The following is a 113,195-nucleotide window of genomic DNA, read 5'->3' as shown; positions in this document are numbered from 1 at the left end:
GGCGACCCGGGCGAGTCGCTGGCGGCACGCATGCGTGCGGCGTACGTACGCGCGCTCACCGGCCGTCTTCAGGAGGCGCTCGCGGAGGTCACCGAGCCCTACGACCGGATCCTGGCCCTGTACGCCGAGGACGGAACAGGTCTGCGGCAGACGGCGTCCGTGCTGATGGGCCGCGCGCGGGTGTTCATGCGCCGGGTGCACGAGGCCGACGAGCCGGTGGACCCCGCGATCGTCGGCGCCGCCGAGGCGGCCACCCGGGAGATCCTCGCGCTCGTGGACGGGCGCGCCGGGGACGACGTACGGCTCGCCGCACGGGCCGCCGAGGCGCAGGCGATGCTCGCCGAGCTGGCGGCGCTGTCCGGGGACGTGGAAGCGGCCGCCGGGCTGTTCGCGCGGGCCGCGGCGGCGTTCGTCGGGGCCGGGCTCCCCTGGTTCGCGGTGGAGTACGAGGCCCGGCTCGCCGGACTCGCCCACCATCTCGGCGACACGGCGGAGGCCGAGCGGGCGCTGCGGGCGGCCCTGGAACACGGCGGACCGCACCTGGAGGCGCCGGGCCGGGCACAGCTGCATCTCCAGCTCGCCGAGGTCCTCGGCGGCCGGGGTCTGTCGGAGGAGGCCGCCGAACACGCCCTGGAGGCGGCGCACTGGGCCGACGAGGCGGGCGAGGGCCCCACGCTCGGCGCCTGGGCGCGGCATCAGCTCGGCGGGTTCCTGCTGAGGCAGGGGCGCTGGGCGGAGGCCGCCGAGGTGCTGGAGTCGGCGCTGCCCGACCTGACCCCCGAGACGCACGGCGACGGCGCGGTCGTCCAGACGCAGTGGTGGCTCGGCGACTGTCTGAGCGAGCTCGGCGAGCACCGGGAGGCCGCCGAGCGGCGCCTGCAGGCGGCCGACATCGCCCGGCACTGGCCCGAACAGCACGACCACGCCACGCTCGCCCACCTCGCCGCCGAGTCGCTCGGTCAGGCGGGGCTGCACGAGGAGGCGGACCGGGCCTACACGCGCGCGGGCGACCTGTGGCGCGAACTCGGCAACACCCATGGTCTCGTCCGTTCCCTGCGCGCCCGCGCGTGGCTCGCGCTGCGCTCCGAGGAGGGCGCGGACCGGGCGCGGGAGTTGATGGCGGCCGCGGTACGGGAGTGCGCGGAGGCGCTGGACGCGGCGCCCGACGAGGAGGCGTGCGCCCGGCTCACCGCCGAGCTCGGCCACACGCACCGCCAGTTCGGCGATCTGCTCGCCCGGTCCGCGGCCGAGGACGACGAGGACGACTCCATCCAGGCCGCTCTGGAGGCCGCGCTGTCCCGGATGACGGAGGCGGTGAACGTGTTCGCGGGGCTCGGGGACCACGGCCGCCACGCCCGCACCGGCGCCGAGCTCGCGGCGGGCTGGCTCGCCGCGGACCTGGGCCGGCCGACGGATGCGGCGGCACGCGCGCGTGCGGTGCTGGCGGCGTACGAGGGCGTCGGCGAGGACGACGGGGTGGCGCGGGAACGGCGGGCGGAGGCGGAACAGCTGCTCGATGTCGTGGAGGAGGGCTGAGCCCTACTCGACGCCGATGAGCAGCAGCGCTCCCTGCCGCCCGCCCCGGTACACGACCGTGTCGACGGCCAGGTAGGACTCCCGTACGCGCGCTTCGAGGTGCCCGGCGATCCCGTCGGGTGCCTCGTCGCCGAGGACGAGGGTGACCAGCTCGCCGCCGGCCGCGAGCATACGGTCCAGGACGGTCTCGGCGGTGGCCGTGACGTCCGCGCCGATGACGGCGACGTCGCCGTCGATGAGGCCGAGCACATCGCCGGCCTGGCAGATGCCGGCCATGGTCCAGGACTGGCGTTCGGCGAGGGCGACCTCGGCGTAGCGGGTGGCGCCGGCCGCCGAGGTCATCGACACGACGTCCTCGTCGAAGCGCCGCTCCGGCTCGTGCACGGCGAGCGCGGCGATCCCCTGGACCGCGGACCGGGTGGGGATCAGCGCCACCCGGATGCCCTCGGCGCGGGCCTGCTCGGCGGCGGCCGCCGCGGTGTGCCGCAACTCCGCGTCGTTGGGCAGCAGCACGATCTCTCGCGCGTGGGCCCGTCGTACGGCCTCCACCAGCTCCCCGCTCGCGGGCGGCTCCCCGGGGCGCGCGAGCACGGTGGTCGCGCCGGCCTCGGTGTACAGACCGGCCAGGCCCGGACCGGGCACGACGGCCACGACGGCGCGCTGGGCCCGCTCCCGGGGCGGCCGCTCACCTCCGGTGGTGTGCACGTCACCGACGCCGAAGTGGGTGATCCGGATCCGGTACGGCCGTCCGGCCTCGACGCCCGCCTCCACGGCGGCGCCGGCGTCGTCGACGTGCACATGGACGTTCCACAGCCCTTCGCCGCCGACCACGACCAGCGAGTCCCCGAGGGTGTCGAGCCGCTCCCTCAGTCGGGTGACGGCCGCGTCCTCGGCCTCCAGGAGGTAGATCACCTCGAAGGCGGGCCCGCCCTCCTCCAGGGACACGCACTCACCGGGACTGTCGACGGGCACGCGCGCGTGGCTCGCCGTGACCACCGGCTTCTCCCCCGTGAACGTCTCCACCAGTGCCGCGAGGACGGTGACGAGACCCTGCCCGCCGGCGTCCACCACCCCCGCGCGTTCCAGCACGGCGAGCTGGTGCGGGGTCGCGGCGAGGGCGGCGCGCGCCCCTTCGTAGGCGGCCCGCGCGACGGCCTTGCAGTCGCCCTCGGCCCCTATGGCGGCGTCGGCGGCGGCCGAGGCGACGGTGAGGACGGTGCCCTCGACCGGGTGGGCCACGGCCTGGCGGGCGGAGTCGGCGGCGTGCCGCAGGGCGAGCCGGAGCCCGCCCGCGTCGGCATGCGCCGTGTCACCGTCGGCGGCCAGCACCTGGGCCATGCCGCGCAGCAGCTGCGCCAGGATCGTGCCGGAGTTGCCGCGCGCCCCTATGAGCGCGCCGTGGGCCATCGCGCGCACGGCGTCGGCCAGGGACGGCGCGGAGCCCTCGGAGCCCGCCTCGTGCCCGATGAACACCGCGTCGACGGCCGCGGCCGCCGACTCCACCGTCAGATACAGGTTCGTGCCGGTGTCCCCGTCGGCCACGGGGTAGACGTTGATCGCGTCGATCTCCTCGCGCGCGCGCCCGAGCGCCTCCAGCGCGAGGCCGCACCAGGTGCGTACCGCGAGAGCATCGAAGAATGTCTGCGGCACCTGCGCCACCTGCGCCTCCCTGAGCTGCTGGACGTGGACGCAGCGTAGACCCAGGGGCCGTGCCCGCCGGAAGAGGGCCGGGAGCAGGCCCCTGAGCAGCCATGGTAGTTTCGTTCTACTGGCGCAGTCGTTGTATGCTGCTCCGGTTGCCCGATCCAGATCGGGCCATTCCCCTGGCAACGCCACTCAGATCTCTGATCCTGCGATCTTGATCCCGGCCTGCCGGGATCAACCGTAAGTGCATCTGAAGTCTTTGGAGTGACCCGTGGCTGCCAACTGCGACGTCTGCGGCAAGGGGCCGGGCTTCGGCAACAACATCTCGCACTCGCACCGCCGTACGCCCCGTCGCTGGAACCCGAACATCCAGCGCGTCCGTACCGTGGTGGGCGGGACGCCGAAGCGCGTGAACGCTTGCACCTCGTGCATCAAGGCCGGCAAGGTCTCGCGCTGACGCACAGCTAAGCGCGCGGCCACAGCTGGTTCGCTGCACTGAGCCGGTTCACCTTCGAGTGAACCGGCTTTTTGCATGCCTCAACGCCTTCTGAGCGCCCACCCGTGATCCACGGGTCCGATCCCCCCGCCGAGCGCGAACCCGGCCGCGATGGCACCGGTGACGTACTCCTTCGCCGTGGTCACCGCCTCCGGCACCGGTCGCCCCTTCGCCAGCTCCGAGGCGATGGCGGACGCCAGCGTGCAGCCCGTGCCGTGGGTGTGCCGGTTGTCGTGCCGCGGCGCGCGCAGCCAGTGCTCCTCGGAGCCGTCGGTGAGCAGATCCACGGCGTCGCCCGCGAGATGGCCGCCCTTGATCACGACCCAGCGCGGCCCGTACGCCAGCACGGCCGCCGCGGCCCGGCGCAGATCGTCCTCGGACTCGACGTGGACGCCTGTGAGTTGGGCCACTTCGTCCAGGTTCGGGGTGGCGACGGTGGCCACCGGCAGCAGCTTGGTGCGTACGGAGTCCAGTGCGGACGCGGTCAGCAGCGAGTCCCCGTGCTTGGACACGCCCACCGGGTCGACGACCGCCGGCGCGTCCGTGCCGCCGAGCAACTCGGCCACCGCCTCGACGAGTTCGGCGGAGGCCAGCATGCCGGTCTTCACGGCCTGGACGCCGATGTCGTCGACGACGCTGCGGTACTGCGCCCGCACCGCCTCCACGGGCAGCGGCCAAGCGCCCTGCACACCCAGCGAGTTCTGCGCGGTGACCGCGGTGATCACGCTCATGCCGTGCACGCCGAGCGCCAGCATCGTCTTCAGATCGGCCTGGATCCCCGCCCCGCCACCGGAGTCGGAGCCCGCGACCGTGAGAACCCGAGAAGGCGCGCTCACGACTCGATGTCCCCGAAGTGGTCCCAGCCGCCCTTGCTGGTCCACGGCGCCCCGTCGACCGTCACCTGGGGCAGCGCCGAGGGGTTGAGGACCTCGCCGATGACCTTCCAGCGGGCGGGCAGCTTCACATCCGGCGGGAAGGTCGCCACGATCGCGTGGTCCTCTCCGCCGGTCAGCACCCACTGCATCGGATCGACTCCGACGGCCTGCCCGATGTCGTTCATCTGGGACGGGATGTCGATCGCGCCGGAGCGAATGTCGATCCGGACCTTGCTGGCCTCGGCGATGTGCCCGAGGTCGGCGATCAGCCCGTCGCTCACGTCGCACATGGCCGTGGCCCCGAGCCCGGCCGCCGCGGGGCCCGCGTGATACGGCGGCTCCGGTCGCCGGTGCGCCTCCACGAAGGCCCGCGGCGAGCGGAAACCACGGGACAGCACCGCGTACCCGGCCGCGGACCAGCCGAGCCAGCCGGTCACGGCGACGAGGTCCCCGGGCTGTGCGCCGGCCCGGGTGACGGGCTCCTGGTTGCGCAGATCGCCGAGCGCGGTGATCGACACCATGATCGTGTCGCCGCGTACGACATCGCCGCCGACCACGGAGGCGCCGGCCACCTGGCACTCGTCGCGCAGGCCGTCCATCAGCTCGGTCGGCCAGGTCACCGGGAGCTCGGCCGGGACGACCAGACCGAGCAGCAGGGCGGTCGGTACGGCGCCCATGGCCGCGATGTCCGCCAGGTTCTGAGCGGCGGCCTTGCGGCCCACGTCGTAGGCGGTGGACCAGTCGCGGCGGAAGTGCCGTCCCTCGAGGAGGATGTCGGTGCTCGCCACGACCCTGCGGTCGGGCGCGGCGACCACCGCGGCGTCGTCGCCGGGTCCGACCCGGACCGCCGGGGTGGTGGTGAGACGGGAGGTGAGCTCCCTGATGAGCCCGAACTCCCCGAGCTCACCAACAGTGCCCTTCATTGCCCTTACGCCCCTTCTGTACCTGTGCGTTCCCAGTCGCGTGTCTCTACTGTCCTCGATACGGTCAAGGTGACCGCCAACCACTGTCGTGCCTGCACCCCGGCGCGGGACCCCGGCCCCCGCGGGTCTCCCCGCGACGAGCTACGACGCGATACCGTGGCGTTCCTTTTCCCCACATGATCCTCGTGGCCGCCCTGGAGGTTCCGTGGTACAGGCGTACATCCTGATCCAGACGGAGGTCGGCAAGGCGTCGACCGTCGCCGAGACGATCAGCAAGATCCCTGGAGTCATCCAGGCCGAGGACGTGACAGGACCGTATGACGTGATCGTGCGCGCGCAGGCCGACACCGTGGACGACCTCGGCCGCATGGTGGTCGCCAAGGTCCAGCAAGTGGACGGCATCACCCGCACCTTGACCTGCCCGGTCGTCCATCTGTAGCCCCCGTCTACCCTTGGCCGGTGAACTCATTGCGTCACCGGCTCATCGGTCTGCCCGCATTCGTCCTGTCGATCACCGTCGCGGGCTGCTCATCAGCAGACGACAGCGGGTCGGCGGCGGTTCCCTCGCCGGGCGCGAAGGCCTCCGGCCTGTGCCGGAACCTGGACAAGACACTGCCGGCGAAGGTGGCCGGACAGAGCCGCCGTGATCCCTCACCCGCCTCCACGCTGACCGCGGGCTGGGGAAACCCGGAGATCATACTGCGCTGCGGTGTGCCCCAGCCGCCGAAGATGATCGATCCGAAGGTCGCGGAGGGGCACGACGCCGACGCGGTGCCCGGCGGGGTGAACGGCGTCGACTGGCTGATGGAGAAGGGTGACGGCGGGGCGTACCGCTTCACCTGCGCCAATCGCGAGGCGTACGTCGAGGTGACCGTGCCGGAGGGCGTGGACAGTTCGGCCGTACTGATCGATCTGGCGTCGGCCGTGAAGAAGGCGATCCCCGAAGGGATCGCCGACTAGGAGGTCACCGAAGTCCGGTCGACCTGCGCAGTGCCGCCTGGATCAGCCGGTCCACCAGTTCCGGATAGCTGATCCCGCTCGCCTGCCACATCTGCGGGTACATCGAGATCGGCGTGAATCCGGGCATCGTGTTGATCTCGTTGATCACGAACTCGCCGTCCTCCGTGAGGAAGAAGTCCGCCCGCACCAGGCCCTCGCAGGAGGCCGCCTCGAAGGCGTCCACGGCCAGGCGCTGGACCTCCGCGGTCTCCTCGGGCGTCAGCGGCGCCGGCACGATCCCCGGGGTCGAGTCGATGTACTTGGCCTCGAAGTCGTAGTACGCGTGCGCGTCCGGCGGCGGGATCTCCGCGGGCACCGACGCGCGCGGACCGTCCTCGAACTCCAGGACGCCGCACTCGATCTCACGGCCGCGCAGAGCGGCCTCGACGAGGATCTTCGGGTCGTGCCGCTGGGCCTCGGCGACGGCCTCGTCCAGTCCCGCCAGATCCTCGACCTTGGTGATGCCGATCGACGAACCCGCGCGCGCGGGCTTCACGAAGAGCGGCCAGCCGTGCTCGCCGGCGAAGTCGACGATCTTCCTGCGCGCGGCCGACTCGTCCTGCTCCCACTCACGGGGCCGGATCACCACGTACGGGCCGACCTTGAGCCCGAAGGAGGTGAACACCCGCTTCATGTACTCCTTGTCCTGGCCGACGGCCGAGGCGAGCACACCCGAGCCCACGTAGGGGACGCCGGAGAGCTCCAGGAGTCCCTGGAGGGTGCCGTCCTCGCCGTAGGGGCCGTGCAGGACGGGGAAGACGACATCGACCTCACCGAGCGCCTTGGGCACCGATCCCGGCTCGCTGTAGACGACTTCGCGGTTCGCGGGGTCGACGGGGAGCACCACGCCGCCCTCGGTCGACTCGGCGAGCTCCGCGACGCTCGGCGTGCGGCGGTCGGTGATCGCCATGCGCTCCGGTTCGTCGGCGGTGAGCGCCCAGCGGCCGTCCTGCGTGATGCCGATCGGCAGGACGTCGTACATGGTCCGGTCGATGGCCTTCAGTACCGCGCCCGCGGTGACCACGGAGATCCCGTGCTCGGAGCTGCGGCCGCCGAACACGACGGCCACGCGCGGCTTGCGAGGCGGCTGCTGAGGGCTCTGGGGGAGGTTCTCGGTGCTCATATCGCGTTGAGAGTACCCGTTGGTAGTGCCCTGATACAGCGCCGCCGACCCTGCGTCGCTCAGCGTCGTTCGGGCTTCGCGCTGCGCGACATCAGCTCCTTGAGGGCGACCACCGGAGGCTTGCCCTCGTGCACGATGCCGACGACGGTCTCGGTGATCGGCATGTCGACGCCGTGCCGGCGGGCCAGATCCAGCACGGACTCACAGGACTTGACGCCCTCGGCGGTCTGCTTGGTGACCGCGATGGTCTCCTGAAGGGTCATGCCCTTGCCGAGGTTGGTGCCGAAGGTGTGGTTGCGGGACAGCGGCGAGGAGCAGGTGGCCACCAGGTCGCCGAGGCCCGCGAGTCCGGCGAAGGTCATCGGATCGGCGCCGAGGGCGACTCCGAGCCGCGCGGTCTCCGCGAGGCCGCGGGTGATGAGCGAGCCCTTGGCGTTGTCGCCGAGCCCCATGCCGTCCGCGATGCCGACGGCGAGCCCGATGACGTTCTTCACGGCCCCGCCGAGCTCGCAACCGACCACGTCGGTCTCGGTGTACGGCCTGAAGTACGGCGTGTGGCAGGCGGCCTGGAGACGCTGGGCGACGGACTCGTCGGTGCAGGCGACCACGGCGGCGGCCGGCATCCGCGCGGCGATCTCCCGGGCGAGGTTGGGTCCGGTGACCACGGCGACCCGGTTCGGGCCGACCTTGGCGACGTCCTCGATGACCTCGCTCATCCGCATCGCGGAGCCGAGTTCGACGCCCTTCATCAGCGAGACGAGGACGGTGTCGGGGGCGAGCAGCGGGGTCCACTCGGCGAGGTTGCCGCGCAGCGTCTGCGAGGGGATCGCGAGGACGGTGAAGTCGGCGCCGTGCGCCGCCTCGGCGGCGTCGGTGGTGGCCCGCAGGTTCTCCGGGAGTTCGACACCGGGGAGGTAGTCGGGGTTCGTACGTGTGGAGTTGACCGCTTCGGCGAGTTCCGGGCGCCGCCCCCACAGGGTGACCTCGCACCCCGCGTCGGCGAGCACCATGCCGAAGGCGGTGCCCCACGATCCGGTCCCGAAGACGGCCGCCTTGACGGGCTTGCTCACTTGGCGCTCTCCTCCTCGTGCCCGGTCTGCGCCTGACTCCGACGTCGCTGTTCGATCCGCTCCTGGCGCGGATCGTAGGGCGTCACGGGCGCCTTCTCGCCGCGGAGCTCCTCCAGCTGGCGGGTGATGGCAGCCATGATGACCTCGGTCGCCTCCTTCAGGAGGTCCGGGGTCATCTCCTTGTCGTAGAAGCGCGACAGGTCCACGGCGGGGCCCGCGAGGACGCGCGAGGTCTTGCGGGGAAGGACATTGAGCTTCTTCGCGTACGGCGGCAGCAGTCCGTTGGCGCCCCACTGCGCGACCGGGATCACCGGGCACTTGGTCTGCAGGGCCACGCGCGCGGCACCGGTCTTGCCGGTCATCGGCCACTGGGCGGGATCCCGGGTGATGGTGCCCTCGGGGTAGAAGGCGACGCATTCACCACGGTCCACGGCGTCGATCGCGGCCCGGAAGGCGCTGAGCGCGTCCGTGGTCTCGCGGTAGACGGGGATCTGCCCGGTGCCGCGCATGAAGGCACCGACGAATCCCTTCTTGAAAAGTCCGCTCTTCGCGAGGAATCGCGGAACGCGCCCGGTGTTGTACTGAAAATGCGCGTAGGCGAAGGGATCGATGTGCGAATTGTGGTTCACCACGGTGATAAATCCGCCGTGGGCCGGAATGTGCTCCATTCCGCGCCAGTCCCGCTTGATCAGTACCACCAGCGGTGGTTTGGCGATCACCGCTGCCAAGCGATACCAGAAGCCGATTCTGCGGCGGGGCACGCGGACACCTTCCTCTAGGGCCTGGGGGGCCGCACAAGTGTCGCCCCAGGCCGACCGTCTGTCGAGAACACCGTACGCCCCACGGACCGGACCGCCAGATGGCCCATGTGAAAGCCGGGTGACAATGGCCGTGACAAGAGAGGTACGAACGCCCGTGCAGTGGACCTTGGTCATACCCCTGAAGCCTCTGGCGCGGGCCAAGAGCAGGCTCTCGGACACCGCGGCCGACGGGCTGCGCCCGGCCCTCGCCCTGGCCTTCGCGCAGGACACCGTGGCGGCGGCGCTGGCCAGCGCGGCGGTGCGGGATGTGGTAGTCGTCACGGACGACGCCCTGGCCGGCCGGGAGCTGGCGGCACTGGGCGCCCGGATCGCCCCGGACGAGCCGGGGGCCGGCCTGAACGCGGCCGTGGCGCACGGAGAGGCGGTTGTACGCGCATCGCGTCCCGATTCCGCCGTAGCGGCCTTGAACGCGGATCTTCCGGCACTGCGGTCTGCTGAATTGGCCCGTGTCCTGGACTTGGCGGCCGAATTCCCCCGCGCTTTCCTGCCGGACGCGGCCACAATCGGCACGACCCTGCTGACAGCGGCTCCGGGACAGCAATTGCACCCGGCATTCGGCATGGATTCCCGAGCCCGACACCGAGCCGCGGGTGCCGCGGAACTCTGCCTCACCGAGGTCGATTCAGTACGCCAGGACGTGGACACCGGCGACGACCTGCGGGCGGCGCTGGCACTGGGTGTGGGCCCACGCACAGCGGCGGCAGCGGCACGCTTGCTGAGTGCGGGACTGTAGCAACCCAAGGAGCGCGGGGCTGTATCGACTTGCGGCTCCTCCGCGTACGCTGACCCTATGCAGGCAACCGCATACACGTACGACCCGGACACCCGGAGCGGCCAGGTGCTCCTGGACGACGGCACCCCCGTGCCCTTCGACGCGGCGGCGTTCGACGCGGGCGGTCTGCGCCTGTTGCGGCCCGGACAGCGCGTACGCATCGAGGTGGAGGGGCCGAAGGACGGGCCCCGCATCACCCTCGTCACGCTCCAGACCCTGTAGGCCCCCTGAAACGCGCCGCGGGCCGGACTCCCTGGGGAGTCCGGCCCGGCGCGTGAGTAGCCCTGCGCCTCTACCTCTTGCGGGCGGTGGTCTTCTTGGCGGTGGTCTTGCGGGCCGTCGACTTCTTGGCCGGGGCCTTCTTGGCGGTCGCCTTCTTCGCCGGGGCCTTCTTGGCCGTCGTCTTCTTGGCGGTGGCGGCCTTCTTCGCGGTGGTCTTCTTGGCGGCGGCCGTGGTCTTCTTGGTGGGCGCCTTCTTCGCCGTGGTCTTCTTCGCGGCGGCCGTGGTCTTCTTGGCCGTGACCTTCTTGGCCGTGACCTTCTTGGCGGTCGTCTTCTTCGCGGCCGCCTTCTTGACCGTGGCCGCGGCACCGCCGGTCAGGCTGCCCTTGGGCGCCTTCTTGACGGCGACCTCGCCGCCCCGCGGGAGCTTCTTCGAACCGCTCACCAGGTCCTTGAAGCCCTGGCCCGCGCGGAACCGCGGCACGGAGGTCTTCTTGACCCGAACCCGCTCGCCCGTCTGGGGGTTGCGGGCGTAACGCGCCGGTCGGTCGACCTTCTCGAACGAACCGAAGCCGGTGACCGAGACCCGGTCACCCGCGACGGTCGCGCGGACGATGGCGTCCAGGACCGCGTCGACAGCGTCGGCGGCCTGCTGGCGACCGCCCAGCTTGTCGGCAATCGCTTCTACGAGCTGCGCCTTGTTCACGTCTTCCCCTTCGGAGACATTGCCAGAACGAAAGTGTTCAAGCTTTTTCGCACGTTAGGCAGATATATACCGCAAATCAAACACGAAACGGGCTTATCACCCTTGTGCCGCAACGGACTCGACTGTCTCTGGAGCGATCAGCGTTCCTCGTCGGGGAGTCGACCCGCGTCGAGGTCCGCCGAGAACGCCTCCAGACGCCTTGCCGCATCGGCGAGATCGTGCTTGGCCACGGCCGTAATGACCAGCAGCTTCCGGGTCAGCGCCATCCGTACGCCCTCCGGGACTTGCAGTGCGCGCACTCTTGTGTGCGCTTCCTTGAGTTGGTCCGCGACCGCCGCATAGAGCTCGAGTTGGCCGTCGTGTTCCATGCACAGATTGTGCCATCTGGGGCGAGTTGTCGCCTGCTCAGGGTGCAACTGCCGCCTCAAACGGCCGTCCGGGCACCGGCGGAAGCCGCGGCTACATCACTCGCCTACCCCGACAACAACCGTCCTAACGTGGGAAGTTGACGGCCCCCTGCTGACGTGCGCGGGACCGTTCGGGTGCAGAAACGGCTGTACCCCCGATCGGGCTGATCGGGGGTACGGCGGGGTGTTTTGGTGGCCGAAACTCGACCTGTTCAGTTGCTCCGGAGGCCGGCCGGGGTCACGACTGGAGCGTCTGCGGCTTGTACGACGGCCGCTTGGCCTCGTAGGCGGCGATGTCCGCCTCGTTCTGGAGGGTGATGGAGATGTCGTCCAGGCCGTTCAGCAGCCGCCAGCGGGAGTTCTCGTCCAGCTCGAAGGAGGCGGTGACACCCTCTGCGCGCACCTCGCGGTTCTCCAGGTCGACGGTGATCTCGGCCTCGGGGTTCTCCTCGGTGAGCTCCCACAGCGCATCCACGATCTTCTGCTCCAGAACCACCGTGAGCAGGCCGTTCTTGAGCGAGTTACCGCGGAAGATGTCGGCGAAGCGGGAGGAGATGACGGCCTTGAAGCCGTAGTTCTGCAGGGCCCAGACCGCGTGCTCACGGGAGGATCCGGTGCCGAAGTCGGGACCGGCGACCAGAACGGTCGCGCCCTTGCGCTCGGGCTGGTTGAGGATGAATTTCTCGTCCTTGCGCCAGGCCTCGAACAGCCCGTCCTCGAAACCGTCCCGGGTCACCTTCTTGAGCCAGTGAGCAGGGATGATCTGGTCGGTGTCGACGTTGGAGCGGCGCAGCGGAACGGCCCGGCCGGTGTGCGTGGTGAATGCTTCCATGACTTCTCAGACTCCAGCGGGCGTACGGGTCTCGGCGTCGGACAGGTCGGCCGGGGAGGCCAGGTGGCCCAGCACGGCGGTCGCGGCGGCGACCTGCGGCGATACCAGATGCGTACGGCCGCCCTTGCCCTGCCTGCCCTCGAAGTTGCGGTTGGAGGTGGATGCGGAGCGCTCACCGGGGGCCAGCTGGTCGGGGTTCATGCCCAGACACATCGAGCAGCCCGCGTGCCGCCATTCGGCGCCGGCCTCCTTGAAGACGACGTCCAGACCCTCGGAGACGGCCTGCAGACCGACCCGCGCGGAGCCGGGGACGACCAGCATCCGTACGCCGTCGGCGACTTTGCGGCCCTTCACGAGCTCGGCGGCGGCGCGCAGGTCCTCGATGCGGCCGTTGGTGCAGGAGCCTACGAAGACGGTGTCCACCTTGATGGAGCGCAGCGGCTGGCCTGCCTCCAACCCCATGTATTCCAGGGCCTTTTCGGCGGCGAGGCGCTCCGAAGCGTCTTCGTACGAAGCAGGGTCGGGGACGGACGCCGAAAGCGGCGCACCCTGACCGGGGTTGGTGCCCCAGGTGACGAACGGCGACAGTTCGGCGGCCTCGATGACGACCTCGGCGTCGAACTCGGCGTCCTCGTCGGTCTTCAGCGTCTTCCAGTACGCGACGGCCGCGTCCCAGTCCTCGCCCTTGGGTGCGTGCGGACGGCCCTTGAGGTACTCGAAGGTGGTCTCGTCGGGGGCGATCATGCCCGCGCGGGCGCCGGCCTCGATCGACATGTTGCAGATGGTCATCCGGGCCTCCATCGAGAGCTTCTCGATGGCGGAGCCGCGGTACTCCAGGACATAGCCCTGGCCGCCGCCGGTACCGATCTTGGCGATGATCGCCAGGATCAGGTCCTTGGCGGTGACGCCCTCGGGCAGTTCGCCGTTGACCGTGATGGCCATGGTCTTGGGGCGGACCAGCGGCAGCGTCTGGGTGGCCAGCACATGCTCCACCTGGGAGGTGCCGATGCCGAACGCCAGGCCGCCGAAGGCGCCGTGCGTGGAGGTGTGGGAGTCACCGCAGACGACGGTCATACCGGGCTGGGTCAGACCCAGCTGCGGGCCGACGACATGCACGACACCCTGCTCGACGTCGCCCAGCGGGTGCAGGCGCACACCGAACTCGGCGGCGTTCTTGCGCAGCGTCTCCAGCTGGATCCGGGAGACCGGGTCGGCGATGGGCTTGTCGATGTCGAGGGTCGGGGTGTTGTGATCCTCGGTGGCGATGGTCAGGTCGAGCCGGCGCACCTGGCGACCGCTCTTGCGGAGGCCGTCGAAGGCCTGCGGGCTGGTCACCTCGTGCAGCAGGTGCAGATCGATGAAGAGGAGGTCGGGCTCGCCCTCGGCGCGCCGGACGACATGGTCGTCCCAGACCTTCTCCGCGAGTGTCCTACCCATCGCTTTCCCTCCGGCCGGCAAGCGTCCACCGGCCCAACTAGAGATCTTGTGGAGGCAGCGCCCGCGCCCCTGTGTCCGGGCGTCCGCCGCCGGGCCCGTTGGTCTGCGGGCCGCTGTGCCTTCGTGACATCCAGAGTGGCGTGTTCCACCGAAAATTGAACTTGCGTTTCACAGAGTGAGACGCGAGTATCGTTTCATGGACAACAGTAGCGGCGTCGGCGTTCTGGACAAGGCAGCCCTTGTCCTGAGCGCCCTGGAGTCCGGTCCGGCCACCCTCGCGGGTCTGGTGGCGGCGACCGGGTTGGCACGACCCACGGCCCACCGGCTGGCCGTGGCGCTGGAACACCACCGCATGGTGGCGCGCGACATGCAGGGCCGTTTCATTCTCGGCCCTCGTATGGCAGAACTGGCCGCGGCCGCGGGTGAGGACCGTCTCCTCGCCACCGCGGGCCCGGTGCTCACGCACCTCCGTGACGTCACGGGCGAGAGCGCGCAGCTCTACCGCCGCCAGGGCGACATGCGCATCTGCGTCGCCGCGGCGGAGCGCCTGTCCGGACTTCGGGACACGGTCCCGGTCGGCTCGACGCTCACGATGAAGGCGGGTTCCTCCGCCCAGATCCTCATGGCCTGGGAGGAGCCGGAACGCCTGCACCGGGGCCTGCAGGGCGCGCGCTTCACGGCGACGGCCCTGTCGGGCGTACGGCGCCGCGGCTGGGCCCAGTCGATCGGTGAGCGTGAGCCGGGCGTCGCGTCCGTCTCCGCGCCCGTGCGCGGCCCCTCCAACCGCGTGGTGGCCGCCGTCTCGGTCTCCGGCCCCATCGAGCGCCTGAGCCGCCACCCGGGCCGTATGCACGCCCAGGCGGTCATCGACGCCGCCGCCCGCCTCTCCGAGGCCCTGCGCCGCTCCGGCTGACGTTCTCGGGGACGTCGGCGGGGAGGGCCCGCCTCAACGCCGCGGCAGGCCCTCCCCACTCCCCCGATCCCCCGTCACCTGGCTTCTTCGGCGGCCTCCGCCTTCGCCTTCGCCGACCGGTACGTGAACCGTTCCTTCGCACAGCGCCCGCGCTTCTCCACGGGCACCTGCCCGTGCGCCGCCGCGAGCCCGAAGGCCGGCATGTCGGCGTAGATCGACTCGTACGAACCTTCGGGCACGACGTAGGCCTCGTGCCAGATCCCCACATGTCCGCGCGCCTTCCCGGCCCGCTCCTCGCGGTTGATGACCGACCACACCTTGTGATGGAACATCTCCGGCGAGCTCGCGTATGCGTAGAGCTTCTCCTTGGACTCCCAGTACTGCACGACGTAGTACGTCCGCGGTGAGGCCGTCAGCAGTACGCGCCCCAGCAGCCCCCGGTCACGGTCCCGCGCAAGCTCCCCCAGCATGCGGAACATCGACAGCATGACCGGCAGCCACTGGTGCGCCGCCCAGAAGTGATTGACCCGCATCCCGATGAGCAGGACCACCACATCGCCCTCGGCATCCGCGGTCGTACGACCCAGTACCGGCTCGGCGAACATGGCGGCCCCCTGGCTTCCCTCGTCGGATAGCGGCACTATCCATCTGGCGGTGCTTGGATAGTCGCACTTCCCAAGGAGAGGCGTCAACAGTGCGACTGGGCGAACTGAGCGAGCGCAGCGGGGTGTCCACCGCGACGATCAAGTACTACCTGCGCGAAGGCCTGTTGGCGCCGGGCCGGCAGATCAACGCGACGACGGCCGAGTACGGCGAGGACCATCTGCGCCGGCTGCGGCTGGTGCGGGCGCTGATCCAGGTGGGCAGGGTGCCGGTGGCGAACGCCAGGCAGGCCCTCAAGCACGTCGACGACGACTCCCTGGGCCTCACCATGCGGCTGGGCGCGGCCCTGTGGGAGCTGCCGCAGGGCCCCGAGCCGGACGAGGCGGACCCGGCGACGGCCGCCGCGCGGGCCCAGGTGGACCGGCTGTTGGCCGAGCTGGGCTGGGAGTCCGCCCGGGAAATCGGCGCGCTGTCCCCCGTACACCGTTCCCTGGTGGGGCTGGTGGCACTGCTGATCCGGCTCGGCTATCCCTGTGACGCCGAACTCATGGCGCCGTACGCGCAGTTGATGCACGCGGCGGCCCGGCTGGACCTCGACCGGATGGAGACGTACGCGTCCGACACGGAGAAGGTCGAGCTCGCGGTCTCCTCGGCGGTGCTCTTCGAGCCGGTGCTGCGGGCGCTGCACCGGATGGCGCAGGAGGAGGAGTCGGCGCGGCGCTACGGCATCGTATGAACGCCGAAGGGGCCTCCGCCGAAGCGGAGACCCCTTGCGATATGTACCCCCGACCGGATTCGAACCGGCGCTACCGCCTTGAGAGGGCGGCGTGCTAGGCCGCTACACAACGGGGGCGAGGACACTGCGTTTCCGCAGGCCCGAGCTGGTCTACCTGGACTCGAACCAAGACTAACTGAACCAGAATCAGTCGTGCTGCCAATTACACCATAGACCAATGTGGTTTAGACCAGTCAGTACCCCCGACCGGATTCGAACCGGCGCTACCGCCTTGAGAGGGCGGCGTGCTAGGCCGCTACACAACGGGGGCCCTAGCGATCGTCTCGAAGGAGATCACCGTACCCCCGACCGGATTCGAACCGGCGCTACTGCCTTGAGAGGGCAGCGTGCTAGGCCGCTACACAACGGGGGCTTTGCAGATAAGCTCTGCTGGCTGGCCTACCTGGACTCGAACCAAGACTAACTGAACCAGAATCAGTCGTGCTGCCAATTACACCATAGGCCACTGGAACGCAAGCCCCGAAGGGATCTTGTTCTAGTTTGCGCCTCCGGTTCCCGGCCTTTCGGCCCGCTCCCCGGCGGCGCAGAAAGAACATTACCCGAAGGTGGACGGGGCTCCAAAACGGGTATCCGAGCCGAGGATCGCGGGGAGTTCGGCGAGGGTGGCGATCCGGTGCGGCCGGCAACCCGTTCCGGAAGACCTCGACCGGGCCGCTCGGCCCGGACGAGCGCCTGCGCAGGGCCTACGTGGCCTACCTGGTCGACGAAGCCGACCCCCAGTGACCGAAACGCCGAGGGGCGGCGCCCGGAGTTCCGGGTACCGCCCCTCGGCTGTGGGTCACCTCACGCGGCGAGCCTCGCCAGAGCCGCGTCGATGCGGGACAGCGTCTTCTCCTTGCCGAGGATCTCCAGGGACTCGAAAAGGGGCAGACCGACCGTGCGGCCGGTGACGGCGACACGGACCGGGGCCTGGGCCTTGCCGAGCTTGAGGCCGTGGGCCTCGCCGGCGGTCAGGACGGCCTCCTTCAGGGACTCCGGCGAGGTCCAGTCCGCCGGCTCCAACTTCTCGCGGGCGGTGACCAGCAGGGCGTCCGAGCCCTCCTTCATCGCCTTCGTCCAGCTCGCCTCGTCGAAGACCGGCTCGGGCAGGAAGAGGAAGTCGACGTTGTCGGTGATCTCCGACAGGACCTTCAGACGGGTCTGCGCATGCGGGGCGACGGCGTGCCACTTGGCCTCGTCGAAGTCCTCCGGGGCCCAGGGGGCGAACGGGGCCTTCAGCCACGGGGCGCAGCGCTCGGTGAAGTCCTTCACATCGAGCATGCGGATGTGGTCGCCGTTGATCGACTCGCACTTCTTCAGGTCGAAGCGGGCCGGGTTGGGGTTCACGTCCGCGATCTCGAAGGCCGCGACCATCTCGTCCATCGTGAAGATGTCCTGGTCCGCGCTGAGCGACCAGCCCAGCAGGGAGAGGTAGTTGAGCAGGCCCTCCGGGAGGAAGCCGCGCTCGCGGTAGAGGTTCAGCGAGGACTGCGGGTCGCGCTTGGACAGCTTCTTGTTGCCCTCGCCCATCACGTACGGCAGGTGGCCGAAGGACGGGATCTGCTTTGCGATGCCGAGCTCCATCAGCGCCTTGTACAGGGCGATCTGACGGGGCGTCGAGGACAGCAGGTCCTCGCCGCGCAGCACATGGGTGATCTCCATCAGGGCGTCGTCGACCGGGTTCACCAGGGTGTACAGCGGGGCGCCGTTGGCGCGGACGATGCCGTAGTCCGGGACGTTCTCCGGGGTGAAGGTCAGCTCGCCGCGGACCAGGTCGGTGAAGGTGATCGTCTCGTCGGGCATACGGAAGCGGACGATCGGGGTGCGGCCCTGGGCCTGGTACTCGGCGACCTGGCCCGCGCTCAGCTCGCGGCAGTGGCCGTCGTAGCCGGAGGGCTTGCCGGCGGCGCGGGCGGCCTCGCGGCGGCTGTCCAGCTCCTCCTGGGAGCAGTAGCAGTGGTAGGCGTGACCGCCCTCCAGCAGCTTGGCCGCGACGTCCTTGTAGAGGTCCATGCGCTGCGACTGGCGGTACGGCGCGTGCGGGCCGCCGACCTCGGGGCCCTCGTCCCAGTCGAAGCCCAGCCAGCGCATCGAGTCCAGCAGCTGGTTGTACGACTCCTCTGAGTCGCGGGCCGCGTCGGTGTCCTCGATGCGGAAGACCAGGGTGCCGCCGTGGTGCTTGGCGAACGCCCAGTTGAACAGGGCGGTGCGAACCAGGCCCACATGGGGGTTGCCGGTCGGCGAGGGGCAGAAACGGACGCGGACGGGGGAGGCGGGTGCGCTAGCCACGCTTGACAACCTTGTTGGTGAGAGTGCCGATGCCTTCGATGCTGACGGAGACCTCGTCGCCGACAGCGAGGGGGCCGACCCCCGCGGGGGTGCCCGTGAGGATCACGTCGCCGGGGAGCAGCGTCATGGCCTCGGTGATGTTGACGATCAGATCCTCGATCGGGTGGATCATCTCGCTGGTGCGGCCGAGCTGCCGCTGCCCGCCGTTGACCGTGAGCTGGATGGTGAGATCGCTCGGGTCGAGGTCCGTCTCCACCCAGGGGCCCAGCGGGCAGGAGGTGTCGAAGCCCTTGGCCCGGGCCCACTGCTTCTCGCGCCTTTGCACATCACGGGCGGTGATGTCGTTGGCGCAGGTGTAGCCGAGGATCACGTCCTTGACGCGCTCGCGCGGGACCTCGCGGCACATACGGCCGATGACCACGGCGAGCTCGGCCTCGTGGTGCAGTTCCGCGGAGAAGGAGGGGTACTGGATCTCGTCGCCGGGGCCGATCACCGAGGTGGAGGGCTTGAAGAAGGCGAACGGGGCGTCGGGCACCTCGTTGCCCAGTTCGCGGGCGTGCTCGGCGTAGTTGCGGCCGAAGGCCACGACCTTGTTGGGGAGCACCGGGGGCAGCAGCCGTACCTTGCTCAGTGGCACCTTGGTGCCGGAGAGCTCGAATTCCGCGAACGGGATGCCCTTGATGATGTCGAGGACGAGCTCGTCAGGCTTGTCGCCCTCGACCGCGCCGAAGGCGACGTTCCCGTCGATGGAGAATCTGGCGATGCGCACGGGATGCTTGGCCCCTTGACTTAAGCGGCTGGAGTCTGACGCTCCAGGCTAACGTGGCCGGGGGCCGGCACCTCGCGGTATTACTCCGCGGCGGTGGCGAGGGGCATCTCGTCCAGGATCGTGCGGCGCGGGTTGGCCGTCTGGGCCGGGAGGTCGACGGAGTGCTCCGGCTGCTCCGGGGTCTGCAGGTCGTCGGCGCCCTCAAGGTGGGCCAGCGTCGTGCGCCGCGGGTTGGCTATCGTGCGGAACATCGTCGTCGTCTTCACGGTTGTTCGTAACCCTGTCGTGTGCGGTGGGCAGAGAGTTGGCAGTTTGCGCCCTCTTGTAAAGCGCCAGGCTAAACATGCGATTCCCCGGGGAAGACGTGAAGACCCCATGATCTGCATGTGAGTTTGCTCACGGGTCCATTGCCAAACCGGTCAAATCAGGCCCACAACCCACCGCAACGAAACGGACATTGACCCACTGAAGCCATCATTCCGCTCCTGATCATGGCGACTGGGACACCCGCGAGCCCTTGCCGAATCGCTCTCGTAAGTCCGCTTTGTGGCGAATCACTCTCTACGACCGGTGACCCGGCGCTCACAAGATGTCACCTAGGTCACGGCTCGGTCCACGGCCCTTGTTGGAGATCCTGCACTGTGCTGGAATTCCACGGACCGCCGCAGGATCGAGCCGGCGCGCAGGGCGCAACGCAGCGCCGAGCGGCGGCGGAAGGGGGAGCCAGCGCCGGTCACTCACGACCATCAGGGGACGTAATTCAGGGCGTCCCCTACGACGCCGACACCGTGTCCCTCCGTTCGCGCGGAGGGGTGCCTGGTCCAGAGGTTGCGACGCTAGTGCAGGGACGTTTCAAGAGGGATGGCAGTGCTTCGGCGGAGCCGGAGCTGCACGGCGGGACTGGCCCCAATGCCGGCAGTCCCTCGCCCCAGCACGCCCAGAACCCGGGTCCGGCCGGTGACGGCGCGGGGCGCCCCGGCGCGCCCGGCGGACCGGCTTCCGCGGGCCCCGCGGACCCCACGACCCCGGCGGTCAAGCCGCCGAACGGTCCCACCAACCCCGGCCCGCGAATAGCCCTGCGCAACTGGCGTATCTCCACGCGCCTGGTGTCGCTGCTCGCTCTCCCGGTCGTCGCGGCCACCTCGCTGGGCGCCCTGCGTATCAGCGACTCCATGGACGACATGCAGCAGCTCGACAACATGAAGCTGCTCACCGACATGACCAAGCAGGCCACCGAGCTGGCCGCCGCGCTCCAGGAGGAGCGCGACCAGTCCGCCGGTCCGCTGGCGCACGGTGAGAAGGCCACCGGCTACACGGTCAAGGGCTACACCGACAAGACCGACCGGCTGCGCGAGAACTTCATCGAGTCCGCCGAGGAGGTCGACACCTCCAGCGAGGACGGCACCCTCCAGGGCGTCCACGACACCCTCGTCGGCGTGGTCCGCGACCTGCGCACCCTGAGCAGCATCCGCCGGGACGCCTACCAGGCGGAGGACAACTCCACGCAGACGGTCGAGGCGTACCACCGGCTGATCGAGCACCTGCTGGACCTCTCCCAGGACATGGCCGAGGCGACCAGCAACCCGGACATGATCCAGCGCACCCGCGCACTCGCGGCCTTCTCCTCGGCCAAGGAGTACGCCTCCATCCAGCGCGCGGTGCTCGCCGCGGCCCTGCCGGTGAACACCAAGTCCGCCGGCCGTCTCTCGGACAATGACCGGCTCTACGCCCAGTCGGCGCTGGCCAGCCAGACCTCCGAACTCGCCAGTTTCAAGGCCATCTACGGCGGTGAGGGCGCCGCCGAGCTGCTCAAGCCGGTCGAGGAGGGCAACTCCACGATCCAGGCCACCGACACCTACGGCGACCGCGCCATCACCAGTGGTCTGGCCACGGTGGACCGGCGCTCGTACAAGGACTGGGTGGACGACAGCTCGATCAAGATCGAGCAGATGGGCAACATCGAGCGCACGCTGCTCGAGCAGATGGAGCAGAAGGCCCGTGAGCTGCGCAACGAGTCGGAGCGCGACGCGTACATCTCCGGTGCGCTGATCCTGCTGGTGCTCGGTGTGTCGCTGGTCGGCGCCTTCGTGGTGGCCCGGTCCATGATCCGCTCGCTGCGCCGTCTTGAGGAGACCGCCACCAAGGTCGCCTCGGACCGACTGCCCGAGCTGGTCAAGCAGCTGTCCGAGTCCGACCCGCAGGACGTCGACACGTCCGTGGAGTCGGTCGGTGTGCACTCCCGGGACGAGATCGGCCGAGTGGCCGCGGCCTTCGACGACGTGCACCGCGAGGCGGTCCGCCTCGCCGCCGAGCAGGCCCTGCTGCGGGGCAACGTCAACGCGATGTTCACCAACCTCTCGCGCCGTTCCCAGGGTCTTATCCAGCGTCAGCTGTCGCTGATCTCCGAGCTGGAGTCCCGCGAGGCCGACCCGGACCAGCTGTCCTCGCTGTTCAAGCTCGACCACCTCGCGACCCGCATGCGCCGTAACGGCGAGAACCTCCTCGTTCTCGCCGGTGAAGAGCCCGGCCGCCGCTGGACCCGCCCGGTCCCGCTGGTCGACGTGCTCCGCGCCGCCGCCTCCGAGGTGGAGCAGTACGAGCGCATCGAGCTGGCCGCCGTGCCGACCACCGAAGTGGCCGGCCGTGTGGTCAACGACCTCGTGCACCTGCTCGCCGAGCTGCTGGAGAACGCCACCTCGTTCTCCTCCCCGCAGACCAAGGTCAAGGTCACCGGTCACGCGCTGCCCGACGGCCGCGTGCTGATCGAGATCCACGACACCGGTATCGGCCTCTCCCCCGAGGACCTCGCCGCGATCAACGAGCGGCTCGCCTCGCCGCCCACCGTGGACGTGTCGGTCTCCCGCCGCATGGGTCTGTTCGTGGTCGGTCGTCTGTCGCAGCGGCACGGCATCCGCATCCAGCTGCGCCCGTCCGACTCCGGCGGTACGACCGCGCTGGTCATGCTCCCCGTCGACGTCGCCCAGGGCGGCAAGAAGCCCGCTCCGGGCAAGCCCGGCCAGGGCGTCCCCTCCGGCGGTCCCGCCGCCGCGCAGGCCGCCGCCGGTGCGGCCGCCGCCCGCCGCTCGGCCGGTCAGGGCGGTGCCCTCGGCGCCGGTGCGCCGGGCGCCGGTGCTCTCGGTGCCGGTGCGCCGACCGGTGGCCGGCTCGGTGCCGGTCAGGGACCGCGGGCCGCGCTGCCCGGCCGTGACTCGGGCGACCGTCCCGGTGCCCCGCGTGGACCGCAGGCTCCGGCCGGACCCCCGCCGAGCCACCAGGCTCCGCCGGCCCCCGCGAACTTCGGCCAGGCGCCCGGCGCCCCGCAGGGCCTCCAGGCCGCCGGCACCGGTGCCCCGCAGGCCCAGGACGCCTTCGGTGGCGGCCGCCCCGCCTCCGCCTCCCCGCAGCAGGCCCCGGACTCGGGCGCCGAGAAGGGCCGTGGCCGTCGTGGCCGTCGGCCCCAGCTGCCGGGCGGTCGTGGTGGCGCGCGGGCCGAGCTGCCCGGCGCCGGCGCCTCGCAGCCGCGCACCCCGAGCTGGAGCGACGAGAACGCCCAGCCGCCGGTGCCGCGCGCCTCGCTGGACACCCCGCGCGGCCATGACGAGCAGGACCCGGCGCAGACCTCCCGGATGCCGCGGATCGACGACCGGCAGGGCCCGGGTGCGACCGCGGAGATCCCGGTGATCCCGCGCGACGGCCGTCAGGCCCCGGCGGGACCTGCCGACTTCGGCTCCTACGACTCCCCGCAGAACACGGGCCAGTACCCGTACCCGAATGTTCCGCAGGGCCAGAACACCGGCGAGTTCGTCCGCCCGGACGTCTACGGCTCGGGCGTCAATCAGTCCACGGGGCAGTTCCCGGCCCCGCAGGGCTACGACAACGGCTCGACCGGACAGCACCCGATGCCCGGTCGGCAGAACCCGTCCACCACGGGTCAGTTCGAACGGCCCCAGCACGGCGGCCCGGCCGACTTCGGCGCCCCGCGCCCGCCGGCCCCGCCGCGTCCGCAGCAGCGGCCGAACCGTCCCGAGCCCGAGGCGCTGCCGCCAGCAGCCGGTCCGGGCGACGGACGTACGCCGCTGTACGACACGCTGGAGACCAACTGGTTCCACGGCCAGCAGGGACAGCAGGGCCAGGGCCGGCAGCCCAACGGCTCCGCTCCGGCCCAGGCACCGCAGGCTCCGGCTCCACAGCGATCCGCCAACACCGGCTCCTGGCGCAGCTCGCCGAACGACGATCTCGTACGGCAGGCAGAGCGCGTCCGGCAGCCGGCCGCGGGCGGTGTCACCACCTCCGGCCTTCCGCGCCGGGTGCCCAGGGCGAACCTCGTCCCGGGCACGGCTCAGCAGCAACAGCACCAAACCGGTCCGCAGGTCTCGCGTGCGCCTGATGACGTGCGCGGGCGGCTGACCAATCTCCGTCGGGGTATCGCGCAGGGTCGTCAGGCCGGTTCCGGCCAGACCGGCAGCTTCCCGAGCCCCACTCACCAGCAGGAGCGTTAGTTGAGCCCGATGAGCCAGGCGGCACAGAACCTCAACTGGTTGATCACCAACTTCGTGGACAACACCCCAGGGGTGTCCCACACCGTCGTCGTGTCCGCCGACGGTCTCCTGCTGGCGATGTCGGAGGGATTCCCCCGCGACCGGGCCGACCAGCTGGCGGCCGTCGCGTCCGGACTGACCTCGCTGACGGCCGGCGCCTCCCGGATCTTCGAGGGCGGCACCGTGGCGCAGACGGTCGTCGAGATGGAAAGAGGATTCCTCTTCCTGATGTCCGTCTCCGACGGCTCGTCGCTCGCCGTACTCGCACACCCCGAGTGCGACATCGGCCTCGTCGGCTACGAGATGGCGCTGCTGGTCGACCGGGCCGGCGCGGTACTCACGCCCGACCTGCGTGCCGAGCTGCAAGGCAGTCTGCTCCACTGACCGACCTCGGATCCACCCGCCTCACCAAATCACCGTCAGGCCGCCACAGTCCCCCCACCGGCCCCGTCAGACGGCACGACTGACCAACTTGCTGTCCCGCCCGGAGGATTCATGACCCCGCCCAACGCCTCTCATGATCCGTACGCGGAGCCGTACGAGGATGAGGGCGACCAGCCGCTGGTACGTCCTTACGCGATGACCGGCGGCCGGACCCGGCCGCGCTACCAGCTGGCCATCGAGGCCCTGATCAGCACTACGGCCGACCCGGCAGCGCTCATGGGGCTGCTCCCGGAGCACCAGCGCATCTGCCATCTGTGCCGTGAGGTCAAGTCGGTCGCCGAGGTCTCGGCGCTGCTGTCGATGCCTCTCGGTGTGGCCCGGATCCTCGTCGCGGACCTCGCGGAGGCCGGGCTGGTCGCCATCCACCAGCCGGGTGGCGACGAGAACAACGGCGGTGCACCGGACGTGACACTGCTCGAAAGGGTGCTCAGTGGACTTCGCAAGCTCTGACGGAGGTCGGGCGACCACCTCCGCGAAGATCGTGGTGGCGGGTGGCTTCGGCGTCGGCAAGACGACGTTCGTCGGCGCCGTCTCCGAGATCAACCCGCTGCGCACGGAGGCCGTGATGACGTCCGCGAGCGCGGGCATCGACGACCTCACTCACACCGGAGGCAAGACGACCACCACGGTCGCCATGGACTTCGGCCGCATCACGCTCGACCAGGACCTGATCCTGTACCTCTTCGGTACGCCCGGCCAGGACCGCTTCTGGTTCATGTGGGACGACCTCGTGCGCGGCGCCATCGGCGCGATCGTCCTGGTGGACACCCGGCGCCTGGCCGACTGCTTCCCGGCGGTCGACTACTTCGAGAACAGCGGGCTGCCGTTCGTCGTGGCGCTCAACGGCTTCGAGGGGCATCAGCCGTACGCGCCCGAAGAGGTGCGCGAGGCCCTCCAGATCGGCCCCGACACCCCGATCATCACGACCGACGCCCGGCACCGCTCGGACGCCAAGAGTGCGCTGATCACACTGGTCGAGCACGCGCTGATGGCACGGCTGAGGTAGCCGATCAAATCAGTGGTCGCGTACGGCAGTTGTCGTAGTTGTCCCGGAGCCGGCTGTGGCTTTTGACACGGTCGGCTTCGGTGTTCATAACGTTTCGGCAGAGGAATCGGGTGGTACGGCCACGCGTCGCGGTCAACCGGTCTCGCTGCGCGCACGAAGGCCCCGCCTTTTGGCGGGGCTCGCTCTTTATGACCGTTTTATCTGGGGCTTGCACGACCTGGGAACCGCGCTTTCCACTGTTTGGAAGTGCGCAGGTCCACGTGCTGGAATGCCTGAACTGCCCAATAGTCAATGACGTACTCACCAGTCGAGGACGTACTGGGCTCTGAGACACTGCGGCACAACGTAGGTGCCGACCGCCGGAAGGTTGTTGGTCGAGTGAGGCGAAGCAAGAACGGTCCCGAGCCGTCGGCCCGGGGCAACTTCACCCCGCCGCCGCGCGGAGCGGCGCCCGCCCCTGTGCCAGGTCCCGAGCCGACGGCCACGCCCGCTCCGAGCGGCGGCCGTCTCTCCCCGCGCAACTGGCGGGTGCCGACCCGGCTGAACGCGATCCTGCTCATACCCGTGCTGGTCGGCCTCGTCATGGGCGGCTTCCAGGTGAAGAGCTCGATCGACACCTGGCAGGAGGCCGAGGACGCGGAGAACACCGCACGTCTGGTGCGGGCCTCCCTCAACTACGCGGACGCGCTGTACAACGAGCGTGACATCACCGCGGCGCCCCTCCTGCTGAACAAGGACAAGGACGTCGTCACCGCGGCCCGCAAGAAGACGGACGACGCCGCCGACGCCTTCGACGAAGCGACTCGGAGCATGCCGGCGAAGCCCGGCCTCGAGCGCCGTCTGTCGCTGTTCCGCAAGGTCGAGCCCCAACTCGCGACGCTGCGCGAGGAGGCGTACACCACCAAGCGCCCCGGCGTGGAGACCGAAGAGGGCTACGTCGATGTCGCCCACCCGCTGACCGAGTTCGCCAACGAGCTCGGCCTCGGCACCGGCAACATCACCTCCTACGGCCGTACGGTCTACGCGATGGAGCTGACCAAGGCGGCCCTGTCGCTCCAGCGCTCCATCGGTATGCACCTGCTGGTCCAGCCCGGTCCGGGCACCGGCAGCTTCTCCAGCCAGCGGGTCGCCCTCACCTCGTACGCCTACCTGGAGGGCATCGCCGTCCAGGAGTACCTCGGCGGTGGTACCGAGGCGGACGCGCAGAAGCTCGAAGACGCCGAGACGGACATCAGGACCAAGGGCGCGGCCATGGCCAAGGAGGCCAAGGCCAAGAACCCTGACTATGTGTCGCCGCCGGAGAAGACCACCGACATGGTGCGGCTCGTCGCGGGCATGGAGTCCACCGACCCCATCGTGCGACAGGGGCTCGCCCAGAAGGGCGTCACCGCCGAGAACTGGTGGGCGGTCAACACCCTCAAGTACGACGCCTACCGGCAGATCGAGTCGGACATGGCCGACACCGCGGTGAACGAGGCCGCGACGATCGCCGACGACGCCAAGCGTGACGCCTTCACCGTGGGCGCCTCCGTCGTGGTCGCCCTGCTCGCCGCGTTCATCCTGGCCGGCATGGTGGCCCGCCAGATGTCCCGCTCGATGCGCCAGCTGCGCAACGCCGCCTTCGGCATCGCCGAGCAGCGGCTGCCGATGCTGGTCGACCAGCTCTCGCGCACCGACCCCGGCCGGGTCGACACCCGGGTCGCGCCGATCCCGATCACCACCACCGACGAGATCGGCGAGGTCGCCCGCGCCTTCGACCAGGTCCACCGCGAGGCCGTCCGGCTCGCCGCCGAGCAGGCCCTGCTGCGGGGCAACATCAACGCGATCTTCACCAACCTGTCGCGCCGCAACCAGTCGCTGATCGAGGGCCAGCTGACCCTGATCACCGACCTGGAGAACAACGAGGCCGACCCGGACCAGCTGGAGAACCTCTTCCGCCTGGACCACCTCGCGACCCGTATGCGCCGCAACGGCGAGAACCTCCTGGTCCTCGCCGGCGAGGAGCCCGGCCGCCGCTGGGACCAGCCGGTCCCGCTGGTCGACGTGCTGCGCGCCGCCTCCTCCGAGGTGGAGCAGTACGAGCGCATCGAGCTGTCCGGCGTCCCGGAGGCCGAGATCCACGGCCGTGCCGTGACCGACCTCGTGCACCTGCTCGCCGAGCTGCTGGAGAACGCGACGACGTTCTCCTCCCCGCAGACCAAGGTCCGCGTCACCGCGACCCGTCTCCCGGACGGCCGCGTGATGGTCGAGATCCACGACAAGGGCATCGGCCTGACCGCCGAGGACTTCGCGGACATCAACCACAAGCTGGCCAACCCGCCGACCGTGGACGCCGCGATCTCCCAGCGCATGGGCCTGTTCGTGGTCGGCCGGCTGTCCGACCGGCACGGCATCCGCGTCCAGCTGCGCCCCTCCGGCGAGCAGGCCGGTACGACCTCGCTGGTCATGCTGCCCGACGCGATCACCCACGGTGGTGGCGGCGAGGCGGCCCCGATGCAGGACGAGTTCACGGTCTCGCAGATCATCCCGGAGCAGAACTTCCAGGGTGAGGACTTCAACCGTCAGCCGATGCGCACGGCGGCCGAACTCGGCTTCGACGACAGCCGCTACACCGAGGTCCCGGACGACATCCGCGAGCTGGACCCGGTCGGCCGCTCCCTGATGCGCGAGGAGCGCCGTGCGGCCCTGGAGGCCCAGACGCACGGCCAGTCGCAGGACGGCTCCGAGAGCCCCGCGTACGACGAGTTCACCGGGCAGCAGGGCTACGACAACGCCGGTACGAACGGCCACGGCGGCTACCCCGAGCAGCAGGGGGCGTACGACCCGCAGACGGCTTACGAGGAGCAGCAGCGGCCGTCGTACGAGGAGCAGTACTACGCGCCGAACGGCGGCCTGCCGCAGAACGACGCCTTCTCGTCGAACGGCGGCTACCCCGAGCCCGGTTATCCGGAGCCCGCGCAGGAGGAGCCCGCGGCTGCCCAGCAGTCCGCCCCGGAGTCCTTCCCGGCCTTCGAGGAGCGCCGCTACCAGGACGACTGGCCGCAGCAGAACGACTACCGCAGTGACTACTCGGACCATTACGCTCCGGAAACGGAACCTGTGCGGAGTGCTGACACAAATGAGCGCGACCGCGTAGGCTTCGACCGTCCGGCACCGGCCCCCTCCGCCACCCACGCGCTGACGGACGCCGGGCTCCCCCGCCGCGGATCCACCGCGAGCGGCACGAACGGCGCGCGGCCCGTGAGCCAGGAAGTGCCGGCCCCCGCGGAGGCCCCCGCCGACAACGACTGGCGTTCGGCGAACGACGATCGCTGGCAGCAGGCGGCGCAGCTCCGCAAGCCCAAGGCGGGCGGAGTCACCTCCTCCGGTCTGCCCCGGCGGGTGCCCAAGGCCAACCTGGTCGAGGGAGCCGCCGAAGCCACCCCCCAGGGCGGCCCACAGGTCTCCCGTGCTCCCGAGGACGTCCGGGGCAGGCTGAGCAACCTGCGCCGGGGTGTCCAGCGGGGTCGCAGTGCGGGAAGTGAAACGAACGGCCAGGCCACTAGGAGTCAACACAGTGGTCCTGACAGCACCTACAACCAGGAGCGTTAGTGTGAGCCCGATGAGCCAGGCGGCACAGAACCTGAACTGGTTGATCACCAACTTCGTGGACAACACCCCCGGGGTGTCCCACACGGTGGTGGTCTCCGCCGACGGACTCCTTCTGGCGATGTCCGAAGGCTTTCCGCGCGACCGCGCCGACCAGCTCGCGGCGGTCGCCTCCGGTCTGACCTCGCTGACCGCCGGTGCCTCGCGCATCTTCGAGGGCGGCAGTGTGAACCAGACGGTTGTGGAGATGGAGCGAGGATTCCTCTTCATCATGTCCATCTCCGACGGTTCTTCGCTCGCGGTTCTCGCCCACCCGGAGGCGGACATCGGCCTCATTGGGTACGAGATGGCCCTTCTGGTGGACCGTGCCGGTACGGTCCTGACGCCGGATCTGCGTGCGGAGCTCCAAGGGAGCCTTCTCAACTAACAGACAGACGGTGCGTTTTGGCGTCCCGGGGCCGTAAGGTTTCGGGACGCGGCTTCCACGTGATGGGTGCCAGGCACAGTCGGAGGAGGAGAGAAAGTGGCAACACCCCCAGACGGTTCGTCATCGGGCAACTGGTCGTACGGCCCTGCCCAGGGCCAGCACGACGGTTCCCAGAACCGGTACAACTTCCCCTCCACGCCGAGCCAGCGGCGTCAGCCGTACGGACAGCCGCAGGCGCCCCAGGGCCCCGGGCCGTCGCCGTACGACCAGCCGCAGGCACCGCGCATCCAGCCCGTGCAGCCGCAGCGACGCGCCCCTGAGCCGACGCCCGCCGGGTCGTCGAACAACCCCTTGGTGCGCCCGTACGCCATGACCGGCGGCCGGACGCGCCCGCGCTACCAGCTCGCCATCGAGGCGCTGGTGCACACCACCGCGCAGCCGCACCAGATGCAGGGCCAGTTGCCCGAGCATCAGCGGATCTGCAACCTCTGCCGCGAGATCAAGTCGGTGGCGGAAGTCTCCGCCCTTCTGACGATCCCTCTCGGCGTGGCCAGGATCCTCGTCGCCGACTTGGCGGAGGCGGGCCTGGTCGCCATCCATCAGCCCGGCGGCGACGAGAACGCCGGCGGCCAGCCAGACGTGACACTGCTCGAAAGGGTGCTCAGTGGACTTCGCAAGCTCTAGCGGCGGTCCTTCCCGCTCCACCACCTCGGCGAAGATCGTGGTGGCGGGTGGCTTCGGCGTGGGCAAGACCACGTTCGTCGGGGCCGTTTCGGAGATCAACCCGCTGCGCACAGAGGCCGTCATGACGTCTGCTTCGGCGGGCATCGACGACCTCACCCACACCGGAGACAAGACGACCACCACGGTCGCCATGGACTTCGGCCGTATCACCCTGGACCAGGACCTGATCCTGTACCTGTTCGGTACGCCCGGCCAGGACCGCTTCTGGTTCATGTGGGACGACCTGGTGCGCGGCGCGATCGGCGCGGTGGTCCTGGTGGACACCCGCCGTCTGGCCGACTGCTTCCCGGCGGTCGACTACTTCGAGAACTCCGGTCTCCCCTTCGTGATCGCCCTGAACGGCTTCGACGGCAACCAGCCGTACAACCCGGACGAGGTGCGCGAGGCCCTCCAGATCGGCCCCGACACCCCGATCATCACGACGGACGCCCGCCACCGCGCGGACGCCAAGTCGACGCTGATCACGCTGGTGGAGCACGCACTGATGGCGCGACTCCGGTAGGCGACACCGCCGCGGACACCGAGAAGGGCCCCTCCTGGCGGAGGGGCCCTTCTCTTACGTAGAAACCGGCTGAGTGGAAACCGGCTGAGTGGCGCGGACTATCCGTGCCAGCTGTGCGGTGCCCGGAAGCCGGGTTCGCGCTCCAGGCGGCGCCAGCCGGCCTTCGCTCGGCCTCGGTGGGCCGGAGGCGCCGGCTGGGCGGCCGCGCGGGCCAGCAGGATGGCCGTTATGGCGGCGACTTCCTCGGGCTCGGCATGGCCCTTCTCGACGCGAATGTCAGGGAGGTTCATGGGTGTCAGTCTCCGTGAGAGAGGTTTCCGCAGCGGTACCTGTGGGTTACTGCGGGGGGTTGCCGTGCTTGCGGGAGGGCAGGTCCGCGTGCTTCGACTGGAGCATCGCGAGGGTGCGGATCAGGACCTCGCGGGTCTCCGCCGGGTCGATGACGTCGTCAACCAGACCGCGCTCGGCCGCGTAGTACGGGTGCATCAGCTCGGACTTGTACTCCTTGACCATGCGGGCCCGCATGGCCTCGGGGTCCTCGGCATCCGCGATCTGACGCCGGAAGATGACGTTGGCGGCACCTTCGGCGCCCATCACGGCGATCTCGTTCGTCGGCCACGCGTACGTGACGTCAGCACCGATGGACTGGCTGTCCATGACGATGTACGCACCTCCGTAGGCCTTGCGCAGGATCAGCGAGATCCGCGGCACGGTCGCGTTGCAGTAGGCGTACAGCAGCTTCGCGCCGTGGCGGATGATTCCACCGTGCTCCTGGTCTACACCAGGGAGAAAGCCGGGTACGTCCAAAAGGGTGAGGATCGGGATATTGAAGGCGTCGCACATCTGGACGAAGCGGGCCGCCTTCTCCGAGGCCTCGATGTCCAGGACGCCCGCCAGGGTCTGCGGCTGGTTGGCGACGATGCCGACGACCTGACCGTCGAACCGGGCCAGCGCGCAGATGATGTTGCGCGCCCAGCGCTCGTGGACCTCCAGGTACTCGCCGTCGTCGACGATCTCCTCGATGACCTTGGCCATGTCGTACGGACGGTTGCCGTCGGCCGGGACCAGGTCCAGGAGCACATCACCGCGGCGGTCCGCCGTGTCCGTGGACTCCACGCGCGGCGGGTTCTCGCGGTTGTTCTGCGGCAGCAGCGACAGCAGGTAGCGCACCTCGGCGATGCACGTCTCCTCGTCGTCGTACGCGAAGTGGCAGACGCCGGAGGTCTCGGCGTGCACGTCCGCGCCGCCGAGGCCGTTCTGGGTGATCTCCTCGCCGGTGACCGCCTTGACCACGTCGGGGCCCGTGATGAACATCTGCGAGGTGTCCCGGACCATGAAGACGAAGTCCGTCAGGGCGGGGCTGTAGGCCGCGCCGCCCGCACACGGGCCGAGCATCACCGAGATCTGCGGGATGACACCGGAGGCCTTGGTGTTGCGCTGGAAGATGCCGCCGTAGCCGGCGAGCGCGGAGACGCCCTCCTGGATACGGGCGCCCGCACCGTCGTTCAACGACACCAGCGGCGCGCCCGCCGCGATGGCCTTGTCCATGATCTTGTGGATCTTGGTGGCGTGGGCCTCGCCCAGCGCACCACCGAAGATGCGGAAGTCATGGGCGTAGACGAAGACCGTGCGGCCCTCCACCGTGCCCCAGCCGGTGATGACACCGTCGGTGAACGGCTTCTTGGCCTCCAGACCGAAGCCCTGGGCCCGGTGCCGGCGCAGCTGCTCGACCTCCTGGAAGGAGCCCGGGTCCAGCAGCAGCTCGATCCGCTCCCGGGCGGTCAGCTTGCCCTTGGCGTGCTGCGCCTCGGTCGCCTTCTCGCTGGGACCGGCCAGTGCCTGGGCACGGATCTCGTGCAGCTCGGCGACCCGGCCGCGCGCGTCCGTGGGCTCACCCGTCGTCTCTTCCAAAACGGTCATGTAGTGACCTTACGAAGCCCACCAAGGAAAGCGGGCCGTCGACTCCGTACAGTCTCCGACCCGTTTTCCTGGTACCCCTGAACAGAACCACGACGGCATCCAGGCGTTCCGACTGCTCAGAGGGCGTTCGCCTTGTAGAGGTCACACAAAGTGGCCGACTGAGAGCCACCTCACATTCAAGGCTCGCACATGCCACCGCCGGAGTGACAGGAACACGCAGTCGGCGGTCTGGTGACGACTCCTACCCCGTACGGAAAGTGATCACCCGAACACCCTGGGGATGTTGTTGAAATCCGAACGGAATAGGTCTACCGTCACCCCTGTTAGTTAGTTCAAAGTTCAACATCATCCCCCAAGGAGAACGCCATGAGCATCTTCGGCCGCAAGAACACCGTCGAGGCCCCCGCCGCCGTCAACCCCGACCTCGCCGCGCTGACCGGCGACTACGCCATCGACACCGCCCACTCCACGCTCGGCTTCGTCGCCCGGCACGCCATGGTCACGAACGTCAAGGGCAAATTCCTGGAGTTCACCGGCTCGCTGCACCTGGACGGCTCCGATCCTTCTCGGTCCACCGCTTCCCTGGACGTGAAGATGGAGAGCGTCGACACCGGTTCCGCGGACCGTGACGGGCACCTCAAGAGCGCCGACTTCTTCAAGACGGAGGAGTTCCCGACCATGACGTTCCGTTCCACCAAGGCGGAGGCCCTGGGCGACGACTACCGCATCACCGGCGACCTGGAGATCCTCGGCACCACCAAGCCGATCACCATCGACCTGGAGTTCAACGGCGCCGCGAAGGACCCGTTCGGCAACGAGCGCGTCGGCTTCGAAGGCAAGGCGGAGCTCCTGCGCTCCGACTTCGGTCTGACCTGGAACGCGGCCCTGGAGACAGGCGGCGTCCTGGTCTCCGACAAGATCAAGCTGAACTTCGACATCTCGGCGATCCGCAACGCCTGACGCCCTCACGTCCGCTCTTCCGCCGCAACCCCCGAGCGCGCCCGCCCTCCAACTCCCCCGAAGGGGAGGGCGGGCGCTCGGCTGTCCGGCGGGCCCTCAGGACTCCAACTTCGCGACGACCGCGGCCAGTCGTGCCGCACGGCTCTGAGGCGTACGGGCCTGAATCAGCCCGAGGAGCAGCTGATAGCGGTCTGTCCTGCCCAGCTTCTCGAAGGCCTCCCTCGCCCGCGGATTCCGCTCCAGCGCCGCCGTCAGTTCCTTCGGCACGGTGGCGTTCCTCTGCGACTCGTACGCCGCCTCCCACCGCCCGTCCGCCTTCGCCGCCTCGACCTCGGCGAGCCCGGCGGGCCGCATCCGTGCTTCGGCGGTCAGCTCCGCGATCCGCCGCACGTTGACCATCGACCACAGGCTCCCCGGGCGGCGCGGGGTGATCTTCTGCAGGAAGTACGACTCGCCCAGCGCCTTGCGCTGCCCGGTGATCCAACCGTGGCACAGGGCAACGTCGTTGACCTCGACCCAGTCCACGGACGCGATGCCCGAGCCCTTCTTGGCGACCTTCACCCAGAGCCCGGGATGCGGGGCGGGGTGCGCGGTGAGCCAGGCATCGAGGGCGTCGACGGAAGCGAAGGGGACGGGTTCCGGGGTGGTCATGAGGAGACAGTAGGCCCGCAGTAGGCCAGTTTCTGTCCCATATCGGGGTCCTGCATCCGGGATCCGCGAGCCTGGCCGGATTGGCCCCCTTGCCCACCGCTCACAGGCTTCTCATAATCCGAGCACAGGATTGACGTGTTCGCGACAACAGTCGCGTACGCCCTCGCACGCCTCCACCAACCCCCCACGGAAGGCATCCCGTTGAAGTCTCTCCTCAAGGCGCTCAAGAGATGCGCCGTCGCCACCACGGCCGCGCTCGCCGTCCTCAGCCTTCAGCCCGTGTCCGCCGCGCAGGCGGCCCCCGCCCCCGTCGTCGGCGGAACCCGCGCCGCGCAGGGTGAGTTCCCGTTCATGGTGCGGCTCTCGATGGGCTGCGGCGGCGCGCTGTACACGCAGCAGATCGTGCTCACCGCCGCGCACTGTGTGGGCCGTACCGGCGCCAACACCAGCATCACCGCCACCGCCGGCGTCGTGGACCTCCAGTCCAGCAGCCGGATCCAGGTCCGCTCCACGTACGTCTACCGCGCCCCCGGCTACAACGGCGACGGCAAGGACTGGGCGCTCATCAAGCTCGCCCAGCCGATCAATCTGCCCACGCTGAAGATCGCCACGACCACGCAGTACAACACCGGCACCTTCACCGTGGCCGGCTGGGGCGCGGCCACCGAGGGCGGTGCCCAGCAGCGGTATCTGCTCAAGGCGACGGTGCCGTTCGTGAGTGACGCGACCTGCCGGTCGTACAGCGGCTACAGCGGGCTCATCCCGAGCGAGGAGATCTGCGCCGGGTACACCGCGGGCGGCGTCGACACCTGTCAGGGCGACTCCGGTGGCCCGATGTTCCGCCGGGACGCGGCGAACCAGTGGATCCAGGTCGGCATCGTAAGCTGGGGCATCGGCTGCGCCCGCCCCAACGCCCCCGGTGTCTACACCGAGGTCTCCACCTTCGCCGCCGCCATCGCCTCGGCGGCGGCCGGTCTCTGAGTTCCGCCACACCCATGACGACGGGCCCGGCATCGCGCCGGGCCCGTTGTGCCTCGTACCGCTCAGAACCCTCCGCCGAAGTCACCGCCCCCGCCGAAGTCACCGCCGCCGAAGCCGCCCGTGAAGTCGTCCGAGGCGAAGTCGGCGCCGGAGACGTCGCCGCCCTCGTATCCGCCGCCGAAGTCGCCGTAACCGGCGCCGTAGTCGGCCGCGTAGGCGGGGCTCGCCATCATGCTGCCGAGCATCGTGCCGATGAGCAGGCCCGGGAGAATGCCGCCGCCGAAGTAGCCGCCGGCCCAGGGGCCGTAGGCGGGTCCCGCCTCCCAGTAGGGGCGTCGGGCGCCGGAGTCGGTGGTGACCTCGCGGATCATCGGGTCCTGGCCGTCGGCGAGACGGGCCCGGTCGGCCGCGCAGACCGGGACCTCGCGGGTGGCGGCACCCGGCGGCGTCCAGTCCACGTCGGCCACCGACGGTCCGTGCCGGGGGTCGAAGAAGCAGGGCGGCCGGCGCTCGGGCAGCGGGCGGCCCTCGCGGCGGGCGGCGAGTACGGCCAGCGAGTGGCGGCCGTCGTCCAGGGCCTGGGTGACGGCCTTGACGTCCTCCGGTTTCGTCGCCCCGTCCATCAGGCGCTTGGCCTGTTCGTAGGAGTCCAGGGCGTGTTCGTAGTCCGTGCGCATCGCGTCGTCGGCGCCGCGTTCACCGGGATGGAAGTCCAGGCGCTCCAGTTCCTCGCCGAACGCGGTGATGTCCTCGTCCACCACCACCCGCAGCTTCTCCAGCGCGGCCCGCTGTTCCTGCTCGTGCGCCAGCCGCCGACGCCGTACCAGCGCGTAGGCGCCCGCGCCGCCCGCCGCCAGCACCACGCCGGTGGTGATCAGGCCGGCGACCGGAACGCCGTCGTCCGTCGAGGTACCCCAGGACGACGGTGCCGAACCGCCCACGTTCTGCAGTGCTGCGTCGACGAAGTCGTTCAGCTGGGCCTTGACGTCGTCGGTGTCCTCCACGGCCGTCACCAGGTTGTCGACCGCCTGGTTGCCGAGCACGGAGGAGTCGGCCTGGGCGCCGAAGCGGTCACCGCTGCGCACCGCGTACAGGCCGGTGATCCCGGTCTCGGTACGGAGGTTCAGGAAGAGGTCCTGCTCGGGCTGGTCGGCCGGGAGGACGGCGACGAAGACGGGCTTGTCGGCGTCTCTGATCTTGTCGGCGAGCGCCTCGGCGTCCGACGACGACAGCTGGTCGGAGGCGGCGGGGTCCACATAGACGGGGTCCTCGCGCAGCGCCACGGCGACCGTCGACAGATCCGCGGCGGCGGACGCGCCGGGCACACCGGCGGTCAGCACCGCCAGCGTGGCGGCGACCGGGACGAGGGCCCAGCGTATAAGGCCCCGGAGCAACGGAGTCCTCATACTTCGACGCTACCTGACGAAACGGGCAAACGTACCGGGACCGACGGGGACAATCCCACCGGGCCCGGTACCGGAGTGGCTGAGCGGCCCGGTGGGCAGCCGCCAGCTTCTCCACCGCCGCTCCGTACCGCCCCTGCGTCAGCAGCCGGTCCGCCTCGGCGAAGGGCTTGGCGGACGCCGGCGTGATCGCCATCTGCTGGACGATCAGCCTCGCCTTCGTCACCAGCGCGCGGCCGGCCTCGTCGGCCCCGGCCCGCTCGCCGCCGCGGCGCGATGCCGAGCGCCCTCAGGGTCGTGGCGCCGCCCTCGGGCACCTTGGTCAGCGTGGTCAGGCCCCAGCCGTAGGGGAACTGCGGATCGTACGAGGCGTCATCGACGTTGATCGGCAGCTGTGCCTCGGACTTCGGCCAGGTGACGGGGAGCTGCCCGGTGAAGGGCCGCTTCCCGTACAGCACGTCGGCCACGCCGTCGCCCTCGGTGCCCGGCAGCCAGGAGGAGACCAGGGCGTCGATGGCCCCGAGCCGGTCGCCGATGAGCTGCGGGCGCCCGGAGACGGTCACAGCACCACGCACTTCAACGGCGCCCGTGCGCAGATCTGGAGCTGCACGGGCGCCGCCGACCAGAAGTGGAGGCTGACCTGATCTACTCCGCCGGCGATACTCCCGCGCGCAGCAGGCCGTACGTGTACGCGTCCTCCAGGGCCTGCCACGACGCCGCGATGACGTTGTCCGCCACGCCCACCGTCGACCACTCGCCCGTCCCGTCGGAGGTGGCGATCAGGACGCGGGTGGTGGACTGGGTGCCGTGGACGCCCTCCAGGATGCGGACCTTGTAGTCGACCAGGTCCAGCTTGGCGAGCTGGGGGTAGATCGTCTCCAGGGCGACGCGGAGGGCCCGGTCCAGGGCGTTGACCGGGCCGTTGCCCTCCGCCGTGGCCACGATGCGCTCGCCCTTGGCGAAGAGCTTCACCGTGGCCTCGTTCGCGTGGCTGCCGTCCGGGCGGTCCTCGACGATCGCTCGCCAGGACTCGACGTCGAAGTACTTCAGCGGCCTGCCCTCGACCTCGGCGCGGAGGAGGAGTTCGAAGCTCGCGTCCGCCGCCTCGTAGGTGTAGCCCTTGAGCTCGTGCTCCTTCACCCGATCGACCACCCGGCCGACCAGCTCCCGGTCGCCGCCCAGGTCGATGCCGAGCTCCTTGCCCTTGAGCTCGACCGAGGCGCGGCCCGCCATGTCGGAGACCAGCATCCGCATGGTGTTGCCGACCTGCTCGGGGTCGATGTGCTGGTACAGATCCGGGTCGACCTTGATCGCGGAGGCGTGCAGGCCCGCCTTGTGCGCGAAGGCGGAGACGCCGACGTAGGGCTGGTGCGTGGAGGGGGTGAGGTTGACGACCTCGGCGATGGCGTGGGAGATCCGCGTCATCTCGCGCAGCCGGCCCTCCGGCAGGACCTTCTTGCCGTACTTCAGCTCCAGCGCGGCCACGACCGGGAACAGGTTCGCGTTGCCCACCCGCTCGCCGTAGCCGTTCGCCGTGCACTGCACATGCGTCGCGCCCGCGTCCACCGCGGCGAGGGTGTTGGCGACCGCGCAGCCCGTGTCGTCCTGGGCGTGGATGCCGAGCCGGGCGCCCGTGTCGGCCAGTACCGTCGAGACGACCGCCTGGACCTGCGCCGGGAGCATGCCGCCGTTGGTGTCGCAGAGGATCACTACATCGGCGCCCGCCTCCGAGGCCGTACGGACGACGGATTTCGCGTACTCGGGGTTCGCGCGGTAGCCGTCGAAGAAGTGCTCGCAGTCGACGAAGACCCGGCGGCCCTGATCCTTCAGGAACGACACCGTGTCCCGGACCATCTCCAGGTTCTCGTCCAGGGTTGTGCGCAGCGCGAGTTCCACATGCCGGTCGTGGGACTTGGCGACCAGCGTGATCACCGGGGCGCCGGAATCCAGCAGCGCCCTGACCTGCGGGTCGTCCGCCGCCTTGGCGCCCGCCCGACGGGTGGAGCCGAAGGCGACCAGCTGGGCGTGCTTGAAGTCGATCTCCTGCTGAGCGCGGGCGAAGAACTCGGTGTCACGCGGGTTGGCGCCGGGCCAGCCGCCCTCGATGAAGCCCACGCCGAAGTCGTCCAGGTGCCGTGCGATGGCCAGCTTGTCCGCGACGGTGAGGTTGATGCCCTCACGCTGGGCGCCGTCGCGCAGGGTGGTGTCGAAGACGTGGAACGAGTCGTCGAGTTCGCTGGTTTCCGTCATGGTCTCAAGGCTCCTGATGTATGGATCTCGGTCTGTACCGGAATGACCGGCTCCACCGTCCTCCAATGATCCCTCGCGCTGCGGTCCCGGCTGCAGGTGGGCCAGAAATGCGAAAAACCTCTCGCGGGTGCGAGAGGTCTGCGCGCGGGTCGAGGACGACGGTGTCCGCCCGTACCTGGTCGTACGTGGCGGTCACTGCGGACCGGCGCGCCTGCTGCCAATAATCATGGCGAACGAGAGCACGGGGGCAGTCTGGCACAACCCCCGTGCCTCACTCACGGTTGTCTCAGAATGCGGTCGGTCACCGCAGACGGTGCAGGAAGCCGTCGCCCGCGCCGTTGGTGTCGCCGGGGACGAGTTCGGACGAGTCGGAGTACAGGGAGAGCAGTCGGCCGTCGCGGCTGAAGTCGATGGGCGCCGAGTAGCCCTTGGCCTGGGGTCCGCCCGCGAGGGTGCGGGTGACGAGTTCGGTCCGGCCGGTCCTCAGGTCCCGGACATGGACGTTCTCCGCGACGACCTCGTCGCCCGATTTGGTCTCGGTCATGTACGCCAGCAGCCGGCCGTCGGCACTGAGCAGCCCGCCACCGAGCCCGCCCTCGCCCTCATGGGTGATCCACCGGGTCTTCCCGGTGCGCATGTCCTTCAGGTAGAGCTCCCAGGTGTACGTCGGCGCCTCGGGGACCAGGCTCTCGTCGAAGGACGAGAACGCGACGAGCGAGCCGTCCTCGGAGAGCCTCGCGCCTGACGGAGAGCCGTTGGTCGGGCTGCCGTCCGATGCCGCGTTGACCAGCTTCTGCTCACCGGTGCGCAGGTCGGCAAGCCACAGTTCGTGGCGCCCGCCGCGCGGGTGCCGCTGCACATAGGCGAGGTGGCTGCCGTCCCCGCTCAGGGTGACGCTCGGGACGTACCAGTCGGACGGGATGCGGTCGCTGATCCGCTTGACGGCGCCGGTGCGGCGGTCAGCGACGTACGCCATGGTCTGGTCGGTCGGCGCGTCCGGCTCGATCCGTCCCGAGGAGGCGGTGAAGGCGATGTACCGGCCGTCGCGGGACATGTCGAAGCTGTCGGACGCCCAGCCGGATCCGCCGTCGGCGGCGACGCTGATCCGTTCCGTGCGTCCGGTCTTCCGGTCGTGGACGTAGACGTCCTGCGCGTACGGCTGGGGCGGTTCGGGCCACTCGACGAGGTTCGTCGCCGAGGACCTGAAGGCGATGTAGCGGCCGTCGCCGCTGATCTCCGCCCGGTAGGTGCCGTAGGCCCCGCCTTCGGCCTGCGTCCCGTCCGACGCCACGTTGACCCGCTCGACGGTCCCCCGGCGCAGATCCCGGACGAACACATCGGTCACGCCGTTGGTGTCGCCCGGCACCACGTCCGGGTCGTCCGAGACGAAGGCGAGATAACGCCCGTCGGCGCTGAGCGCGTTACCGCTCGCCCCCTGCTGGATCTGCTCCCCGGCCGCCGACAGCGTGACCCGCTCGGTCCGCGGCTCCGGCGCCGGAGCCGCCGAGACGGCCGACAGCGCGACCATCGCCCCTGCGAGCACGACAACGGACACCCCACGCATGGTTCTGAGCACGTTTCCCCCGTGATGCTTCTCCCCCGGCCCCGCGCCGAGGGCTCGCATCGAGGCAAACGCACCACGCGCGACGGCGTCAATCCCCCGAATTGAGTACAACCCGGGCGCTCCCTCAGGCGTCCGCGAGGAGGCCCTCCCGGAGGAACTCCTGTACGTGGCCGAGAACTTGCGCTCGGTCCGTGCCGCGCAGGCCGATCGCCACATGGATGGAGAAGCCATCGAGGAGGGCCCTGAGGCGGGCCGCGAAACGGTCCGGGTCGACCGGCCGGAACTCCCCGCGCGAGACGCCCTCCGCCAGCAGGGCGACCAGGTCGCGGTGCCAGGCGCCCTCGATCGCGGCCTGCCGGTCGCGGGCGGCGTCGTCGGCGTTCTGCGAGCGGTTCCAGACCTCGAGCCACAGCGTCCAGTGCGGGTCGCGGTGACCGTCCGGGACGTACAGATCGACGTAGGCATCGAGCCGTTCACGGGCCGGGGCGGTCCGGGTCAGCAGCCGGCCGCGTGCGGCGCCGAGCCGGCCCTCGCTCCACTCCAGGGTCTGGAGCAGCAGCTCGTCCTTGGAGCCGAAGTAGTAGAGCAGATGCCCGCTGCTCATCCCGACCGCACGGCCGAGTGCCGCCATGGTGAGCTTCTCCAGACCGCGCTCGGCGATCATCTCCATGGCGGCGACGAGGACGTCCTCCCGCGGCGGCGCGTGCTTGCGCGCACCGGCCATCCGACGGCTCCTAGATCTTCGGCTGCTGTTGCGTGATGCAGTGGATGCCTCCACCGCCCGCGAAGATGGTACGGGCGTCCACCAGTGTCACCGTCCGCTCGGGGAACAGCCGTCGGAAGATCCCGGCCGCGATCTCGTCGCGCGGGTCGTCGAAGGCGCACAGGACGACGCCGCCGTTGCAGAGATAGTGGTTGATGTAGGAGTAGTCGACCCAGTCGCCGTGCTCGTCCTTGAGGACCGTGGGCGCGGGGACCTCCACGACCTCCAGCCGTCGGCCCTTGGCGTCGGTCTGGCCGCGCAGGATCTCGACGTACGTCCGGGAACGGACGTGGTCCGGGTGGGCCGGGTCGCGCTGGCTGTGCACCAGCACGGTGCCGGGACGTGCGAAGGCCGCGACGATGTCGACGTGGCCCTGGGTGCCGTACATGCCGTAGTCGCCGGCCAGGCCGTGCGGGAGCCAGATCGCCTTGGTGGTGCCGAGCTCGGCGTGGATCTCCGCCTCGACCTGCTCGCGGGTCCAGTCGGGATTGCGCCCCGCGCCGAGCTGGACGGTGTCGGTCAGCAGGACCGTGCCCTCGCCGTCGACGTGGATCGCGCCGCCCTCGTTGACCAGCGGTGACGAGAGCACCGGTACTCCGGCCAGGTCCGCGACATGGCGGGCGATCTTGGAGTCGTGCTCCCAGCGGGCCCAGTCCTGGGCGCCCCAGCCGTTGAACACCCAGTCCACGGCGGCCAGTCGGCCCTCCTGGTCCTTGACGAACGTCGGGCCGATGTCCCGCATCCACGCGTCGTCGAGTTCGCGCTCGACCAACTCGATGTCCGGGCCGAGCAGTTCGCGCGCCGACTCGCCCTGACCCGGACCGTGCACCACCGTCACCGGTTCGAAGCGGCGCACCGCGCGGGCGACGGACGCCCAGGCGGCGCGGGCCGCGGCCAGCTCCTCGTCGGTGGTGAAGGTGGGGTTGGGTCCGGGCCAGGCCATCCAGGTGCGCTCGTGCGGGGCCCACTCGGGGGGCATGCGGAAGGTCATCAAGGGTCCTAGAGGAAGTAGAGGCGGTTCAGGGAGACCGAGTCGGCCGGTTCCGAGCGCAGCGGCTCTCCGTCCAGCGTCACAAGGCCCGTGCGCTGGTCGACGTCGACGGCTCCGGTACGGGAGTTCAGGCGCAGGTCGGCCGGTCCGATGCCACGGGTGCCGCGCACGGCGACTCGGCGGCGCCGGGTCGGCATGGTGTCGCCTCCCTGGTCGAGGGCGGCCTGGGCGACGAAGGCGACCGAGATGTCGGCGGGGGTGGCGCCGTGCGCGCCGAACTGCGGGCCGAGGACGAGCGGTTCGCAGGTGTCGGTCGCGGCGCCCGGGTCGCCGACCACGCCGTAGGCCGGGAAGCCCGCCTTGAGGACGAGCTGCGGTTTGGCGCCGAAGTACTCCGGCTGCCACAGCACGATGTCGGCGAGCTTGCCGACCTCCAGCGACCCCACCTCGTGCGAAAGCCCGTGGGCAATGGCCGGGTTGATGGTCAGCTTGGCCATGTAGCGCAGGACGCGCTCGTTGTCGTGCTCGTCCGGGGCGCCGAACTCGGCCTTCATCTTCCCGGCCATGGCGAAGGTACGGCGGACGGTCTCGCCCGCGCGTCCCATGCCCTGTGCGTCGGAGGAGGTGATGCCGATCGCGCCCAGGTCGTGCAGCACGTCCTCGGCGCCCATCGTCCCGGCGCGGATGCGGTCCCGGGCCATGGCGGCGTCGCCGGGCAGGTCCGTCTTCAGATCGTGGACGGAGACGATCATGCCGTAGTGCTCGGCGACCGCGTCCCGCCCGAAGGGCAGCGTGGGGTTGGTGGAGGAGCCGATGACATTCGCAACTCCCGCCATTTTCAGCACGTTCGGCACATGTCCGCCGCCGCAGCCCTCGATGTGGAAGGCGTGGACGGTACGGCCCTCCAGTACCCGGAGGGTGTCCTCGACGGAGAGGCACTCGTTCAACCCGTCGCTGTGCAGGGCGACTTGGACGTCGTACTCCTCGGCGACCCGGAGTGCCGTGTCCAGCGCCCGGGTGTGGGCGCCCATGTCCTCGTGCACCTTGAAACCGGAGGCGCCCCCCTCGGCGAGGGCCTCGATCAGGGGCGCCTCCCTCGATGACGAACCCCGCCCCAGGAACCCGATGTTGACCGGCCAGGCGTCGAAGGCGTTGAAGGCGTGCTTCAGCGCCCACGGCGAGTTCACGCCCACGCCCCACACGGGCCCGAACTCCTGCCCGATGACGGTGGTCACGCCGGAGGCCAGCGAGGCCTCCATGATGCGCGGCGACAACAGATGGACATGCGTGTCGACGGCGCCGGCGGTGGCGATGAGCCCCTCGCCGGACACGATGGACGTACCGGTGCCGACCACGACGTCGACCCCGTCGAGGGTGTCCGGGTTCCCGGCCCGCCCGATCGAGCAGATCCGGCCTTCCCGGATGCCGATGGAGACCTTCCGGATGCCCTGGACGGCATCGATGACCACGACATTGCTGATGACGACGTCACAGGTCTCGCGGACGGCGGCGGCCTTGAGATGGAGCCCGTCGCGGGCGGTCTTGCCGAACCCGGCGAGGAACTCGTCGCCGTACCGCTGCGAGTCGGACTCGACCTCGACGGTCAGCCCGGAGTCGCCGAGCCGGATGCGGTCCCCGGCCCGGGGCCCGTGGGTGGCGGCGTACTCGTACGGGGTGAGGCGGCGGGCCTCGGCGGGGTGGCCTCCGGGGCGGCTCATCGTTCGACCTCCTCGTCGTGGATTCCCAGGTAGCCGCAGGCAGTGGCCCTGCGCAGGGCTTCCTCGCGGGCGCCCGGCGCGTCCAGCGGGCCGTCGACGAGTCCCGCGAAACCGATCGCGATCCGATCGCCGCCGATCGGCACCAGACCGACCTCGGCGCTCTCGCCGGGACCGAACCGCACCGACGACCCGGCCGGTACGGCGAGGCGCATGCCGTAGGCCCGCCCGCGGTCGAAGTCGAGGCGCGGGTTGGCCTCGAAGAAGTGGAAGTGTGAGGTGACGGAGATCGGGACGGTGGCCGTGTTGGTGACCGGAAGGCGCACGGCGGCCTCGGGTTCGGCGTGCTCGGGGCCGGGCAGCAGCGCGCCCGGCGCCTCGGCGCCGAGACCCCCGCCGATCGGGTCGGAGACGACCGCGAGCCGGGAGCCGTCGTCGAAGACGGCCTCGACATGCACCTCGGTGACGACGTCCGCGACGCCGGGCAGCACATCGTCCGGGCCGAGCACCGAGCGGGCGGCCTCGATGGCCTCCGCGAGACGCCTGCCGTCCCGGGCGGCCTCGCAGACGGTGTCCGCGATCAGGGCGGTGGCCTCCGGCACGTTCAGCCGGAGGCCGCGGGCCCGGCGGGCACGGGCCAGCTCAGCGGCTCCGAAGAGCAGCAGCCGGTCGCGTTCGGTGGGCGTGAGCCGCATATCATTCCCTCCTTTTAGAGCGACACTCTAAAGCAGCAGATCCATTAAACAAACCCTTGACGTCCGACTCCATGTGACTCACATTGAGTGGCATTCAAATTACTGGGCAAGGCGAAGGAGAGCAGGTATGCGGATGGAGCAGCGGGGCGTCGACACCATCCCCGAAGGGGAACGCACCAGCGGACCCCGTGACCTCGTCTCGATCCTGCTGGGGTCGAACCTCTGTCTCGGCGTGATCATCTTCGGGTGGCTGCCGCCGTCCTTCGGCCTCGGCTGGTGGGCGTCGGTCAGCTCGATCCTGGTGGGCACGGCGGTCGGCACGGCACTGACCGCCCCGCTCGCCCTGATCTCCCTGCGCACGGCGACGAACCTGTCCACGTCCTCCGGCGCCCAGTTCGGGGTGCGCGGCCGACTGGTCGGCTCGGTGGTCGGCCTACTGCTGGCCCTCGGCTACACCGCGCTGACCGTGTGGATCGGCGGCGACGTGATGCTCGGCGTCCTGACCCGTCTGTTCGGCATCCCCGCGAACGACCTCTCGTACAGCGTCGTCTACGGCCTGCTCGCCGCGGCGACGGTCGCGGGCGCGGTCTACGGCTACCGCGCGCTGCTCGCCATGTCCCGCGTCCTCGCGGTCGGCATGACGGCCCTGCTGCTGCTCGGCGTCCTCGCCTACGCCCCGGACTTCACCACCGCCGCGCTGCCCGAGGCCGGCGGCTATCTGCTGGGCGGGTTCTGGCCGACGTGGCTGCTCGCGACGGTGGCCGCGGGCCTGTCGGGTCCCATCGCCTTCATCACGCTGCTCGGCGACTACACCCGCTACATCTCCCCGGCCCGCCACTCCTCCCGCAAGGTCCTGCACGCGACCTGGCTCGGCCTCGCCCTCGGCCTGCTCGTCCCGCAGCTCTTCGGCACCTTCACGGCGTACGCGGCCCGCGCGGCCCTCGACTACGCCGGTCCCCTGGTCGACGCGGCGCCCACCTGGTACCTGGTCCCGCTGCTGCTCGCCGCCTCCGCGGGCTCGGTCGGCAACGCGGGTCTGATGCTCTACTCCATGGGCCTCGACCTGGACGCCATCCTGCCGCGCGCCTCCCGGGCGACCGCCACCTACACGGTCGCGGTCGTGGCCACGGTCTGCGTCTTCGTCGGCCATTACGCCTCCACGGCCCAGAACGCGATGACGTCCTTCGTGCTGCTGCTGACGGCGATCGGCACCCCGTGGGCCGTGATCACCCTGATCGGCTTCGCCCGCTGCCGGGGCGAGTACGACGCCGGGGCCCTCCAGGTCTTCAACCGCCGCTCGCGGGGCGGGATCTACTGGTACCGGGGCGGCTGGAACATCCCGGCGACGGTGTCCTGGGCGCTGGGCGCGACGGTCGGCGTCCTCGCGGTGGCCCTGCCGTCGTACGAGGGTCCGCTGCTGTCGCTGACGGGCGGGGTGGATTGCAGCTTCTTGCTGTCGGGGGTGGTGGGAGGCGTGCTGTACCTGGTGCTCACGGCTCGGGAAAACGCCAGGGCCGCCACGGACGCGGAGTCCACGGCGGCCCTGGTGAACAGCGAGGTCTAGCCGAGCGGGTGCATCCAGCCGTGCTTGTCCTCGGCCGTGCCGCGCTGGATGTCCAGGAGGGCCTGGCGGAGTCGCAGCGTGACCTCGCCGGGCTCCCCGCCCGACTGCGTCCACTCCGCCCCGGTCCGCTTCACCGTGCCGACCGGCGTGATGACGGCCGCCGTACCGCAGGCGAACACCTCGGTCAGCGTGCCGTTCTCGGAGTCCCGCTGCCACTGGTCGACGGAGATCCGGCCCTCCTCGGCCTCGTACCCGAGGTCACGGGCGACGGCGAGCAGGGAGTCACGCGTGACGCCCTCCAGGATGGACCCGGTGAGGGTCGGGGTGATGATCTTGTTGCCGTACACGAAGTACAGGTTCATCCCGCCGAGTTCCTCGACCCACTTGCGCTCGACCGCGTCCAGGTAGCACACCTGGGCGCACCCCTTCGCCGCGGCCTCCGCCTGCGCGAGCAGGGACGCGGCGTAGTTGCCGCCGGTCTTCGCGTCGCCCATGCCCCCGGGCACCGCGCGGACATGGTCCTCGGAGACCCAGATGGAGACCGGCTGCACACCGCCCGGGAAGTAGGCGCCGGCCGGGGAGGCGATGACGAGGAAGAGGTAGTCGTTGGCCGGCTTCACACCGAGCCCGACCTCCGTCGCGATCATGAACGGACGCAGATAGAGGGACTCCTCGCCGCCGTGCGCCGGGACCCAGGCAGCATCCTGCTTGACGAGCGCGTCGCAGGCCTCGATGAAGGTCTCGACGGGCAGCTCGGGCATGCCGAGGCGGCGGGCGGAGGCCTGGAAGCGCTTGGCGTTCTTGTCCGGGCGGAAGGTGGCGACGCTGCCGTCGGGCTGACGGTAGGCCTTGAGGCCCTCGAAGATCTCCTGCGCGTAGTGCAGAACCATGCTGGCCGGGTCGAGGGAGATCGCCGCGTACGGGACGAGCTGGCCGTCGTGCCAGCCACGGCCCTCGGTCCACTTGATGGTCACCATGTGGTCGGTGAAGTGGCGGCCGAACCCGGGACTGGTCAGGATCGCCGCGCGCTCGGCGTCGGCGAGCGGGCTGGCGGAGGGCTTGAGCTCGATCGTGGGCGTCGTCATGAGTTGTCCTTCACCGGTTGTGTGTGACGAGCCGCGCTCACGCCAGTACTGCCAGTGGCCAGTGCTAGGACGTCCGAGCATTCCCTCATGTCGCGGCTCCGCGTCCGATTATCGCAAGCGGCAGCCGAGGAAGAAATCAGCGTGAATACGGCTCAGGGGAAGATGGTGGCACCCGGCGGCGGACATGGGGAAGCCGCCGGGCTCTTGCGACCCGGCGGCTTGGAGTGCGGCAGGGTCAGCCGGCTACTCGTACGGCGAGCGCGTCGCCGATCTCCGACGTGCTGCGGGCGGGCTTGCCGGTGCGCTCGGCGAGGTCGACGGAGACCGCCTCGTCGATACGGGCGGCCTCGGCGTCGTAGCCGAGGTGGCGCAGGAGCAGGGCGACGGACAGGACCGTGGCCGTGGGGTCGGCCTTGCCCTGGCCTGCGATGTCCGGGGCCGAGCCGTGCACCGGCTCGAACATGGACGGGAATTCACCGCTCGGGTTGATGTTCCCGCTCGCGGCGACGCCGATGCCGCCGGAGACGGCCGCGGCGAGGTCGGTGATGATGTCGCCGAAGAGGTTGTCGGTGACGATCACGTCGAACCGCTCGGGCTGGGTGACCAGGTAGATGGTCGCCGCGTCGACGTGCATGTACTCGGTGGTGACGTCCGGGAACTCCTCGGCCACCTTGTTGAAGATGTTCGTCCACAGGTGACCGGCGAAGGCCAGCACGTTGTTCTTGTGGATCAGCGCCAGCTTCTTGCGCGGCCGGGCCTGGGCGCGGGCGAAGGCGTCCCGGACGACCCGCTCGACACCGAAGGCCGTGTTCACGGAGACCTCGGTGGCGACCTCGTGCGGGGTGCCCTTGCGGATGGTGCCGCCGTTGCCGGTGTAGGGGCCCTCGGTGCCCTCACGGACCACCACGAAGTCGATGGCCGGCTGGCCCTTCAGGGGAGTCTCGACACCCGGGAGGAGCTTCGACGGACGCAGGTTGACGTGGTGGTCGAAGAGGAAGCGGAGCTTGAGCAGGAAGCCGCGCTCCAGGACGCCGGACGGGACCGAGGGGTCGCCGATCGCGCCGAGCAGGATGGCGTCGTGCTTCTTGAGCGCCTCGGCGTCGGCGTCGGTGAGGGTCTCACCGGTGGCGTGGTAGCGCCTGGCGCCGAAGTCGTACTCCTTCGTCTCCAGCTTCACATCCTGCGGAAGGACGGCGGAGAGGACCTTCAGGCCTTCGGCCACGACCTCCTGGCCGATGCCGTCACCCGGAATCACTGCGAGATTGATGCTGCGAGACATGTCGGCACCCTACCCCTCGTCCCATGGAATGACATGCGGCGTCCGCGATACGGACAGCCGGACAGCGGTAACCCCATCGTGTCGGTTTCCGTTCACCCGTATGTCCGACGGGTGTTGGGGTTCGCTGGGAAGTTCTCCTCCATGGACCTCCCCGACGTCGGTATTCCGCCGCAGCTCGCGCGCCGGATGAGCATGGCCGAGCAGTACGAGTACGCGCGCACGAAGCTGACCCGGCGCCGCGCGCTGGTGACGGCGGGCGCGGTGGCGGGCGGCCTGCTGACCGGCTGCTCGGGCTCGGGCACGACGACCTCCTCGTCCCCCTCCCCGTCCGCCACCACGAAGGTGCCCGGCTCGGCGGTCACGCCCTTCGGCCGCCATCTCGCCTTCGGCGCCGATCCGCGCACCCGGATGCGGATCTCCTGGCAGGTCCCGGCGGCGGTGAAGAAGCCGTACGTACGCATCGGTTCACGTCCGGACGAGCTGGGCCGCAAGGTGGAGGCGGAGATCCGCGATCTGCACACGCCGGGCGTGCAAGGCGTGCGCCTGGCGACGGAGCAGTACTACGTGCACGCGGCCCTGGACGACCTGCTGCCGGGCACGACGTACTACTACGGCGTCGGCCACGACGGCTTCGACCCCGCCTCGGCCCCGCACCGCTCGACCGTGTCGTCCTTCCGTACGGCGCCCGCGAACCCGGAGTCCTTCGTCTTCACGGCGTTCGGCGACCAGGGCGTCAGTGACGCGGCAGAGGCCAGTGACCATCTGTTGCTGCGTCAGGATCCGGCCTTCCATCTGCACGCCGGTGACATCTGCTACGCCAACGTCAACGGCCGGGGCAAGGAGACGGACGGCTACGACCCCGGGTTCTGGGATCTGTTCCTCAAGCAGAACGAGCCGGTCGCGAAGACCGTGCCCTGGATGGTGACGACCGGCAACCACGACATGGAGGCCTGGTACTCACCGGACGGCTACGGCGGCCAGTCGGCCCGCTTCTCCCTCCCGGACAGCGGCTTCGACCCGCGTACGGCGCCGGGGGTGTACTCCTTCGTCTACGGCAACGTCGGCTTCGTGGCGCTGGACGCGAACGACGTGTCGTACGAGATCCCGGCGAACCTCGGCTACACCGGGGGCAGGCAGACGAAGTGGCTGGACGGGCGGCTGCGTGAGCTACGGGCCTCGGCGGCGGTGGACTTCATCGTCGTCTTCTTCCACCACTGCACCTACTCGACGTCCACACACGCCTCCGACGGCGGGGTGCGCGCGGAGTGGCTGCCGCTGTTCGCCGAGCACCAGGTGGATCTGGTGATCAACGGCCACAACCATGTCTACGAGCGGACCGACGCCATCAAGAACGGCGAGGTGGGCCGCCCGGTGCCGATCGGCGCGTCCACGGACCCGTCGCGGGACGGCATCGTGTACGTCACGGCCGGCGGGGGCGGCAAGGATCTGTACGGCTTCCCGGCGGGCGTGGAGGAGAGCTACGAGGGCCGAGTCAAGGACCGTGAGTCGGTGGACACCTTCCAGTGGACCAAGTCACGGTCCGCGAAGGAGGAGACCGTGGAGTGGTCCCGGGTTCGCTACCGGGGCTTCTCGGTCCTCAAGGTGGAGGCGGAGAGCGGCGCGAGGCCACGTCTGAAGGTGTCGGCCCTCGCTCACGACGGCAAGCGCATCGACCATTTCGAGGTGCGGCGCGGCGCATGAGCCCGCGCCGCACCTCGCGCGGGTGCGGCTCCCGGCGTATGGGGTCGGCTCAGTGGCCGGTGGCGCCGCCGTTGTCACGGCGGTCGAGCGCGCGCTGCAGGGCAGCGGCGGCGTTCTTGCGGTCGGACTCGCTCGAACGCGAGAGGTGACGGACTCGGCGGGCGGTCGTCTCGGCCATGGGAAATCGACTCCTTCGACAATCCTGGAGACGGATGGGGGGTTACGAGACGCCGGGTGGGGCGGGGAGCGGTGCCACAGGGGTTGCCTGCAGGGGGCCCGACTCACGACCGCCATTCGCTTGATCGAGCGAGACGTTCGGCTCCTACAAAGTTAAGGGAGCCGGGCGCTTCTGTCTCCACAATTACTCGGACTTCCTACTATCTGAGACGGCGAACGAGTCACACGGCGTTGACCTGCGGTTTCGCAAACGTCCATGGCGGGAAACCGTGAGAGTCATGAACGACACGGAGAAAGTGGTTCTCGAAGGCGGCCCGGACGACCTGCCCGAACGGATCGTGCGAGCACCGGCCCCCGGGCCGGATGTGAAGATCGAGCTCCGCAACGGCTACGAGCACTTCCGGCCGACCTCACGTCAGGCGGACACGCCGGAGGGGCGGCTGGCGGTGTACGAGTGGTGGGAGCGGACGGAGATGCCCGGCTAGGGCGACAGTCGGGGAAACGTGACAGGGGCCGGGCAGTTCGCCCGGCCCTGTCATGTGTGACGGGACGTCAGCCCATGTGCGGGTACGTGTAGTCGGTCGGCGGGACCAGCGTCTCCTTGATGGAGCGGGTCAGCGTCCAGCGCATCAGGTTCTGCGGGGCACCGGCCTTGTCGTTGGTGCCGGAGGCACGGCCACCGCCGAAGGGCTGCTGGCCGACGACGGCGCCGGTCGACTTGTCGTTGATGTAGAAGTTGCCGGCCGCGTAGCGCAGCTTCTCCATCGTGTACGCCGCCGCCGCGCGGTCGCCCGCGATGACCGAGCCCGTCAGGGCGTAGTCGGACACCGACTCCATCTGGGTCAGCATCTCGTCGTACTTGTCGTCCTCGTAGACGTGCACGGCGAGGATCGGACCGAAGTACTCGGTGGTGAACACCTCGTTCTCCGGGTCACCGCACTCGATGACGGTCGGGCGGACGAAGTAGCCCACCGAGTCGTCGTAGGAGCCGCCCGCGACGATCGTGCAGGACGGGTCGGACTTGGCGCGGTCGATCGCGGCCTTGCTCTTGGCGAAGGCTCGGTCGTCGATGACGGCGCCGACGAAGTTCGACAGGTCCGTCACATCGCCCATGGTGATGTAGTCGACCTCCGCCGCGAACTCCTCCTTGAAGCCGGAGTTCCAGATCGACGCCGGGATGTACGCCCGGGAGGTCGCCGAGCACTTCTGGCCCTGGTACTCGAAGGCGCCGCGGGTCAGCGCGGTCTTCAGAACCGCCTTGTCGGCGCTCGGGTGGGCGACGATGAAGTCCTTGCCGCCGGTCTCGCCGACCATGCGCGGGTACGTGCGGTACTTCTCGATGTTGTTGCCGACCGTCTTCCACAGGTACTGGAAGGTCCTGGTCGAGCCGGTGAAGTGGATGCCGGCGAGATCGCGGTGCTCCAGGGCGACCTTGGAGACCTCGATGCCGTCACCGGTGACGAGGTTGATGACGCCCTTGGGCAGACCCGCCTCCTCCAGCAGCCGCATCAGCAGCACGGCGGCGTGGGTCTGCGTCGGGGACGGCTTCCACACGACGACGTTGCCCATGAGCGCGGGAGCGGTGGGCAGGTTGCCCGCGATGGCCGTGAAGTTGAACGGCGTGATCGCGTAGACGAAGCCCTCGAGCGGGCGGTGGTCGAGGCGGTTCCAGACGCCCGGGGAGTTGGCGACCGGCTGCTCGGCGAGCAGGTCACGGGCGTACTTGACGTTGAAACGCCAGAAGTCGATCAGCTCGCAGGGCGTGTCGATCTCGGCCTGCTGGGCGGTCTTGGACTGGCCGAGCATGGTGGACGCGGCCAGCGTCTCGCGCCAGGGGCCGGCGAGCAGGTCGGCGGCGCGCAGGATGATCGCCGCGCGGTCGTCGAAGGACATCGCGCGCCAGGCCGGGGCCGCGGCGAGGGCGGCGTCGATGGCGTCCTGGGCGTCCTGCTGGGTGGCGTTGCCGTAGGTGCCGAGGCGGGCCTTGTGGTTGTGCGGCTGCACGACGTCGACACGCTCGCCGCCGCCCATCCGCTTCTCGCCGCCGATGGTCATCGGCAGGTCGATCGGGTTGTCCGCCAGCTCCTTGAGCTTGGCCTCAAGACGGGCACGCTCGGGCGAGCCGGGGGCATAGCCGTGCACCGGCTCGTTGACGGGGGTGGGGACCTGGGTCACAGCGTCCATGGGGGTTACCTCTTCCGAGTGATTCCCGGGCTTCGGCCGAGGGGGCTGAAGCATGTGCGTATGGTGAGCAGCGGTCAGGGCTTGACCGTCAGGGCTTGACCGTCACGGCTCGCTGTGGCGAGTTCGCGAGAAGCCCCTTCGGGGGCGGAGTCACGAGATCCGTAACTCCTTTCCACGGATCTGGGTCCGGCTCAGCCGGCCGCGGGGCGGCGGCTGTTGGCTTCCGAGCACTCCTCGGCGACCGACAGCCGTGGCTCATCCGGTGCGCATCACCCCTTGCTGACCATCGAGCGGAGGAAGAAGCGCAGGTTCGCCGGCTTCTCCGCCAGCCTTCGCATGAAGTAGCCGTACCAGTCGGTGCCGTACGCCGTGTAGACGCGCATGCGGTGGCCCTCGGCGGCCAGGCGCAGGTGCTCGTCGCTGCGGATGCCGTAAAGCATCTGGAACTCGTACTCGTCGAGCTTTCGCCCGGCGCGATGGGCGAGTTCCTGGGCGATGGAGATCAGGCGCGGGTCGTGGGACCCGATCATCGGGTACCCGGAGCCCTCCATGAGGATGCGCATGACGCGGACGTACGCCTTGTCGATCTCGGCCTTGTCCTGGTACGCGACCTCGGCGGGCTCCTTGTAGGCGCCCTTGACGATGCGGACGCGACTGCCGTTCGCGGCGAGGCGGTGGGCGTCGGCCTCGGTGCGGAACAGGTAGGCCTGGATCACACAGCCGGTCCCCGGGAATTCCCTCCGCAGCTCCTCGTGGATGGCGAACATCGAGTCCAGGGTGGTGTGGTCCTCCGCGTCCAGGGTGACCGTGGTGCCGATGGCGGCGGCGGCCTCGACGACCGGGCGGACGTTGGCGAGCGCGAGCTCATGACCACCGGGCAGCGCCTGGCCGAACATCGACAGCTTCACGGACATCTCCGCGCGCGTGCCGAGCTCCAGGCCCTTGAGCCGGTCGATCAGCTCCAGATAGGCGTCGCGGGCGGCCTCGGCCTGTGCGGGGGTGGTGATGTCCTCGCCGACCACGTCCATGGTCAGTTCCAAGCCCTTGGCCGTGAGGTCCTCGATGATCGGGACGATCTCGTCCACGGTCTCGCCGGGGATGAAGCGGTCGACGACCTGCTTGGTGACGGGAGCCGCCGAGACCAGACGTCGCATCCGGTCGCTGCGTGACGCGGCGAGAATCACGGGACCCAGCACGGGGCACCTCCACAAACCATCAGAAACAGGCCGTCACCCAACGGTTCGGGTACGGCACGGAGAACCACCGTGAAACCTAAGGATCCCTCCGATCGTCGGCCATCGACAGCTGTCACGCATCCGTGCCGCAGATCTCATACAGATGTATGAGGGGCCTGGGGAAATGAGGGAGAATGCCCGAGTGACGTCGGAATTCAAGGGTGACTACCAGGAGCTGGTCGATGAGATCTCGGAGCTGCTGGGCGCCCCGGCGACCCTGGAGAACCGCGACTTCGAGCTGATCGCCTTCGGTGCCTACGACAGCGAGGACGAGCTGGACGCCTCCGCGCTGGACCCCGTGCGCACCCGCTCGATCCTGACCCGTCGCTCCACGGCCGCCGTCCGCGCCTGGTTCGAGGGCTTCGGCATCACCCGCGCGAGCGCCCCCGTCCGGATCCCGCCCACCCCGGAGGCCGGGGTCTACCGCGGCCGGATCGGTCTGCCGGTACGCCACCGGGGTGTCGTCCTCGGTTACGTCTGGCTCCTGGACGACGACCCTGGCCCCACCGACCGCCGACTGGCCGCCGCGATGGACGTCACCGTCCGCATCGGCGATCTGCTCGCCGACGAGGCCCAGCACGGCGCCGATCTCACCCGTGAGCTGCGGGCCGTCCTGACCGCCGAGCGCGACTGGCAGCGCGACATGGCGGTCGCCGAGCTGCGCACCGCCCTCGGCCCTCGCGCCGACTCCCTTCATACGGTCGTCTGCGTGGCCCCCTGGCCGTCGGCCGACCCGGACGACGCCCCGTCGGTGCGCACGGTGCCGGGTGCGATGGCGCTCTGCACGGTGCCGTGGGGGACGACGGACCACTCGCTGGCGCTCCTGATCCGGCTGCGGTCCCCGCAGCTGCTGACCCCGGCGACATCCGCGGCCGGACGGCTGTTGGAGCGGGCGGGCGGACACGGGGGTGCGGGCCTCGCGGCCGCGCGGGCCGGGCTGGTGGAGCTGGGGGCGGCCTGGCGGGAGGCGTCGGCCGCGGCGCGCGCGGTCCTGGCCGAGCCACGGCTCGGGCCCGTCGCACAATGGGCCCGCATCGGCCCGTACCGCCTGCTGACCGCGCTGCCGCCCGAGACGGCGCACGACCCGGCGGTGGCCCCGCTGCTCTCCCCCGCCCACCGGGAACTCGCGCGCACCGCCGAGGTCTACCTCGACTGTGCGGGACAGGCGGCGCGGACGGCCGCCGAGCTCGGGATCCACCGGCAGACCCTCTACTACCGCCTGTCCCGCGTCGAGCAGTTGACGGGCCTGGACCTGGACGACGGCGAGGACCGGCTGCTGCTGCACATGGCGTTGAAGGGAGCGCGGTTGTAGCACCGAGGGGTTTATGAAAATGATTGTCATCATGCTACGGTCGTCGCACGCTCAACCTTTGACCATGCCTTTACCCGGAGTGTGCCGTGCGCGTCCCCGCCCGTCTGCTGTCCCTCACCGCGGTCTCGGCCGCCTCCGCGCTGCTCACCGGCTGCTTCGCCGAGAGTGAGTCGACCGGCGCCTCCGGCGAGGGCAAGCGCGTACGCCTCGCGATGATGCAGCCGCCGCGCTCGGGCCTCTCCCCGCTCTCGGACGACGCGTTCAAGCTGTCCCGCTGGTCGACGGCGGAGACCCTTGTGAAGCTGGACGCCGAGGGCGACGCCGAACCCGCGCTGGCCACCGAGTGGCGGCAGTCCGGCCGGACCTGGACCTTCGAGATTCGCGAGGGCGTCACCTTCCACGACGGCACCGAGCTCGACGCCGAGTCCGTCGTACGGTCGCTCACCGCCGCCGCCGACGCCTCCCCCAAGCCCCGCATCCTGGACGGCGTGGAGCTGACCGCGAAGGCCGACGGCGACCGGGTCACTGTCACCACCGCCACCGAGGACCCCCTGGTCCCGCAGCGCCTCAGCTCCCCGCAGCTGTCGATCCTGGCCGCGAAGGCGTACCGGGGGAAGACGGTGAACCCCCTCGGCGCCGGCACCGGTCCCTTCGAGCTGACCAAGGTCAACGGCACCTCCTCCGCCTCCCTCGACCGCTACGACGACTACTGGGGCGAGCGGGCCAAGGCCCCCGGAATCGACGTGAAGTTCGTCCCCGACGGCGCCGCCCGCGCCGCCGCCCTGCGCAGCGGCGAGGCCGACATCGTCGAGGCCGTACCGGTGTCGCAGGCGGCCCTGCTGGACGAGGAGTCGATCACCGAGGTCCCGATGCCGCGGACCAACACCCTGTACCTCAACACCTCCGACGGCCCCTTCGAGGACGCCTCCCTGCGCGCCGCCGCCCGTAAGGCCATCGACGCCGGGTCGATCGTGAAGGGCGTGTACGAGGGACGCGCCGACGTCGCCGAGGGGCTGCTGGGGCCCGCGCTGCCGTGGGCGGCCGAGCTGCGCACCGACGTGAGGCGCGCGGCGGCGAAGAAGGCGGACGGCGAGACCGTCACCATCGGCACCTTCACCGACCGTGCCGAGCTGCCGGAGGTCGCCGCCACCCTGCAACAGCAGCTCCAGCAGGCCGGGTTCAAGGTGAAGCTGGAGATCCGCGAGTACGCGAACATCGAATCCGACGCACTGGCGGGCGAGTTCGACGCGTTCATCCTGTCCCGGGCCACCGTCCTCGACTCCGGCGATCCGGCCGCGTATCTCTACAGCGACTTCGCCTCCGACGGTTCCTTCAACATCTCCCGACTCGCCGACTCCTCGGTCGACAAGGTGCTGAAGAAGGCGGGCGCGACCGCGACCGGCGAGGCCCGCCGCAAGGCCGTCATCGAGGCCGAGGCCGCCGTTCTCGCCACCGACGCCGCGATCCCGATGCTGCACGAGCGGGTCATCCAGGGCGACGCCGAGGGTGTCGTCGGCGCCGCGCACGACCCGCGCGAGCGCGAACTGGTCACGGCCGACACCTACGTCAAGTGAGGCCGACCGCCGCCGGGGTGACCCGAGCGCTGTGTCTGGTCGCGGTCCTGGCCGCCGTGGGCCTGCTGCCCTGGCTCTCCGGGAACGACCCCGCGCTGACGGTCCTGCGGGCCCGGTCCCCCGAGCAGGAACCGACGAAGGAGGCGCTGGACGCCGTACGCCAGGATCTCGGGCTTGACGCCGGGCCCCTTTCGCTGCTGGGGAGTTGGGCCTCCGGGCTGGTGCGCGGGGATCTCGGGACGTCGTGGGTGTCGGGGACCGAGGTGCTGCCGTCGGTCGTCACCGGGCTCCAGGTGTCGCTGGGGCTGATGGGCGCGGCCTTCGGGGTCGCGGTGGTGCTGGCCTGTGCGCTGGTCGCGCCTGTGCTGGTACGGGGGCGGGGGTCGGCCGGGGCGGGGGCCGCGATGCTGGCCGCGGTGCCCGAATTCCTGCTGGCCACGGTCGCGTTGCTGGTGTGCGGGGTGTGGCTGGGGTGGCTGCCGACCTCGGGCTGGGCCGGACCCGAGTACATGGTGCTGCCCGCGCTTGCGCTCGGTGTCCCGGCGGGCGGTCTGCTCGGCCGGCTGGTCGCGGACGCGCTGCCGGGCGTGCTGGACGAGCGGTGGGTGGAGCTGTGGCGGGGGGCCGGGGTGAGCCGGAGGATCGTCGCGGGGGCCGCGCTGAAGCGCGTACTGCCGCCGCTGGTCCCGCAGTTCGGAATGGTTGCCGTCGGTCTGACCGGGGGCGCGGTGGCGGTGGAGACCGTCTTCGCGGTGCCCGGCATCGGGCGTACGGCGCTGGGCGCGGCCAAGTCCCAGGATCTGCCGCTGCTCCAGGGGGCGGTGCTGGCGCTGCTGGCGCTGGGGCTGGTCACGGGTGCGGCGGCCGCTCTGCTGCGGCGCCGGCTGCTGGGGCCCGCGCTGCGTGAGGCGGGGCTTCAACTGCCCCCGGCTCGACCGGTGCGTACACAACCGGCGATCCCGTTGACTCTGTTCACAGTCCTTGCAGTGGCCATCGGCTGGGGCCTGTCGCGCGATCCGTACGCGGTGAACACGGCCGCGCGCCTCACGGCTCCGTCCTGGGCGCACCCGCTCGGCACGGACGGACTCGGCCGCGATGTCCTCGCCCGGCTCGGGCACGGCGCCGCGCCGACGGTCGGCACGGCGGCGGCCGTATGCCTGCTGAGTCTCCTGGTGGGACTCGCGCTCGGGTTCCTGCCCGGCGTCGCGGCGGGCGCGTCCGACATCGCCAACGCCCTCCCCCCGGTGATCGTCGGCATCCTCGTCGCCGCCGCGGCGGGCCCCGGCACCGGCGGCGCGGCCCTCGCCGTGGCACTGATCTCCTGGCCCCCGCCGGCCGCCCACGCGGCGGCGCTGGTGCAGGAGGTCCGCGCGTCGGCGTTCCTCACCGCGCAGCGGGCCATCGGCGCGACCCCGTGGTGGATCCTCACCCGGCATGTACTCCCGTCCGTGGCGGCCCCGGTCGCCCGGCACGCCCTCCTCCGCCTCCCCGGCATGGCCCTCGCCCTCGCCTCCCTCGGCTTCCTGGGCCTGGGCGCCCGGCCGCCGGCCCCCGAGTGGGGACTGCTGCTCGACGAGTCGCGCGCCTACGTCGAGCGGGCGCCGTGGGCCGCCCTCGCCCCGGCCGCCGCACTGGCGCTGCTCGCCGGGCTCGCGGTGTCGGGAGCGGCGTACGCACAAGGAAGGCGAGTGAGCCGTACCAGGAAGGAGGTCTCCGATGCAGTCGGACGTGTTGCTGTCGGTGCGTGATCTGCGGATCGCCTTCGACGGAGTCGAGGCCGTGCGGGGTGTGTCCTTCGACGTCCGGTCGCGTGAAGTGCTGGCCGTCGTCGGCGAGTCGGGGGCGGGCAAGTCCCTGACGGTCCGGGCGCTGCTCGGCATGCTGCCCCGGGGCGCGACCACGAGCGGGACCATCCGGCCGGACCTCTCGGACCGGCGCGGCCGCCGTATCGCCCTCGTCCCGCAGGACGCCCTGTCCGCGCTCTCCCCCGTACACCGGGTCGGCGACCAACTCGCCGCCGCCGTACGCTCGGTGGCCCGTGTCTCCCGCAGGGAGGCCCAGTCCCGGGCGGTCGCCGCGCTCGACCGGGTCGGCATCCCGGACGCGGCGCGCAGGGCGCGGGCCTATCCGCACGAGTACTCCGGCGGCATGCGGCAGCGCGCGGTCATCGCCATGGCGACGATCAACGAACCCGACCTCGTCGTCGCCGACGAACCCACCAGCGCGCTGGACGAGGAGCGCCGGGACCAGGTCCTGCGGGTGCTCGCCGAGCAGCGGGAGGCCGTAGGGGCCGCGCTCGTCCTGGTCACCCACGACATGGACGTCGTACGGGAGCACGCCGACCGCGTGCTGGTGATGCGCGCCGGACGCGTCGCCGAACTCGGCCCGGCAGACCAGGAGAAGCAGCGTGCCCCTTCTTGACGTCCGCGAACTCGTCGTCCGCTACGGCACGGTGACGGCGGTGGACCAGGTCTCCTTCTCCCTGCGCGCGGGCGAGACCCTCGCCCTCGACGGCCCCTCCGGCTGCGGCAAGTCGTCCACCGCCATGGCCGTACTCCAGTTGCGCCGCCCGGATGCCGGTGAAGTCCGTTTCGAGGGACGGGAGTTGACGGTCCTCACCGAACGCGACCTGCGCCCGATCCGACCCCGCATGCAACCCGTCTTCCAGGACCCTTACGGCTCCCTCAGCCCCCGCCACCGGATCCGCGACGCGGTGGCGGAACCGCTCAAGGTCCAGGGCCGCTGGACGGCCGACGGCCCCGCGAAGGTCGCCGAACTGCTCGACCGGGTCGGCCTGGACCCCTCGCACGGCGCCCGCTACCCGCACGAGCTCTCCGGCGGCCAGTGCCAACGCGTCGGAATCGCTCGCGCGTTGGCCTCCGAGCCGCGGCTGCTGGTCCTCGACGAACCGGTGTCGGCACTGGACCCGTCGGTGCGGGCCGGGGTGCTGAACCTGCTGGCCGAGCTCCAGGACGAGCTGGGCCTCGGTTATCTGTTCATCTGCCACGACCGGGCCGTCGTACGGAATTTCGCGCACCGGGTGATCGAGATGCGGGACGGGCGCGTCATTTCCGGTTGACGCCCTCGACGACCCGGCGCAGACCCTCGGTGAGCTGCTCCGCGCCGGGCGCGGTCTTCGGGTCGAAGGTCCACTGGGCGATGAGGCCCGTCATCAGGGTGTTGTAGAGCTGCCCGATGGAGTCGACGTCCTCCTCCGCGATGTCCTCCTCCCGGCCTCCGAGGAACAGCGGGAGGATCCCTCGGGCGGCTTCCCGCTGCGCCCGCGCCAAGTGGTCGCGCACGTCGGGCAGTTGATCGCCCATAGCGATGATCTCGACGCTGAGGTGCCAGATGGAGTCGGGCTCCCGCATGGTGCGGATGATGCTCGACCAGACCTCGCGGAAACGTTCGAGCGAGCCCGGAGCGGTGCCGAAGGCGTCGGACTGTTCCCAGTCCTCGGACACCTCGCCCACGAGGGCGATGTAGGCCTCGGCGAGGAGCTTGTCCTTCGAGCCGTAGTGGTAGCCGATCGAGGCCAGGTTGGTCCCCGACTCCTTGACGATGTCGCGCGCGGTCGTGCGCACGAACCCCTTCTGCAACAGGCAGCGCTTGGCGCCTTCGAGCAGATCCTCACGATGTCCCATGTCCACCACCCTACCGCCGACCTATACGAGCGTCCTATACGGTCGACTTATACAATCGTTCTAGACAAGCGTTTAAGACGTGCGTACATTCCTCGGCATGACGAACTCGACGAGCACTACCACCCGTGCCGGGCGCCGGTGGGAGTCCCCCCTCTGGGGGAGGACCGCACTGTGCGTCCTGATGCTTCCGCTGCTACTGGTCTCCATGGACGTCTCGGTGCTCTACTTCGCGATCCCGGCGATCAGCGCGGACCTGGAGCCGAGCGGCACGCAGCAGCTGTGGATCTTCGACATCTACGCCTTCGTCCTTGCCGGTCTGCTGATGACGATGGGCTCGCTCGGCGACCGCATCGGCCACCGCCGCCTCCTGTTGATCGGCGCCGCCGCCTTCGGCACCGCCTCGCTGGTGGCGGCGTACGCGAACAGCGCCGAGACCCTGATCGCGGCCCGAGCGGTCCTCGGCATCGGCGGCGCGACCCTGATGCCCTCGACGATGGCCATGCTCCGCACGATGTTCACCGACCCCGGCCAGCGCGCGAAGGCGATCGGAATGTGGTCCGGCGTGATGACGGCCGGGATCGCGCTCGGTTCGGTGATGAGCGGGGTGCTGGTCGAGTACTTCTGGTGGGGCTCGGTCTTCCTGGTCAACCTGCCCGCGATGGCGCTGCTGCTGATCCTCGGCCCAGTGCTGCTCCCCGAGTCGAAGAACCCCGAGCCCGGCCGTTTCGACCTGCTGAGCGTCCCGCTGTCGATGGCGGCCGTACTCCCCGTGATCTACGGCCTGAAGGAGATCCCCTCCGAGGGCTGGAACGTCCGGTACGTCGTCTCGATCACCGTCGGCCTGCTCTTCGCGGCCCTCTTCGTCCACCGCCAGCGCACGGCCGCGGCGCCGATGATCTCCCCGGACCTGTTCCGGGGCCGGGGCTTCGCCCCCTCGGTCGCCCTGAACCTCGTCTCGGCGTTCGGCATCATGGGCTCGGCGTATTTCACCACGCAGTACATCCAGTCCGTGCTCGACAAGAGCGCGCTGGAGGCGGCCCTGTGGGCGCTGCTGCCGTCGGTGCCGATAGGAGTGGCGGCGCCGATCGCGACCCAGCTGGTGCAGAAGGGCGTCGACCGCGGCCATGTCGTCACCGGGGGCTTTGTGATCGCCGCGTCGGGCTTCGGGCTGCTGTCCCTCGCCGGTACGGACTCGCTGTGGCTCGTACTGACCGCGTGCGCGGTGCTCGCCGTCGGCGGTGTCGTGGTGATGTCCCAGATCATGGACCTGGCGATGGGCACGGCCCCGGTGGAGCGGGCGGGCGCCGCGTCCTCCCTGATGGAGACCGGCGCCGAGTTCGGCGGCGCGCTGGGCATGGCGGTGCTCGGCTCGATCGGTACGGCGGTCTACCGCCACGAGATCCCGGGCTCGGCCCCGGATGCGGCCCACGAGACGCTGGGCGGAGCACTGGCGGTCGCCGACCGGGTGCCGGGCCTCGCCACGGCCGCGCGGGAGGCGTTCACCAGCGGGATGCAGGGGGCGGCGATCGCGGGGGCGGCGGTGCTGGTGGGGGCCGCGGTGCTGGCGGCGGTGAGCCTGCCACGGGTACGGAAGAACGCCGGACAGGCTGATCAACTCAGCCCGTCCGGCGTTTGAGGACGAGGCCCGTTCAGGGCCGAAGCGGAGGTCTGGGGGCGGCAGCCCCCAGGCACCTCAGGCCAGGTTCACGGCACGAGCAGACGTCGCGCCGATCTCCTCAGCAACCTCGGTCAGAACCCCGGCGGGCACCGCGTCATCGACGGTGAGGACGGCGAGCGCCTCACCGCCGGCGACGGCACGCGAGACCTGCATACCGGCGATGTTGATGCCCGCCTCGCCGAAGATCCGGCCGACCGTGCCGACGACACCCGGGCGGTCCTCGTACTTCAGGACGACCATGTGGTCGGCGAGCGCGAGGTCCACGTCGTAGTCACCGACCGCGACGATCTTCTGGAGGTGCTTGGGGCCGGCCAGCGTGCCGGAGACCGACACCTCCTCGCCGTTGCCCAGCGTGCCGCGCACGGTGACGACATTGCGGTGGTCGGCCGACTCCGAGCTGGTGGTCAGCCGTACCTCGACACCGCGCTCCTGGGCGAACAGCGGGGCGTTGACGTAGGACACCGTCTCGTCGACGACGTCCTCGAAGACACCCTTGAGGGCGCTGAGCTCCAGCACCTTCACATCGTGCTGGGTGATCTCGCCGTACACCTCGACGTCGAGGCGGACCGCGACCTCACCGGCGAGCGCCGTGAAGATACGGCCGAGGCGCTCGGCGAGCGGCAGGCCCGGCTTGACGTCCTCGGCGATGACACCGCCCTGGACGTTCACCGCGTCCGGGACCAGCTCACCGGCGAGCGCGAGGCGCACCGACCGGGCGACGGCGATACCGGCCTTCTCCTGCGCCTCGTCGGTGGAGGCACCGAGGTGCGGGGTGGCGACGACCTGGTCGAACTCGAAGAGCGGGGAGTCCGTGCAGGGCTCCTTCGCGTACACGTCGAGACCGGCACCGGCGACCCGGCCCTCCTTGAGGGCGGAGTACAGCGCCTCCTCGTCGACGATCCCGCCGCGCGCGGCGTTGACGATGCGGACGCTCGGCTTGACCTTGCGCAGCGCCTCGTCGCCGATCAGGCCGACGGTCTCGGGGGTCTTGGGGAGGTGGACGGTGATGAAGTCGGAGACTTCGAGCAGCTCGTCGAGGGACAGCACCTTGACGCCCATCTGCGCGGCCCGCGCGGGCTGGATGTAGGGGTCGTAGGCGACGACCTTCATACCGAAGCCCGACATCCGCTGGGCGACGAGCGCACCGATGCGGCCGAGGCCGACGACACCGAGGGTCTTCTCGGCGAGCTCCACGCCCGTGTACTTGCTGCGCTTCCACTCGCCGTTCTTCAGCGCGGCGTTGGCCTGCGGGATGTGGCGGGCGGTGGCGACGAGGAGACCGCAGGCCAGCTCGGCGGCGGTCACGATGTTCGAGGTCGGGGCGTTGACGACCATCACGCCGGCCTTGGTGGCGGCGGAGACGTCGACGTTGTCCAGGCCGACGCCGGCTCGTGCGACGACCTTCAGCTTGTTCGCGGCGGCGATCGCCTCGGCGTCGACCTTGGTGGCCGAGCGGATCAGGATCGCGTCCACACCGGCGATGGCCGGGAGCAGCTCCGCCCGGTCGGCGCCGTTGCAGTGGCGGATCTCGAAGTCCGGGCCAAGCGCGTCCACGGTCGCGGGCGACAGCTCTTCGGCGATGAGTACGACGGGTTTCGAGCTCACGTGAGTCCTCACAAGTCCAATGCGGACGGCCGTCCCGACGGCCGCAAGCGAGGGAGGGTGGTGGCCGCGTGGAAGACGCACGACGCTGTGGGCCTGACGCGTATGTAGTACGGCAGTGTAGTGCCGTGACGGAGGCGGTCTCACGCCTCAGCGGAAGGATCACCCGTCCGTGGTTGGACGAGGTGGACAACAGGGCCGGAGCGACTGCTCCGGCCCTGTCGGCTGAGGCTTACGCCTCCTCGTTCACCCAGCTCATGAGCTTGCGCAGCTCCTTGCCGGTGGTCTCCAGCAGGTGCTCGGAGTCCGCGGTCTTGTACTCGTTGTACTTCTTCAGACCGCCGTGGTACTCGTCCATCCAGGCCTGCGCGAAGGTGCCGTCCTGGATCTCGGCGAGGACCTTCTTCATCTCGGCCTTGGTGGCGTCGGTGATGATCCGCGGGCCGGTGACGTAGTCGCCCCACTCGGCGGTCTCGGAGATCGACCAGCGCATCTTCTCCAGGCCGCCCTCGTACATGAGGTCCACGATCAGCTTCAGCTCGTGCAGGCACTCGAAGTACGCGATCTCGGGCTGGTAGCCGGCCTCGGTCAGCGTCTCGAAACCGGCCTTCACCAGGGCGGCCGTACCACCGCAGAGGACGGCCTGCTCACCGAACAGGTCGGTCTCGGTCTCCTCGGTGAAGGTGGTCTTGATGACGCCGGCGCGGGTGCCGCCGATGCCCTTGGCGTACGACAGGGCGAGCGCGAAGGCGCCTCCGGAGGCGTCCTGCTCGACGGCGGCGATGCAGGGAACGCCGCGGCCCTCCTCGTACTGACGGCGCACGAGGTGGCCCGGGCCCTTCGGGGCGACCATGCAGACGTCGACGCCGGCCGGGGGCTTGATGAAGCCGAAGCGGATGTTGAAGCCGTGGCCGAAGAACAGCGCGTCGCCGTCCTTCAGGTTCGGGGCGATGTGCTCCTCGTAGACCTGGGCCTGGATCGGGTCCGGGACCAGGATCATGATGACGTCGGCCTCGGCGGCGGCCTCGGACGGCGTCACCACGCGCAGGCCCTGCTCCTCGGCCTTGACCTTGGACTTGGAGCCCTCGTGCAGACCGACGCGCACGTCGACACCCGAGTCACGGAGCGACAGCGCGTGGGCGTGGCCCTGGCTGCCGTAACCGATGACCGCGACCTTGCGGCCCTGGATGATGGACAGGTCGGCGTCGGCGTCGTAGAACAGCTCGGCCACTTTGGGTTCTCTCCTTGGTGTGCAGGTGTTGCGTCCCACCGTATGACGGCGGGCGGAAGGGAAGTTCGGGGGTCTCGGTATACGGGCGGCCGGTGTGTCCCGGCCGCCCGGTTCCGTCGTTATGCCGACCGGTCGAGGGCGCGCAGCGACCGGTCCGTGATCGAACGCGCACCGCGTCCGATCGCGATCGTGCCGGACTGGACGAGCTCCTTGATGCCGAAGGGCTCCAGCATCTTCAGCATCGCCTCCAGCTTGTCGCTGGAGCCGGTGGCCTCGATCGTCACGGCCTCCGGGGAGACGTCGACGGTCTTGGCGCGGAACAGCTGAACGATCTCCACGATCTGGGAGCGCGTCTCGTTGTCGGCGCGCACCTTCACCAGAACGAGTTCGCGCTGAACGGCCGAACCGGGCTCAAGCTCGACGATCTTCAGCACGTTGACGAGCTTGTTGAGCTGCTTGGTCACCTGCTCCAGCGGCAGATCGGCCACGCTCACCACGATGGTGATACGGGAGATGTCGGGGTGCTCGGTGACGCCGACCGCGAGCGAGTCGATGTTGAAGCCGCGGCGGGAGAACAGGGCGGCGATCCGGGCCAGGATGCCGGGCGTGTTCTCCACCAGGACGGAGAGCGTGTGCTTGGACATGATCTGTTTACGTCTCTCTCGCTCAGTCGTCTTCGTTGTCGCCGAAGTCGGGGCGGACGTCCCGGGCGGCCATGATCTCGTCGTTGGAGGTGCCGGCGGCGACCATCGGCCACACCATCGCGTCCTCGTGGACGATGAAGTCGACGACGACGGGGCGGTCGTTGATGGAGTTCGCCTCCTCGATCACCTTGTCGAGGTCGGCCGGGTCCTCGCAGCGGATCGCGTAACAGCCCATGGCCTCCGACAGCTTGACGAAGTCGGGGACGCGGGTGCCCCTCGCCTCCGGGTTGATGTCGTTCGGGCCGGAGTGCAGCACGGTGTTGGAGTAACGCTGGTTGTAGAACAGCGTCTGCCACTGGCGGACCATCCCGAGGGCGCCGTTGTTGATGATGGCGACCTTGATCGGGATGTTGTTCAGGGCGCAGGTGGTCAGCTCCTGATTGGTCATCTGGAAGCAGCCGTCGCCGTCGATCGCCCAGACGGTCCGGTCCGGGGCTCCGGCCTTGGCGCCCATCGCGGCCGGGACCGCGTAGCCCATCGTCCCGGCGCCGCCGGAGTTGAGCCAGGTGGCGGGCTTGTCGTACTCGATGAAGTGCGCGGCCCACATCTGGTGCTGGCCGACGCCCGCCGCGAAGATCGTGCCCTCGGGGGCGAGTCGGCCGATGCGCTCGATGACCTGCTGCGGGGACAGGGACCCGTCCTCGGGCTGGTCGTAGCCGAGCGGGTAGGTCTCGCGCCAGCGGCTGAGGTCCTTCCACCAGGCCTCGTAGTCACCGCGGTGACCCTCGCTGTGCTCCTTCTGCACTGCCTGGATCAGATCGGCGATGACCTCACGGGCGTCGCCCACGATCGGCACGTCCGCGGCGCGGTTCTTGCCGATCTCTGCCGGGTCGATGTCCGCGTGCACGATCTTGGCGTACGGCGCGAAGCTGTCCAGCTTGCCGGTGACGCGGTCGTCGAAGCGGGCACCGAGGGCGACGATCAGATCGGCCTTCTGCAGTCCGGTGACCGCGGCCACCGAGCCGTGCATGCCGGGCATGCCCAGGTGCTGGGGGTGGCTGTCGGGGAACGCACCGAGCGCCATCAGGGTGGTGGTGACGGGCGCGCCGGTCAGCTCGGCGAGCACCTTCAGCTCGGCGGTGGCGCCGGCCTTGAGGACACCGCCGCCGACGTAGAGGATCGGCCGCTTGGCGGAGGTGATCAGCTTGGCGGCCTCGCGGATCTGCTTGGCGTGCGGCTTGGTCACCGGGCGGTAGCCGGGCAGGTCCATGGTGGGCGGCCAGGAGAAGGTGGTCTGCGCCTGGAGCGCGTCTTTGGCGATGTCGACCAGGACCGGGCCGGGGCGTCCTGTGGCGGCGATGTGGAACGCCTGCGCGATCACCCGCGGGATGTCCTCGGCCTTGGTGACCAGGAAGTTGTGCTTGGTGATCGGCATGGTGATGCCGACGATGTCCGCCTCCTGGAAGGCGTCGGTGCCGATCGCCCTGGAGGCGACCTGCCCGGTGATCGCGACCAGCGGCACGGAGTCCATGTGCGCGTCGGCGATCGGGGTCACCAGGTTGGTGGCGCCGGGGCCCGAGGTCGCCATGCAGACACCGACCTTGCCGGTGGCCTGCGCGTAGCCGGTGGCGGCGTGGCCCGCGCCCTGCTCGTGCCGGACCAGGACGTGACGCACCTTCGTGGAGTCCATCAGCGGGTCGTACGCCGGGAGGATCGCACCGCCGGGAATGCCGAATACCGTGTCGGCGCCGACCTCCTCAAGAGAGCGGATGAGGGACTGCGCTCCCGTGACGTGCTCGGGCGCGGACTGCTGTCCTCCGGAACGGGGCCGCGGCTGCGGATGATGGGCCCCGGTGGCCTGCTCGGTCATCGGCATTCTCTTCTCGATGCTGAGGGTTTTTGCGAAGTTCGTGCGGTGTACGACTGCTGCTCGGCAGGTGCCTGTGCAACAAAAAACCCCTCGTGCCGTAAGGCAAGCGAGGGGAGCGCGCCGGGAGTGGATCGCTGAGCGGTCAAGGGCTCAGCGTCAGCCGACGCGCTTTCCAAGTACGAGAATTCGGGTGCGCATGGCACTGACCCTCCCCCCGGCGCACACCGCGTGTCAAGGTGGTGGGACGGGAGTCTCATTATGTGAGAGAAGGGCACTGCCGCCTCCGAGAACAGCGGTCACACCACCGGTGTACACCCCCGAGCCGCCCCCCGCGAACGCGGGCTCGACCGGTACCTGCGGGACCGGATAGTGGCCGGATCGGAGCGCTCTGCGCAGCCGGAACTCGTCCAGCGGGCCCGAGAACGCCATGCCCTGTCCATGAGTGCAGCCCATCGCGCGCAGCGCCTCCACCTGCTCGGGCAGGTCCACGCCGCCGGCCACGGACTGGAGCCCGAGGTCGGTGGCGATCCGCAGCAGCCCGCTGGTGATCTTGTGCAGCCGCGCGGACTCCACGACCCCCTCGACCAGACCGCGGTCCAGCTTGAGGACGTCCACGGGCAGCCTGCGCAGCGCCGTGATCGCCACGGAGCCGCTGCCGAAGCCGTCCAGCGCGATCCGCACGCCGAGCCTGCGCAGCGCACCGAGCCGCCGCTCCAGCTCATCCAGCGAGACCCGTACGTCGGTGTCGGACAGCTCGATCACCAGCGCGCCCGACGGCAGACCGTGCTGGGTCAGCAGGGCCTCGATCGAGTCGAGCGGCATCGAGCGGTCCAGCAGCCGGCGCGCGCTCATCCGGACGGCCACCGGCACCGAGAGCCCCGTGGCGGTGCGTTCGGCGGCCTGCTCGACGGCCTCCTCCAGCATCCAGCGGCCCAGCGCGGCGGTCTTGTCGCTGTCCTCCGAGACCCGCAGGAACTCGGCGGGCGTGAACAGCACCCCTTGCGAGGACCGCCAGCGCGCCTGGGCGGCGACCGAGGTGATCCGACCGTCCTCCAGACACACCACCGGCTGGTGCAGCAGCGCGAACTCGCCGTCGTGCAGCGCGGCCCGCAGTCGCGTGGCCAGCTCCGCCTTGCGTACGACGTCCTGCTGCATCTGCGGCTTGTACAGCTCGACCCGGCCCTTGCCGGACGCCTTGGCCCGGTACATCGCGAGGTCGGCGTTGCGCAGCAGCTCGCCCGCGCCGAGTCCCGGCTCGGCGAACGCGACGCCGATGGAGGCGGCGACCCGGACATCGTTGCCGTCGATGACGTACGGCTGCGACAGCGTGACCCTGAGGCGGTCGGCGAGCTCCAGGATGTGCCGTTCGCGGGCGGACCGGTCGCGGGTGCCGTCCCCGACGATGAGCGCGGCGAACTCGTCGCCGCCGAGCCGGGAGGCGGTGTCCCCGTGCCGGACCGCCTCCTGGAGTCTGCGGGCGGCCTGGACGAGCAGTTCGTCCCCGGCCTGGTGCCCGATGGTGTCGTTGACGGCCTTGAAGCCGTCCAGGTCGATGAAGAGGACGGCCGTACCGCGCAGGGCGGCGCCGCGGTCGGAGGCGCGGCGGCCGGACAGGGCCTGCTGCACGCGCTGGGTGAACAGCGCGCGGTTGGGCAGGTCGGTGAGCGGGTCGTGCTCGGCGTTGTGCTGGAGCTGCGCCTGCAGGCGCACTCTTTCGGTCACGTCCCGGCTGTTGAAGATGAGGCCGCCGTGGTGGCGGTTGACGGTGGACTCGACGTTCAGCCAGCCGCCGTCACCGGACCGGAAGCGGCACTCGATGCGCGTAGTGGGTTCCTCAAGTGGGCTGATGGCGAGGAAGCGGCGCACCTCGTGCACCACGCAGCCCAGGTCCTCCGGGTGGATGAGATTGGCCAGTTCGGTACCCACCAGTTCCTCGGCGGGGCGGCCGTAGACGCCGGCCGCGGCCGGCGAGACGTAGCGGAGGATGCCGTTCGGCGCGGCGATCATGATGACGTCGCTTGAGCCCTGCACCAGGGAGCGGAAGTGGTTCTCCTTCTGCGCCAGTTCCTGGGCGAGGGTGATGTTGTCGAGCAGCATGATGCCCTGGCGCGTCACGAGGGCGAGCACGACGGTGCTGCCGGTGATGAGCACGACGCGGTCGACGCTGCGGCCGTTGAGGACGTTGTAGAGGATCCCCAACGTGCAGACGGCGGCGGCGAGATAGGGCGTCAGGGCGGCCAGCGAGCCGGCTATCGGCCGGGCCGCCGGGAGCCGGCTGTGATCACCTCCCTGCGCGGGCATGGGGTGGTGGCCGGCGCCACGCTGTCCCGGCAGGTGCTCGTGCACCACGCGCGTGTGCCCCTCGCTCTCCTCCCGCTCGGCGTCGCCGCCCCGGGGGCCGGCCCAGGGGGCGTAGGCGAGCAGTAGCGAGCCGGCGAACCAGCCCGCGTCGAGGAGTTGGCCGGAGCGGTAGGTGTTGTGCATCAGCGGCGAGGTGAACAGCGCGTCGCACATCACGGTCAGGGCGAGTGCCCCGATCGCGGTGTTGACCGCGGTGCGGTTCACCGACGAGCGCCGGAAGTGCAGGGCGAGCACCATGCTCACCAGCGCGATGTCCAGCAGCGGGTAGGCCAGCGACAGCGCGGTGTGCGCCACGCTCGTCGCCTCGGACTCGGCCGCGGTCTGGGCGAGGGCGAGGCTCCACGACAGGGTGAGCAGGGAGCCGCCGATCAGCCAGGCGTCCAGGCCGAGACAGACCCAACCCGACTTGGTCACCGGGCGCTTGGCGAGCACCAGCAGCCCCACGATGGCGGGCGGGGCGAAGCAGAGGAAGAACCCGTCGGCGTAGCTGGGGCTGGGCACGGGACGCCCGAGTACGACCTCGTACCACCCCCAGACGAGATTGCCGAGGGCCGCCATCACCGAGGAGAGGGCGAACAACAGCCAGGCCGGCCGAAAGCGGATCCGGCGGCTGCGGGCATAGAGCAGGCACGACACGGCGGCGGTGGCGGCCGCGGCGCTCAGCCCGAAGTCACCCATGATCAGCGCGAGTTCGTCCGAACCCCAGCCGAGCGCGGAACCGACGGCGTATCCCGCGCAGACCAGGGCCAGGACGAGTTGGGGGGCCATGCCGGTCCCGCCGCCCGAGGACGGCGGCCGGGGCAGCGATCCCGACGAAGGACGGGCCCGCAACGCTCCGTTGAGGGTGGTCGTGGGAGGCGGCGGCGAGCTCACCGGTCCCTCCCGGTCCGCGCCGCTCCCGGGTCCCGCGGGTCCCGGTGCACTGGATGGGCATGCCGCCTGCGGCTGCTGTGCCTGCGCTGGTGGCTGTGGTGTCCGCCGTGATTGCCGTGGTGGCCGCGTCTGCGCGCGGTCGTGCCCCAGGGTCGCCGTCGGCGGCCCCGCCGCGTCGGATCGTTGGTCCATAGGCCGTGCATCGCCCGTCGCCCCCCTCACAGTCTGAAATGTCCATCCCCGGCGCCGAACGGTGCGCGGCGCAGCCCCTGTCGGGACGATACACCAGCATCGTCACTCAGGGACATAGGTTCTCTACGCTCCGTGACGACCAGCGGGGATGCGGGCACGGACCGCGTCCAGAGGATTGCGGAGGGTACCCGAACCGGATTACGTGGCTATTGCGTCTGTCGACGGGCTGCTGGGTGCGCCCGTCGTAAGGATCACGTTGCGCAGCGGCTCCCGGTTCACGAAACGGCTCAACTGGTCGACCAGCAGCCGCTTGGCGCGGGGCAGGAAGGCGGATGTCGGACCGCCCACGTGCGGGCTGATGAGCAGGCCGGTCGCCTGCCACAAGGGGTGGCCCGGGGGCAGCGGTTCCGGGTCGGTGACGTCGAGGGCCGCGGTGATGCGCCCGCTCTCCAGTTCGGCGAGCAGGGCCTTGGTGTCGACGACGCCCCCGCGCGCGACGTTCACCAGCAGCGCGCCGTCCTTCATCCGGGCCAGGAAGTCGGCGTCGACCAGGTGACGGGTGGTTTCGGTGAGCGGTGTGGACAGCACGACGACGTCCGCCTCGGGGAGCAGGGCGGGAAGTCGGGTGAGCGGATGCACCAGACCGCGCGCCGTGGTGCGCTCGGAGCGCGCGACGCGCGTCACCCGCGCGAGCTCGAACGGCGCGAGCCGGTCCTCGATGGCGGCGCCGATCGAGCCGTATCCCACGATGAGAACGGTCTTGTCGGCCAGCGCCGGCCGGAACCCGCCGCGCCACTCCCCCTTGTCCTGGGCGCGCACGAAGTCAGGGATGCCACGCAGCGAGGCCAGGATGAGCGCGAGCGTGAGCTCGGCGGTGCTCGCCTCGTGCACCCCCCGCGCGTTGCAGAGCCTCACTCCGGGGCGCAGGTGCTTCAGGCCCGGCTCGACGTGGTCGGTTCCGGCGGACAGCGTCTGCACGACCTCGACGGAGCTCATCATGGGCAGCGGGCGCTGTCCGAGGCCCGGCGGCTTCATGTAGGGGACGACGTAGAAGGCGCACGCGGCGGGGTCAGCGGGATAGTCGTCGGCGCCGTCCCAGAAGCGGTACTCCGGCCCCTCGGGGAGCCCCTCGATCTCTTCCGGCGGGATGGGAAGCCATACGTCAGGAGTCATGCTCCGGAGGCTATGTCAGGTCCCGGGGACGGCAGAGGTTAGGTTGGGGTGCCGGAAGAGGGAGGGTCACGAGCAGGTGGAGCGCAGGACGATCGGCGCGGCGGCGCTCGCGGTGGGGGCCGTCGGACTCGGGTGCATGCCGATGAGCTGGGCGTACAGCGGATCGCGGCAGCGTGGTGACGAGTCGCTGAGGGCCGTGCACCGGGCGCTGGATCTGGGCTCGACGCTGCTGGACACGGCCGACATGTACGGCCCGTTCACCAACGAGCTGTTGCTGGGGCGGGTGTTGAAGGAGCGTCGGCAGGACGCCTTCGTGTCGACCAAGGTCGGGCTGCTGGTCGGTGAGCAGCACATCGTGGCCAACGGCCGCCCCGGCTATGTGAAGCGGGCGTGCGACGCCTCGCTGCGGCGACTCCAGACGGATGTGATCGACCTGTACCAGCTGCACCGCGCGGACCCCGAGGTTCCGGTGGAGGAGACCTGGGGGGCGATGGCGGAGCTCGTCCAGGCCGGAAAGGTACGGGCGTTGGGCATGTGCGCGGTGGGCGCGCGCGGCGGCCGCCGCTCCGGGACCCGTCTGCACGACACCACCCTGCGTCAGTTGCGGCGGATGCAGCAGGTCTTCCCGGTGAGCGCGGTGCAGGCGGAGCTGTCGGTGTGGTCGCCGGAGGCGCTGGAGTCGCTGCTGCCGTGGTGCAAGGCGCGAGGTATCGGTTTCCTGGCGGCGATGCCGCTCGGCAACGGCTTCCTGACCGGCACGCTGACCCCGGGCGAGGGCTTCGAACCGGACGATGTCCGCGCCCGCCACCCCCGCTTCACGGCGGAGATGATGGCGGCGAACCAGCCGATCGTGGCCGGTCTGCGCCGCATCGCCCGCCGCCACGGCGAGGACGTCACCCCGGCCCAGGTGGCGCTGACGTGGGTACTGGCGCAGGGGCGGCACGTGGTGCCGGTGCCCGGGGCGAAGCGGGAGCGGTGGGTGGCGGAGAACGCGGGGGCGGCGGAGCTGCGGCTGACGGCGGAGGATCTGGCGGAGGTGGGGGCGCTGCCGGGGGCGCGGGGGTCGTGGGACTGACCGGACCGATCGTGATTCGGGGTTCGGTGATCGGGAACCTGTGAGGCGCGAGCGGTGTATGACAACTAGAAGTCGCCGCGTCGAAGGGACCAAGATCGTGCAACGTCGTGCTGTGTCGGCCGTATTGGCCGCGGCCGCGCTCCTGCTGACGGCCGGGTGTTCCTCCGACGACGAAGGGGGCTCGTCCGGCGGGGGTGACGGCGCGGCATCGAGTGGTACGACCTCGGCGGCGCCGCCTTCGTCCCGGGCGACTGAGGAGGCCCCGCCCGCGAAGGGCTCGGCCGAGGTGGTGCGCACCGTCGCCGAGGACCTGAAGACGCCCTGGGGGCTGGCCCCGCTCCCCGACGGCGATCTGCTCGTCTCCTCCCGTGACGAGGGCACGATCACCCGGGTCGACTCCGAGACCGGCAAGAAGACCGAGGTGGGCGAGGTGCCCGGGGTGTCCCCTGCCGGAGAGGGCGGTCTGATGGGCCTGGCGCTCTCCCCGGACTACGCCTCGGACCACATGGTCTACGCGTACTTCACCTCGGCCTCGGACAACCGCATCGTCCGGATGCTCCTCGACGAGGACAAGCCGTCCGGCGAGCAACTGGGCGCGCCCGACACCATCTTCAAGGGCATCCCCAAGGGCTTCATCCACAATGGCGGCCGGATCGCCTTCGGCCCCGACAAGATGCTCTACGCGGGCACGGGCGAGAGCGGTGAGGAGGGTCTGTCCCAGGACAAGGAGTCCCCGGGCGGCAAGATCCTTCGGATGACCCCGGAGGGCGAGCCGTCCCCCGGCAACCCCTTCTCCGACTCCCCGGTGTATTCGTACGGCCACCGCAATGTGCAGGGTCTGGCCTGGGACCCCGAACAGCGGCTGTTCGCCGCGGAGTTCGGCCAGGACACCTGGGACGAGCTGAACACGATCAAGCCGGGCGACAACTACGGCTGGCCGGAGGCCGAGGGCAGGTCGGACAACCCGGCGTTCCACAACCCGATAGCCCAGTGGACGACGGACGAGGCCTCCCCCAGCGGCATCGCCTACGCCGAGGGCTCGATCTGGATGGCGGGCCTGAAGGGCGAGCGCCTGTGGCGCATCCCCCTGAGCGGCACGGAGGCCTCGGCCGACCCCCAGTCCTTCCTGGAGGGCGACTACGGCCGCCTGCGCACGGTGGTCCCGGCGGGCGGCGACAAACTGTGGGTGACGACGAGCAACACCGACGGCCGGGGCAGCCCGGAGGACGGGGACGACCGGATTCTGGAGGTGCGGGTGAAGTAGACCGCCGCTCAGTCCTCGTCCGGCTCCGGCCCCGGCTTCTCGACCGGCATCCGCACGACGACCTTCCCGGACGCGAGATCTATCGGCCCCCGCCCGGGATCCCCGTCCCCCACGTCCTCCCGGGTGAGCTCCAGCCGGTTCTGCTCATCGCGGGTGTGCTTGCGGCCGGGTGCGAACAGTTCCTCGAACATGTTGAACACGGCGCCTCCCTGCCCCGGTCCCTGACAGCGTACGTCGCGCTCGGCGCCGTTCTCATCCGGCCGCTGGAGCGCGGAGCGAGTCCGGGTCGAACAGCCCCATCCGATGCGCCACCGCCGCCGCTTCCCCGCGCCCCGCCACCCCCAACTTGGCGAGGATGTTGGAGACATGGACGCTGGCCGTCTTCGGGGAGATGAAGAGTTCCTCGGCTATCTGGCGGTTGGTGCGGCCCGCTGAGACCAGGCGGAGGACGTCGTGTTCTCGGCTGGTGAGGCCGAGGGTGTCGGTGGAGGTGCGAGGGGCGTCCGGGGTCAGGGGGAGCCGGGCTCGCCGGGCCAGCGATGTGACCTCGTCGGCCAGGGGGCGGGCGCCCAGGTGCTCGGCGACCGCGTGGGCGAGGCGGAGCAGCTCCGCGGCCGGGGCGCGATCCTCCTCACCGCCCGCGGTCAGCAGGGCCTCGGCGAGGCGGTGACGGACGCGGGCCAGGTCGTAGGGGCGCTGGAGTTGCTCGAAGGCGGTGACCACCGTCGACCAGAGGTCGACCGGCGCGTGTCCCTCGGCGCGGTGGAGTTCCGCGCGGACCCATTGGTCGTACGCGTGCCAGATGGGGGCGTCGGTGGTGAGGGTCTTCACCGCGCCGAAGAGGCGTTCCAGGGTCTCGGCTCGGCCCTCGCCGGCGGCGGGCAGGTCCTGGGCGTCGGCCTCGGCGGTGGCGGCGGCCAGCAGGAGGGGCCAGGCGTAGCGCTGGGTGCCGGGCTGGAAGCCGGTGTCGAGGGTGCGCGAGAGTTCGGCGCGGGCGTCGAGGATGCGGCCCTCGGCGGCGGCGATGGCGATCGCGAGCCGGGACAGCGGCAGGTTGTTCTGCGGCATGGGGTCGTGGGTGCCGTAGGAGGCGCGGCCGTCGGCCAGATGCCGGGCGGCCTCCTCGATGTGCCCGCGGGCCAGCGAGACATAGGCCAGGCAGTGGGCGGCGCAGCCGCGTGGCTTGGCGACCTGGCCGGTGCGCTGGGCGGTGACCGCGGCCTCCGCTCCCTCCTCCCAGTGGCCCAGGGAGATCAGCGCCTCGGCGAGATTGGCCCAGATCCAGGCCTCGGAGTCCCTCAGGCCCCGGTCCTGGGTGAGCCGCAGTCCCGCGCGCAGGATGCCGACCGCCTCTTCGGAGCGGCCGATGCCTTCGAGGACGGACGCCAGGTTGATGTGGCTTCGGCCCAGCACGGACGCCGGCCCCGAGGACACCGCCTGCTCCTGGACCTCGTACAGCAGGCCGAGCCCGGTCTCGATGTCCCCGGCGTCGACGAGCAGCACACCGTGGGTGAGACGGGCGTTGAGCTCGATGTCGGTGGCGCCCACCATCCGCGCGTACTCGACGGCGCGCTCGGCGGCGGTCATGGCCTCGGGTCCCGGTGCCCGGACCATGGCCCAGGCGGCCGCGGTGGCCAGCACCTCGGCGTGCACCTCGGACGGCGGCAGTCCGCGGACCAGTTCCTGGGCGGTGGCGATCTCCTGCCAGCCGTCGCCACGGGCCTGTGCCTGGACCAGTCGGGAGCGCTGGATCCAGAACCACGCGGCGCGCTGGGGGTCCCCCCGTCTCGAACGCGGTTGAGAGCACGGGGGAGGATCGCCCTCGCCCTCCCCGTCGAGCAGTCGCAGCGCCCGCTTGGTGATCTTCAGGGCGCGTTCCCGCTCCCCGCACAGCCGTCCGGCGACGGCGGCCTCGGCCATCAGGTCGAGATAGCGCAGCGCCGTGGTGGCGGGGTCGCAGCCGCAGGGGGGATAGACCTCGGTGTAGTCGACGGGGCGCAGGGTCGCCCGTACGTCCTCGGGCGCGGAGTCCCACAGCTCCATCGCGCGTTCCAGGAGCCGCAGTTGTTCGGAGTAGGCGTGCCGGCAGCGGGCCGTGACGGAGGCGTCCAGGACGGCGGGCAGGGCCTTGGCGGGGTCGTGGGCGTGGTACCAGTAGCTGGCCAGGCGCATGACGCGTTCGTCGGCGGGGACGAGGCTCGGATCGGCCTGAAGGGCCTCGGCGTAGGCACGGTTGAGGCGGGAGCGCTCGCCGGGCAGCAGGTCGTCGCTCACGGCCTCGCGGACCAGGGAGTGCCGGAAGCGATAGCCGTCGCCGCCGGGCGCGGCGCTGAGGATGCCGGCGCCCACGGCGGCCCGCAGCGCCTCGATGAGATCGTCCTCGGCGAGCCGGGCGACGGCGGCGAGCAGCCGGTACTCCACGGTGGAGCCGCCCTCGGCGACGATCCGGGCGACCCGCTGGGCGGGCTCGGGCAGCGCCTCCACCCGCACCAGGAGCAGATCGCGCAGGGAGTCGGTGAGCCCGGTGCAGCAACCCTCGTGGGCGGCGACGGCGAGTTCCTCGACGAAGAAGGCGTTGCCGTCGGAGCGTTCGAAGATCTCGTCGACCTGGGCCGGGTCGGGTTCGCCGGCGAGGATGCCGGCGATCTGCCGGCCGACCTCGTCGCGGTTGAAGCGGGCGAGTTCGATCCGGCGGACGGTGCGCAGCCGGTCGAGTTCGGCGAGCAGGGGGCGCAGCGGATGGCGGCGGTGGATGTCGTCGGAGCGGTAGGTGGCGAGGACGACCAGGCGGCCGGTGCGCAGGGTGCGGACGAGATAGGCGAAGAGGTGGCGGGTGGAGGCGTCGGCCCAGTGCAGGTCCTCCAGGACGAGGACGACCGTGCGGTCGGCGGCGACGCGCTCCAGGAGACGGGCGGTGAGTTCGAAGAGGCGGGCCATGCCGTTCTCGTCGTACCGCTTGGAGCCGGTCTCGCCGAGTTCGGGCAGCAGTCTGGCCAGTTCCTCCTCCTGGCCCGCGGCCGCGGCGGCGAGTTCGGCGGGGAGTTCGTGGCGCAGGGCGCGCAGGGCGGTGGAGAAGGGGGCGAAGGGCAGTCCGTCGGCGCCGATCTCGACGCAGCCGCCGAGGGCGACGACGGCTCCGGCGCGAGCGGCGCGGTTCGCGAACTCCTCGACGAGGCGGGTCTTGCCGACCCCGGCCTCACCGCCGAGCAGCAGCGCCTGGGGCTCTCCCCCAGTGCCGAGAGCCTGGGAGGTGCCCCCGGCCTCAGCGCGGGCGAGCGCGTCGTTCAGGGTCTGCATCTCGTCGGCGCGACCGACGAACACCGGGCTGACGGACTGGTTTTCCACGGGCCAGAGCATCGCACGCGGCTCCGACAGAGGGGCACCGGTTCTCGGGACGACGGCAGGGACATGACCCGGCCGCCGTCCCTGGGTGCTCACGCGGTGCGGGTGGAGCGGAGCCGGCCGCGGCGGGAGGTATGCACCTCGCCCTCGGCGTCTTGGCGGGCCGCTTCCCGGCGGGCGGCGCGGCGGCCGCGGACGATCTCGCGGACCAGGCGCTCGTTCTGCGCCTCGCGGATGAGCTCGGTGGAGCGGAGGTGGTAGAGCTCGTGCTCGAACATGGTGTCCCCTTGGGAGAGTTGGCTTCACTTGCTGCGATGCCTCAACTCTCGTCTCCCAGGGGGGTCCGCCACATCGGGAGACTTCCGCATCTTCGGCGCCGTACGGGGCCTTAGACGCGCGTGAGGGGCCTCAGGTGCTCCGTAAGGTGCTTACGGATGCCCTAAGACCCCTCAGGACCTGCGGTGATTCAGCCGGCGGAGGGCAGTCCCAGCAGGACGTCGGTGTACTTGAGGACCGCGAGGAGCAGGCCGATCACACCGAGCGCGACGCCGCCCCAGGCGACCGACTTGATCCACACGGGCTGCGGCTTGCCCGGGGCGCCGAACGCCGGCCGGGCGAGGACCACGACGCCGACAAGCAGCGCGACCAGCGCGAAGGCTCCGCCCCACAGCGCGGTGGTCTGCCAGGCGTCGCCGTAGAGCGCCTGCAGTTGTGCTGCGACGCTCGGGTTCGACGCGGCCTGCATCTCCAGCTGGCCGGTGATCTCCGCGCGCGCCGAGGCCACCGTGCCGACCCAACTGCCCGTCAGCGACACCAGGCCGAGGGCCGCGGAGACGACCGCGACCGCGCCCTGGCCGACGAAGGAGGCGCCCTCCTGCACGTCCTGGGGCTGCTCGTCGCCGTCGTCAGCGCCGTTCTGGAGGATCTCGGCGTCGGTCTCCTCGATGTCGTCGGGCTCGGTGGCCTCGACGGCCTCCTGCTCCTCGGCGGTCTTCGTCTCGTCCACTGTCTTCGTTCCCATGTCTCGCACCGTACGGAGGCTGTCTGAGAGCTTTCTTAATGATCGTTGTGAGCGGCACGCGCGCGTGCGTCGTGCCACTCGGAAGCGAGGATGGCCCACACCTCGGTGTCATGGCGAACGCCCCGGTGGGGGTAGTTCTCCCTGAGGACGCCCTCCCGGGTCATGCCGAGCCGCCGGGCCACATTGATGCTGGGTTCGTTGGCCGCGGCCGCGCACCACACCACGCGGCGCATGCCGCGCTCGCCGAACGCCCAGTCCAGGAGCACCCGCATCGCGCGCGTGACGAGCCCGCGCCCGGTCCCGGCCGGCTCCAGCCAGCACCCGACCTCGCAGTTGCGGGCCTCCGCGTCGAAGTTCAGGAAGAGCACCCCGCCGACCAGCTTCCCGTCCGTCCACAGGCCGTGCAGGGATCCGGTGTCGGCGGCGCGCATGTCGGCGTACCGCTGGAGGACCTCGCGCGCACCGGCGGTGTCCTTGGCCTTCGAGCCGAACGGGACGTACTGGTTGATGAACTCCCGCCCGCGCTCCAGGTGCGCTAGGAACTCCTCGGCGTGCCAGGGCTCGAGCGGCCGCAGTTCGGCGCCGTCGTCACCCAGCGATATCGCGTACATCCTGCCGCTGCTCCTTCGCCAGTACGTCCGCCACCTCGGCGTCCGTCGCAGCGGCCAGCTTCTCATGGGCGGCGCGGGCCTCGGGCGGCTCGATGCTGATCCGGGGCAGCCGGGCGTCCAGCCAGCGCGGCAGCCACCAGTTGGCGCCGCCGAGCAGATGCATGAGGGCGGGCACGAGCAGGGTGCGCAGGACAAAGGCGTCCAGGGCGACGGCGGCGGCGAGCGCGATGCCGAACATGGCGATCACCCGGTCGCCGCTGAGCACGAAGGCGAGGAAGACCGAGATCATGATGACCGCGGCGGAGTTGATCACCCGGCTGGTCTCGGCGAGGCCGATCCGTACGGCCCGCCGGTTGTCGCCGGTCTCCAGCCACTCCTCGTACATCCGGCTGACCAGGAACACCTGGTAGTCCATGGAGAGCCCGAAGAGCACGGACACCATGATCACCGGGAGGAAGGGTTCGATCGGCCCGGCGCGGCCGAGGCCCAGCAGTTCGCTCCCCCAGCCCCACTGGAAGACGGCGACGACGACGCCGAAGGCGGCGGCCACGGCGGCGATGTTCATCGCGGCGGCCTTCAGCGGGATGCCGATGGACCGGAAGGCGAGCAGAAGCAGCAGACAGCCGAGGCCGACGACGACACCGACGAACAGGGGCAGCTTGCCGACGATGACATCGGCGAAGTCGTCGTAGCCGGCGGTCACCCCGCCGACCTGCACATCGAGCGAAGTGCCGGTCTCCGCGCGCGGGAGCACCTCGGAGCGCAGCCGCTCGACGAGGTCGCTGGTCCTGTCGGACTGCGGCGAGGACTCGGGGGCGACCGTGAGATACGCGGTGTCACCGGCCGAGTTGAAGGTCACCGGGGTCACCGAGGCGACGCCCTCGGTGGAGCGAAGGGTGGTGTCGAGGTTGTCCAGGGCGAGCTTGTCGTCGGCGCCGTCGACGTGGGTCACCAGGGTCAGCGGGCCGTTGACGCCGGGGCCGAAGCCGTCGGAGAGAAGGTCGTAGGCCTGCCGGGTGGTGGCGGTCCCCGGGTTGTTGCCCTGGTCGGAGGTGCCCAGGCGCAGGGAGAGGGTGGGCAGGGCGAGGATCGTGATGACGACCAGGGCGAGGACGCCGAGCAGCTTGGGGTGGCGCTCGACGAACGCCGACCAGCGGGCGGCGAACCCGGTCGGCAGCTCCGGTTCGGGCCCGTGCTCGACCAGTCGGCGGCGCTCACGGCGGCTGAGGGCGCGCATGCCGATGAAGGACAGCAGGGCGGGCAGCAGGGTCACGGAGGCCGCGACGGTGAGGACCACGGTCAGCGAGGCCGCTATGGCGACGCCGTTGAGGAAGTTCAGCCGAAGGATCAGCATGCCCGACAGGGCGATGCAAACGGTGGCACCCGCGAACACGACGGCCCGTCCGGTGGTCGTGACGGCGTTGGTGATCGACTCGTTGACGGTCAGCCCGCGCTTCAGCCCCCGCCGGTGTCTGGTGACGATGAACAGCGCGTAGTCGATGCCGACGCCGAGCCCGATCAGCATGCCGAGCATGGGCGCGAAGTCGGCGACGGTCATGGCGTGCCCGAGCAGCACGGTCCCGGCGTAGGCGGTGCCGACGCTGACCAGTGCGGTGGCGATGGGCAGCAGGGAGGCGGCGAGCGAGCCGAAGGCGAGGAAGAGGACGACCGCGGCGACAGCCACGCCGACCACCTCGGCGAGATGCCCGCCGGAGGATTCGGTGAGCCCGATCGCGGTGCCGCCGAGCTCCACCTGGAGCCCTTCGGCCTCGGCTTCCTTGGCGGTGTCGACGACCGCCTGCGCCTCCGCCTGGTCGATGTGCTCGGCCCGGTCCTCGAAGGTGACCGTGGCGTAGGCGGTACGTCCGTCCCCGCTGACCCGGCCCGCGCCGTGCCCGTCGTAGGGGCCGGCCACGGAGGCCACCCCGGGCAGCTCGGCGATCTCCTCCAGGGTGCGGTTCATCGTCTGCTGGACGTCGGCGGCGCGGACGGTGCCGGAGTCGGTGTGCCAGACAACGGTGTCGCTGTCGCCGCCGAAGCCGGGGAAGCCGTCCTGGAGGAGCTGGGTGGCGCGGCCGGACTCGGTGCCGGCGACCTCGTAGTCGTTGGAGTACGCGGTGCCCGTGGCCACGGCCGCCGCGGTCACCCCGCCGAAGGCGAGGAGCCACAGCAGAACGGCGACGAGGCGGCGCTGGACACACCAGCGTGCGAGGGCTGCCACGAACCTTGCTCCCAGGGTGCTATTTATGGATCTTTGATCGGGAACAGTCGTTCATGAGGTGAACAGCCCGCAAAGAACGCATGAGCAATGCGAAGGCCACTCTTACAGGTGAAAGTGATCGTTTAATGCGTTCGTGGGCTTATTCACAGGAGTGCGAGCCAGATCACAGGACAGTAACGACCTCGCTGTCACATCAGTCGAACTGGTCTCCGAACGCCATCACCGTCACCCCGGCGATCAGCAGCCACAGCGCCCGTCGGGTGCGGCCGCGGGAGCCGAGGAAGGCCGCGAGTCCGCAGACGGCGGCGCCGAGGGCGTAGGCGGCCGGGACGAGCGCCGGGGCGGAGCCGGTGGCGCGAAGTGCCGAGGCGGCGAGTCCGGCCAGGGTCAGCAGCGCGCCGGCCGCGACCGCCGTCCAGCGGGCCCGCCGCGCGTCGTGCACCTCGTGCGCCTCGGCTATGTCCGCGGCGTGCTCGGAATCGGGGCGTCCACTCATGGCGGGCGAGCGTAGCGGGTCCCGCTGGGAAATCGGGTGCGGGGTGGGCAACCGCGCTGCTAGCTTCCGGAGGTTCGCTGTTCCACGCGGCTCCTCGCCGCCGGCCGAAGCAGGTGCGTTGTTTGAGCGTCCGACCGAGCTCCTCCGTATCCCTTTCCGCTTCCCCGGACTCAAGGAGCCCGTTCACCGATGTCGGACATCACCACCCCGAGGACCTCGAATGAGGACCTCACCAAGCGGCTGACCCACGCCCGCTACCCGCGCAGCAACAACTACGACGTCAGCTGGGTCATCGAGAACCAGATGGGCCCGAACGCGCTGTGGCTGCTGGAGTGGCTGGCGCCCGCGCTCGGCCTCGACGCCCTGCGCCCCGGCGCCCATGTGCTCGACCTCGGCTGCGGCCGGGCGATGACCTCGGTCTTCCTGGCCAGGGAGTACGACGTCCAGGTCACCGCGGCCGACCTCTGGGTCACGGCGGACGACAACGCCCGGCGTATCGCCGAGGCGGGGTTCGCCGACCGGGTGCAGGCCGTGCACGCCGAGGCGCACGACCTGCCGTTCGCCGAGGGCAGCTTCAATGCGATCGTGAGCATCGACGCCTACCAGTACTTCGGCACGAATGACCTCTATCTGCCCACCCTGACCCGGCTGTTGAAGCCGGGTGGGCGGATCGGGGTCGTCGTCCCCGCACTGCGGGAGGAACCGGACGGCATCGAGCCGCCGGAGCATCTCGCACCGTGGTGGGAGCACGACTGGTGGTGCTTCCACTCCGCCGACTGGTGGCGACGCCAGTGGACGCGCAGCGGGGCCGTCGAGGTCGAGGCGGCGGACTGGCAGCCGGACGGCTGGCGGGACTGGCTGCTGTGGTGCGAGGTGATCGCCGAGGAGAGCCCGGAGGAGTGGCACCGCACGATGGCCCGCCAGGTCGCCGAGGCGGTGCGGGCGGACGAGGGCCGCGCGCTGGGCTTCGTACGACTCGTAGGACGCCGTAAGTAGGTACGACGGCAACGGCCCCGGAGGTACGTACCTCCGGGGCCGTTCTCTGCCTCAGCCCTCGCTGACGCCCAGCTTCTCCAGGATCAGCTCCTTGACGCGGGCCGCGTCCGCCTGGCCGCGCGTGGCCTTCATGACCGCGCCCACCAGGGCACCGGCCGCGGCCACCTTGCCGCCGCGGATCTTGTCCGCGATGGCCGGGTTGCCGGCGATGGCCTCCTCGACGGCGGTGGTCAGGGCGCCCTCGTCGGAGACGACCTTCAGACCGCGCTTGTCGACGACCTCGTCCGGGGTGCCTTCTCCCGCGAGGACGCCCTCGATGACCTGGCGGGCCAGCTTGTCGTTGAGGTCACCCTTCGCGACCAGCTCGGTGACCCGGGCGACCTGCGCCGGGGTGATCGCCAGCTCGTCCAGCGACTTGCCCGACTCGTTGGCGCTGCGCGCCAGCTCGCCCATCCACCACTTACGGGCGGAGGCGGCGTCGGCACCGGCGTCGATGGTGGCGACGATCGGGTCCAGGGCACCGGCGTTGAGGATCGCCTGCATGTCGGTGGCCGAGATGCCCCACTCCGCGAGGAGCCGGTTGCGGCGGGCCAGCGGCAGCTCCGGCAGCCCGGCGCGGATCTCCTCGACCCACTCACGGGACGGGGCGACCGGCACCAGATCCGGCTCCGGGAAGTACCGGTAGTCCTCGGCCTCCTCCTTCACACGGCCCGAGGTCGTCGACCCGGTGTCCTCGTGGAAGTGGCGGGTCTCCTGGATGATCGTGCCGCCGGACGACAGCACGGCCGCGTGCCGCTGGATCTCGAAACGGGCCGCACGCTCCACGGACCGCAGCGAGTTGACGTTCTTCGTCTCGGAACGCGTGCCGAACTTCTCGGTGCCGTTCGGGCGCAGCGACAGGTTCACGTCGCAGCGCATCTGGCCCATCTCCATACGGGCTTCCGACACACCGAGCGCCCGGATGAGCTCGCGCAGCTCACGGACGTACGCCCGCGCGACCTCGGGAGCGCGCTCGCCCGCACCCTCGATCGGCTTGGTGACGATCTCGATGAGCGGGATGCCGGCGCGGTTGTAGTCCAGCAGCGAGTGCGAGGCGCCATGGATACGGCCCGTGGCACCGCCGACGTGCGTCGACTTGCCGGTGTCCTCCTCCATGTGGGCGCGCTCGATCTCCACACGGAAGGTCTCGCCGTCCTCCAGCTGTACGTCGAGGTAGCCGTTGAAGGCGATCGGCTCGTCGTACTGGGAGGTCTGGAAGTTCTTCGGCATGTCCGGATAGAAGTAGTTCTTCCGGGCGAAGCGGCACCACTCGGCGATCTCGCAGTTCAGCGCGAGGCCGATCTTGATGGCGGACTCGACGCCGGTCGCGTTGACGACCGGGAGCGCGCCGGGCATGCCGAGGCAGACCGGGCAGGTCTGGGTGTTCGGGTCGGCACCGAGCGCGGTCGAACAGCCGCAGAACATCTTGGTGTTGGTGCCGAGTTCGACATGGACCTCAAGGCCCATGACGGGGTCGTACGACGCCAGCGCGTCCTCGTACGACACCAGGTCGGTCGTGGTGGTCACGGTGAAACTTCCCTCTCAGCCCAGCAGGACGTCGTCGTCGCCCAGCCGCTTCAGCTCGCGGTAGAGGATGGCGAGGCCGGTGACGATGGCGACGGCGGACACGGTGGCGTCGATCAGGACCAGCGTGTCCTTCTCGGCGCGGGCCGTCTTCAGCCGCTTGGCGACGCCGATCGCGCCGAACGCGGTGGCGGCCATGGACAGGTACGTACCGGACTTGGACTTCTTGAAGCCCTTGGCCTTGGTCAGTGCACTCACAGCGACGGAGCCTCCTCGATCAGCGGGTGGCCCCACCTTTCCACGAAGGCGGCCTCGACCGCGGCCCCCACCTTGTACAGACGGTCGTCCTTCAGCGCCGGGGCGATGATCTGGAGGCCGACCGGGAGGTTGTCCTCCGGGGCGAGACCGCAGGGCAGCGACATGGCCGCGTTGCCCGCCAGGTTGGTCGGGATGGTGCACAGGTCGGCGAGGTACATCGCCATCGGGTCGTCGGCGCGCTCGCCGATCGCGAAGGCGGTGGTCGGCGTGGTCGGCGAGACGATGACGTCGACCTGCTCGAAGGCCTTCTCGAAGTCCCGCGTGATGAGCGTGCGGACCTTCTGGGCGCTGCCGTAGTACGCGTCGTAGTAGCCGCTCGACAGGGCGTACGTGCCGAGCATGATGCGGCGCTTCACCTCGGGGCCGAAGCCCGCCTCACGGGTGAGGGAGGTGACCGCCTCGGCGGAGTGCGTGCCGTCGTCGCCGGTCCGCAGGCCGTAGCGCAGGCCGTCGAAGCGGGCGAGGTTGGAGGAGCACTCGGAGGGCGCGATCAGGTAGTACGCGGAGAGCGCGAGGTCGAAGGACGGGCAGTCCAGCTCGACGATCTCGGCGCCGAGCTCCTTGAGCAGGGCGACGGACTCGTCGAAGCGCTGGATGACACCGGCCTGGTAGCCCTCGCCGCGGAACTGCTTGACGACGCCGACGCGCATGCCCTCGACGCTGCCGTTGCGGGCGGCCTCGACGACCGGCGGGACCGGGGCGTCGATGGAGGTGGAGTCCATCGGGTCGTGCCCGGCGATGACCTCGTGCAGCAGGGCGGCGTCCAGGACGGTGCGGGCGCAGGGTCCGCCCTGGTCCAGGGAGCTGGAGAAGGCGACCATGCCGTACCGCGAGACGGCCCCGTATGTCGGCTTCACACCGACCGTGCCGGTGACGGCGGCCGGCTGGCGGATGGAGCCGCCGGTGTCGGTGCCGATGGCGAGCGGCGCCTGGAAGGAGGCGAGCGCGGCGGAGGAGCCACCACCCGAGCCGCCGGGGATCTTGGTGAGGTCCCAGGGGTTGCCGGTCGGCCCGAACGCGCTGTTCTCGGTCGAGGACCCCATGGCGAACTCGTCCATGTTGGTCTTGCCGAGGATGACGACGTCAGCGGCCTTGAGGCGCTTGGTGAGGGTGGCGTCGTACGGCGGAATCCAGCCTTCGAGGATCTTCGAACCGACGGTCGTCGGGATGCCCTCGGTGGTGAAGATGTCCTTGAGGGCGAGCGGAACGCCGGCGAGGGGGCCGAGCTTCTCGCCCCGCTCGCGCTTCTCGTCGACGGCACGGGCCTGCGCGAGGGCGCCCTCGCGGTCGACGTACAGGAAGGCGTGCACCTTCTCGTCGACGGCCTCGATGCGCGCGAGGTGGGCCTCGGTGACCTCGACTGCCGTGAGCTCACCGGAAGCGATCTTCGCGGCGGTCTCGGCGGCCGTGAGCTTGATGATGTCCGTCATGATCTCTTAGTCCTCCCCCAGGATCTGCGGCACCTTGAAACGCTGCTGCTCCTGGGCCGGGGCGCCGGAGAGCGCCTGCTCGGGGGTGAGCGACGGACGGACCTCGTCCGCCCGCATGACGTTCGTCAGCGGGAGCGGGTGCGAGGTCGGCGGTACGTCTTGGTCGGCGACCTCACTGACGCGGGCCACCGCGCCGATGATGTCGTCCAGCTGTCCCGCGAAGTGCTCAAGCTCTTCGGGCTTCAGCTCCAGACGCGCCAGCCGGGCGAGGTGGGCGACCTCCTCGCGCGTGATGCCAGGCATGCAGCGATCCTCTGGGGGTGAGTGTGTGTGGTTTGGGCCCAATCCTATGGGGCGGGGGGCTCCGGCCGTTAAACGGTTTCCCGGGAGTGCGGCTCGGGGCCCGCGGATGGGAGTGCCTTGCTGGGTCGTATGGCGGCTGCGGCGCCGTCGTGGCAGGTTGCGCCCACGCGGCGGAGCCGCACATCGATACAGCCCCGCGCCCTGAAGGGCGCTATCGCACAGGTGGGCCTGAACTGGCACGTCACTCCGCCGCCGGCAGCGCCGCCCTCGGCCTCTGCCAACCCCGTGATCCCCTCGCCCTCAGCCACGCCGTGGTCTCCTCCGGCGGCATCGCGGCCGCGACCAGCCACCCCTGTACGGCGTCGCAGCCCAGGTCGCGCAGGCGTTCCCAGGTCTCGTCGTCCTCGACTCCCTCGGCGACCACGAGCAGGCCGAGGGAGTGGGCCAGATCCACCGTGCAGCGGACGATCTCGGCGTCCTCGGTGTCCACCGCGAGCCGGGCCACGAACGAACGGTCGATCTTCAGCTCGCTCACCGGGAGCCGCCTGAGGTGCACGAGGGACGAATAACCCGTGCCGAAGTCGTCCAGGGACATCTTCACGCCGTGCCCGGTCAGGCCCGCGAGGGTGTCGGCGGCGCGCTGCGGGTCCTCCAGGAGGACATGCTCGGTTATCTCCAACTGGAGCGCCCCCGCCGGGACGCCGTGCCGGGCGAGCCGGGCGGCGACCGAGCCAGCGAAGCCCGGGGTGTGGACGTCGCGCGGGGAGACATTGACGGCGACCGGGACGTACAGGCCCTGGGCCCGCCACTTGGCGACCTGGGCGAGCGCCGTGTCCAGGACGTACTCGGTCAGATAGGGCATCAGCCCGGAGGACTCGGCGATGGCTATGAACTCGTCCGGCGGCACCTTCCCGCGCTCCGGGTGCACCCAGCGCACCAGCGCCTCAAGGCCCGCCACCTGGCCGTCGAAGCGGACCTTGGGCTGGTAGTGCAGCTGCACCTCGTGCGCGTCCAGCGCCCGGCGCAGATCGCCGAGGAGGCCGAGGCGGTCGGGGGTGTTGGAGTCCCGCTTGGACTCGTACACCTCCACGCCCGTACGGTCCCGCTTCGCCTGGTACATCGCCACGTCCGCGCGGCGCAGCAGGCCCTCGGCGTCCAGGGCGTGGTCCGGGAAGACGGCGACACCGGCGCTGGCCTCCAGGACCAGGGTGAGGCCGTCGAGATCGAGCGGGGAGCTGAGGTCGGCGACCAGACTGCGGGCGACCCGGGTCGCGGACGTCGTGGAGTCGGCGACCGGCAGTAAGACGGCGAACTCGTCACCGCCCAGGCGCGCGGCCTCGGCGCCGCGGGGCAGCGCCAGCCGGAGCCGGTCGGCTATCTGGAGCAGCAGCCGGTCACCGGCGAGATGACCGAGAGTGTCGTTGACCGACCGGAATCGGTCCAGGTCGATCAGCATCAGCGCGGACCGGGCGCCGATCCGCTCGGCGTCGTCGAGCGCGGTCCAGATCCGCTCCAGCAGCCACTGCCGGTTGGGCAGCCCGGTCAGCGGGTCGCGCAGCTGCTCCTCGGCGCGGGCTCGGGCTATCCACAGGGTGGAGTCGAGCGCGATCAGCGGGATGGAGAACAGCGGCAGCAGCACCGGCTTGGCCATGGCGACGACACAGACCAGCGGGGCGATGCCGAGCAGGGCGACCGCGACGAGGCCCTGTCTGACCAGGGCGGTGCGGGCGACGGTGGGCAGTCCTCGGCTGCGCGGGGCGTGCAGGTACCACAGCAGGGTGCGGGTGACCAGGAGGTAGGCGGCGGCGACCAGCACCACCTCGGGGGCGGTGTAGAAGGTCCAGGTGTCGGGGTTCCAGGGGTCCTCGACGGACGGGACCCGGCCGAAGGCGGCCATCACCAGGGCGCCGGCGGCGATGCCGAGGATGTCCACCGAGCCGTGCAGGACGCCCTGCCGCCAGCGGTGGCGGCGGGCTATGCCGACCAGCACGACGACGGTGAGGCTGACCATGCCGGCGGGCACCCAGCCGTAGAGCATCAGGACGGCGAGGGTGAGGGCGGCGCCGGAGCCGGTGCCGCCCCACCAGCGGGCCCGGCCGAGGGCGACGAGGTGGCCGACGATGATGCCGGTGAGCACGGCCAGCGACCAGCCGACGGTGCCGGACGGGAAGAGGGCGTGGCCGCCGGTGAAGGCGCGGTAGAAGCCGGCGCCGAGCACGAAGCCGGCCGCCGCCACGACGGCCGCGGGCAGCGCGGGCCAGGACAGGTGCCGTTCGGCCTCGCTCTCCGCCAGGCCGGGGACGCGCTCGACGGTGAGCTGTGCGGCGCCACGGCCGTCCGCCCCGGTGAGCGGTACCGCGGCGCGTCCGGCCGCGCCCGAGCGCCCGGCGGCCCACCCGGACCAGCGGCTCGCCCGCCAGGCGCCGGTGACCCGGCGCAGGCGCAGCCGTGAGTCCGGGGCGGCGCTCTCGGTCGGTTCCATTCCCGTCCCTCTCACAGCCGGCGGTGCCCACGCCACGCGGCCCGTTGCCCGACAACCCCCGGGCGGCACCGCGTTGGAAAACCCTTCCCCCAGCTCATCAAGAGCAAGGGAATGCCCCAACCGCAGCTGGGCACGGCAGGCGCACATCTCAACAGTAGGCCGCAGAAGGCTTCCACGGGCAGCGGTCGTCGACGGTTGCCCGAATGCGCCCCGGCCACCCGTATGCATCTGGTATGCGCCGATCGGGTGGCCTTCAACCGCTACCGCCGCCTACTCCTCGGTCGGAAGCGCGACTTCGGCCGCCGCCTCGGGACCCTGTTCCAGCAGGACGTCGAAGCCGTCCTCGTTCAGAACGGGCACCTTGAGCTGCATGGCCTTGTCGTACTTCGAGCCAGGATTGTCCCCCACAACCACGAAGGACGTCTTCTTCGAAACCGAACCGGTCACTTTCGCTCCCCGGGTCTGCAGGGCCTCCTTGGCGCCGTCCCGGGTGAAGTGCTCCAAGGTGCCGGTCACGACGACGGTGAGCCCTTCGAGCGGGCGCGGGCCCTCGTCCTCGCCGGAGCCCTCCTCCTCCATGCGGACACCGGCCGCTCTCCACTTGCGGAGGATCTCCTGGTGCCACTCCTCGGCGAACCACTCCTTGAGCGAGGCGGCGATGATCGCGCCGACGCCGTCGGTGCCCGCCAGCTCCGCCTCGCTCGCCTGCTCGATCCGCTCGATCGAGCGGAATTCACGGGCCAGCGCCTCGGCGGCGACCGGGCCCACATGACGGATCGACAGGCCCGTGAGGACCCGGGCGAGCGGGCGCTCCTTGGCCGCCTGGATGTTCTCCAGCATGGCAAGCGCGTTCTTCTTCGGCTCGCCCTGCTGGTTGGCGAAGACCGTCGCGATCTTCTCCTCACCGGTCTTCGGGTCCCGCTTGGGCAGGCCGCTGTCCTGGTCCAGGACGTACGCCTTGATGGGCAGCAACTGCTCGATGGTCAGGTCGAACAGATCGCCCTCGTCGACCAGCGGCGGGTCCTCGGGCTCCAAGGGCTTGGTGAGCGCGGCCGCGGCGACGTAGCCGAAGTGCTCGATGTCCAGCGACTTGCGGCCCGCGAGGTAGAACAGGCGCTCGCGCAACTGGGCCGGGCAGGTCCGGGCGTTCGGGCAGCGCAGGTCGACGTCGCCCTCCTTCATGGGCCGCAGCGCCGTACCGCACTCGGGGCACTCGCTCGGCATCACGAACTCGCGCTCGCTGCCGTCGCGCAGGTCGACGACCGGGCCGAGGATCTCCGGGATGACGTCACCGGCCTTGCGCAGCACCACGGTGTCGCCGATCAGGACGCCCTTGGCCTTGACCACGTCCTGGTTGTGCAGAGTGGCGAACTCGACCTCCGAACCGGCCACCGTCACCGGCTCGACCTGGGCGTACGGCGTGACCCGGCCCGTACGGCCCACTCCCACGCGGATGTTGACCAGCTTGGTGTTGACCTCCTCCGGCGCGTACTTGTACGCGATGGCCCAGCGCGGCGCGCGCGAGGTGGAGCCGAGGCGGCCCTGGAGCGGGATCTCGTCGAGCTTGACGACGACTCCGTCGATCTCGTGCTCCACGGAGTGGCGGTTCTCGCCGTAGTACGCGATGAACTCCCGTACACCGTCGAGGTCGCCGACCACCTTGTTGTGCCGCGAGGTGGGCAGACCCCAGGTCCTGAGCAGGTCGTACGCCTGGGAGAGGCGGGTCAGGCCGTCGAAGCCCTCCAGGGCGCCGATGCCGTGGACGACCATGTGCAGCGGTCGGGTGGCGGTGACGCGCGGGTCCTTCTGGCGCAGCGAACCGGCCGCGGCGTTGCGCGGGTTGGCGAAGGGCTTGTCGCCGGCCGCCACCAGACGGGCGTTGAGCTCCTCGAACTTCTCCATCGGGAAGTAGACCTCGCCGCGGATCTCGACGAGGTCCGGGATGCTGTCGCCGACCAGCCTGTCCGGAATCTCCGTGATCGTACGGACATTGGGGGTGATGTCCTCGCCGGTGCGGCCGTCGCCCCGGGTCGCCGCGCGCGTGAGCCGTCCGTGCTCGTACGTCAGGTTCACGGCGAGGCCGTCGACCTTCAGCTCGCACAGGAAGTGGTACGCGCTGGTGCCGACGTCCTTGTGGACGCGCTCGGCCCAGGCGGCGAGCTCCAGGTCGTCGAAGGCATTGTCCAGGGAGAGCATCCGCTGGCGGTGCTCGACCGCCGTGAACTCCGTCTCGTACGCCCCCGCGACCTTCTGGGTCGGCGAGTCCGGGGTGCGCAGCTCCGGATACTCCTCCTCCAGCGACTCCAGGGAGCGCAGGAGCTTGTCGAACTCCGCGTCGCTGACGACGGGAGCGTCCTTCACGTAGTACCGGAAGCGGTGCTCCTCGATCTGCTCAGCGAGCTTGGCGTGCTTTTCCCGCGCCTTGGCGGGCACCGTCGTCTCCGCTTGCTTGTCGCCGGCCACCGTGTTGTCCTCCCGTTACTCTGGGTTGTCCGCGAGGGATCTCGCCGCCCGGACGCAGTGGGCGAGAGCCTTGCGGGCGTACTCCGGGGAAGCGCCCGCGAGTCCGCACGCCGGGGTGATCGTGACGGACTCCGCGAGAAGCCCCGGTCGCAGCCCCAGCCTGCGCCACAGCGTCCTGACACCCATGACGCTACCGGCAGGGTCTGACAATGGGCCGTCCGTGCCCCGGACGACACCGGCGAACAGCCGGGTGCCCGCCTCCACCGCCTCGCCGATCGTGTCGTCGTCACGCTCGGTGAGGAGCGCGAAGTCGAAGGAGATCGCCATGGCGCCCGCTCTGCGCAGGAGGGCGAAGGGGACGTCCGGTGCGCATGAGTGGACCACGGTGGGGCCGTGGGCGTGAACCCCGAGGACATCGCGAAGCGCGGCCTCGACGACTTGGCGGTCCACGGCCCGGTGCGTCCGATAGCCGCTGGCGGTCTTGACCTGCCCTCTCAGGACCGCGGTGAGGGAGGGTTCGTCGAGCTGGAGTACCAGTTGGGCGCCGGGGATGCGGCGCTGGACCTCCGCGAGGTGGACGCGCAGGCCCTCGGTGAGCGAGGCGGTGAGGTCGCGGCAGGCGCCGGGGTCGGAGAGGGCGGACTCGCCGTTCTTCAGTTCCAGCGCGGCGGCGAGGGTCCAGGGGCCGACGGCCTGCACCTTGAGCTGCCCCTCGTATCCCTGCGTGAACTCCTCCAGCGCGTCGAGGTCTTGGCCGAGCCAGGAGCGGGCACGCTTGGTGTCCCTTCCCGGCCGGTCGCCGATCCTCCATCCGCTGGGCTCCACGCGTGCGTACAGCTCGACGAGCATTCCGGCGGTGCGGCCGATCATGTCGGCGCCGGGGCCGCGGGCGGGGAGCTCGGCGAGGAACGGGAAGTCCTCGAAGGACCCGGTGACCGTCTTGGCGGCCTCCCGGGCATCGCCGCCCGGCATGGATCCGACACCGGTGGCGGGGGCAAAGCTGAAGTGTGCGTTCACGCGGGGAAGCCTACGTAGGTGTGCGGGGTCAGCGGCCCGGGCGGATCGTCACGTCGTTGATTTCCGCGTCCCTTGGGAGGTCCAGGGCCGTCAGGATCGTCGTCGCCACCGACTCCGGGTCGATCCACTTCGACTCGTCGTACTCCTTGCCCTCCTGCTGGTGGACCTTCGCCTGCATAGGGCTCGCCGTACGGCCGGGGTAGACCGACGTGACGCGGACGCCGTTCGCGTGCTCCTCGTGGCGCAGCGAGTCCGCCAGCGCCTTCAGACCGTGCTTGGACGCCGCGTAGGCCGACCATTCGGCATGCGCGTTCAGACCCGCGCCCGAGTTCACGAACACCACATGGCCCCGCGTGGCCCGCAACTGCGGCAGGAAGTGCCGGGTCAGTTCCGCCGGCGCGATGAGGTTGACGTTCAGCTGGTGGCGCCAGGACTTGGGGGTCAGATCGCCCACCCGCCCCAGGTCCACCACACCCGCGATGTGCAGCAGCGAGTCCACCCGGTCCGGGAGCGACTGGTGGGAGAAGGCCCACGACAGCTTGTCGGGGTCGGCAAGGTCACCCACCAGTATCCGCGCTCCGGGAAACTCCGCCGCCAACTCCTTCGCCCGCCCCGCGTCACGCGCGTGCAGCACAAGTTCGTCCCCGCGCGCGTGCAGCCGACGCGCGACGGCCGCGCCGATGCCGGAACCGGCCCCGGTGATCACATGAGTAGCCATGCCGGCCATCGTCGCACTACAGCGCCGTCACTCCACACCCTGGCTCTCCTCCAGATACGCCAGCGCCCCCACCGGCTCCTCCGCGAAGAACACGAGGTCGGTCAGCGGCCGGGGCAGGAAGCCCTCGTTCTCCATGCGGCGGAACTGCTCCTTCAGGCCGTCGTAGAAGCCCGCCGTGTTCAGCAGCACCACCGGCTTGTCCGTGTGCCCGTGCTTCTTGAGCTCCAGGATCTCCGTCGCCTCGTCCAGCGTGCCCGTCCCGCCGACCATGACCACCACCGCGTCGGCCTTCTCCAGCAGCAGCTTCTTCCGCTCGGCCAGATCCTTCGCGATGACCATCTCGTCGGCGCCCTGGTAGGCCTTGGCGGCCAGGAAGCCCACCGAGACGCCGAGCAGCCGCCCACCGGCCTGCTGCACCCCGTCGGCGACCACCTTCATCAGCCCGACGTCGGAGCCGCCCCAGACGAGCGTGTGACCGCCCTTGCCCAGCAGGTTCGCGAACTCCCGCGCGGGGCGGGTGTAACGCTCGTCGAGATCGGCCGCGGAGAGGAAGACGCAGATTCGCATGCGGCCACCGTACGCGGGAAGAACCCACGCCCCACGAGCGCTGCACCAACCATGGCTGATGGACACACGATCACAATCGAGCAGGGCACGCGGCGCGTGCGGGTCGTCCACGACGGCGAGGTCCTCGCGGAGAGCGACCGGCCGCTCGTCCTGCGGGAGACCGGCTGTCCCGTGCGCTACTACCTGCCGGCCGAGGACGTACGGCTGGACCTGCTGACCCCCTCCGACACCCACACGTACTGCCCGTTCAAGGGCACGGCCTCCTACTGGTCGCTGCCGGACGCGGCGGACCTGGTGTGGTCGTACCCGGAGCCCAAACCCGACGTCGCCCAGATCAAGGACCACCTGTGCTTCTACGAAGTAGAAGTGTTGTGACCGATTAGTCCGCCGCCCGATGGCAGTCTGTCGGGCATGGGACACAAGACCATTTCTCGCGACGGCACCTCCCTCGCGTACGACAGCACCGGTGACGGCCCTGCGGTCGTCCTCGTCAGCGGCGCGATGTCCACGGGCGCGACCCTCGCGCCGCTGGCCGGGTCCCTCGCGGAGCGCGGGTTCACCGCGGTCTGGTACGACCGCCGGGGCCGTGGTGAAAGCGGCGACACGGCGCCGTACGACGTGGCCCGCGAGGTCGAGGATCTCGCGGTGCTGATCGACGCGGTGGGCGGTGAGGCGGCGCTGTGCGGGGTCTCCTCGGGCGGCGCGCTGGCGCTGGAGGCGGCGGCGAGCGGGCTGCCGGTGCGTCAGGTGGCCGTGTACGAGACTCCGTTCACCGTGTACGAGGGCGGGAAGGCGGAGTGGGCCGCGTACACCGAGCGCCTGACCGAGGCGCTCGGAAAGGGCAGGCGAGGGGACGCGGTCGAGCTGTTCCTGCGGCTCACCGGGCTCGCCGAGGCGATGATCGAGGGCGCCCGCCAGTCCCCCATGTGGGCCGGCCTGGAGGCCATCGCACCGAGCCTCGCCTACGACGCCGCGGTGCTGGGCGACGGCGGGGTGCCGCGCGAGCGGCTGGCCGCGATCGAGGTACCGCTGCTGGCGGTCGCGGGCGGCGAGAGCCCCGCGTGGATGCGGGAGGCCGCGCAGGCCGTCGCGGAGGCGGCACCGCAGGGCTCGTACCGCTCGCTGCCGGGCCAGACCCACATGGTGGAGCCGCAGGTCCTCGGTCCGGTGCTGGCGGAGTTCTTCGGCGCCTAGTCGTTCGTACGACCGCTCAGGCGACGCCCGCCGTCGCGCGCGTGGTCGTCGAGATCGTCGCCGAGCCCACCACGCGCGTGCCGTCGTACAGGACGATCGCCTGGCCGGGGGCCACGCCTCGGACCGGCTCGGTGAACGTGACCTCCAGGGCACCGTCGATCAGTTCGGCCCTGACCTTGGTCTCGCCGCCGTGGGCGCGGAGCTGGGCGGTGTAGGTGCCGGGTCCTGTGGGGGCGGTGCCGCACCAGCGGGGCTTGATCGCGCGCAGGGCGGTGACGTCCAGGGCGGCGGCCGGGCCGACCGTCACGGTGTTGTCGACCGGGGAGATGTCGAGGACGTAGCGCGGCTTGCCGTCGGCGGCGGGGGTCCCGATGCGCAGGCCCTTGCGCTGGCCGATGGTGAAGCCGTACGCGCCCTCGTGCGTGCCCAGCTTGGTGCCTGATTCGTCGACGATGTCGCCCTCGGCCTTGCCGAGCCGCTTCGCCAGGAAGCCCTGGGTGTCGCCGTCGGCGATGAAGCAGATGTCGTGCGAGTCGGGCTTCTTGGCGACCGCGAGCCCCCTGAGCTCGGCCTCCGCGCGGATCTCGTCCTTGGTCGTCACGGTGTCGCCGAGCGGGAAGAGCGCGTGGGCGAGCTGCTTGTCGTCCAGGACGCCGAGGACGTACGACTGGTCCTTGGCCATGTCGGAGGCGCGGTGCAGCTCGCGGGTGCCGTCCGAGTTCACGATCACCTTGGCGTAGTGGCCGGTGCAGACCGCGTCGAAGCCGAGGGCCAGCGCCTTGTCCAGCAGCGCGGCGAACTTGATCTTCTCGTTGCAGCGCAGGCAGGGGTTCGGGGTGCGGCCCGCCTCGTACTCGGCGACGAAGTCCTCGACCACGTCCTCACGGAAGCGGTCGGCGAGGTCCCACACGTAGAACGGGATGCCGATGACGTCCGCCGCGCGGCGTGCGTCGCGCGAGTCCTCGATGGTGCAACAGCCACGCGCGCCCGTGCGGAACGACTGGGGGTTCGCGGAGAGCGCGAGGTGGACGCCGGTCACGTCGTGGCCGGCTTCCGCGGCGCGGGCGGCGGCTACGGCGGAGTCCACGCCTCCGGACATGGCGGCGAGTACGCGAAGGGGACGCTGCGGGGTGTGAGTCATAACTCTTCAAGAGTACGGGTCCGCGGGAACCGGAGCCCACGAGTATCCGTTGACGATCACATGGGGGCGAGGAAGGCATCCAAGGACACGGACCGGCGCATCGGACGGCGGGCGCTGCTGATCGGTGGCGCGACCGCCGCGGCCGGCACCGCCGTGCTGGCGCGCGACGAGCTGGGGCGGCTGTGGTGGCGCATGCCCGGCGTGGAGAAGCCGCGCAAGGAGGGTGAGGTCGACTTCGCGGGCGCGCGCTGGGTGGCGGCGTCGGACGCGAACTGGCGGCGCGCGGACCGGCCCGACGACTACGGCATCGACATGGTGGTCATCCATGTCACGCAGGGCAGCTTCGACAGCGCGGTGCAGGTGTTCCAGGACCCGGAGCACGGCGCGGCCTCGCACTACATCGTCCGCAAGGACGGCCACATCACACAGATGATCCGCGAGCTGGACGTGGCGTACCACGCGGGCAACCGCGACTACAACGAACGCAGTGTCGGTATCGAGCACGAGGGGTTCGTGGACCGGCCCGAGGGCTTCACGGACGAGATGTACGAGGCCTCGGCGCGGCTCACCGCCCGCATATGCGCCCGCTACGACATCCCCGTCGACCGCGAGCACATCATCGGCCATGTCGAGGTTCCGGGCACGGACCACACGGATCCGGGCGAGCACTGGGACTGGCAGCGGTACATGAAGCTCGTACGGCAGGCGCGTACGGCCGTGGCGTGAGCTAGCTCAGGCCTGCCGCGCGGGCCCTTTCCACCGCCGGGCCGATCGCCTTGGCGACCGCTTCGACGTCGGCCTCGGTGGAGGTGTGGCCGAGGGAGAAGCGGAGGGTGCCGCGGGCCAGGTCCGGGTCGGTGCCGGTGGCCAGCAGGACGTGGCTGGGCTGGGCGACGCCGGCGGTGCAGGCGGAGCCGGTGGAGCACTCGATGCCCTGGGCGTCGAGCAGGAGCAGCAGCGAGTCGCCCTCGCAGCCCGGGAACATGAAGTGGGCGTTGGCGGGGAGGCGGTCCACCGGGTCGCCGCCGAGGATCGCGTCCGGGACGGCCGTGCGGACCGCGGCGATCAGGTCGTCGCGCAGGGCGCCGATCTCCCGCGCGAACCACTCGCGCTGTTCGGCGGCCAGGCGGCCCGCGACCGCGAAGGAGGCGACGGCGGGGACGTCGAGGGTGCCGGAGCGGACCTGGCGCTCCTGGCCGCCGCCGTGCAGGACGGGGACGGGGGCCTGGTCACGGCCGAGGATCAGGGCGCCGATGCCGTACGGGCCGCCGATCTTGTGGCCGGAGACGGTCATCGCGGCGAGGCCGGATTCGGCGAAGTCCACCGGGAGCTGGCCGAAGGCCTGGACGGCGTCGGCATGCAGGGGGATGCCGAACTCGGCGGCGGTCTCGGCGAGTTCGCGGGTCGGCATGATGGTGCCGATCTCGTTGTTCGCCCACATGACGGTGGCCAGCGCCACGTCGTGGGGGTTGCGGGTGATGGCTTCGCGGAGGGCCTCGGGGTGGACTCGGCCGTACTCGTCCACGGGGAGGTACTCGACGGTGGCGCCCTCGTGTTCGCCGAGCCAGTGGACCGCGTCCAGGACGGCGTGGTGTTCGACGGGGGACGCGAGGACCCGGGTGCGGGCCGGGTCGGTGTCCCGGCGGGACCAGTACAGGCCCTTGACCGCGAGGTTGTCGGCCTCGGTGCCGCCGGAGGTGAAGACGACCTCGCTGGGGCGGGCGCCGAGCGCTTCCGCGAGGGTTTCGCGGGATTCCTCGACGGTGCGGCGGGCCTGGCGGCCGGCTGCGTGCAGGGAGGAGGCGTTGCCGGTGACGGTGAGGTGCGCGGCGAGTGCCTCGACCGCCTCGGGGAGCATCGGGGTGGTCGCGGCGTGGTCGAGGTAAGCCATGGTGACGCCGATTCTACGGGGCCTCCTGGCCGGCCTGGGCTGCGCCCGGCGTCGGTGACGGTGCTGTTGGTCAGGGCCTGCTTCTCAGAAGCTCCAGGACACCGTGCCGTCTGCCTGGATGAAGGCCAGCAGGACCACGAGGTCCGCCACTCCCAGGGCCAGGCCCAGGTAGGCGCGGCCTCGGCGATGGGTGCCTCGCCAGAGGGACACCACTGCCAGGGCTATCGCTGTCGGGCCCAGGAAGACGTTCAGGACCAGGAGGCCTACGAGGCCGAGGATGAAGGAGGCTACGGCCATGCCGTCGGCGTCGCGGGCGACGGTGCGGCGGGTGGCCGGGGCGGTGAGTTGCATGGTGGGTCAACTCCCAGGAAGGAAGGCCGGTCAGTGGGTGGTGGTCCGGCGACGGGCGTGGCGCTCGCGGAGCGCGAAGACGGCCAGCCACACGGCGATCACTGCGGCGGCCACGACGGTGAAGCCGAGCGGTGCGTGGGCCACGGTGCCCATGACGACGCCCAGCAGCAGGAGCGCGGCGACGAGGAACAGCATGGGATGGGATCCCCCTCCGAGATGCGTCTCGTTACGTTTCGGTGAACGATTGTAGTTACAGTTGTTCACTGACTTATGAGTCTAGCGCGCCCGACGGCTTTTCAATTCTGGAGAACAGTTGTTAACTGCATGGTATGAGTCACACCCTCGGCATCCGGCAGGCCCAGAAACAGAAGACCCGACAGGCGCTCCTGGACGCCGCGTTGAGGCTGCTGGAGGAGCAGAGCCTGAGCAGTCTGGGCCTGCGCGAGGTCACCCGCGCCGTCGGCGTCGCCCCCACCGCCTTCTACCGGCACTTCCGTTCCACCGCGGATCTCGGCGTCGCCCTCGTCGAGGAGGCGCTCGGCAGTCTGCACCCGATGATCCGGACCACCGTGTCCGCAAATGGCGACCCGGACGAACGCATAGCGCGCGCCGTCGAGTTGATCTCCGGCCATGTGGCGAGGCATCCGGCCCACGTCCGCTTCATCGCGCGCGAGCGGCACGGCGGGGTCCAGCCGGTGCGACAGGCCATCCAGGACCAACTCGCCCGGTTCGGCGAGGAGGTGAAGCACGAGCTCGCCAAGGACCCCGTGTCCACCGGCTGGAGCGACGACGATCTGCTGATGCTGGCCAACCTCTACGTCGACCAGATGCTGATGACGGCCTCGCTGTTCCTGGACGCCCTGGAGGGCACGGAGGAGGAGCGCGAACGCGTCGTCCAGATCGCGACCCGCCGGATGCGGCTGATCAGCATCGGCCGCCATCACTGGCTGGACTGACCCCCGCCGTCAGCCCTGCTGAGCCTGCTGCCCCTGGCCGCCGCCCCGCCCGCCGCAACCACCGCCCTGACCACCACCGCCGGGCCCGCCGCTCGGCATACCTGAAGGCATATCCGAAGGGCCACCGCTCGGCATGCCGGACGGCCGCGCGCAGCTCTTCCGGCCGGAGTCGCCGGTGTCGGAGGACGACGACGAGTCGCCCGAACCGCAGGCCACCAGGGCCAGGGGCGAGAGTGCCAGCAGGGCCACCGCGGAGACGAGTCGCACACGCTTCATGAGAGACAGCTCCAAGAACGATGAGGGAGTCCTGAAGCAGGCACTCAACCAACGCCACTCAGCGCTTCCTTGGGGCCCTCCTGTCCCTGTCCTGCCAGTCGGGCAAAGCGCTTCTCAAGTACAGCTCCGTGACGGAGGTCGCCGTGCGGAGCAGTTCCGCCCGTACCTCCGGCGGCGACAGGACCTCCACCTGGTCGCCGAACGCCAGGAGTTGGCGGGCCTCGCCGAGGAAGCCGTAGGAGAGACGGGCCGTCACCCACTCGCTGCCGTCCTCGGTCTCCGGGAGTACGGTCAGCCAGGGGCCGTTGACGCGGCGGAACAGGTCGACGCGGTCGCTGCGGACTCGGACGGTCACGTCGATCGTGCCGGGGCGCTCCTCCACCTGGCGGCGCAGTTCCGCCCAGGCGTCGGCGAGTTCGACGCCCGGCCGTCGCTTCACCGGGTCCGTCAGGATCGTCGCCGAGCGCACCCGGTCGGCCCGGAACAGGCGCGGTCTCCCCCGGCTGTCGGCGACCAGGTACCAGACGCCCGCCTTGGCGACCAGGCCGTAGGGGTCGACGGTGTACGTCCGGGTCTCGGTCTCCCCGCTGTGGCGGTACCGCAGCTTCAGGCGATGGTCGGTGAAGACCGCGTCCTGCAACACGTCGAGGTCCGCGGCCGGTTGTGGGCCGCCCTTCCAGCGGGTGGCGTCCACGAGGATGCGGCGGGAGGTCACCTCGGCGGCCGGGCGGTGCGGTGCCGGGAGCGCGGCCATCACCTTGCGCAGGGCCGAGCCGAGCGCCGTGTCCAGGCCCAACGCAGCGTGGGCGCCCTGCGCGGCCAGGATGAACAGGGCCCGGGACTCGTCGGCCGTGAGGCCCGTGACGTCGGTACGGAAGCCGGCGAGCAGCTCGATGCCGCCGTGTCGCCCGCGCTCGGCGTAGACCGGAACGCCTGAGGCGGACAGGGCCTCTACGTCCCGGTAGATCGTGCGGACCGATACCTCCAGCCGCTCGGCGAGTTCGGTCGCGTGACGCGGCCGCGGGTTTGCAGCAGCAGAAGGACGGAGAGCAGGCGGTCGGACTTCACGGTGTCAGGCTACGAGGGCCCGACCCCGCAGGTCAGCCGAGACGTACCCGTGCCAGCTGCCTCGACTGGGCCACCAGACGGCCCGCGCTGTCCCAGACCTCCGCGTCCTCCTCCAGGAAGCCGCCCGCCAGGTTGCGGGTCGTGATCGAGACCCTCAGGGGACCCTGGGCCGGGCGGGAGCGGACGTGGACCGTGAGTTCCACCGTCGGGACCCAGCCCTTGATGCCGAGTTCGAAGGCCGTCGGCGGCAGCGCGTCCACCGCCAGGAGCAGCGAGAAGGGGTCCGCGTCGCGGCCGTCGGCCAGGCCGAACCAGGCGCGCATCTCACCCTTGCCGGAGGGGGCACCGAGGGCCCAGCCCAGAGTGGAGGGGTCCAACTTGATCATCAGGCGCTCGGTGATGGCCGAGCTGCCGGGGACGGGGGCGGGACTGTCCTGGGGGCCGAAGCACTGGTCCATCGGCGGGATCGCGGGCGGCTTCGCCGTCGTACGGACGTCGTCGGGGAGCGTGTCGAGGTCGCCGTAGGAGGCGAGGACGCGGATGCGTTCCACTTCCCGGCCCTGCTCGTCGTACTGGAAGAGCGAGGCCTGGCCGGTCGACAGGGTGCGGCCGGTGCGGACCACGGAGGTGCGGACGACCGCCGGGCCGGGCTGGGACGCGGTCAGGTAGTGCGCCGAGATGGTGAACGGGTCGGCGTGCGGCAGGGCGTCGGCGAGCGCACGGCCCAGGACCGCCAGCAGGTAGCCGCCGTTGACGGCGTTGATGATGGTCCAGCCGGCGGAGAGGTCGATGTCGTAGACCCCGGGCTCACGTCGGGTGAGCGCGGTGTCGCGGTCGAACTCGCTGTTGCCGATCGTGGCCTGCGTGGACGCTGCTTCTGGCATGGATGAACCGTACAACAGGTAACTACTAAGCGGTAGCTTTTCTCGGGGGTCCCGGGACGCTCACTCCTCCCGTACCGTCGAGCGCCGGTTCCACGCCCTCGGTGCTCGCCAGTGGTACCGCATCGCGAGCAGGCGCAGAACGAAGGCCGTGACCGCCGCGAGCCCGCTGGTGACGGGGCCGAGAGCGTCGTAACGAATGCACAGGACGACCATCGTGGCGCCGACGATCGCCGGGACCGCATAGAGGTCACGGTCCCAGCGCAGCAGCGAGGGGACCTCGTTGGCGAGCACGTCGCGCAGGACGCCGCCGCCGACCGCGGTGGCCAGGCCCAGGGCGGCGGAGGCGGTGAGGCCGAGGCCGTGGTCGTACGCCTTCGTCGTGCCGGTGACACAGAACAGGCCGAGGCCGGCCGCGTCGAAGACGTTCACGCCGGTCTGGATGCGCTCCACCTGCGGGTGCAGGAAGAAGACCAGGAGCGCGGCGAGCAGCGGAGTGAGGAAATACCCCAGATCCGTGAAGGCGGCGGGCGGTACGGAACCGATGATCAGGTCCCGGAACAGCCCTCCGCCCAGCGCCGTGACCTCGGCGAGGACGGCGATGCCGAAGACGTCGAAGTTCTTGCGGACCGCCAGCAGGGCGCCGGAGATGGCGAAGACGAAGATGCCGATCAGGTCGAGCGTGTGCTGGACGGACGGGGTGAAGAGTTGCTGGAGCACCCTGCCATTCTCACCCAAAGACGAGCCCCCGCCTTTCATTGCAAGGCGGGGGCTCGGTCAGACTTGGGGTACTAGTCCTTCTTGTCGGTGGCTTCCGGCTTGCCGGAAGCTTCCTCGGTGGACTCCTCGGCAGTCGCCTCCACCTCCGCCGCCACGGCTGCCGAAGTCTCCGCCGACTCCGCCAGCACCTCGTCGGACACCAGCTCCGCCGCCTCCTTCGCGGCGGTCAGCAGGACCGTGTCCTGCGGGGCCTGGTCCTCGAAGTTCTCCGGGTGGTGGCAGGCGACCCGCTGACCGGGGCGCAGCTCAAGCAGCGGCGGCTCGGTGGTCTTGCAGACCTCCGTCGCCTTCCAGCACCGCGTGTGGAAGCGGCAGCCGCTCGGCGGCGCGATCGGCGAGGGCACGTCACCGCGGAGCAGGATGCGCTCGCTCTTGGTGCCCCGGCGCTTGGGGTCCGGCACCGGCACGGCCGACATCAGGGCCTTGGTGTACGGGTGCATCGGGGACTCGTACAGCGAGGTGCGGTCGGCCAGCTCGACGATCTTGCCGAGGTACATCACCGCGATGCGGTCCGAGACATGGCGTACGACGGACAGGTCGTGCGCGATGATCACGTACGTGAGGCCGAGCTCCTGCTGGAGGTCGTCCATCAGGTTCACGACCTGCGCCTGGATCGACACGTCGAGGGCGGAGACCGGCTCGTCGGCGACGACCAGCTTCGGCTTCAGGGCGAGCGCCCGGGCGATGCCGATGCGCTGGCGCTGACCGCCGGAGAACTCGTGCGGGTAGCGGTTGTAGTGCTCGGGGCTGAGGCCGACCAGCTCCAGCAGCCGCTGGACCTCCTTCTTCACCCCGCCCTCGGGCTCGACGCCCTGGAGCCGGAAGGGCGCCGAGACGATCGAGCCGATGGTGTGCCGGGGGTTCAGGGAGCCGTACGGGTCCTGGAAGATCATCTGGATGTCCCGCCGCAGCGGGCGCATCCCGGCCGTGTTCAGCCGCGTGATGTCCTTGCCCTCGAAGTGGATCGAGCCGCCCGTCGGGTCCTGGAGCCGGGTGATGACCCGCCCCATCGTCGACTTGCCGCAGCCCGACTCGCCGACCACGCCCAGGGTCTCGCCCTTGCGCACCTCGAAGTCGATGCCGTCGACGGCCTTGACCGCGCCGACCTGGCGCTGGAGCACGCCCTTGCGGATCGGGAAGTGCTTCTGCAGGCCCTCGACCTTGAGCAGCACCTCGCGCTCTTCCGCGGGAGCCGACGTCTGCGCCGGGACGGTCACGTCCGATTTCTTGGTTTCACTCACAGCTTCGGCGCAATCTCTTCGGTCCAGATCCGCGTGCGGTCCTCGGGCGAGAGGTGGCAGGCGGAGAAGTGTCCGGTGCCGACCTGCGTCAGCTCGGGGCGCACGGTGCGGGTGACATCGCCCTTGGGGACGTCCGCGTACGGGCAGCGGGGGTGGAAGGCGCAGCCCGAGGGGACGTTGATGAGGCTCGGCGGCTGGCCCTTGACCGGGATGAGCCGCTCGGAGGTCTCACGGTCGATGCGGGGCATCGAGCCGAGCAGGCCCCAGGTGTACGGGTGTTGCGGCCGCTCGAAGATGTCGTCGACCGGGCCGCGCTCCACGCACCGGCCGCCGTACATCACCAGCACGTCGTCGGCGATCTCGGCGACCACACCGAGGTCGTGGGTGATGAGGACGACCGCCGAGCCGAACTCCTTCTGCAGATCCCGGATGAGGTCGAGGATCTGCGCCTGGACGGTGACGTCGAGGGCGGTCGTCGGCTCGTCCGCGATGAGCAGTTCGGGGTTGTTCACCAGCGCCATGGCGATCATCGCGCGCTGGCGCATACCGCCGGAGAACTCGTGCGGATAGCCGTCGACGCGCTTGGCGGGCTCGGGGATGCCGACCCGGTCGAGCATCTCGATGGCCCGCTTGCGCGCGACCTTCTTGCTGACGTCGTGGTGGACGCGGTACGCCTCCACGATCTGGTTGCCGATCGTGTAGTACGGGTGCATCGCGGACAGCGGGTCCTGGAAGATCATCGCCATCTCGCGGCCGCGCAGCCGGCGCACCTCGTCCGGGTCGGCGGTGACCAGTTCCTTGCCGTCGAGCCAGATCTCGCCGGACATCTGGACGTTCTTGCCGCGTGCGCCGAGCCGGTGCAGGCCCATGATCGCCAGCGAGGTGACCGACTTGCCGGAGCCGGACTCGCCGACGATGGAGAGGGTCTTGCCCTTCTCCAGCTTGAAGCTGAGCCCGTCGACGGACTTGACCAGGCCGTCGTCGGTCGGGAAGTGCACCTTGAGGTCGCGGACTTCGAGGAACGCGGTGGGCGCGTCGGAGGAGGCCTTCACGGGCTCCCCCACTGCGGCACCGGTCTTGGAGAGTTCGGTCACGAGAGCCTCACCCGCGGGTCGGCGGCGGCGTACAACAGGTCCACCAGGAAGTTTGCGATCACGACGAAGAAGGCGGCGAGCAGGGTGACGCCGAGGATCGGGGGCAGGTCGTTGTCCCGGATGGACTGCACCGCGTACTCACCGATGCCGTGCAGGGAGAAGACCGTCTCGGTGATCACGGCACCACCGAGCAGCAGTCCGAGGTCCATGCCGAAGACGGTGATGATCGGGGTCAGCGCGGCCCGCAGCCCGTGCTTGGCCACGACGTTCCGTTCGCGCAGGCCCTTGGCGCGGGCCGTGCGGATGAAGTCCTCGTTCATCGTCTCCAGCATGCCCGAGCGGGTGAGCCGTGCGTAGATGGCCGAGTAGAGCAGGGCGAGTGAACACCACGCCGGGAAGAGGGTGTTGGCCCACTGCGCCGGGTTCTCGGTGAACGGGACGTACGTGCGGCCGAAGATCGGCCACTGGAAGGTGAAGAGGAACAGCGCGAGCTGGCCCGTGAAGAACATGGGCAGCGAGACACCGGCGAGGGCGATGCCCATGAACGTCCGGTCGGCGAACGACCGCGGCTTGAGCGCGGAGATCACGCCGGCCGTGACACCGCCCACCAGCCACATGACTGCGGCGCCGACGGCCAGGGAGATCGTCACCGGCAGACGGTCGGTGAGCTGCGGCCACACCTCGACGTGGGTCTTGAAGGAGTAGCCGAAGCACGGCGCGTTGCACTGCGCCGTGGTGGGGCCCAGGTCATAGGTGGCGCCGGAGACAATCCCCTTGATGAAGTCCCAGTACTGGACGTACACGGGCTGGTCGAGACCGAGGTTCTGCTTGACCGCTGCGATGTCGGCCTTCGTGGGACTCTTCCCGATGTACTGCTGAGCCAGCTGGTCGGCCGTCTGGCCGGCGAGCCGGGGCAGCAGGAAGAAGATCGCGAAGGTGACCGCGGTGACGACCAGCAGCAGGATCACCGCTGCGATCATCCGGCGGAGGATATACGAGATCACGGGGATCGGCGCTGGTGCCCGCGGGCCGCGAAGCCCGCGGGCACCAATGCCTTCACCTGCCTTCCGGGGCTACTTCTTGGTCGTGCCGATGTTGAGGTAGTCGTACTGACCGCTGAAGGCCGCCGTCGAGACCAGGTTGGTGAAGCCGGCCGGGCGGTACAGCAGGACCTTGAAGTAGGACAGCGGAACGAGGGCCGCCTCCTCCATCGTCTTCTTGTCGATCTCGGCGTAGAGGGAGTTGCGCTTGGCCTCGTCCTCGGTGCCGATCGCCTCCTCCAGCATGGAGTTGACGTCCGCGTTGTCGAGCTGCGACAGGTTGGTGTTGCCGGACTCGCCGATCGCGTCACCGTGCAGGATCTGCTGCTCGAAGCCGTAGCCCGACGGCCAGTCGGCACCCCACTGCATCATGTGGAGGCCGATGTTCTCCTTCTTGTTGAACTTCGGCACACCCGCGTTGTCGGTGAAGTACTTGCCCGACGGGTACTGCTTCAGGGTGGCGTCGATGCCGGCCTTCTTCAGCGAGTCGATGATCGCGGTGGCCGCGTCGATCTCCTGCGGACGGTCGCTGCGCGCCGAGATGTTGGTCTTGATCGACGTCTTGCCGCAGGCCTTCAGCTGCTCCTTGGCCTTGGCGACGTCACCCTTGTTGTCCGGGGTGGCGTAGAGGTCGGTCTTCTCGTAGCCCGGGATGTCCGGCGGCAGGACGGTGGTGGCGATGTCGCCGCGGATCGGGCCGCCGAGCGCGGTCTGGACGGAAACCTTGTCGACCGCGTACTGCACGGCCTTGCGGCACTCGACCTTGTCGAACGGCGCGAGCTTGGTGTTGATCGCCATGTAGACCAGACGGCCACCGTAGGTGTTGTCGGTGTTGGCCTTCAGCTCCGAGGAGTTGACGACCTTCGCCTGCGTCGCGGCCTGGACACCCGTACCACCGAGGTCGATGGCGGTGCCCGCCTGGACGTCCTGGTCGATGGTCTCGGCGTTGACCTTCAGCTTGACGACGATCTTGTCCGGGTACTGCTTGCGCAGCGGGTCGGTCGCGGCGTCCCAGTTCTCGTTGCGGACGAGGACGACCTGCTTGCCCTCCTCGTAGCTCTCGAACTTGTACGAGCCCGAGGACACGACGTCCTTGACGTAGTCGATGCCGGTGTCCTTGGCCTTCGGCACCGGAGCCGTCTGCGGGGTGGCGACCAGGTAGTCGAACTCCTGGAAGGCGCGGTTGAGCTTGAAGACGATCGTGGTGTCGTCCGGCGTCTCGATGGACGCGAGGCCCTTCTCGCTCTTGTCCTTGTACGGACCCTTGTACTTGTCGCCGCCCTCAAGGAACTGCTGGAAGTAGTTCGGGCCGAGCGAGAGCACGTCACGCGCGAAGTTGGAGCGCTCGACGGCGTACTTGACGTCCTTGGACGTGATCGGCGTGCCGTCCTCGTACTTGAGGCCCTCACGCAGCTTGTACGTCCAGGTCTTGCCGCCGTCGCTGGGCTCACCCGGAGCCGCCGCGAGGTCCGGGACCAGCTCGTTGCCGGCCTCGCCGGCGGCGGGCTTGAACGTCATCAGCGGGCGGGCGTACAGCCGGCTGAGGTTGTACATGTACGCGTAGTACGTGTTGCCCGGGTCGAAGGAGTCCGGCACGTCCGAGTACTCGTACGTGACCGTGCCCCCCTTCGCGTCGGAGGCGTTGACGACACCCTTGGTCGCCGCGTTGGCACCGGCCGACTTGCTGCCGTCGCCATTGTCCTTGTCGTCATCGGCCTTGCTGCAACCCGAAAGCACCAGGCTGACAGTGCCGATGGCCGCGATGGCGGCCAGCGCTGACCTTCGCATGATGGTCTGCTTCCCCTCCATAGTTGGAAACTTGATGGGCTCTCGACGCGGCCGCATGTCAGCGGCTGCGCGGGTCGAGAGCGTCACGGAGTCCGTCGCCGAGCAGGTTGAACGCCAGGACGGTGACGAAGATGGCGAGGCCCGGCACGATCATGAACTGCGGATCGACCTCGTAGAAGTCGACCGCCTGGTTGAGCATGCCGCCCCACGACGCCTGCGGTGGCTGGATGCCGACGCCGAGGAAGCTCAGGCTGGCCTCGAAAAGGATGTTCGTCGGGATGAGCAGCGTCGAGTAGACGATGATCGGGCCGACCAGGTTGGGGAGGAGCTCCCGGAACAGGATGTACGGACCCTTGGCGCCCATGCCCCGGGAGGCGTCGACGAATTCACGCTCCCTGAGCGCCAGGGTCTGGCCGCGGACGATGCGGCCCAGATACGGCCAGTTGAAGAAGCCGATGATGAAGATCAGCACGGTGATGTGCAGCGGCAGACCTTCCAGGCCGAACGCACCGCCCTGCAGCGTCGCCGAGATGGCGATGGCGAACAGCAGCAGCGGGAAGGCGAGGAAGGTGTCCATCAGACGGCTGATGATCGCGTCCACCCGCCCTCCGTAGTAGCCGGCGATCACACCGAGGACCGTGCCGATGGTGTTGGACAGGATGGTGGCCCCGAACGCGACGACCAGGGACACCCAGGAGCCCTCCAGGATGCGGGTGGCGATGTCCCGCCCGAACTTGGGCTCGACGCCCAGCGGGTGGTCCGCGCTCATGCCGCCCCAGCTCCCGGTGGGCAGTGAGGTGTTGGGGTCGATCAGATCCTGGTTGAAGGCGTTGGGGTCGAGACCGAAGAGTGCCTGGATGGGCCGGGCCAGGAGGGCGAGCAGCACCAGCAGGATGACGACGATGCCGCCGGCCACGGCGACCCTGTCCTTCTTGAACCGGGTCCAGGCGATCTGCCCAAGGGAACGGCCCTCGATCTGCCCCTTGTCGGCGCCACTGAGCACAGCTTCCGGCTGTGCCTCGGCTGCCCCGGTGGTCTCGATCGGTGCGGTCACAGTGACCCGACCCCTCTCGCCGGTGGTAACCGGCCTACGCCTGCCGTGGATTACGGCTTTGTCGACTTGCACTCGATCACAGGATCGACCGACCCCATGTCTGACTCGGGAGTCTTCAGCGTCGTCACGATCACCCGCCAGATCTGGCGGCGAAAGTATGCGCAACCGTGATGATGCACTGGGGATTCCGTTATCCGAACAGCAGATAACGGACGCCGGACGGGAAGGAGTTTGGACATATCGGACGTTCGGTGACCTTCGGCGTCATCTACGCGCGAAGAAATGTGTCGAGTGCGTGAACGGTCGGCAGCCTGTCACGACGTCAGTATCCGCCGTGTACCGGCGGGTAGCCATATCCGGCGGCGGGCGCCTGGGCCGCGTGTGCCTCACGGTCGTAGAACGGACGGACGCTCGCCCGCATCCACATCGCGACCGGGTCGTACTCGTCGGACATCGCCACCGTCGACACCGGCAGCCCGTCCGGGACGGCGCCGATGGACTGCTGCATCATCGCGCGCACCGAGTCCACGGCGGGCGGGCTGGTGTCGTACACATCGAGACCGATGGCGAGGTACGGCGCCCCGAGCGCGGGCTGCACCCAGGCGCGGCGCAAAGCGCGGACGGCCGGGGTGCGGTGGGCGTTCTGCGCGAGCAGGGCGTAGAAGTGCGGGATCTCGATGCCGGGTTCCGACAGCCGCAGCGGGCCCGCGGGCAGGCGGTCCAGGCCCGTGGCGATACGGCGCAGGTCGAGCCAGGGGATGCCGACGCCGCCGCCCGGGGCGTGCGGGTTCAGCCAGAGGCCGTAGTGGTCCGGGTACAGGGTGCGGGCCACGTCGACTCCGTCGACGACTTCGTAACTGCGGTTCCAGCCGCTGGCCGACAACTCCTGGGCGGAGGTCACGCAGGGCGCGTAGCCGTAGCCGTCGACCTCCATGTTCCCGTACTGGGCATCAGGGGAGCCGGCCTGGCCGTGCCACAGCAACATCCAGATCTGGCCGGAGTTCGGGGTCGCGAGCGCGCGCAGGAGCGCCTCGTAGGCGTCGTAGCGCCCGGGCGTGACCTGGCGCAGCATGTGCTCGACCTGCCCGGCCGCGATGCCGCTGGCGCTCACCTGTACCGCCCCTTCACTTACGTCGACCGAGCCGTGACCCTAGCTTAAGGCCGCCTACGGGAGTGGGACTTGCCGCGGTGCTGCGTCTGCGGATGCGTTGTGGTTTCTCGCGCCCACGCGGCCGAGCCGCAGATCGACACAGCCCCGCGCCCCTTGGGTGACTCCACTAACCCTGCGTATAGAAGGGCCGTACTTTCTGCCGCATCCACTCCGCCACCGGGTCCTGCGCTGCCATGTCCAGGAGGATCAGGTTGACCGGCCAGTGGACCGGGACCCTGCCCAGGGCTCGGCCCAGGGCGTCCATCGGGCGGGTGCGGAGGTCGCCCTCCCAGTTGGAGAGTTCCACTCCTACGAACATCACCGGGTCCGCCGTTTCGATGGCGGCGAGGCAGCGGCGGGCCGTTGTGACGACGCCCGTCCCGGCGAACTCCGCCGAGGCCGCGGCAAGGAAGTCCACCGGGTCGTCCTGCCAGTCCGGTTCGTAGAGCTTGACGCGGCCGCCGCTCGCGGGGCCGTCCAGCGGGGTGCGGCCCACGCGGCACAACTCGGCGACTGCCGGGGGCGGGAGGGGGATTCCCACCACGCCGTCCGGATTGACCGCTATGCCCACCTGTGGGGGCAGGCCGCGGGCGAACTCCACCGCCGGGGCGATCGTGTACGACATGTGCGAGCCGACAACCTGACGGAACTGTTCCTCGGAGCTGAAGACCGGGACGTAGGCCTGGCCCTCGATCTCCAGTGTGGGCAGGTCCAGCGGGCCGCTGTTCGGGCCGCCGCCGGACGGCAGCGGGACCCAGAGGAAGCTGCGCCCGAGGACCTCGATGATCCGGCCGCCCGCTGTGGGCACGCCGAGGGAGGCCGAGAGCACCTCCTCCAGCTCGTTGCCGGGCCATCCGCCATGCGGATGGGGGTGTGCCTGCGCCGGGAAGTCCATCTGTCTGACCGCCTGCCATGAACCACTGATGTGGCTGAAAAGGCTAGCGCCTGCGCAGGCACCCGGCCTCAGCCCGTGAAGCCGATCCGCCGCAGGACGCCCGCCGCGGGCCGGTCGATCAGCACCGCCGAGCCGCAGCCCTGGGGCAGCTCGCCCTTCTCCACCGCGCGCAGCAGCCGGCCCGCCGCGGAGCGGTGCCGCAGGAAGGCGTACCGCGAGACACCGCGACCGCGCTCGCGCTGGCCCTCCAGCGCCTGGTCCGGGGTGACGTCGAGGAGCAGCAGATGCAGGGTGCCGCCCCGGCGCCGCGCCTCGCGGGCCAGCCAGCCGCGCACCCAGGCCTGCGTACCGCAGTCGTGCACGACGACACCCTTCCCCGAGCGCAGCGCGCGCCACAGCCCGGCGTAGTGGGCGAGCCGGACGAGGGGACGGTAGACCGCGTACGGCAGGAAGCCCGGCATCCGGGCGTCCCAGCGGTCGCGGGTGTCCTGGGAGTCGATACGGAAGCCCTTCACCGCGCGCTTCATCAGCGTGGACTTGCCGCTGCCGGGCAGGCCGGTGATCACGACCAGGTCCTTGGGCCCGAAGAGCAGGGCGTGCGGGCTGCGACCGTCCCTGTCCCGCAGATCGCGCACGACCGCGGCCGGGCACGCCTGCAGAACGGGGGCAGCCGGCTGCCGGGGCACCGCGATGCCCGTAGTGGTCGCATACGCCGTGGTCCTGTTCAACGTGATCGTCCTCCCCTGGGTCAGGTAGGGCACCTGCCCGTTGAGCGTAAAGAGAAGGTAATGCCGAATGCCTCGCGTTTCTGTACGCGTACCGCCACAGCCCGGTTACAGATGCGGCCTGCCGCGATCGGACCGAGCGTGCAATGATGTCCGCGCCAACTGCATACCGGCCGTTTGAATCCGCGCGGGAGAGTTCCCAGCCTTCAGCTGGGGCGCCGAAGGAGCAAGTCCCTCCCTTGAATCTCTCAGGCCCCGTTACCGCGCGGGCGAGGCACATCTGAAAAGCGGGCCGCCGTTTCCCGGTGGCCCCACCCAAGGTGCAAGCCAGGATCTTTTGCCGATCATGGCGAACCTCTCAGGTTCCGATGACAGATGGGGAGGAACAACCTCGCCCGTCATGCCCTTGGGAGACGACCGTCCGATGAGCAGTACCGAACCCCGCCGTACCGCCCTCGATGCCCTGCATCGCTCGCTGGGCGCGACGATGACCGACTTCGCCGGCTGGGACATGCCGCTGCGTTACGGCTCCGAGCGCGACGAGCACAGCGCCGTGCGCACCAAGGCCGGCCTCTTCGATCTCTCCCACATGGGCGAGATCACCGTCACCGGTCCGGAGGCCGCCGCGCTGCTGAACTTCGCGCTGGTCGGCAACATCGCCTCGGTCGGCGTCGGCCGTGCCCGCTACACCATGATCTGCCGGGCGGACGGCGGCATCCTCGACGACCTGATCGTCTACCGGCTGGCCGAGACCGAGTACATGGTCGTGGCCAACGCCTCCAACGCCCAGGTGGTGCTGGACGCGCTGGTGGACCGTTCCGCCGGGTTCGACGCCGAGGTGCGCGACGACCGGGACGCCTACGCGCTGATCGCCGTCCAGGGCCCCGAGTCGCCGGGCATCCTGAAGTCGCTCACCGATGCCGACCTCGACGGCCTGAAGTACTACGCCGGGCTGCCCGGCACCGTCGCGGGCGTCCCGGCGCTCATCGCGCGCACCGGCTACACCGGCGAGGACGGCTTCGAGCTGTTCGTGGCGCCCTCCGACGCCGAGAAGCTGTGGCAGGCGCTCACCGAGGCGGGCGCGCCCGTCGGGCTGATCCCCTGCGGCCTGTCCTGCCGGGACACCCTGCGCCTTGAGGCGGGCATGCCGCTGTACGGGCACGAGCTGACGACGGAGCTGACTCCCTTCGACGCCGGTCTCGGCCGCGTGGTGAAGTTCGAGAAGGAGGGCGACTTCGTGGGGCGCGAGGCGCTCACCGAGGCCGCCGAGCGTGCGAAGACCGATCCGCCGCGCGTTCTCGTCGGCCTGATCGCCGAGGGCCGCCGCGTCCCGCGCGCCGGGTACCCGGTCGTCGCGGGCGGCGAGGTCATCGGCGAGGTCACCTCCGGCGCCCCCTCCCCCACGCTGGGCAAGCCGATCGCGATGGCATACGTCGACGCCGCGCACTCGGCGCCCGGCACCACGGGCGTCGGCGTGGACATCCGGGGCAGCCACGAGCCGTACGAGGTCGTGGCGCTGCCCTTCTACAAGCGCCAGAAGTAGACACTGGGCGTGACCCTGCGCACATTCCCGCTGCTCACGCATGTATCCAGCAGTCCCCCATTCACCAGCACTCCCCCGCGTACAGGAGAATTCAGGCCATGAGCAACCCCCAGCAGCTGCGCTACAGCAAGGAGCACGAGTGGCTGTCGGTCGCCGAGGACGGCGTCTCGACGGTCGGCATCACGGAGTTCGCGGCCAACGCGCTCGGTGACGTCGTCTACGCCCAGCTCCCCGAGGTCGGCTCCACGGTGACCGCGGGTGAGTCCTGCGGCGAGCTGGAGTCCACCAAGTCGGTCAGCGACCTCTACGCCCCGGTCTCCGGCGAGGTCACCGAGATCAACGAGGACGTCGTCAACGACCCCTCGCTGGTGAACTCCGCCCCGTTCGAGGGCGGCTGGCTGTTCAAGGTACGCGTCTCGGAGGAGCCGGCCGACCTGCTCTCCGCCGACGAGTACACCGCCTTTTCCGCCGGCTGAGGAGTCGTAGACGCATGTCCGTCCTGAACAC

The 113,195-nt window shown here is 70.3% G+C and carries 103 protein-coding genes, 5 tRNA genes, 3 pseudogenes and 2 riboswitches (1 of these 113 running past the window's edge); of the genes and pseudogenes, 36 read left to right on the top strand and 75 right to left on the bottom strand.

What is annotated here, in order from left to right; translation table 11 throughout:
- A protein-coding gene (locus H4N64_RS15635) for a tetratricopeptide repeat protein (RefSeq protein ID WP_186282907.1) crosses the window boundary here: on the top strand, nt 1–1,536 show its 3' portion. The gene continues 1,392 nt to the left of window position 1, outside the view; only the last 1,536 of its 2,928 coding nucleotides appear in the window; its start codon lies beyond the left edge, outside the window; it ends in the stop codon at nt 1,534–1,536.
- A gap of 3 nt (nt 1,537–1,539) precedes the next feature.
- Here H4N64_RS15635 and H4N64_RS15630 read toward each other — a convergent pair whose 3' ends face one another.
- Nucleotides 1,540–3,195, bottom strand: coding sequence for a DAK2 domain-containing protein (locus tag H4N64_RS15630; RefSeq protein WP_186282906.1), 1,656 nt, complete (start codon nt 3,193–3,195; stop codon nt 1,540–1,542).
- A 256-nt stretch (nt 3,196–3,451) separates the two neighbouring features.
- Between H4N64_RS15630 and rpmB the strand changes: the two genes are divergently transcribed.
- Nucleotides 3,452–3,637, top strand: a complete 186-nt coding sequence (rpmB, locus tag H4N64_RS15625) for a 50S ribosomal protein L28 (RefSeq protein ID WP_004924906.1) — start codon at nt 3,452–3,454, stop codon at nt 3,635–3,637.
- A gap of 80 nt (nt 3,638–3,717) precedes the next feature.
- On the opposite strand, the gene thiD is transcribed toward rpmB, so the two are convergent.
- Nucleotides 3,718–4,512: a bifunctional hydroxymethylpyrimidine kinase/phosphomethylpyrimidine kinase gene (gene thiD, locus H4N64_RS15620; protein ID WP_186282905.1), complete on the bottom strand. Its 795-nt coding sequence runs from the start codon at nt 4,510–4,512 to the stop codon at nt 3,718–3,720.
- Complete coding sequence (locus tag H4N64_RS15615; protein ID WP_186282904.1) at nt 4,509–5,474, bottom strand: thiamine-phosphate kinase; 966 nt, start codon at nt 5,472–5,474, stop codon at nt 4,509–4,511. The genes thiD and H4N64_RS15615 overlap by 4 nt, the downstream gene beginning before the upstream one ends.
- A 205-nt stretch (nt 5,475–5,679) precedes the next feature.
- Between H4N64_RS15615 and H4N64_RS15610 the strand changes: the two genes are divergently transcribed.
- Both H4N64_RS15610 and H4N64_RS15605 read left to right on the top strand, forming a co-directional pair.
- Nucleotides 5,680–5,913 carry an Lrp/AsnC family transcriptional regulator gene (locus H4N64_RS15610; RefSeq protein ID WP_003997603.1) on the top strand — a complete coding sequence of 78 codons (234 nt, stop codon included), beginning with the start codon at nt 5,680–5,682 and terminating at the stop codon, nt 5,911–5,913.
- Between the two features lie 20 nt (nt 5,914–5,933).
- Nucleotides 5,934–6,434, top strand: a complete 501-nt coding sequence (locus H4N64_RS15605; RefSeq protein ID WP_186282903.1) for a DUF3515 family protein — start codon at nt 5,934–5,936, stop codon at nt 6,432–6,434.
- Between the two features lie 4 nt (nt 6,435–6,438).
- Here H4N64_RS15605 and H4N64_RS15600 read toward each other — a convergent pair whose 3' ends face one another.
- Genes H4N64_RS15600 through H4N64_RS15590 form a run of 3 tightly spaced genes read right to left on the bottom strand, consistent with a single transcriptional unit; the run spans nt 6,439 to nt 9,427 of the window.
- On the bottom strand, nt 6,439–7,596 hold the full coding sequence (locus tag H4N64_RS15600) for a D-alanine--D-alanine ligase family protein (RefSeq protein WP_186282902.1): 1,158 nt from the start codon (nt 7,594–7,596) through the stop codon (nt 6,439–6,441).
- A 59-nt stretch (nt 7,597–7,655) separates the two neighbouring features.
- Nucleotides 7,656–8,666 (bottom strand): NAD(P)H-dependent glycerol-3-phosphate dehydrogenase, encoded by a 1,011-nt coding sequence (locus H4N64_RS15595; protein ID WP_186282901.1) that lies wholly within the window; start codon nt 8,664–8,666, stop codon nt 7,656–7,658.
- Complete coding sequence (locus H4N64_RS15590; protein WP_186282900.1) at nt 8,663–9,427, bottom strand: 1-acyl-sn-glycerol-3-phosphate acyltransferase; 765 nt, start codon at nt 9,425–9,427, stop codon at nt 8,663–8,665. The genes H4N64_RS15595 and H4N64_RS15590 overlap by 4 nt, the downstream gene beginning before the upstream one ends.
- A 154-nt stretch (nt 9,428–9,581) precedes the next feature.
- Here H4N64_RS15590 and cofC point away from each other — a divergent pair, with 154 nt between their 5' ends.
- Both cofC and H4N64_RS15580 read left to right on the top strand, forming a co-directional pair.
- Nucleotides 9,582–10,220: a 2-phospho-L-lactate guanylyltransferase gene (gene cofC, locus H4N64_RS15585; RefSeq protein WP_186282899.1), complete on the top strand. Its 639-nt coding sequence runs from the start codon at nt 9,582–9,584 to the stop codon at nt 10,218–10,220.
- Between the two features lie 57 nt (nt 10,221–10,277).
- Nucleotides 10,278–10,481, top strand: a complete 204-nt coding sequence (locus H4N64_RS15580) for a cold-shock protein (protein WP_186282898.1) — start codon at nt 10,278–10,280, stop codon at nt 10,479–10,481.
- A gap of 70 nt (nt 10,482–10,551) precedes the next feature.
- On the opposite strand, the gene H4N64_RS15575 is transcribed toward H4N64_RS15580, so the two are convergent.
- The 4 genes from H4N64_RS15575 to leuC all read right to left on the bottom strand — a co-directional run bounded on the left by H4N64_RS15575 (nt 10,552) and on the right by leuC (nt 13,863).
- Entirely contained in the window at nt 10,552–11,187 is a 636-nt protein-coding gene (locus H4N64_RS15575; protein ID WP_186282897.1) for an HU family DNA-binding protein, read from the bottom strand.
- Nucleotides 11,188–11,324: 137 nt separating this feature from the next.
- Entirely contained in the window at nt 11,325–11,555 is a 231-nt protein-coding gene (locus H4N64_RS15570) for an SCO5555 family protein (protein ID WP_186282896.1), read from the bottom strand.
- Between the two features lie 277 nt (nt 11,556–11,832).
- Nucleotides 11,833–12,426 (bottom strand): 3-isopropylmalate dehydratase small subunit, encoded by a 594-nt coding sequence (leuD, locus tag H4N64_RS15565; RefSeq protein WP_186282895.1) that lies wholly within the window; start codon nt 12,424–12,426, stop codon nt 11,833–11,835.
- Nucleotides 12,427–12,432: 6 nt separating this feature from the next.
- Nucleotides 12,433–13,863 carry a 3-isopropylmalate dehydratase large subunit gene (gene leuC / locus H4N64_RS15560; RefSeq protein ID WP_186282894.1) on the bottom strand — a complete coding sequence of 477 codons (1,431 nt, stop codon included), beginning with the start codon at nt 13,861–13,863 and terminating at the stop codon, nt 12,433–12,435.
- Nucleotides 13,864–14,059: 196 nt separating this feature from the next.
- On the opposite strand from leuC, the gene ndgR reads away from it, so the two are divergent.
- A complete protein-coding gene (gene ndgR / locus H4N64_RS15555; RefSeq protein ID WP_186282893.1) occupies nt 14,060–14,776 on the top strand; it encodes an IclR family transcriptional regulator NdgR in 717 nt (238 codons plus the stop codon).
- A gap of 74 nt (nt 14,777–14,850) precedes the next feature.
- Here the strand turns inward: ndgR and H4N64_RS15550 are convergent, their stop codons facing one another.
- Complete coding sequence (locus H4N64_RS15550; RefSeq protein WP_186282892.1) at nt 14,851–15,381, bottom strand: DUF4188 domain-containing protein; 531 nt, start codon at nt 15,379–15,381, stop codon at nt 14,851–14,853.
- Nucleotides 15,382–15,470: 89 nt separating this feature from the next.
- Here H4N64_RS15550 and H4N64_RS15545 point away from each other — a divergent pair, with 89 nt between their 5' ends.
- Nucleotides 15,471–16,115, top strand: a complete 645-nt coding sequence (locus H4N64_RS15545) for a MerR family transcriptional regulator (protein ID WP_186282891.1) — start codon at nt 15,471–15,473, stop codon at nt 16,113–16,115.
- Nucleotides 16,116–16,159: 44 nt separating this feature from the next.
- Here H4N64_RS15545 and H4N64_RS15540 read toward each other — a convergent pair.
- From H4N64_RS15540 to H4N64_RS15505, 9 genes and pseudogenes are all read right to left on the bottom strand, one after another.
- Nucleotides 16,160–16,232 (bottom strand) — tRNA-Glu (locus tag H4N64_RS15540).
- Nucleotides 16,233–16,260: 28 nt separating this feature from the next.
- Nucleotides 16,261–16,332: transfer RNA gene (locus H4N64_RS15535), tRNA-Gln, on the bottom strand.
- 20 nt (nt 16,333–16,352) lie between these two features.
- Nucleotides 16,353–16,425 (bottom strand) — tRNA-Glu (locus tag H4N64_RS15530).
- Between the two features lie 29 nt (nt 16,426–16,454).
- Nucleotides 16,455–16,527 (bottom strand) — tRNA-Glu (locus H4N64_RS15525).
- A gap of 18 nt (nt 16,528–16,545) precedes the next feature.
- Nucleotides 16,546–16,620 (bottom strand) — tRNA-Gln (locus H4N64_RS15520).
- 90 nt (nt 16,621–16,710) lie between these two features.
- A pseudogene (locus tag H4N64_RS45090) lies at nt 16,711–16,794 on the bottom strand (HAD family hydrolase); the annotation flags it as partial.
- Nucleotides 16,795–16,958: 164 nt separating this feature from the next.
- Nucleotides 16,959–18,443: a glutamate--tRNA ligase gene (gltX, locus tag H4N64_RS15515; protein WP_186282890.1), complete on the bottom strand. Its 1,485-nt coding sequence runs from the start codon at nt 18,441–18,443 to the stop codon at nt 16,959–16,961.
- A complete protein-coding gene (locus H4N64_RS15510; RefSeq protein WP_186282889.1) occupies nt 18,436–19,212 on the bottom strand; it encodes a fumarylacetoacetate hydrolase family protein in 777 nt (258 codons plus the stop codon). The genes gltX and H4N64_RS15510 overlap by 8 nt, the downstream gene beginning before the upstream one ends.
- Before the next feature lie 80 nt (nt 19,213–19,292).
- Nucleotides 19,293–19,478, bottom strand: coding sequence for a hypothetical protein (locus tag H4N64_RS15505; RefSeq protein WP_186282888.1), 186 nt, complete (start codon nt 19,476–19,478; stop codon nt 19,293–19,295).
- A gap of 573 nt (nt 19,479–20,051) precedes the next feature.
- Between H4N64_RS15505 and H4N64_RS15500 the strand changes: the two genes are divergently transcribed.
- The 8 genes from H4N64_RS15500 (at nt 20,052) to H4N64_RS15465 (ending at nt 30,461) form a co-directional block, all read left to right on the top strand.
- Nucleotides 20,052–23,711: a nitrate- and nitrite sensing domain-containing protein gene (locus H4N64_RS15500; RefSeq protein WP_186282887.1), complete on the top strand. Its 3,660-nt coding sequence runs from the start codon at nt 20,052–20,054 to the stop codon at nt 23,709–23,711.
- Nucleotides 23,712–23,720: 9 nt separating this feature from the next.
- Entirely contained in the window at nt 23,721–24,134 is a 414-nt protein-coding gene (locus tag H4N64_RS15495) for a roadblock/LC7 domain-containing protein (RefSeq protein ID WP_023546525.1), read from the top strand.
- Nucleotides 24,135–24,245: 111 nt separating this feature from the next.
- A complete protein-coding gene (locus H4N64_RS15490; protein WP_015657618.1) occupies nt 24,246–24,644 on the top strand; it encodes a DUF742 domain-containing protein in 399 nt (132 codons plus the stop codon).
- Entirely contained in the window at nt 24,625–25,200 is a 576-nt protein-coding gene (locus tag H4N64_RS15485) for a GTP-binding protein (protein ID WP_046258886.1), read from the top strand. Before H4N64_RS15490 ends, H4N64_RS15485 begins: the two co-directional genes overlap by 20 nt.
- 378 nt (nt 25,201–25,578) lie before the next feature.
- Complete coding sequence (locus tag H4N64_RS15480) at nt 25,579–28,791, top strand: nitrate- and nitrite sensing domain-containing protein (protein ID WP_186282886.1); 3,213 nt, start codon at nt 25,579–25,581, stop codon at nt 28,789–28,791.
- A gap of 10 nt (nt 28,792–28,801) precedes the next feature.
- On the top strand, nt 28,802–29,215 hold the full coding sequence (locus H4N64_RS15475; protein WP_004983065.1) for a roadblock/LC7 domain-containing protein: 414 nt from the start codon (nt 28,802–28,804) through the stop codon (nt 29,213–29,215).
- A 96-nt stretch (nt 29,216–29,311) separates the two neighbouring features.
- Nucleotides 29,312–29,899: a DUF742 domain-containing protein gene (locus tag H4N64_RS15470; protein ID WP_186282885.1), complete on the top strand. Its 588-nt coding sequence runs from the start codon at nt 29,312–29,314 to the stop codon at nt 29,897–29,899.
- Nucleotides 29,880–30,461, top strand: coding sequence for a GTP-binding protein (locus H4N64_RS15465; protein ID WP_031224757.1), 582 nt, complete (start codon nt 29,880–29,882; stop codon nt 30,459–30,461). The genes H4N64_RS15470 and H4N64_RS15465 overlap by 20 nt, the downstream gene beginning before the upstream one ends.
- Nucleotides 30,462–30,559: 98 nt before the next feature.
- Here H4N64_RS15465 and H4N64_RS15460 read toward each other — a convergent pair whose 3' ends face one another.
- Together H4N64_RS15460 and H4N64_RS15455 are read right to left on the bottom strand one after the other, a co-directional pair.
- The gene (locus H4N64_RS15460; RefSeq protein ID WP_186282884.1) at nt 30,560–30,751 is read right to left on the bottom strand and encodes an acyl-CoA carboxylase subunit epsilon; all 192 of its coding nucleotides are present in this window, start codon (nt 30,749–30,751) and stop codon (nt 30,560–30,562) included.
- A 46-nt stretch (nt 30,752–30,797) separates the two neighbouring features.
- Complete coding sequence (locus tag H4N64_RS15455; protein WP_186282883.1) at nt 30,798–32,381, bottom strand: acyl-CoA carboxylase subunit beta; 1,584 nt, start codon at nt 32,379–32,381, stop codon at nt 30,798–30,800.
- A 366-nt stretch (nt 32,382–32,747) separates the two neighbouring features.
- Here H4N64_RS15455 and H4N64_RS15450 point away from each other — a divergent pair, with 366 nt between their 5' ends.
- On the top strand, nt 32,748–33,341 hold the full coding sequence (locus H4N64_RS15450; protein ID WP_186282882.1) for a YceI family protein: 594 nt from the start codon (nt 32,748–32,750) through the stop codon (nt 33,339–33,341).
- A gap of 96 nt (nt 33,342–33,437) precedes the next feature.
- Here H4N64_RS15450 and H4N64_RS15445 read toward each other — a convergent pair whose 3' ends face one another.
- Nucleotides 33,438–33,992, bottom strand: coding sequence for a YdeI/OmpD-associated family protein (locus tag H4N64_RS15445; protein WP_186282881.1), 555 nt, complete (start codon nt 33,990–33,992; stop codon nt 33,438–33,440).
- Between the two features lie 201 nt (nt 33,993–34,193).
- On the opposite strand from H4N64_RS15445, the gene H4N64_RS15440 reads away from it, so the two are divergent.
- Entirely contained in the window at nt 34,194–34,973 is a 780-nt protein-coding gene (locus tag H4N64_RS15440; RefSeq protein ID WP_186282880.1) for a serine protease, read from the top strand.
- Between the two features lie 62 nt (nt 34,974–35,035).
- On the opposite strand, the gene H4N64_RS15435 is transcribed toward H4N64_RS15440, so the two are convergent.
- From H4N64_RS15435 to ureA, 8 genes and pseudogenes are all read right to left on the bottom strand, one after another.
- Nucleotides 35,036–36,379: a hypothetical protein gene (locus H4N64_RS15435; protein WP_186282879.1), complete on the bottom strand. Its 1,344-nt coding sequence runs from the start codon at nt 36,377–36,379 to the stop codon at nt 35,036–35,038.
- Nucleotides 36,380–36,461: 82 nt separating this feature from the next.
- Nucleotides 36,462–36,936, bottom strand: a pseudogene (locus H4N64_RS15430) (glycoside hydrolase family 3 protein); the annotation flags it as partial.
- An 85-nt stretch (nt 36,937–37,021) separates the two neighbouring features.
- Nucleotides 37,022–38,626, bottom strand: a complete 1,605-nt coding sequence (gene cimA / locus H4N64_RS15425; RefSeq protein WP_186282878.1) for a citramalate synthase — start codon at nt 38,624–38,626, stop codon at nt 37,022–37,024.
- A gap of 301 nt (nt 38,627–38,927) precedes the next feature.
- Nucleotides 38,928–40,181, bottom strand: a complete 1,254-nt coding sequence (locus H4N64_RS15420) for a TolB family protein (protein WP_186282877.1) — start codon at nt 40,179–40,181, stop codon at nt 38,928–38,930.
- Between the two features lie 133 nt (nt 40,182–40,314).
- Nucleotides 40,315–40,914: a TetR/AcrR family transcriptional regulator gene (locus H4N64_RS15415; protein WP_186282876.1), complete on the bottom strand. Its 600-nt coding sequence runs from the start codon at nt 40,912–40,914 to the stop codon at nt 40,315–40,317.
- 10 nt (nt 40,915–40,924) lie between these two features.
- Nucleotides 40,925–41,944 carry an agmatine deiminase family protein gene (locus H4N64_RS15410; RefSeq protein ID WP_186282875.1) on the bottom strand — a complete coding sequence of 340 codons (1,020 nt, stop codon included), beginning with the start codon at nt 41,942–41,944 and terminating at the stop codon, nt 40,925–40,927.
- 8 nt (nt 41,945–41,952) lie between these two features.
- A complete protein-coding gene (locus tag H4N64_RS15405) occupies nt 41,953–43,662 on the bottom strand; it encodes an urease subunit alpha (RefSeq protein WP_186282874.1) in 1,710 nt (569 codons plus the stop codon).
- Nucleotides 43,659–44,354 (bottom strand): urease subunit gamma, encoded by a 696-nt coding sequence (gene ureA, locus H4N64_RS15400; protein ID WP_186282873.1) that lies wholly within the window; start codon nt 44,352–44,354, stop codon nt 43,659–43,661. Before ureA ends, H4N64_RS15405 begins: the two co-directional genes overlap by 4 nt.
- Nucleotides 44,355–44,481: 127 nt before the next feature.
- Here ureA and H4N64_RS15395 point away from each other — a divergent pair, with 127 nt between their 5' ends.
- Entirely contained in the window at nt 44,482–45,918 is a 1,437-nt protein-coding gene (locus tag H4N64_RS15395) for a cytosine permease (protein WP_186282872.1), read from the top strand.
- Here H4N64_RS15395 and H4N64_RS15390 read toward each other — a convergent pair.
- Nucleotides 45,915–47,003 (bottom strand): branched-chain amino acid aminotransferase, encoded by a 1,089-nt coding sequence (locus tag H4N64_RS15390; protein WP_186282871.1) that lies wholly within the window; start codon nt 47,001–47,003, stop codon nt 45,915–45,917. The two genes, H4N64_RS15395 and H4N64_RS15390, sit on opposite strands and share 4 nt — an antisense overlap.
- Nucleotides 47,004–47,238: 235 nt before the next feature.
- On the bottom strand, nt 47,239–48,282 hold the full coding sequence (locus H4N64_RS15385; protein ID WP_186282870.1) for a 3-isopropylmalate dehydrogenase: 1,044 nt from the start codon (nt 48,280–48,282) through the stop codon (nt 47,239–47,241).
- Between the two features lie 141 nt (nt 48,283–48,423).
- On the opposite strand from H4N64_RS15385, the gene H4N64_RS15380 reads away from it, so the two are divergent.
- Entirely contained in the window at nt 48,424–49,983 is a 1,560-nt protein-coding gene (locus tag H4N64_RS15380; RefSeq protein ID WP_186282869.1) for a purple acid phosphatase family protein, read from the top strand.
- 49 nt (nt 49,984–50,032) lie between these two features.
- Here the strand turns inward: H4N64_RS15380 and H4N64_RS45085 are convergent, their stop codons facing one another.
- The gene (locus tag H4N64_RS45085; protein WP_260859743.1) at nt 50,033–50,161 is read right to left on the bottom strand and encodes a hypothetical protein; all 129 of its coding nucleotides are present in this window, start codon (nt 50,159–50,161) and stop codon (nt 50,033–50,035) included.
- Between the two features lie 277 nt (nt 50,162–50,438).
- Between H4N64_RS45085 and H4N64_RS15375 the strand changes: the two genes are divergently transcribed.
- Nucleotides 50,439–50,645, top strand: coding sequence for a DUF5988 family protein (locus H4N64_RS15375; RefSeq protein WP_186282868.1), 207 nt, complete (start codon nt 50,439–50,441; stop codon nt 50,643–50,645).
- Nucleotides 50,646–50,712: 67 nt separating this feature from the next.
- On the opposite strand, the gene pruA is transcribed toward H4N64_RS15375, so the two are convergent.
- Both pruA and H4N64_RS15365 read right to left on the bottom strand, forming a co-directional pair.
- Nucleotides 50,713–52,344 (bottom strand): L-glutamate gamma-semialdehyde dehydrogenase, encoded by a 1,632-nt coding sequence (gene pruA, locus H4N64_RS15370; RefSeq protein WP_186282867.1) that lies wholly within the window; start codon nt 52,342–52,344, stop codon nt 50,713–50,715.
- 269 nt (nt 52,345–52,613) lie between these two features.
- Nucleotides 52,614–53,540: a proline dehydrogenase family protein gene (locus tag H4N64_RS15365; RefSeq protein ID WP_186282866.1), complete on the bottom strand. Its 927-nt coding sequence runs from the start codon at nt 53,538–53,540 to the stop codon at nt 52,614–52,616.
- Nucleotides 53,541–53,703: 163 nt separating this feature from the next.
- Between H4N64_RS15365 and H4N64_RS15360 the strand changes: the two genes are divergently transcribed.
- From H4N64_RS15360 to H4N64_RS15340, 5 genes are all read left to right on the top strand, one after another.
- Nucleotides 53,704–54,891, top strand: coding sequence for a helix-turn-helix domain-containing protein (locus tag H4N64_RS15360; RefSeq protein WP_186282865.1), 1,188 nt, complete (start codon nt 53,704–53,706; stop codon nt 54,889–54,891).
- An 86-nt stretch (nt 54,892–54,977) separates the two neighbouring features.
- Nucleotides 54,978–56,465 (top strand): ABC transporter substrate-binding protein, encoded by a 1,488-nt coding sequence (locus H4N64_RS15355; protein WP_186282864.1) that lies wholly within the window; start codon nt 54,978–54,980, stop codon nt 56,463–56,465.
- Nucleotides 56,462–58,213, top strand: a complete 1,752-nt coding sequence (locus H4N64_RS15350) for an ABC transporter permease subunit (RefSeq protein WP_186282863.1) — start codon at nt 56,462–56,464, stop codon at nt 58,211–58,213. The genes H4N64_RS15355 and H4N64_RS15350 overlap by 4 nt, the downstream gene beginning before the upstream one ends.
- Complete coding sequence (locus H4N64_RS15345; protein ID WP_260859742.1) at nt 58,182–58,886, top strand: ABC transporter ATP-binding protein; 705 nt, start codon at nt 58,182–58,184, stop codon at nt 58,884–58,886. Before H4N64_RS15350 ends, H4N64_RS15345 begins: the two co-directional genes overlap by 32 nt.
- Nucleotides 58,873–59,544 (top strand): ATP-binding cassette domain-containing protein, encoded by a 672-nt coding sequence (locus tag H4N64_RS15340; protein WP_186282862.1) that lies wholly within the window; start codon nt 58,873–58,875, stop codon nt 59,542–59,544. The genes H4N64_RS15345 and H4N64_RS15340 overlap by 14 nt, the downstream gene beginning before the upstream one ends.
- On the opposite strand, the gene H4N64_RS15335 is transcribed toward H4N64_RS15340, so the two are convergent.
- The gene (locus H4N64_RS15335; RefSeq protein ID WP_186282861.1) at nt 59,531–60,109 is read right to left on the bottom strand and encodes a TetR/AcrR family transcriptional regulator; all 579 of its coding nucleotides are present in this window, start codon (nt 60,107–60,109) and stop codon (nt 59,531–59,533) included. The genes H4N64_RS15340 and H4N64_RS15335 overlap by 14 nt on opposite strands.
- A gap of 97 nt (nt 60,110–60,206) precedes the next feature.
- On the opposite strand from H4N64_RS15335, the gene H4N64_RS15330 reads away from it, so the two are divergent.
- On the top strand, nt 60,207–61,745 hold the full coding sequence (locus H4N64_RS15330) for an MFS transporter (protein WP_186282860.1): 1,539 nt from the start codon (nt 60,207–60,209) through the stop codon (nt 61,743–61,745).
- A 57-nt stretch (nt 61,746–61,802) separates the two neighbouring features.
- On the opposite strand, the gene serA is transcribed toward H4N64_RS15330, so the two are convergent.
- From serA to H4N64_RS15300, 6 genes are all read right to left on the bottom strand, one after another.
- Nucleotides 61,803–63,392: a phosphoglycerate dehydrogenase gene (gene serA, locus H4N64_RS15325; protein WP_186282859.1), complete on the bottom strand. Its 1,590-nt coding sequence runs from the start codon at nt 63,390–63,392 to the stop codon at nt 61,803–61,805.
- Between the two features lie 229 nt (nt 63,393–63,621).
- Nucleotides 63,622–64,620: a ketol-acid reductoisomerase gene (gene ilvC / locus H4N64_RS15320; RefSeq protein ID WP_186282858.1), complete on the bottom strand. Its 999-nt coding sequence runs from the start codon at nt 64,618–64,620 to the stop codon at nt 63,622–63,624.
- A gap of 119 nt (nt 64,621–64,739) precedes the next feature.
- Nucleotides 64,740–65,264, bottom strand: a complete 525-nt coding sequence (ilvN, locus tag H4N64_RS15315; protein ID WP_007496172.1) for an acetolactate synthase small subunit — start codon at nt 65,262–65,264, stop codon at nt 64,740–64,742.
- Nucleotides 65,265–65,286: 22 nt separating this feature from the next.
- The gene (locus tag H4N64_RS15310; RefSeq protein ID WP_186282857.1) at nt 65,287–67,134 is read right to left on the bottom strand and encodes an acetolactate synthase large subunit; all 1,848 of its coding nucleotides are present in this window, start codon (nt 67,132–67,134) and stop codon (nt 65,287–65,289) included.
- 231 nt (nt 67,135–67,365) lie between these two features.
- A complete protein-coding gene (locus tag H4N64_RS15305; RefSeq protein WP_186282856.1) occupies nt 67,366–70,368 on the bottom strand; it encodes an EAL domain-containing protein in 3,003 nt (1,000 codons plus the stop codon).
- A 390-nt stretch (nt 70,369–70,758) separates the two neighbouring features.
- Nucleotides 70,759–71,733 (bottom strand): 2-hydroxyacid dehydrogenase, encoded by a 975-nt coding sequence (locus tag H4N64_RS15300; RefSeq protein WP_186282855.1) that lies wholly within the window; start codon nt 71,731–71,733, stop codon nt 70,759–70,761.
- A gap of 76 nt (nt 71,734–71,809) precedes the next feature.
- On the opposite strand from H4N64_RS15300, the gene H4N64_RS15295 reads away from it, so the two are divergent.
- Both H4N64_RS15295 and H4N64_RS15290 read left to right on the top strand, forming a co-directional pair.
- Nucleotides 71,810–72,808, top strand: a complete 999-nt coding sequence (locus H4N64_RS15295) for an aldo/keto reductase (RefSeq protein WP_186282854.1) — start codon at nt 71,810–71,812, stop codon at nt 72,806–72,808.
- A 58-nt stretch (nt 72,809–72,866) separates the two neighbouring features.
- Entirely contained in the window at nt 72,867–74,072 is a 1,206-nt protein-coding gene (locus H4N64_RS15290) for a PQQ-dependent sugar dehydrogenase (protein ID WP_186282853.1), read from the top strand.
- Nucleotides 74,073–74,080: 8 nt separating this feature from the next.
- On the opposite strand, the gene H4N64_RS15285 is transcribed toward H4N64_RS15290, so the two are convergent.
- The 7 genes from H4N64_RS15285 to H4N64_RS15255 form a co-directional block, all read right to left on the bottom strand.
- Nucleotides 74,081–74,263 carry a DUF6191 domain-containing protein gene (locus H4N64_RS15285; RefSeq protein WP_222108995.1) on the bottom strand — a complete coding sequence of 61 codons (183 nt, stop codon included), beginning with the start codon at nt 74,261–74,263 and terminating at the stop codon, nt 74,081–74,083.
- 61 nt (nt 74,264–74,324) lie between these two features.
- Nucleotides 74,325–77,429, bottom strand: a complete 3,105-nt coding sequence (locus H4N64_RS15280) for a helix-turn-helix transcriptional regulator (RefSeq protein ID WP_186282851.1) — start codon at nt 77,427–77,429, stop codon at nt 74,325–74,327.
- Nucleotides 77,430–77,506: 77 nt separating this feature from the next.
- Nucleotides 77,507–77,692 carry a hypothetical protein gene (locus tag H4N64_RS15275; RefSeq protein WP_186282850.1) on the bottom strand — a complete coding sequence of 62 codons (186 nt, stop codon included), beginning with the start codon at nt 77,690–77,692 and terminating at the stop codon, nt 77,507–77,509.
- Between the two features lie 188 nt (nt 77,693–77,880).
- On the bottom strand, nt 77,881–78,435 hold the full coding sequence (locus tag H4N64_RS15270) for a hypothetical protein (protein WP_186282849.1): 555 nt from the start codon (nt 78,433–78,435) through the stop codon (nt 77,881–77,883).
- A gap of 35 nt (nt 78,436–78,470) precedes the next feature.
- The gene (locus tag H4N64_RS15265; protein WP_186282848.1) at nt 78,471–79,046 is read right to left on the bottom strand and encodes a GNAT family N-acetyltransferase; all 576 of its coding nucleotides are present in this window, start codon (nt 79,044–79,046) and stop codon (nt 78,471–78,473) included.
- A complete protein-coding gene (locus tag H4N64_RS15260) occupies nt 79,024–81,267 on the bottom strand; it encodes an MMPL family transporter (protein ID WP_186282847.1) in 2,244 nt (747 codons plus the stop codon). Before H4N64_RS15260 ends, H4N64_RS15265 begins: the two co-directional genes overlap by 23 nt.
- Before the next feature lie 193 nt (nt 81,268–81,460).
- On the bottom strand, nt 81,461–81,763 hold the full coding sequence (locus tag H4N64_RS15255) for a hypothetical protein (protein ID WP_186282846.1): 303 nt from the start codon (nt 81,761–81,763) through the stop codon (nt 81,461–81,463).
- Between the two features lie 189 nt (nt 81,764–81,952).
- On the opposite strand from H4N64_RS15255, the gene H4N64_RS15250 reads away from it, so the two are divergent.
- The gene (locus H4N64_RS15250) at nt 81,953–82,759 is read left to right on the top strand and encodes an SAM-dependent methyltransferase (protein WP_186282845.1); all 807 of its coding nucleotides are present in this window, start codon (nt 81,953–81,955) and stop codon (nt 82,757–82,759) included.
- A 51-nt stretch (nt 82,760–82,810) separates the two neighbouring features.
- Here H4N64_RS15250 and gatB read toward each other — a convergent pair whose 3' ends face one another.
- The 9 genes from gatB to H4N64_RS15205 form a co-directional block, all read right to left on the bottom strand.
- Nucleotides 82,811–84,325, bottom strand: a complete 1,515-nt coding sequence (gene gatB / locus H4N64_RS15245; RefSeq protein WP_186282844.1) for an Asp-tRNA(Asn)/Glu-tRNA(Gln) amidotransferase subunit GatB — start codon at nt 84,323–84,325, stop codon at nt 82,811–82,813.
- Nucleotides 84,326–84,340: 15 nt separating this feature from the next.
- Nucleotides 84,341–84,580 carry a hypothetical protein gene (locus H4N64_RS15240; RefSeq protein WP_159773295.1) on the bottom strand — a complete coding sequence of 80 codons (240 nt, stop codon included), beginning with the start codon at nt 84,578–84,580 and terminating at the stop codon, nt 84,341–84,343.
- Nucleotides 84,577–86,070, bottom strand: a complete 1,494-nt coding sequence (gatA, locus tag H4N64_RS15235; RefSeq protein ID WP_186282843.1) for an Asp-tRNA(Asn)/Glu-tRNA(Gln) amidotransferase subunit GatA — start codon at nt 86,068–86,070, stop codon at nt 84,577–84,579. The genes H4N64_RS15240 and gatA overlap by 4 nt, the downstream gene beginning before the upstream one ends.
- A gap of 6 nt (nt 86,071–86,076) precedes the next feature.
- Nucleotides 86,077–86,373, bottom strand: coding sequence for an Asp-tRNA(Asn)/Glu-tRNA(Gln) amidotransferase subunit GatC (gene gatC / locus H4N64_RS15230; protein ID WP_007384860.1), 297 nt, complete (start codon nt 86,371–86,373; stop codon nt 86,077–86,079).
- Nucleotides 86,374–86,614: 241 nt separating this feature from the next.
- Entirely contained in the window at nt 86,615–88,855 is a 2,241-nt protein-coding gene (locus H4N64_RS15225; protein WP_186282842.1) for a putative bifunctional diguanylate cyclase/phosphodiesterase, read from the bottom strand.
- 270 nt (nt 88,856–89,125) lie between these two features.
- On the bottom strand, nt 89,126–91,318 hold the full coding sequence (gene ligA / locus H4N64_RS15220; protein WP_186282841.1) for an NAD-dependent DNA ligase LigA: 2,193 nt from the start codon (nt 91,316–91,318) through the stop codon (nt 89,126–89,128).
- Between the two features lie 15 nt (nt 91,319–91,333).
- Nucleotides 91,334–92,335, bottom strand: coding sequence for a uroporphyrinogen decarboxylase/cobalamine-independent methonine synthase family protein (locus H4N64_RS15215; protein ID WP_186282840.1), 1,002 nt, complete (start codon nt 92,333–92,335; stop codon nt 91,334–91,336).
- 28 nt (nt 92,336–92,363) lie between these two features.
- Nucleotides 92,364–93,062, bottom strand: coding sequence for an SDR family oxidoreductase (locus H4N64_RS15210; protein WP_186282839.1), 699 nt, complete (start codon nt 93,060–93,062; stop codon nt 92,364–92,366).
- A gap of 18 nt (nt 93,063–93,080) precedes the next feature.
- A complete protein-coding gene (locus H4N64_RS15205) occupies nt 93,081–93,620 on the bottom strand; it encodes an LOG family protein (RefSeq protein ID WP_186282838.1) in 540 nt (179 codons plus the stop codon).
- Nucleotides 93,621–93,671: 51 nt separating this feature from the next.
- On the opposite strand from H4N64_RS15205, the gene H4N64_RS15200 reads away from it, so the two are divergent.
- A complete protein-coding gene (locus tag H4N64_RS15200) occupies nt 93,672–93,995 on the top strand; it encodes a DUF427 domain-containing protein (RefSeq protein ID WP_186282837.1) in 324 nt (107 codons plus the stop codon).
- A gap of 36 nt (nt 93,996–94,031) precedes the next feature.
- Nucleotides 94,032–94,814: an alpha/beta fold hydrolase gene (locus H4N64_RS15195; RefSeq protein ID WP_186282836.1), complete on the top strand. Its 783-nt coding sequence runs from the start codon at nt 94,032–94,034 to the stop codon at nt 94,812–94,814.
- Nucleotides 94,815–94,830: 16 nt separating this feature from the next.
- On the opposite strand, the gene mnmA is transcribed toward H4N64_RS15195, so the two are convergent.
- On the bottom strand, nt 94,831–95,955 hold the full coding sequence (gene mnmA / locus H4N64_RS15190) for a tRNA 2-thiouridine(34) synthase MnmA (protein ID WP_186282835.1): 1,125 nt from the start codon (nt 95,953–95,955) through the stop codon (nt 94,831–94,833).
- A gap of 60 nt (nt 95,956–96,015) precedes the next feature.
- On the opposite strand from mnmA, the gene H4N64_RS15185 reads away from it, so the two are divergent.
- Nucleotides 96,016–96,681, top strand: a complete 666-nt coding sequence (locus H4N64_RS15185) for an N-acetylmuramoyl-L-alanine amidase (protein WP_186282834.1) — start codon at nt 96,016–96,018, stop codon at nt 96,679–96,681.
- 1 nt (nt 96,682) lies between these two features.
- Here H4N64_RS15185 and H4N64_RS15180 read toward each other — a convergent pair whose 3' ends face one another.
- From H4N64_RS15180 to H4N64_RS15170, 3 genes are all read right to left on the bottom strand, one after another.
- A complete protein-coding gene (locus H4N64_RS15180) occupies nt 96,683–97,846 on the bottom strand; it encodes a cysteine desulfurase family protein (protein WP_186282833.1) in 1,164 nt (387 codons plus the stop codon).
- A gap of 84 nt (nt 97,847–97,930) precedes the next feature.
- Nucleotides 97,931–98,197 (bottom strand): DUF4190 domain-containing protein, encoded by a 267-nt coding sequence (locus H4N64_RS15175; RefSeq protein ID WP_186282832.1) that lies wholly within the window; start codon nt 98,195–98,197, stop codon nt 97,931–97,933.
- Between the two features lie 30 nt (nt 98,198–98,227).
- The gene (locus tag H4N64_RS15170; RefSeq protein WP_186282831.1) at nt 98,228–98,392 is read right to left on the bottom strand and encodes a hypothetical protein; all 165 of its coding nucleotides are present in this window, start codon (nt 98,390–98,392) and stop codon (nt 98,228–98,230) included.
- A gap of 134 nt (nt 98,393–98,526) precedes the next feature.
- On the opposite strand from H4N64_RS15170, the gene H4N64_RS15165 reads away from it, so the two are divergent.
- Entirely contained in the window at nt 98,527–99,153 is a 627-nt protein-coding gene (locus H4N64_RS15165) for a TetR family transcriptional regulator (RefSeq protein WP_186282830.1), read from the top strand.
- 9 nt (nt 99,154–99,162) lie between these two features.
- Here the strand turns inward: H4N64_RS15165 and H4N64_RS15160 are convergent, their stop codons facing one another.
- The 12 genes and pseudogenes from H4N64_RS15160 to H4N64_RS15105 form a co-directional block, all read right to left on the bottom strand.
- Nucleotides 99,163–99,429 (bottom strand): hypothetical protein, encoded by a 267-nt coding sequence (locus H4N64_RS15160; RefSeq protein ID WP_186282829.1) that lies wholly within the window; start codon nt 99,427–99,429, stop codon nt 99,163–99,165.
- A 58-nt stretch (nt 99,430–99,487) separates the two neighbouring features.
- Nucleotides 99,488–100,497: pseudogene (locus H4N64_RS15155) on the bottom strand (helix-turn-helix transcriptional regulator).
- A gap of 32 nt (nt 100,498–100,529) precedes the next feature.
- Complete coding sequence (locus H4N64_RS15150; RefSeq protein ID WP_186282828.1) at nt 100,530–101,381, bottom strand: thioesterase family protein; 852 nt, start codon at nt 101,379–101,381, stop codon at nt 100,530–100,532.
- Between the two features lie 60 nt (nt 101,382–101,441).
- Complete coding sequence (locus H4N64_RS15145) at nt 101,442–102,098, bottom strand: TRIC cation channel family protein (protein WP_186282827.1); 657 nt, start codon at nt 102,096–102,098, stop codon at nt 101,442–101,444.
- Between the two features lie 71 nt (nt 102,099–102,169).
- Entirely contained in the window at nt 102,170–103,399 is a 1,230-nt protein-coding gene (locus H4N64_RS15140; RefSeq protein WP_186282826.1) for an ABC transporter ATP-binding protein, read from the bottom strand.
- Entirely contained in the window at nt 103,396–104,493 is a 1,098-nt protein-coding gene (locus H4N64_RS15135) for an oligopeptide/dipeptide ABC transporter ATP-binding protein (RefSeq protein ID WP_186282825.1), read from the bottom strand. The genes H4N64_RS15140 and H4N64_RS15135 overlap by 4 nt, the downstream gene beginning before the upstream one ends.
- Nucleotides 104,490–105,497 (bottom strand): ABC transporter permease subunit, encoded by a 1,008-nt coding sequence (locus tag H4N64_RS15130; RefSeq protein ID WP_186282824.1) that lies wholly within the window; start codon nt 105,495–105,497, stop codon nt 104,490–104,492. The genes H4N64_RS15135 and H4N64_RS15130 overlap by 4 nt, the downstream gene beginning before the upstream one ends.
- Before the next feature lie 69 nt (nt 105,498–105,566).
- Entirely contained in the window at nt 105,567–107,321 is a 1,755-nt protein-coding gene (locus tag H4N64_RS15125; RefSeq protein ID WP_472910306.1) for an ABC transporter substrate-binding protein, read from the bottom strand.
- A gap of 58 nt (nt 107,322–107,379) precedes the next feature.
- Entirely contained in the window at nt 107,380–108,375 is a 996-nt protein-coding gene (locus tag H4N64_RS15120) for an ABC transporter permease subunit (RefSeq protein WP_186282822.1), read from the bottom strand.
- A 322-nt stretch (nt 108,376–108,697) separates the two neighbouring features.
- Nucleotides 108,698–109,486, bottom strand: coding sequence for an enhanced serine sensitivity protein SseB C-terminal domain-containing protein (locus tag H4N64_RS15115; protein ID WP_186282821.1), 789 nt, complete (start codon nt 109,484–109,486; stop codon nt 108,698–108,700).
- 166 nt (nt 109,487–109,652) lie between these two features.
- On the bottom strand, nt 109,653–110,420 hold the full coding sequence (locus H4N64_RS15110; protein WP_186282820.1) for an enhanced serine sensitivity protein SseB: 768 nt from the start codon (nt 110,418–110,420) through the stop codon (nt 109,653–109,655).
- Nucleotides 110,421–110,488: 68 nt separating this feature from the next.
- A complete protein-coding gene (locus H4N64_RS15105; RefSeq protein WP_186282942.1) occupies nt 110,489–111,154 on the bottom strand; it encodes an AAA family ATPase in 666 nt (221 codons plus the stop codon).
- A 169-nt stretch (nt 111,155–111,323) separates the two neighbouring features.
- Nucleotides 111,324–111,419: riboswitch (glycine riboswitch) on the top strand.
- Nucleotides 111,420–111,530: riboswitch (glycine riboswitch) on the top strand. It abuts the riboswitch before it with no gap.
- 39 nt (nt 111,531–111,569) lie between these two features.
- On the opposite strand from H4N64_RS15105, the gene gcvT reads away from it, so the two are divergent.
- Nucleotides 111,570–112,688, top strand: coding sequence for a glycine cleavage system aminomethyltransferase GcvT (gene gcvT / locus H4N64_RS15100; protein WP_186282819.1), 1,119 nt, complete (start codon nt 111,570–111,572; stop codon nt 112,686–112,688).
- Nucleotides 112,689–112,786: 98 nt separating this feature from the next.
- Nucleotides 112,787–113,164 carry a glycine cleavage system protein GcvH gene (gene gcvH, locus H4N64_RS15095; RefSeq protein WP_186282818.1) on the top strand — a complete coding sequence of 126 codons (378 nt, stop codon included), beginning with the start codon at nt 112,787–112,789 and terminating at the stop codon, nt 113,162–113,164.
- The last annotated feature ends 31 nt before the right edge of the window (nt 113,165–113,195 follow it).

The sequence above is a fragment of the Streptomyces cupreus genome (genome assembly GCF_014257025.1).
GTDB classification, from domain to species: Bacteria; Actinomycetota; Actinomycetes; order Streptomycetales; family Streptomycetaceae; genus Streptomyces; species Streptomyces cupreus.
This window is presented reverse-complemented; position numbering and strand designations above follow the sequence as displayed.

What these genes read in the sequence shown, in the direction of transcription:
- H4N64_RS15615 (WP_186282904.1), bottom strand. Translation starts at nt 5,474, where the DNA reads ATGAAGGGCACTGTTGGTGAGCTCGGGGAGTTCGGGCTCATCAGGGAG.
- H4N64_RS15600 (WP_186282902.1), bottom strand. Translation starts at nt 7,596, where the DNA reads ATGAGCACCGAGAACCTCCCCCAGAGCCCTCAGCAGCCGCCTCGCAAG.
- H4N64_RS15580 (WP_186282898.1), top strand. Translation starts at nt 10,278, where the DNA reads ATGCAGGCAACCGCATACACGTACGACCCGGACACCCGGAGCGGCCAG.
- H4N64_RS15570 (WP_186282896.1), bottom strand. Translation starts at nt 11,555, where the DNA reads ATGGAACACGACGGCCAACTCGAGCTCTATGCGGCGGTCGCGGACCAA.
- leuD (WP_186282895.1), bottom strand. Translation starts at nt 12,426, where the DNA reads ATGGAAGCATTCACCACGCACACCGGCCGGGCCGTTCCGCTGCGCCGC.
- leuC (WP_186282894.1), bottom strand. Translation starts at nt 13,863, where the DNA reads ATGGGTAGGACACTCGCGGAGAAGGTCTGGGACGACCATGTCGTCCGG.
- ndgR (WP_186282893.1), top strand. Translation starts at nt 14,060, where the DNA reads ATGGACAACAGTAGCGGCGTCGGCGTTCTGGACAAGGCAGCCCTTGTC.
- H4N64_RS15550 (WP_186282892.1), bottom strand. Translation starts at nt 15,381, where the DNA reads ATGTTCGCCGAGCCGGTACTGGGTCGTACGACCGCGGATGCCGAGGGC.
- H4N64_RS15495 (WP_023546525.1), top strand. Translation starts at nt 23,721, where the DNA reads ATGAGCCAGGCGGCACAGAACCTCAACTGGTTGATCACCAACTTCGTG.
- H4N64_RS15490 (WP_015657618.1), top strand. Translation starts at nt 24,246, where the DNA reads ATGACCCCGCCCAACGCCTCTCATGATCCGTACGCGGAGCCGTACGAG.
- H4N64_RS15475 (WP_004983065.1), top strand. Translation starts at nt 28,802, where the DNA reads ATGAGCCAGGCGGCACAGAACCTGAACTGGTTGATCACCAACTTCGTG.
- H4N64_RS15460 (WP_186282884.1), bottom strand. Translation starts at nt 30,751, where the DNA reads ATGAACCTCCCTGACATTCGCGTCGAGAAGGGCCATGCCGAGCCCGAG.
- H4N64_RS15455 (WP_186282883.1), bottom strand. Translation starts at nt 32,381, where the DNA reads ATGACCGTTTTGGAAGAGACGACGGGTGAGCCCACGGACGCGCGCGGC.
- H4N64_RS15450 (WP_186282882.1), top strand. Translation starts at nt 32,748, where the DNA reads ATGAGCATCTTCGGCCGCAAGAACACCGTCGAGGCCCCCGCCGCCGTC.
- H4N64_RS15445 (WP_186282881.1), bottom strand. Translation starts at nt 33,992, where the DNA reads ATGACCACCCCGGAACCCGTCCCCTTCGCTTCCGTCGACGCCCTCGAT.
- H4N64_RS15435 (WP_186282879.1), bottom strand. Translation starts at nt 36,379, where the DNA reads ATGAGGACTCCGTTGCTCCGGGGCCTTATACGCTGGGCCCTCGTCCCG.
- cimA (WP_186282878.1), bottom strand. Translation starts at nt 38,626, where the DNA reads ATGACGGAAACCAGCGAACTCGACGACTCGTTCCACGTCTTCGACACC.
- H4N64_RS15415 (WP_186282876.1), bottom strand. Translation starts at nt 40,914, where the DNA reads ATGGCCGGTGCGCGCAAGCACGCGCCGCCGCGGGAGGACGTCCTCGTC.
- H4N64_RS15410 (WP_186282875.1), bottom strand. Translation starts at nt 41,944, where the DNA reads ATGACCTTCCGCATGCCCCCCGAGTGGGCCCCGCACGAGCGCACCTGG.
- H4N64_RS15405 (WP_186282874.1), bottom strand. Translation starts at nt 43,662, where the DNA reads ATGAGCCGCCCCGGAGGCCACCCCGCCGAGGCCCGCCGCCTCACCCCG.
- ureA (WP_186282873.1), bottom strand. Translation starts at nt 44,354, where the DNA reads ATGCGGCTCACGCCCACCGAACGCGACCGGCTGCTGCTCTTCGGAGCC.
- H4N64_RS15395 (WP_186282872.1), top strand. Translation starts at nt 44,482, where the DNA reads ATGCGGATGGAGCAGCGGGGCGTCGACACCATCCCCGAAGGGGAACGC.
- H4N64_RS15390 (WP_186282871.1), bottom strand. Translation starts at nt 47,003, where the DNA reads ATGACGACGCCCACGATCGAGCTCAAGCCCTCCGCCAGCCCGCTCGCC.
- H4N64_RS15385 (WP_186282870.1), bottom strand. Translation starts at nt 48,282, where the DNA reads ATGTCTCGCAGCATCAATCTCGCAGTGATTCCGGGTGACGGCATCGGC.
- H4N64_RS15380 (WP_186282869.1), top strand. Translation starts at nt 48,424, where the DNA reads ATGGACCTCCCCGACGTCGGTATTCCGCCGCAGCTCGCGCGCCGGATG.
- H4N64_RS45085 (WP_260859743.1), bottom strand. Translation starts at nt 50,161, where the DNA reads ATGGCCGAGACGACCGCCCGCCGAGTCCGTCACCTCTCGCGTTCGAGC.
- H4N64_RS15375 (WP_186282868.1), top strand. Translation starts at nt 50,439, where the DNA reads ATGAACGACACGGAGAAAGTGGTTCTCGAAGGCGGCCCGGACGACCTG.
- pruA (WP_186282867.1), bottom strand. Translation starts at nt 52,344, where the DNA reads ATGGACGCTGTGACCCAGGTCCCCACCCCCGTCAACGAGCCGGTGCAC.
- H4N64_RS15360 (WP_186282865.1), top strand. Translation starts at nt 53,704, where the DNA reads ATGAGGGAGAATGCCCGAGTGACGTCGGAATTCAAGGGTGACTACCAG.
- H4N64_RS15345 (WP_260859742.1), top strand. Translation starts at nt 58,182, where the DNA reads ATGCAGTCGGACGTGTTGCTGTCGGTGCGTGATCTGCGGATCGCCTTC.
- H4N64_RS15335 (WP_186282861.1), bottom strand. Translation starts at nt 60,109, where the DNA reads ATGGGACATCGTGAGGATCTGCTCGAAGGCGCCAAGCGCTGCCTGTTG.
- H4N64_RS15330 (WP_186282860.1), top strand. Translation starts at nt 60,207, where the DNA reads ATGACGAACTCGACGAGCACTACCACCCGTGCCGGGCGCCGGTGGGAG.
- ilvN (WP_007496172.1), bottom strand. Translation starts at nt 65,264, where the DNA reads ATGTCCAAGCACACGCTCTCCGTCCTGGTGGAGAACACGCCCGGCATC.
- H4N64_RS15310 (WP_186282857.1), bottom strand. Translation starts at nt 67,134, where the DNA reads ATGACCGAGCAGGCCACCGGGGCCCATCATCCGCAGCCGCGGCCCCGT.
- H4N64_RS15300 (WP_186282855.1), bottom strand. Translation starts at nt 71,733, where the DNA reads ATGACTCCTGACGTATGGCTTCCCATCCCGCCGGAAGAGATCGAGGGG.
- H4N64_RS15290 (WP_186282853.1), top strand. Translation starts at nt 72,867, where the DNA reads ATGACAACTAGAAGTCGCCGCGTCGAAGGGACCAAGATCGTGCAACGT.
- H4N64_RS15285 (WP_222108995.1), bottom strand. Translation starts at nt 74,263, where the DNA reads ATGTTCGAGGAACTGTTCGCACCCGGCCGCAAGCACACCCGCGATGAG.
- H4N64_RS15280 (WP_186282851.1), bottom strand. Translation starts at nt 77,429, where the DNA reads ATGCTCTGGCCCGTGGAAAACCAGTCCGTCAGCCCGGTGTTCGTCGGT.
- H4N64_RS15275 (WP_186282850.1), bottom strand. Translation starts at nt 77,692, where the DNA reads ATGTTCGAGCACGAGCTCTACCACCTCCGCTCCACCGAGCTCATCCGC.
- H4N64_RS15270 (WP_186282849.1), bottom strand. Translation starts at nt 78,435, where the DNA reads ATGGGAACGAAGACAGTGGACGAGACGAAGACCGCCGAGGAGCAGGAG.
- H4N64_RS15265 (WP_186282848.1), bottom strand. Translation starts at nt 79,046, where the DNA reads ATGTACGCGATATCGCTGGGTGACGACGGCGCCGAACTGCGGCCGCTC.
- H4N64_RS15255 (WP_186282846.1), bottom strand. Translation starts at nt 81,763, where the DNA reads ATGAGTGGACGCCCCGATTCCGAGCACGCCGCGGACATAGCCGAGGCG.
- H4N64_RS15250 (WP_186282845.1), top strand. Translation starts at nt 81,953, where the DNA reads ATGTCGGACATCACCACCCCGAGGACCTCGAATGAGGACCTCACCAAG.
- gatA (WP_186282843.1), bottom strand. Translation starts at nt 86,070, where the DNA reads ATGACGGACATCATCAAGCTCACGGCCGCCGAGACCGCCGCGAAGATC.
- gatC (WP_007384860.1), bottom strand. Translation starts at nt 86,373, where the DNA reads ATGCCTGGCATCACGCGCGAGGAGGTCGCCCACCTCGCCCGGCTGGCG.
- H4N64_RS15225 (WP_186282842.1), bottom strand. Translation starts at nt 88,855, where the DNA reads ATGGAACCGACCGAGAGCGCCGCCCCGGACTCACGGCTGCGCCTGCGC.
- H4N64_RS15210 (WP_186282839.1), bottom strand. Translation starts at nt 93,062, where the DNA reads ATGGCCGGCATGGCTACTCATGTGATCACCGGGGCCGGTTCCGGCATC.
- H4N64_RS15205 (WP_186282838.1), bottom strand. Translation starts at nt 93,620, where the DNA reads ATGCGAATCTGCGTCTTCCTCTCCGCGGCCGATCTCGACGAGCGTTAC.
- H4N64_RS15200 (WP_186282837.1), top strand. Translation starts at nt 93,672, where the DNA reads ATGGCTGATGGACACACGATCACAATCGAGCAGGGCACGCGGCGCGTG.
- H4N64_RS15195 (WP_186282836.1), top strand. Translation starts at nt 94,032, where the DNA reads ATGGGACACAAGACCATTTCTCGCGACGGCACCTCCCTCGCGTACGAC.
- mnmA (WP_186282835.1), bottom strand. Translation starts at nt 95,955, where the DNA reads ATGACTCACACCCCGCAGCGTCCCCTTCGCGTACTCGCCGCCATGTCC.
- H4N64_RS15185 (WP_186282834.1), top strand. Translation starts at nt 96,016, where the DNA reads ATGGGGGCGAGGAAGGCATCCAAGGACACGGACCGGCGCATCGGACGG.
- H4N64_RS15180 (WP_186282833.1), bottom strand. Translation starts at nt 97,846, where the DNA reads ATGGCTTACCTCGACCACGCCGCGACCACCCCGATGCTCCCCGAGGCG.
- H4N64_RS15175 (WP_186282832.1), bottom strand. Translation starts at nt 98,197, where the DNA reads ATGCAACTCACCGCCCCGGCCACCCGCCGCACCGTCGCCCGCGACGCC.
- H4N64_RS15170 (WP_186282831.1), bottom strand. Translation starts at nt 98,392, where the DNA reads ATGCTGTTCCTCGTCGCCGCGCTCCTGCTGCTGGGCGTCGTCATGGGC.
- H4N64_RS15165 (WP_186282830.1), top strand. Translation starts at nt 98,527, where the DNA reads ATGAGTCACACCCTCGGCATCCGGCAGGCCCAGAAACAGAAGACCCGA.
- H4N64_RS15160 (WP_186282829.1), bottom strand. Translation starts at nt 99,429, where the DNA reads ATGAAGCGTGTGCGACTCGTCTCCGCGGTGGCCCTGCTGGCACTCTCG.
- H4N64_RS15150 (WP_186282828.1), bottom strand. Translation starts at nt 101,381, where the DNA reads ATGCCAGAAGCAGCGTCCACGCAGGCCACGATCGGCAACAGCGAGTTC.
- H4N64_RS15125 (WP_472910306.1), bottom strand. Translation starts at nt 107,321, where the DNA reads ATGCGAAGGTCAGCGCTGGCCGCCATCGCGGCCATCGGCACTGTCAGC.
- H4N64_RS15110 (WP_186282820.1), bottom strand. Translation starts at nt 110,420, where the DNA reads ATGGACTTCCCGGCGCAGGCACACCCCCATCCGCATGGCGGATGGCCC.
- gcvT (WP_186282819.1), top strand. Translation starts at nt 111,570, where the DNA reads ATGAGCAGTACCGAACCCCGCCGTACCGCCCTCGATGCCCTGCATCGC.
- gcvH (WP_186282818.1), top strand. Translation starts at nt 112,787, where the DNA reads ATGAGCAACCCCCAGCAGCTGCGCTACAGCAAGGAGCACGAGTGGCTG.